The sequence below is a fragment of the Burkholderia sp. BCC1998 genome, from assembly GCF_905339875.1.
GTDB lineage: Bacteria > Pseudomonadota > Gammaproteobacteria > Burkholderiales > Burkholderiaceae > Burkholderia.
This window is the reverse complement of the sequence record NZ_CAJPHE010000006.1, coordinates 114,402-225,375: the sequence shown is the minus strand read 5'-3', so window position 1 is coordinate 225,375 and position 110,974 is coordinate 114,402. Positions and strand designations below refer to the sequence as shown.

The following is a 110,974-nucleotide window of genomic DNA, read 5'->3' as shown; positions in this document are numbered from 1 at the left end:
GGTTCTCCGGCTGCGCGGTCACGAGTTGCACGGTGCCGACGATCCGGCCGGCCGCGTCCTCGGCGATCAGCAGGATGCGCTCGCCGCGCGCGACGCCGTCGGCAACCCGCGTCCAGAACGCGACGGCCGTCGAGCGTTCGATCGGCAACATGAAGCTGACGGACGCGCCGCCTTCGACGCAATCGATCAGCACGTCGGCCAGCGCGTCGATGCAGGCGCGGGCTTCGCTCGCGTCGACGCGGCGGACGGTCACAGGTTCTGTCATACCCTCTCCGGTATATTAGGCGGGGCACGCGTTCGGCCGACGTGCGCCCGGATCGAATGGAATACCGCCGTGTTGCCGATACATGCGCAACGTCGGCGGATGCCCGGCAACACGACGCCCGGCCCGGTCGGCGGGTGTTACCTCCCCATCATCCTAAGCGACGAAAATTCTCGTTGCATTGCCTATACTTAGCCGCATGGCTAACTTTCAACCCGGCATCAACGACGTATTCCAGGCGCTCGCCGATCCGACGCGCTGCGCGATCGTCAGCGCGCTCGGCAACGGCGTGCGGACTGTTTCGGAACTGGCCGCGCCGTTCGACATGGCGCTGCCGTCGCTGATGAAGCATGTCGCGGTGCTCGAGCGCAGCGGCCTCGTCACGACCCGGAAAACCGGCCGCACGCGCACCTGCGAGCTGGTCGGCGGCCGGCTGGCCGAAGCCGAGCAGTGGCTCGCCGCGCAGCGCGCGCTGTGGGAAGCGCGCGCCGATCGCCTGGTGGAATTCGTCGAACGCCGTCACCAGGAGGAGCACGCGCATGTCAACCCGCCACGTCGACCCCGCCGAAGCTCATGACCTCGTCATCACACGCACGCTGCATGCGCCGCGCCAGGCGCTCTGGCGCGCGTGGACCGATCCCGAACTGCTGAAGGAATGGTGGTGCCCGAAACCGTGGACCACCGAAGTCCGCGCGTTCGACCTGCGCCCGGGCGGCGCCTTCCACACGTTCATGCGCGGCCCCGACGGCGGCACGAGCGACAACCCCGGGTGCTTCCTCGACATCGTGCCGGAAGCGCGCATCGTGTTCACGTCGATGCTTGCGGGCGGCTGGCGGCCGCAGGTGCCGTGGCTGGGCTTCACGGCGATCATCACGATGGCGGATGACGCCGCCGGTTGCCGCTACGAGGCGCGCGTGATGCATCCCGACGCCGCGACGCGCGAGCGCCACGAGGCCCTCGGCTTCTTCGAGGGCTGGAACACCTGCATCACGCAGCTCGACGAATTCGCGTCCGCATTGCGCTGAATACGCACGTGCGCGGGCCATTGCATGCCGCCGCGCGCGCGCCTAGGATTCCTGAAGGAAGCGTGACGACACGCCGGCATCCGGCGTGCACCGTCGCGCGCGCTCCGCGGGAGGCCACATGCTGCAGATGCACACGCATTCGACCCGGGTCAGCCGGCACCTGAACGCACCGCGCGGGCGCGTCTATCGCGCGCTGCTCGATCCGCACGCCGTCGAACAATGGAAGGTGCCGGACGGCATGACGTGCCGCGTGCTCGCCTACGACGCGCGCGAAGGCGGCGCGCTGCGCGTGTCGCTGAGCTACGACGAACCGTCGGACGGCGCCGGCAAGACCACCGCGCACACCGACACCTATCACGGCCGCTTCGTGACGCTCGTGCCCGACGAACGGATCGTCGAAATCGACGTGTTCGAAACCGACGATCCGATGCTGCGCGGCGCGATGACGATCACGATTACGCTGTCCGACGAAGCTGGCGGCACACGCGTCGACGCGGTGCACGACGGTGTGCCGCCAGGCGTGCCGGCGGCCGACAACGAGACCGGCTGGCGCATGGCGCTCGCCCGGCTGGCGGCGCTGGTCGAGACGGGCTAGCTAGCCAGCGCGACGCGACGTGCTCGGTGCGTCAACCGAGCCGGTACGCGTGCGAGACGGTTCCGCGGAACAGCGCATCGCGCTCGTCCGGGCTCGCGTGTGCGGTCAGCCGCTTGAACGCGTTCCAGCCGTTCACGTACGAATACGAGCCCTTGTCGACCGGAAAATTGCTCTCGAACATGCAGCGCTTCGCGCCGAACGCCTCGATGCACGTGAGCATCCACGGCTTCCACGCGGCGGCGAGCTGTTCCGACGACGGCGGCCGCGCGCCCTTCTCGAAATCGAACCCGTTGATCCGCATGCCGAGGCCCCCGACCTTCACGAATACGTTCGGCAGCTGCGCGAGTTCGCGCATCGATGCCGACCAGCGCTGGAAGACTTCCGGCCGCTCGTCCGCGTAGCTCGCGATCCGCACGACGCCGCCGCAGTGATTGACGACGATCCGCGTGTCGGGGTTCGCCTTCGCCAGATCGAACAGCTCGGGCAATTGAGGAAAGAACAGCCACGCGTCGTACGACAGTCCGAGCGGCGCGAGCTGCGCGACGCCGGCCCGGTACGCGGGGTCGAGCAACAGCCCGCGCGGCACCGCCGACAACGGGTTGGCGAGCGACGGATCGGCATCCCAGGTGCTCAGGTGTCGAACGCCGCGAAAGCGTCCGCGCCCCGCGTCGACATGCGCTTCGAGCACGTCGCGCACGCGTTCGCCGAGCCGCAGGTCCGCGTGCCCGACGATGCCTTTCGCGACGGCCGGGCCGCTGCGTTGCAGCGGCTCCGTCACGCCGGCGACGTAGGCCGTCTCGCCGACCGGCTTCAGTTCGGCCGGGCCCGCGTCGCGATAGCGCGTCAGCGCCTGCATGTAGACGGATGCCTGGACGTTGTGGCCGGATCGCGCGTCCTGCAGATAGTCGTCGAGCATGTAGATCCAGCCCGGCCGCTCGTAGAAGTGATGATGCGCATCGACGATCGGCAGATCCGGATCGAGTGCGGGTTCGAGCGCAGATGCGAGCCAGTCGCTTCGTACTGCGAGATAGTTGCCTTGGGTCGTCATGCGGGAGGGTCCGTTTTCAGCCGGCGCGCGCGTATCGGCCCATGCAGGGAGCGCGAGCGATGCGGCGGCCGCACCGAGCAACCGGCGTCGTTTGATCGAAATGGTCGCATCCATGTCATTCGCTCCGGTCGAATGCGTATAGCGACAGCGTGAGCAGCGTCGTGATCGCCAGCACGATCGCGAGGCCGAGCATCCCGGCCGTGAAGGTGCCGAAGCCGTCCTTCAGGTAGCCGACGAGATAAGGGCCCGCGAATCCGCCGAGCGCGCCGATCGAATTGATCAGCGCGAGCCCGCCGGCCGCCGCCTGGCCGGACAGGAAGCGCGAAGGCAGCGTATAGAAGATCGTGCGGCCGGCAATCGTGCCGATCAGCGCGAGCGTGATGCCGACGAGCGCGGGCCCGAGCGTCAGGAAGTGGGTCGACACGCCGAGCGCCACCGCGCCGATGGCCAGCCCGATCGCCAGGTTCGCGACCGGGCCGCCGCGCCGGTCCACCCGCTTCGCCCACCACAGCAGCGCGACGGTCGCGAAGAAGTACGGCACCGCGGAAAGCCAGCCCGTCTGCATCGTCGACATGCCGTGCGCCTTGAGCATCTGCGGCAACCAGATGCCGATCCCGTAAGAACCCATCGTGAAGCCGAACGAGATCAGCGCGAGCACGTACACGCGCACGTCGCGCAGCGCGACGCCGAAGTGCTTCTTGCGTCCGGCGGCCGCGCCTTCGCGCTCGAACGCGCGCTGCAGCGCGGCGCGCTCGTCGCTCGACAGCCACGCGGCATCCGCGGGCGAATCGGACAGCAGCTTCAGCACGAAAAAGCCGAGCGCGCACGCGGGCAGCCCTTCGACGATGAACATCCACTTCCAGCCCGCAAGGCCGAGCGCGCCGTCGAGCTGCAGCAGCCACGTGGACAGCGGGCCGCCGATCAGCGACGACAGCGGTGTCGACACGGTGAACCACGCGAGCACGCGGGTGCGGTAACTCGCCGGAAACCACACCGCGAGGAAAAAGATTACGCCCGGAAAGAACCCGGCTTCGCCGATGCCGAGCAGCAGCCGGATCGCATAGAAACTCGTCGGCCCGGTCGCGAGCGCGGTCGCGGCCGCCATCAGCCCCCACGTGATCATGATGCGCGCGAGCCAACGGCGCGCACCGAAGCGATACAGCGCGAGATTGCTCGGCACTTCGAACACGCAATAGCCGGCGAACATGATCCCCGCGCCCCAGCCGAACTGCGTCGCGGTCAAGCCGAGATCGCGGTTCATCGTCAGCGCCGCGAACCCGACGCTCGTGCGGTCGAGGTAGTTGAAGAAGTACGCGAGCGCGAGCAGCGGAATGAAACGCCACGCGGCCTTGCGCACGGCCCGTTGCTCGATCGACGCGTCGGTTTCGCGATCGGCGGCCAGCGCCGGGGAAGCGGATGTCATGGTTGTCTCCGTGGATACGGCGCTCCTCGCCCGCGCGATCGCACGGGCAGGACGCCTGTTGTTCGTTCGATGGATCGCGGCGGCGCTACGCGCTCGCCACTTCGTTCGCCGAAGGCGCATCGGCCGCCACGTCCGGCGGTTGGCCGTCCGCGCCGTGTCCGTGCGACCCGGCGACGACGCCGGCTTCGATCAGCGCCCGGGCCTCGTCCGGCGTATAGCCGAGTTCGCCGAGCAACGCGCACGTGTCCTGACCGAGCGCGGGCGGCGCCGCGCGCAGCCGCAGGCGCTCGCCCGCGAGCGTGAGCGGCAGCAGCGCGGTGCGCGTGTCGACCGGCCGGCCGGCGCTGCTCGCGTCGGCCGGCAGCGTCACGGCTTCGAGCCCGCCCGTCGCGAGCAGATGCGGATCGTCGAACAGGTCCTGCGGCTTCGTGATCGGCGCATACGGCAGGCCGATCGATTCGAAGATCGCGCCGATCTCCGCGGCCGAATGCGCGGCGAGCCGCGCACGCAGTTCGGGCAGCAGCCACTCGCGGGCCTGCACGCGCAAGTTGTTGGTTGCAAGACGCGCATCGTCCTTCAGCGCGGCGAGGCCGAATGCATCGCAGAACAGCGCCCATTGCGTGTCCGATACGACCGCGAGAAAGATCTGCTCGCCGTCCTTCACCGAAAACACGTCATAGACCGCCCACGCGGAAATGCGGCTCGGCATCGGCGACGCGGCCTGCCCCGTCACCGCGAACTGCATCATGTGCTGCGCGACCAGGAACACGTTGTTCTCGAACAGCGAACTCTGCACCTGCTGGCCGCGGCCGGTGCGTTCGCGCTGCGCGAGCGCGGCCATCGCGCCGATCGCGCCGAACATCCCGCCCATGATGTCGTTCACGCTCGAGCCCGCACGCAACGGCCGGCCTTCGGGGCCCGTCATGTACGCGAGACCGCCCATCATCTGCACCACTTCGTCGAGCGCGGTGCGATGTTCGTACGGCCCCGGCAGGAAACCCTTGTGCGACACGTACACCAGGCGCGGATTCAGCGCGGACAACGCGGCATGGCCGAGACCCAGCCGATCCATCGTGCCGCTCTTGAAGTTCTCGCTGAACACGTCCGCCGTCGCGACGAGCCGCCGCACGATCTCGAGCCCGCGCGGATCCTTCACGTCGACCGCGAGGCTTTTCTTGTTGCGGTTGAACATCCCGAAGAAGCCCGCGCCGGAACCGCGCAGCGCACGCGTGCTGTCGCCCGCGATCGGTTCGATCTTGATGACTTCCGCGCCGAGATCCGCGAGCAGCATGCCGCAGGTCGGGCCCATCACCATGTGCGTCATCTCGATCACGCGCACGCCTTCGTACGGCAGCGCCGCGGCCGGTTGGCGATCGTTCATTGCGCGACTCCCGTCAGGCAACCTTCCGGCTGGGCCGCCGACGGCGCACGGCCGTCCGCGTAACGGAATCCCTTCGGCAGCCCCGCGTCCGGCACGTGGCCGTACAGCGGCTCGGCAGGCAGCGCCGCGTGGAGGATCGCGCGCGCGGCGAGCAGCGCATCGGCGTCGATGCCCGTGTCGATCCCCATCGACTCCAGCAGGAACACGAGATCCTCGGTGACGATGTTGCCGGTCGCGCCCGGTGCATACGGGCAGCCGCCGAGACCGCCCTGGCTCGCGTCGATCGTCGTCACGCCGGCGTCGAGCGCGGCAACGACGTTGGCGAGCCCCTGCCCGCGGGTGTTGTGGAAGTGCGCGCCGCCGGCCTTGTCGCCGACTTCGCGTTGCAGGCGCGCGAACAGCCGGCGCACCTGCACCGGATTCGCATAGCCGCTCGTATCGGACAGACCGATCTCGTCGACCCCGCATTCGGCCATCGCAGCCGCCATCGCGATCGTCTCGTCGTCGGAGACCGCGCCGGCAAGCGTGCAGCCGAACGCGACCGACACGCCGGCCTCGATCTGCACCGACGGAAACCGCGCGTCGCGCAGCGCGACGATCGCGCGCACCTCGTCGATCATCTGCGCGGGCGTCTTGCGGATGTTCGCCAGCGAGTGCGCCTCGGTCACCGAGACCGGCAACGTCAGCTTGTGGACGCCCGCCTCGAACGCGCTTTCGGCGCCGCGCAGGTTCGGCGCGAGCGCGGCGACGTGCAGCCCGGGAATCGCCAGCGCATGCGCGACGACTTCCCGCACGTCGGCCATTTGCGGCAACAGCCGCGCGGGCACGAACGACCCGACCTCGATCTCGCGCAGGCCGGCCGCGGCGAGCGCGGTGATCCAGCGCCGCTTGTCGGCTGTCTGCATCACGGCCTTGATGCTCTGCAGGCCGTCTCGCGGCCCGACCTCGCTGACCAGCACCTCTGGATACCCGGAAACGCTCATTCGACACCTCATAGTTCTATCCAAAAGAACAACGTTCTGTTTGACGGAACTTTAGAGGCGCGTCGAATCGCCTGTAAGCGGGGTATACCCGTGAAATTGCGATTTTTTGGAACTTGTGTTCTATCAGACAGAACGATATAGTGGATCGACCGTCACCCAAGGACCTGCAAGCCGTGCCTCCGACCTCGCTCCCCGCAGAACCCACCGGCGCCGCCCCCGACTCGTCGGCCGACGCCTCCAGCGGCGTCGCCGTCCTCGATCGCGCGTTCGCGATCCTCCATGCCTTCGGGCAAACCGACGACCGGCTGTCGCTCGCGGAACTGTCGCGCCGCACCGGGCTGTACAAGAGCACGATCCTGCGCCTGCTCGCCGCGCTCGAGCACGGCGGCTTCATGCGCAAGCTCGACGACGGCCAGTACGCGATCGGACACGAGCCGTTGCGGCTCGCCGCGCTGTACCAGCGTTCGTTCCGGGTCGGCCCGGTCGTCGAGCCGCTGCTCGAGACGCTGAGCCGCGAACTCGGCGAAACGGCGTCGTTCTACGTGCGCCACGGCGAGATGCGCTCGGTGCTCTATCGTGTCGAACCCACGCGCACGGTGCGCGTGTCGATCCGGGTCGGCGAGGAGTTTCCGGTTCACCAGGGAGCGTCCGGGAAGGTGCTGCTCGCGTTCACCGACCCGCACGATGCACGCTGGAACGACATACGCGAACAGTTGTGGGCCGCGTCGTACGGCGAGCGCGACCCGGAGACGGCTTCGGCGTCCGTGCCGGTGTTCGGCGCGGCCGGCGATTGCGTCGGCGCGCTCACGGTGTCCGGGCCGAAATCGCGGCTGGCCGCCGCGCCGGCGATGGCCGCGGCGCTCGCGCTGCTGTTGCCGCTCGCGCAGAAGGCGACCGTCGCGCTCGGTGGCGCCGGCGCGCGCTACGACGCGCAGGCCGTGCGCGACAGTCTCGCGCGCTTCACCGCGGCGGCGGACGAACCCGCGCAGCCCTAGCCGGCACGCGCGTCCGCGACGCGGCAGCGCAAACGCCGGCCGCATGCGACACTGGCCGCTGCCGCATGCAGCGCGCCGCCCGCCGGCGCGGCACATGCCACTGCCGTCCGGACACGCACAAGGGAACCCACGATGAACGCCCCGCGCACCGCCACCTGGTATTTCGATTTCGTCTCGCCGTTCGCCTACCTGCAGCAGGAACGGTTCGACGAGTTGCCGCCGGCTGCCGCCTACGAGCCGAAACCGATCGTGCTCGGCGCCGTGCTCACGCACTGGGGCCAGAAAGCGCCGGCCGAGATCGCGGCAAAGCGCATCTTCACCTATCGCCACGCGCAGTACCGCGCGGACAAGCTCGGCATTCCATTCCGGATGCCGCCCGCGCATCCGTTCAACCCGATCCGGCCGCTGCGTCTCGCGATCGCGATGGGCAACACGCCCGATGCGATCCGGCGGATCTTCCGGCACATCTGGCGCGACGGCCAGGACGTATCGACGCCAGAGGGTTTCGCCGCGCTGTGCGAGGCGGTCGGCTTTCCGGAAGGCGTGACGGCCGTCGACGCGCAAGCGGTGAAGGACGCGCTGCGCGCGAACACAGATCAGGCGATCGCGCATAGCGTGTTCGGCGTGCCGACCTTCGAACTCGACGGCGACCTGTTCTGGGGCGACGATGCGACCGACATGTTCGTCGATTGCGCGACGTCCCGCGCGTGGCTCGACTCGCCCGAAGTGCGCCGCATCAGCGCGCTGCCCGAAGGCATCCGGCGCGGCTGACGGCGCGCCGCGGCGCTGGCGGCTCACGTGTCGCGTCGTTCGACGCGCAGCCGCCTCGACGCGGTGCTGTTCTCGGCATGTTCATCGGGATGGCGGGCGGCGCCGCGCTCGGCGGTTCGTTGCTCGCGCAACTTGACCGGCATGCGGTGATCGCGCCGGCGCCGACAACGTCGCCAGCGGCACTGGCCGTGCGCACGTGGCGCCGTCGATTTTCGGCAGTGCGATTGGAAGACGTGCGGGTTCGCAGGGCTTGCCCGCCTTTTCTTTTATTTTCGATCGGTGCTGTGCGGCCCCGCGCGGCACGGCCGATTCGTGCGAGAGACAGTCGGCATTCGTTCATCCGATGCAATACTCGGAACGCGTCGCCGGATTGCGCAGTTCAACCGATTATTTTTTCGCCCGCGCCCGGCGTCCGCGCGCAATCATCGGATCATTTATCACGGCCGCACCGCACGGCCCTCCGCAATCCGGCCCCATCGGCAAAGGACGTGTTCTCAGGGGATTCCCGGTATTTTTTCCCATTTTCTTCGAAATTACCGGTGACATACTTGCCCCCCATTGCGCTCCGGTGCGAGCGCGCTTCCTGATCCCTGCCGGTCGCATGTCCTGTGCTGCGTGTCCGCCGGGGTCGCAGAACATGAACAATTTCGACACCACGATCCAGATCTTCCTCACCCACATTACGTTCGGACCGCTGATGAATCATGCGATCCGCGTGATCGCCGGCCTCTATACGTTCAAGGGCTTCGTCCTGATCCCCGTGCTGTGCTGGCTGTGGTTCCAGCCGGGACCGCAGCGCGAACGGCAACGCGAGCTGGTCATCGCGACGGTCGCGAGCGGGCTCGTCGCGCTCGCGTTCGGCCGGTTGCTCGCGAAAGTCCTGCCGTTCCGCGTGCGGCCGATCTACAACCCCGACCTGCACCTGCACTTCCCGTCCGAGGAATTGCGTGCGGCCACGCTGCAGGCCTGGAGTTCGTTTCCGAGCGATCACGCGATGCTGTGGATGGCGATCGCGACGGGCATCTTCATCATCGCGCGACGCGCGGGCGTGTTCTCGCTGCTGTACGCGGTCGTGTTCATCTGCGTGCCGCGCGCGTATCTCGGCTATCACTACCCGACCGACCTGATCGCCGGCGCCGCGATCGGTATCGCGCTCGCGTGGCTGCTGACGCGCGATGCGATTCGATCGCGCTTCGCGCCGCAGGTGCTGGAGGCGATCCGGCGCTTCCCCGCGCCGGCCTATACGCTCGCGTTCCTGCTGTGCTTCGAGCTGATCACGCAGTTCGACGAACTGCTGACGCTCGCGCAGTCGGTCAAGCATACGGCGATGTAACGGGACGGCGCCGCCATGCATCCGCTGCTGTCGACACGACATCCGGGCACACGCTGCCGGCCCTGCGCGGCGGCATCGCGCCCGGCGCGCGCCGCCGTCCGGATCGTCGCCGCCGCGGCGACGGCGGCCGCGCACGTCAGTCGCGGTCGGGCGCCCCGAGCGGGAAGAACGAGCGATACGGCCGCGCTTCGTCGACCGCACGCGCGAACGACGGCCGCGCAAGCAGCCGCCGGCGATATGCGATCACGTTCGCGAACGATGGATCGATCCGGTGCGTCCAGTCCGCGTAGAACAGGAACGGCGCCGCGCCGCAGTCGGCGAGGCTGAAGCGGTCGCCGGCCGCCCATTCGCGATCGGCCATCGTGCGATCCAGCCATGCGTACGACGTTTCGAGCATCGCGCGCGCATCGGCGACACCCCGCGCATCGCGCTCGGGTTCCGGCCGCAACGCATCGAACACGACCTTCTGCTGCGGCGTCGCGACATAGTTGTCGAAGAAACGATCCATCATCCGCACTTCCAGCGCCGCGCGCCGGTCGTCGGGCACCAGCCGCGCGGGGCCCGGATGGTAGAGATCGAGATACTCGACGATGATCGTCGCCTCGATCACGGTACGGCCCGCGTCGACGAGCACCGGGAAGCGCTTCAGCGGCCACAGCGCGGCCAGTTCCTGCATCGGCTTCGGATCGTCGTGCGCGAGCACGCGATAGTCGAACGGCGTGCCGTTCTCGTACAGCGCGGTCAGCACCTTCTGGCAATAGGACGAAAAGGGATGGGCGTAAAGCGTCGGCGTCATCGCGGGTCTCTCGGGGTTTCGGCGCCGCGTCATGCGGCGCCACGTGATCGGATACTTTGACGACGAACGGCGCCGGGCCGAATCGACACTGGGCCGAACATTTTTTTTCCGTTGCGCGGCATCGCGCCGCTACGACCGGCCATCCATCACGACGCGGCCTTCGCCGCGCCAGCGCAGCATCCCGCCGCCGAGGTTCGCGACGGCATCGAAGCCGGCCTTCAGCAGGATCACGGTCGCCTGCGCGGAGCGGCCGCCCGCGCGGCACACGGTCACGATCGGCCGGTCGCGCGCGAGTTCGCCGGTGCGCGCGGCCAGTTCGCCGAGCGGAATCGGCGTCGCGCCCGGCAGGTGGCCGAGCGGGCCGGTGAATTCGTCCGGCTCGCGCACGTCGACGACCTGCACCGCCGGCAGGTGATCCTCGAGCCACTGCGGATCGATTTCCCAGAATCCGGCGAACGTATAGACGAGCGGCGCCCAGTCGGGCGCCGCCTGCACGTCGGGCGCATTCGCGGCGAGTCCGCACTGCAGGTTCGCGGGCACCGCGACGTCGATCTGGCGCGGATGCGCGAGCCCGAGGTTGCGCATGTAGCCCGCGAAATCGTCCTCGCTGAGATCGCCGCCGAGGCGCGGATTGAAGCGCCGCTCCTCGCCGACGCTCGTGACCGTGAGCCCGCGATAGTCGTGCGCGGGATACAGCAGGCATGCGGCCGGCAGCGTGAAAAGCCGGCCGTGCACCGCGCGATACAGCGCGCGCGGGTCACCCTGCTGGAAGTCGGTACGGCCGGTGCCGCGAATCAGCAGGCAGTCGCCGGTAAACGCCATCGATTCATCGTCGAGCACGAGGCTGATGCAGCCGCTCGTGTGGCCCGGCGTCGCGCGCACGGTCAGGTAGCGCGGGCCGAATGCGCAGCGATCGCCGTCGTTCAGGTAGCGGTCGGCGCCCTGCGCGCCGCTCGCGGCCGAAATCGCGATCGCGCTGCCGGTGCGCTGCTTCAGCAGCCACGCACCCGTCACGTGATCGGCGTGCACGTGCGTATCGACGGTCGCGACGAGCCGCAGCCCGAGCTCGTCGAGCAGCGCCGCATCGCGGCGCACCTGCTCGAACACCGGGTCGATCAGCAGCGCCTCGCGCGATGGGCGGTCGGCGAGCAGGTACGTGTAGGTCGACGATTGCGGGTCGAAGAGTTGCCGGAAGATCATCGCGAAGTCGCTCCGTCGGCTGGGCGTGTCGGTCGGGTGAAGGGTGCGGGTCGTGCAACCCGCACCGCGTGTGGCGCCGGCTCGCGGCGCACACGTTCATACAGCGTAGTTCAAAACACGCGCGCCACCGGCGTCGTTGCACGCGGCGAGACGTCACGCCGCATCCGGTCCGTCGCGCGTGCTGCCTTACACTACCGCCTGTTCTCGTCTTACGTTCACAAGAATTGCGTCGACATGTCTCTGACGATCGATCCGAAGCAAGCCGCCGCGCTGCTGGCCGTCGCCGACACCGGCAGCTTCGAGCAGGCCGCCGTGCGCCTGCACGTGACCGCGTCCGCCGTCACGCAGCGGGTCCGCGCGCTGGAGGCGAGCCTCGGCGCGCCGCTCGTGCTGCGCACGCGGCCGTGCCGGCCGACGGCGGCCGGGCAGCGCGTGCTGCAGCACCTGCGCCGCGTCGCGCTGCTGCAGGCCGACCTGCAAAGCACGCTCGCGACCGAGCGCGAATCGCCGATCTCGGTCACGATCGCGCTGAACTCCGACAGCCTCGGCACCTGGTTTCTGCCCGCATTGACGTCGGTGCTCGCGGGCGAGCGCATCCTGTTCGAGCTGATCGTCGAGGACCAGGACCACACGTTCGCGCTGCTCGAAAGCGGGATGGCCGTCGGCTGCGTGACGACCGAGCCGAAGCCGATGCGCGGCTGCGTCGCGACGCCGCTCGGCACGATGCGCTACCGGCTGCTCGCGGCCGCCGCGTTCGCGCTGCGCTGGTTTCCGCGCGGCCTGAACCGCACGGGCGCGCGCCATGCGCCGGTCGTCGCGTATTCGCGGCGCGACACGCTGCAGTCCTCGTTCCTGAAGGAGAAGTTCGGGTTGCCCGAAGGCGCGTATCCGTGCCACTACGTGCCGGGCACGCACGCGCATTTCGCGGCGGTGCGGCACGGGCTCGGCTACGCGATGGTGCCGGAGCCGCTGCTCGGCGGCGCACCGCTCGACGCGCAGGGGCTCGTCGATCTCGCGCCGCTGCATCCGACCGACATCACGCTGTACTGGCACGCATGGACCGTGCAATCGCCGACGATGGCGTCGCTGTCCGCACGGGTGGTCGAAGCGGCGCGCCGGTTGCTCGCGCCGCTGCCGTGACGAACGGGTGATCGACACCGCCGGCGCGGCACGTCGCGCGGCATGCGCGGCATGCGTGGCCAGGAGAAACGCCGCCGCGCCGCCTATACTTTTTCCATCGGCCCCGCGAACGCGCCGCGCGGCCGATCACGCACATCCGGCCGTTCCCTTTCCCGTGAGGAGAACATCATGCCCCGCCGCTATATCGATTGCCGCGAGTTTCCCAGCGCGATGAATTGCTCGGTCGCAATTTCCGCCGACTCCGACGACGAACTGCTGGAGGCCGCCGTGCAACACGCGGTCTCGGTGCACCAGCACACCGACAGCGCCGAACTGCGCACGCAACTGAAATCACTGTTCCGCGACGGCACGCCGCCCGCCGACATGCTCGGGCAAGCGTAAACCCGCCGGCACGCCAGATATCGACAGACGGGCTGCATCGCCGCCCCCGTCGCCTCCCTGCTCCTGCTTCGCGCCACGACGCGCCGGCGCCCCCCGCCGGCCGGCGCATTCGGCTTTACGTACGCCGCTGCGCGAAATACGCGCCGACCGCATCGATGAAGGTATCGATGTCCGCGCGCGACACGTCGCAGTGCGTGACGAAGCGCGACGCGTACAGCATCTGCGTGAGGATCCCGCGCGCCTTGAGCCATGCCTCGAGCGGCGCGCAATCGGCTTCGGGGAATTGCGCGAACACCATGTTCGTCGCATGCGACAGCACCTTCACCGGCTCGATGCGCGCGAGGCCTGCCGCGAGATGCGCGGCGTTCGCGTGATCGTCGGCCAGCCGCTCGACATTGTGGTCGAGCGCATACAGGCAGGCCGCCGCGAGAATGCCCGACTGCCGCATCCCGCCGCCCAGCACCTTGCGCCAGCGCTGCGCGCGCTCGACCAGCGCGCGATTGCCGACCAGCACCGAACCGACCGGCGCGCCGAGCCCTTTCGAGAAGCAGATCGACACGGTATCGAACGGCGCGCACAGTTCCGCGATCGGACGGCCCGACGCGACGGCCGCATTGCACACGCGCGCGCCGTCGAGGTGCGTGGCCAGCCCGCGGCTGCGCGCGAGCGCGACGGCTTCCTGCACATAGCCGTCCGGCAACACCTGGCCGCCGATCGTGTTTTCGAGCGCGAGCAGGCGCGTGCGGGCGAAGTGATTGTCGAGCGGCTTGATCGCCGCGGCGATCTTCGCGAGCGGCAGCGTGCCGTCGGGCGCGTTCTCGATCGGCTGCGGCTGGATGCTGCCGAGCACGGCCGCGCCGCCGCCTTCGTACTTGTAGGTGTGCGCGAGCTGGCCGACGATGTATTCGTCGCCGCGTTCGCAATGGGCCATCAGCGCGGCGAGGTTGCTCTGCGTGCCGCTCGGGAAGAACAGGCCGGCTTCCTTGCCGGCCCGCTCGGCCGCGACCGCCTGCAGGCGCAGCACGGTCGGGTCGTCGCCCCATACGTCGTCGCCGACTTCTGCGGCAGTCATCGCGGCCAGCATCGCCTGGCTCGGACGTGTCACGGTATCGCTGCGTAAATCGATCATCTTCGTGCCCTGAGTGAACGCGGACCGGTACCGATGCGCCCGGCCCTGCCGAAACGAGACTCAGAGTGTACGCAATTCGCGCAGCGCTTGCCGATGCTTCGCGCCGGGCGAAAGCCACGTGACCGGGCGCCGCAGGTGCACGATCCGGATACAACCGGCACGACGCGACGCGGTCCACGCCGGCGCGGCATCGTCAACAACGCGGCGGCGGCCGGACACCCGGCATCGGCATCGGCATCGGCATCGGCATCGGCATCGGCATCGGCATCGGCATCGGCATCGGCAGCAGCATAGGCCGCGCGTGCCAACGCGCGGCACCTGCGCGCACGCCGCATCGTTCCCGTGATGCGACGCGCCATATTGCCGCACGTGCGGCAGACCGCCACGCCACCGCCACCTGCGGCGCGCGCCGCGATCTTGATACGAATCAACGATTTATCCCGAAACCGCGCGCGCCGGGCTGGACATCTGCGACGAGTTGGCGCATTTCGCGGCGCAACATCGCGGCACATACTCCAGCCAACCCCGATGCCCCCCTCCGGCCGGGGTCCGCCGGCACCCCGCCGGCGGGTATCGTCAAGCCTCGGTCAACTGGTATGGACACCGCATTTTCGGCCCTCGATCTGGCCCGCCTGCAATTCGCGTTCACCGTCTCCTTTCACATTGTCTTCCCGGCGCTGAGCATCGGCCTCGCCAGCTTCATCGCCGTGCTCGAATATCGCTGGCTGAAGACCGGCAAGCAGTACTACAAGACACTCTGCCTGTTCTGGTCGAAGATCTTCGCGGTCGCGTTCGGGATGGGCGTGGTTTCCGGCGTCGTGATGAGCTATCAGTTCGGCACCAACTGGTCGGGCTTCTCGAGCTTCGCCGGCTCGGTCACCGGCCCGCTGCTGATGTACGAGGTGATGACCGCGTTCTTCCTCGAAGCCGGCTTCCTCGGCATCATGCTGTTCGGCTGGAACCGCGTCAGCCCGCGCGCGCACTTCGGCGCGACGCTGATGGTCGCGATCGGCACGCTGATCTCGACGTTCTGGATCCTCGCGTCGAACAGCTGGATGCAGACGCCGCAGGGTTTCGAGATCGTCGACGGCCGCATCGTGCCGACCGACTGGTTCGCGATCGTCTTCAACCCGTCGTTCCCGTACCGCCTGTTCCACATGGCGATCGCCGCGTTCATCGTCGCCGCGCTGGTGGTGGCCGCGACGGGCGCGTGGCACCTGCTGAAGGGTCGCCGCGACAAGGGCGTGAAGAAGATGTTCTCGATGGCGCTGTGGCTGCTGCTGGTGCTCGCGCCGCTGCAGGCCGTGATCGGCGACCAGCACGGCATCAACACGCTGAAGCACCAGCCCGCGAAGATCGCCGCGATCGAAGGGCTGTGGGAAACCGAAAAGGGCGGCACGGCGCTCAACCTGTTCGGCATTCCGGACATGAAGGCCGAAACGACCCGCTACGCGGTGCAGGTGCCGCACCTCGGCAGCCTGATCCTCACGCACAGCTGGGACGGCGAGATCCGCGGGCTGAAGGAATTCCGCCCCGAGGATCGTCCGAACTCGACGGTCGTGTTCTGGAGCTTCCGGATCATGGTCGGCCTCGGCTTCGCGATGATCGGCCTCGCCGCGCTCGCGTGGCTGCTGCGCCGCCGCGGCAGCCTGTATGAATCGAAGTGGTTCCAGCGCCTCGCGCTCGTGATGGGCCCGACCGGCTTCATGTCGCTGCTCGCGGGCTGGGTGACGACCGAGGCGGGCCGCCAGCCGTGGGTCGTGTATGGCGTGATGCGCACCGCGCAGGCCGTGTCGCCGCTGTCGGTGCAGCAGGTCAGCCTGTCGATGATGACGTTCGTGATCGTCTACTTCCTCGTGTTCGGCACCGGCGTGTACTACATGCTGAAGCTGATGAAGGCCGGCCCCGCGCTGCCCGACGTCAAGCACGACGCGCGGCACGGCGAGCCCGACACGCGCCCCGATCACACCGCGCGCCGCCCGATGTCGGCCGTCGACGAGCTGATCGAGACCGTCTGAGCCCACCCACTTTCGCAAACGAGAAAACCTATGGACGTCACCGTAATCTGGGCCGCGATCATCGCATTGGGGCTCTTCATGTACGTCGTGCTCGACGGCTTCGACCTCGGCATCGGCATCGTCTTCCCGTTCTTCCCTGACGAGAAGGAACGCGACCTGATGATGAACACCGTCGCGCCCGTGTGGGACGGCAACGAGACGTGGCTCGTGCTCGGCGGCGCCGGGCTGTTCGCGGTGTTCCCGATCGTGTATTCGACGGTGCTGTCGGCGCTGTACCTGCCGCTGATCTTCATGCTGGTGTGCCTGATCTTCCGCGGCGTGTCGTTCGAGATCCGCGCGAAGGCACGGCGCACGAAGCAGCTGTGGGATCTCGCGTTCATCGGCGGCTCGGCCGGCGCGACGCTGTTCCAGGGGATCGCGCTCGGCGCGTTCCTGCAGGGCATCGACGTGAAGGACGGCGTGTACGCCGGCGGCGCATTCGACTGGCTCACGCCGTTCAGCCTGCTGACGGGCCTCGGGTTGATCGTCACGTACGCGCTGCTCGGCTGCTGCTGGCTCGTCGCGAAGACGGAAGGCGACCTGCAGCGCCGCCTGCATCGCGTCGTGTGGCCGCTGACCGTCGTGCTGCTCGGTTTCATCGCGGTCGTCAGCCTGTGGACGCCGCTGCAGGATCCGTCGGTCGCGCAACGCTGGTTCGATTCGGGGCTGTTCTGGCGCCTGCTGCCGGTGCCGTTCCTGGTCGCCGGGTGCGCGGTGTGGATGCGTCGCGCGGTACGCAACCGGCACGACATGACGCCGTTCGTGCTCGCGCTGGCACTCGTGCTGCTCGGCTACGTCGGCCTGCTCGTCACGATGTTCCCGTATGCGATTCCTCAGACGATGACGATCTGGGAAGCGGCGGCGCCGCGGTCGAGCCAGACCTTCACGCTGGTCGGCGCAGCGGTTATCCTCCCCATCATCATCGCCTACACGACGATGGGTTACTGGGTATTCCGAGGCAAGGTGCGCCATGAAGACCAGCATTACTACCACCACTGATCCCGCCGCGCGCCGGCCCGACGCGCCGCGGCCGCGGATGCGCGGCTGGATGTGGTTCGTCGTCCTGTGGGCGGGCGGCGTGCTCGGCGCCGTCACGCTCGGCTATGCGTTCAAGATCTTCATGAACCTGACGCTGTTCGCGGTGAAGTAAAAGGCAGCGCGCCGGCCGGGCGATCGCGTCACGCGCGCGGCCCGGGCGCGGCGCGCATCGATCGCCCGATGGATGCGTGATCCGCTGCCTCTTCCTCCGCGTGCGTTATTGCGGCGCCCGCCGCACTACGCCGAGCTTCAATCCCAGCATGCCGAATATACGGTTCATCGTCTGAACCGTCCCGTCGCTGCGGCCCTGCTCGATATCCTGAATCGTCTTTGTCGACACACCGGCGAGCTTCGCCATTTCGGCGCTCGTCAGCCGCATCGTCTGCTTCAGATGACGCACGGATTCGCGCAGCGACCACTCGGGATGCGCGAGAACGTCCTCGATCGCTTGCCGGCGCAACGCGAGCTGATCGGGAAGCGACATCGCGTTATAGCGTTTGTCCATCGTGTCGCCCTCGCCTAGCGCAGTGCATCCATCGTGCAGGAAGCGTTCATTTCAGCAGAAATCTATACAAATCATGCCGTTCTTCGTAGCTGAATTATATAAATTTCTACCGAAATAGGAATCGAGCCCCTTGAACTCCGGAAGCAGCGGTCGAGGGAAACTGCCGCCGCTTACCGCCGCTCGCGCAGCGCCGCCTCGATCTTGCGATCGGTCTTGTACTGGCTCAGCGCATACACCGACCAGATCGCGGCCGGCAGCCAGCCGATGATCGTGAGCTGCAGGATCAGGCAGATCACGCCGGCGATCGGGCGGCCGATCGTGAAAAACTGGAACCACGGCAGCAAGAGGGCAAGCAGCAGACGCATCGGATTTCCTTTTCGCATCGTTGAAGAACAGCGTACGCGGCCAATATGGCGCGTGACGCCCCCCATTTCAAGCCGGCGCGCGCCCGGCACGCAGCCGACGCCCCGCGCCGGAACGCCCGCACCGCCCTCGCCTTCTTCACCCGCCGGCCGTAAAAAAACGGCCCTCGCATCGCGCGAGAGCCGTATCGGAATCGCTGGAGAAGGTACCGCGCCGCGCCCGGAACGTGTGCCGCATGCCGATCCGCACGCGCGTCCGCGTGTTCCCGTCAGCCGGGATGCCGACCTACGCCGAACCGGACAGCCATCGCGCAACCTGCGCGACGAGCGGATCCGCTTCGTCGAAACGCTCGACGCCCGCCACCTGCGGCGCGTCGCAGATCGCGAACACCGGCTTGCCCCATTGCAGCCCCAGCGCGATTTCGGACAGCGTGCCGAGACCGCCGCCGACCGCGATCAGGCACAGCGACGCGCGTGCGATCAGCGCATTGCGCGTGATGCCGAGCCCGGTCGGCAGCGCGACCGACAGGTACGGATTCGCGTCCCGCGCATCGTCCTCGGGCAGCAGCCCGATCGCGCATCCGCCCGCGGCCCGCGCGCCGCGCGCCGCGGCCTCCATCACGCCCTGCTTGCCGCCGCCGACGATCGCGATGCCCGTCCCCGCGATCGCGTGCGCGATCCGCTCGGCGACGGCGAGCTGCGCGTCGGTCGCGTCGCGCGGCCCGATCACGCCGACCGGCATCCGGTGCCGGCGTGCGCCGCGCTGTCGCTGCGCGAGCTGCGCCAGCGCGGCGCGCGTGTCGTCCGACCATTCAATGACGTCGTTGCCGTGCAAGTCCTTCCCCCAGTGCAAGAACGCAGGTGCAAAGCGCCGTCAGCACGATCGACAGTACGGCGGCCTGCGAGAAATCGGTCTGTCCGTCGGACAGCTTCAGGTACATCAGCAGCGGCAGGATGTTGACCTGCGTGCCGGCCAGCGCGAGCGCCGTGCCGTACGTGCCGAGCGCGATCGCACCGACGAGGCACCACGCCGACGCGATCGACGGCCACAGCTCGCGCCACGCGACGTCGAACCACGCGCGCCACGGCCGGGCACCGAGCGTCAGCGCCGCCTCGAGCGGCCGCCGGTCGAGATTCGCGAGCGCCGGGTAGAGCATCAGCGCGACGCGCGGGATCAGGTAGTACGCGTAGGCGAACGCGAGCCCCGGCATCGTGTAGATCGCGCCGCCGACCACGGTCGGGTCCGCGCCGAGCGACGCCAGCAGCATCGTCACGAAGCCGGCGCGGCCGAACACGAGGATGAAGCCGTACGCGATCACGAGGCCGGAGAAGGCAAGCGGCACGCCGAGCAGCGCGAGCGACCAGCGGCGCCGCGCCGGCGACTGCCCGGCCAGCACGAACGCGACCGGCACGCCGACGGCGACCGACAGCGTGCCGGCGCCGATCGCGAGCGCCAGCGAGCGCACGATCGCGTCGGCGACGAGCGGATCGCCGAACACCGCGGCGAACGCACGGCCGCCGCCGTCGAACGCGGCGCCGACGAGCGCGGCGAGCGGCAGCACGAAGCACACCGCGAACAGCCCGGCCGCCGGCACCGCGCCGTAGCGGCGCAGGACGCCGCGCTGCATGGACGAAACCCGCATCGCGCGCCCCTTACTTGCCGAGCGTGGCCTGCGACCAGAGCTGGTCGACTTCGGCCTTGTGCGCCGCGGCCTTCGCGACGTCGAGCGGACGCACCTGCGGCGCGTTCGGCAGCTTCGCGGCGACATCCTGCGCGACCGGCGTGCCGGGCACGGCCGGACGCACGAAGCCCTGCGCGAACAGCCCCTGCCCGACGTCGCTCATCACGAGGTTGAGCCACAGCTGCGCGGCGGCCGGATTCGGGCCGTTCTTCACGAGACTCATCGCGTACGGCGCCGACACGCTGCCGTCCTGCGGAATCACGACTTCGGCCGCGTCACCCATGCCGTCCGCGTACTTGGCCTTGAGCCCGTCGTTCTCGTAGCCGATCAGGACCGGAATCTCGCCCTTGACGAATTTCGCGTACGGCGTCGTCCCCTCGACACGCAGCACGTTGCCCGCCTGCTTCAGCTTGCCGAAGAAATCCGCGCCCGGCTTCGGGTTGTCGACGCTGCCGCCGTTCGCATAGGCGGCGGCGAACACGGCGACCTGCCCCTGCCCGGTCGAGCGCGGATCGAGATAGACGACCGCATTGCGATATTCGGGCTTCAGCAGGTCCGACCAGCGCTGCGGCACGTTCTTCACGAGCTTCTTGTTGACGAGCAGCGCGATGTTCAGCGAATGCACCGCGAACCAGCGGCCGTCGGCCGCGCGGAACACCGTGGGCAGCTTGTCGAAATTGACCGGCTTGAACGGCGCGACGACGTCCTTGGCCGTCGCATCGAGCGCCGATGCCGCGAAGTAGTACGCCGTGTCGGCCTGCGGGCGGCGTCGCGACTTGTCGAGCGCGACGACCGTGGCGGCCGAGCCGATGTCGTTGTACGTGATCTCGACCTTCGGGTAGCGCTTGCGGAATTCGGCGAACAGCGACTTCCAGTTCGCCCATTCCGGGCCCGTGTCGAACGACACGACGAGCCCTTCGTCGGCGGCCTTCTCGTACAGCGCGTCCTCGCCGGGATACAGCGGCGCGGCATGGGCCAGCGCGGGCGCGAGGGTCGCGAACGCGCAGAGCGCCAGCAGGCGGCGGCGCGTCGCATGAAGAAAGTGGCGGCGTGCAGACATCGTGATTCTCCGTTGAATGAATGGGTCGCCCGCGCTCACGCGGCGGGCAGCACGAGCAGATGGCGCGGCTCGATCGACACGCAGCGCGCGGGCAGTTCGCGCCCTTCGCCGAGCAGTGCGTCGGTCGTGCCGGCCGGTACGAAGTCGAAACGCTGGGTCGCGCCGAAGTAGCGCACCTCGCCGACCCGGCCGTCGATGCGGTTCGCGACGGACTCGGGCGGATCGGGCTGCAGGTGTTCGGGCCGGATCAGCACCTCGACCGGGTCGCCCGGCCGGTGCGCACCCGTATCCGCGCGCAGCGTCGTGAACCGCACGTCGACCGCGCCATGCGCGAGCACGCGGCCGCGCAGCAGCGTCGAATGGCCGACGAAACGCGCGACTTGCGCGGTCGCCGGACGCTCGTACAGGTCGCGCGGGGTGCCGGCCTGCAGCATGCGTCCGCCGTCGACGATCGCCACGCGATCGGCCATGCTGAGCGCTTCGTCCTGGTCGTGCGTGACGAGCAGCGTCGTCGCGCCGCATGCGCGCTGCAGCGCGCGGATCTCGTCGCGCAGCTGGTGGCGAATGCCGGCGTCGAGCGCCGCGAGCGGCTCGTCGAGCAGCAGCAGCTTCGGTTCGATCACGAGCGCGCGAGCCAGCGCGACGCGCTGCTGCTGCCCGCCGGACAGCAGCGCCGTGCTGCGTCCGGCCTGCGCGGCGAGGCCGACGCGTTCGAGCATCTCGAGCGCGCGGCGGCGGCGCGGCGCCGCGGCCATGCCGCGCATCTTCAGGCCGTAGGCGACGTTGTCGACGACCGACAGGTTCGGAAACAGCGCGTAGTGCTGGAACACCATCCCAACCTCGCGCTGCCACACCGGCACGCCGGCCATGTCGCGGCCGCCGATCGCGATACGGCCGCCGTACCCGTCGAGCAGGCCGGCGGCGAGGCGCAGCAGCGTCGATTTGCCGGAGCCGCTGCGGCCCATCACGGCGAGCAGTTCGCCCTGGGCCGCGGACAGCGTGACCGCGTCGACGCCGTGACGGGCGCCCGGATACTGGAAGCTGACGTTTTCGAAATCGAGACTCATGACGGTTTCACTTCAGGCGTGGCACGGTGAGGACGGAAGCGAGCGTCGCGAGCACGGCAAGGACGAGCAGCACGACGGTCGCCGCGCAGGCCATCCCGGACGCGCCGTAGAACGCCTGCAGCAGCACGATCGGATAGTTGCGGTAACGGAAGCCCGCGATCAGGTTCGAGATCTGGAATTCGCCGATCGACAGCGCGGCGACCATCACGAGGCCGGAAAACAGGCTGTGCCGCAGGTTCGGCAGCACGACCGTGAAGAACTGGCGCAGCGGCGTCGCACCGAGCGTCGCCGCACACGCCTCGAGATGCGCGAGCCCCAGGTGGCGCAGGTCGCTCAGCAGCGTCTGCAGCAGGTACGGCAGCGTCAGCACCGCGTGCGCGGCGATCATCAGCGGCAGCGTGCCGAGCCACGGCAGCGCATCGCCGCTGAAAATCGCGATGTAGCCGAACCCGAGTGTCAGCGCCGGCACCGCGATCGGCATCAGCATCACGATGCGCGCCGCGAAGCCGCGGCCGGCCAGTGCGCGGTGATGCAGCGCATAGGCGAGCGGCAGCGCCAGCACGGCATTGATCGCGCAGCACGCGAGCGCGACGACGAGGCTCGTGCCGAATGCGCGGGTGAAGCTGCGATTCGCGGCCAGGTCCGCGAACCAGTGCGACGTGATGCCGGTCGGCAGCAGCGTGTTCGTCCACGACTGGCCGACCGAGCCGATCAGCAACAGCACGATCGGCAACGCGAGGTACAGCCCGAAGACCGCGACGAGCGCCTGCAGCAGCAGGCGTCCCGCGATCGCGCGCGGCCGTTTGTTACGACGAATCGGAATAGCTTCGGCAAGGGCCGGAGCGGCTGGCGGATGCATGGCGAATCTCGCTGACGGACACGGAACGAGTCACGCAACGCCCGCCGGGCAGGGCCGGCACGCGTTGTCATGACGGCCGCAGTGTGCGGATCCGACATGGCATCGTCATGAAAAAAACGTACAACGCCCGCATCGATCTGTGCGCGCAAGGAATAGTTCGCCGTGAAGCACCTGTTTCCCAACGTCGCGGAGCTGCACGCGTTCGCGACTTCCGTGAAGTACCTGAACTTCTCGTATGCGGCGCGCGAGCTGGGCCTGACGCCGAGCGCGGTCAGCCGGCAGATCGCGAATCTCGAGACGCTGTTCGGGGTGAAGCTGTTCGTGCGCGAGGGGCGCAATCTCGCGCTCACGCGGGCCGGGCAGGTTTATCACGCACGCGTGATCGGCCCGCTGCGCGAGATCGGCAACGCGTCGATCGAATTGCTGAGCGCGCGCGAGGACAGCGACCTGCTGACGATCGCAAGCGTGCCGACATTCACGACGAAGTGGCTGGTGCCGCGCCTCGCGCGCTTTCTGGCCGGCGCGCCGGACGTCACGCTGAGTTTTCGCCGCCATCTCGCGCACGGCGACGTGTTTCCGTTCGGACTCGACGCGGCGATACGCTATGGCGACGGCGCATGGGAAGGCGTCCGCTGCGATTACCTGGACGGCCGCACGTTCGTGCCGGTCTGTTCCCGCGAATTCGCGGCGCGACATGCGCTGCGCACGCCCGCCGACACGGCCGCCGCGCCGCGGCTCGTGCACGAGCAGGCGGAAATCGCGTGGTCCCTCTGGGCGGAGCGCCATCGCGTCGCCCGGATGAACGCGCTGGCCGGGCCGCGCTTCGAACAGTATTCGGTGCTGATCCAGGCCGCGCAAGCCGGGCTCGGGCTCGCGCTCGTGCCGCGCTTCCTGATCGTCGACACGCTCGCGAGCGGCGCGCTCGTCGAACCGTTCGACGCGCCCGTCGACGTCGATGCGCAGGGGCACTACCTGTGCTATGCGCCGGAGCGCCTGGAGACGAGCGCCGCGTTGCGGCGCTTCAGGGAATGGATCCTCGGCGCATGCGCGGAGCGCTGAGCGTGCCCGGCATGGCCGGGCACGCCCGGACGGCACGGCGGCGCCGGTAACACGGCGCCGTGCCGCCCGTCCCGTTGCGTCAGTGGTCGATGCCGAGCCCCGGCAGCACGTGCGTGTTCTCGGCCACGACCGCGTGCAGCAGCTTCGGTTCGGCGCCGAGCAGCCCGAGGATCGTCGGCGCGACCTGCTTCGTGCCGACCACATCGCTCACGGTACGCGCACGATGGAGGCCCGGGTACGACACGAGCAGGCCGAGGTGGCTGTCGTCCGGCGCGTTGCCGCCGTGTTCCTCGTCCTTCTTCGTGCTCGACGTGTAGATCACGCCCGGATTCGGCTGGACGATGATGTCCGGCGTGCGGCCGTTGGCCGGATCGCCGAACCGGTCGGCCAGCGCCGCGCCGTACAGGATGGATGCCTGCGGGCCGTCGGCGCAGATCCCCGGCGCGTTGCAGCCGAGGTTCGCCTTCAGCGTCTGTACCACGGCCGTGCGCTGGCTGCGGTCGCGCAGCCAGATCAGGCCGACGTCGTCAGTCTGCACGAAGCCCGTGCCGACCAGGCCCGAGCCGTCGTTCAGGTTGCCCGTCGTCGTGTTGTTCTGGCCGAAGTTGCCGTTCGGGTCGACGTAGTTGTTCGCTTCGAGCAGCTTCGTCAGCGTGTCGCCGTTCTTCACGAGCTTCGTGTGATCGGTCGGCGACTGGCCGTGCTTCGCCGTGACGATCACGGCCGTCGACGTGTACAGGTTGCGCTGCTTCAGCTCGGCGACGATGCGGCCGATCGAGTTGTCGACGTACGTGATCGCGTTCGCGACCTGGCCGTTCGGCGTGAAGTTCGCGTCGAGGTAGCCGCCGCCCTTCGCGACCGGCGCCTTCTGCGCGACGCTGAGCGTCTGGAAGTTGGCGCCGAACAGCGTCGGCACCGGCGCGTTTTTCGTGCCCGTCGAATCGCGGCCGTCGATCTGGTTGACCAGCGCCTGCACGTGCAGGTTGTCGAAGCGCGCCGTGTGCGAATAGACGTCGGTGTAGGCGGTGTTCGTCGCCGGGTCGATCGAGTTGATCTCGGTGCGCATCAGATCGTCGACGCCGGTGCCCGACGGGCCGTTCAGCCAGTCGTAGCCCCACGCGTGCTTGTCCGCCCACGCGGTGTAGGCGTTCGGCACGCCGGCCTTGACGGCCTCGAACACCGTGTTGGTCTTCACGTAGTTGTGCGGATAGACCGGCACGCACTGGCCGTCGACCTTCGCATGCGGAATCGCCTGCGGATTGAATGCGCCGCCGCCGTCGAGGTGCACGAGCGCGCCGCCGTTGAACGCATCGATGCCGGTCGTCTCGTCGAACACGACGTTCCAGCCCTGCTTGCCCGAGCAGGTCGTGTCGCTCGGCGCGTACAGGTTGCGGTCGTACGACACATCGTAGAACAGGCCGGCCGTCTTCGGCGAGCCGCCCGTCACGAGCGCGGCGAGCCCCGGGAACGAGTCCGACAGGCCGGGCGTATAGGCGTTCGTGTACGTGACGCCGCTTTGTGCGAGCACGGCGAGGTTCGGACACGTGTTCGCGCCGATGCAGCGTGCGAGATCCTGCTCGTGCAGGCCGTCGACGCTGATCAGCAGCACGTGCTTCACGACGCGCCGGCCGTGGCCGGCGTCATCGCCCTGGCTGTTGCCGTCCTGCTGCGCCGCGTAGCCGCCGGCGCTTGCGAGCGCCAGCGCGCCCGCCACCATCACCGCCATTTTTCGTTGCTTAGCGAACCTGGAAATCATCACCCCACCTCATCGATTGACGTTGAACTGCGTGACCTGCCATCAGGCGCGCAAAATATCGCCGCGCCGTGGGGCGCGCGCGTGAAGCGGGGCTTTCTGTTTTCTGTCAAACGTAACCAATCGCAAGTGACACGACGCGGTCGCAAAAGAACGCGACCCGGCGCGCGCTGCGACGTGTGCGTCCGCGGTTCGCACCGGGTCGGTGCACGGTGCGCGCCGTCGCCCGCCGCGCGAATTTTTTTCGTGCTTGGCGTATGACTATTGGCGTGTGATAAAGGGTTTTCCCTGACCCGGAGCACGAGTATGTCGACCCTGGAAGCTCTCCGGTTCGTGCTGGACGATGCACGCACCCCCGAAATCATTCGCCACCACGTCGTCGACGCGCTGCAGTACGCGTTGCGCAACTACGGCCAGGTATTCACCGCGAAGGAAGTCGAATGGCTCACGCATTGGGACGATGCGCGCCTGCCGCTGGCCGCGAGGAAGGAACTGGACAAGCGCGAACCGGCGATCGAGGTGCGCTGACGGGACGCGCGCCGCCGCGCCCGATTGCCGATCGGACGCGGCGGCGGCGGATGATGGCGTAACGCTTACTGCAGGCCGAAGTCGACGCGCGTCGTCGCGCCCTTGTCCTCGATGCCCTTCGCATCGAGCTTCGGCGCCACGACGAACATGCGGCTCGCATCGATCTTGCCGTCGAGGTACTGGCGCACGGCCTGCGCGCGCTGCTGCGCGAGCGCGCGCAGCGCGTTGTCGTCGGCCGGCGCGTGATCGGCGAGCGCCTGCTTCATGTCCGCATCGGGCAGCGTCTTCTGCAGGCCGATCAGGTTGCGCGGCTTCTTGAAGTCGGCGTCCTTGTACGCGCGCGTCAGGTACTTGGTGTACTCGGCCGGTTCGACCTTCACCGACATCGGATCGATGCTCTCGCCCTGGCCGACCACGTCCTTCAGCTTCTGCTGGCGAACCAGCCGTTCGACGTACGCGTCGCGCAGCCCCGGCGTGTCCTTCGCCGGATCGACGCGGCCGATCAGGTCCAGCCGGATCGACGGCTTCTCGGTCAGCATCTTCACGACGGTATCGAGCTTCTTCTGCTGCGCGTCGGTCAGCTCGTACGCGCCCGGCGCGAACTCGACGTAGCCGAGATCCTCGCCGCCGCTGCCGCCGAACGCATTCGCGAGCAGCGTGAACGGCGACGTGACGGCCTTCGCGATCAGGTTCAGCACCGCGCGCCAGATCAGCCCGCCGACGCTGAACTCCGGATTCGACAGCGAGCCCGACACCGGCAGGTTCACGTCGATCTGGCCGCGCGTGTTCTTCAGGAGCGAGATCGCGAGCTTCACCGGCAGCTTGGTCGCCGTGTCGTTTTCGACGTGATCGCCGAACGTGAGCTGGTCGATGAAGATGTGGTTGTTCGCCTGAAGCTGGTCGTTCGCGAGCTGGTAGTGCAGGTCGACGTTGAGCTTGCCCTTCGTGATCGGGTAGCCGGCGTACTTCGCCGAATACGGCGTCAGGTTGGTCAGCTCGATGTCGTGCGCGGTCGCCGTGAGATCCAGCGCGGGCTTGTCGATCAGCGGGTTCACCGAGCCCTTGATCGAGATCGGTCCGTTGCCCGCGAGGTTCGCGGCGACGTCGACCGGCGCGGACGTCGTCGAGTCCGTGCCGAACGCGCCGACCGTCCCCTTGATCGCGACCAGGTTCGCCGTGTAGTTCGGCTTGATGAAGTTGTCGGTGTAGGTCACGCGGCCGTCCTGCAGCAGGAGCTCGCCGAAATGCATGCGCACCGGATTCTGCGGCGGCGGCGCAGCCTTCACGACGACCGTCGCCGATGCGGCGGCCGGCGCCGACGCCTGCTGCGCGGCCGCGGCCGACGAGGCCTGCGCGGCGGCGGCCGGCGGCGTCATGCCCGGCGACAGCGGCACCGGTTCGGGCTTGCTCGCGTCGCGCGTCAGCGATTGCGCGGGGCCCGTCTCCTTCGCGACGACGTCCTTCAGGTTCAGCCGACCCTGCGCATCGAGCAGCACGCGGCCGTAGAAGTTCGAGAACGTCACGCGCGCGGCGTCGACGTCGGTGCCCTTCTCGTCGTGGTTCACCTTCAGGTTCGACAGCGCGAGCGAGCGCCAGCCGGCGAACGGGTCGGACGTCGCCTTGTCGAGCATCCGCACGTCGACCAGCGCGACGTCGCCGCGATAGGTCGCGCGCGGCGTGTCCTTCACCTGCGCGAACGTCAGGTTGCCCTGCGCGTTGAGCAGCGCGCTCGCGATGGTCGCGTTCAGCGCGCTGCCGAAGTACGGCTCGAACGCGGCCGCGTCGAGGCGGTTGCCGTTGATCTTCAGGCCGAGCTTCAGCGGCTGCGCGGTCACGTCGCCCGACACGTTCACCGAGCCCTTGCGGTTCAGCGTCGCCTTCAGCTGCACCGGCAGCGGCTTCGTCAGGTCGTCGCTGATCTTCTGCACCGACAGGTCGAGCGGCTTGATCGCGAGCTTCACCGGGCGCGGCGTCGACAGGTCCGTGAAGTTCGCGGACGATTCCTTCACGTTCAGCGCGTCGATCCGGTAATGCCACGACGGCGCGGCCGCCGCGGCCTTGCGCGCAACCGTGCGCCTGGGCACCGCCGCCTGCGCGGGTTCGCCCAGCGCCGCCAGGTCGATCTTGCCGTCCTTCAGGCGCTTCACGTCGATCGCGAGCCCGGTCGCGTCGACGCTCGCGATTTCCGCGCTGCGCGCGGCGACGTCGACCTTCGTGATCTTCGCGCTCGCGTCGGGCAGCACGATCGCGGGCGCTTTCGCGTCCGGCGTCGCAAGCTTCAGCGACTTCAGGCTAACCGTGCTGTCCGCGACCTGTGCGTCGAGCGGCGTCTTGCCCCAGTCGGCCTTCGCGTTGACGCTCGCGCCGAGCGTGCCGTCGAGCACGCGCGCGCGGGTCGCCTCGCCGAGATACGGCTGCAGCGCCGGCAGCGCGAGCGCATCGACCGTCAGCTTCGTGTCGGCCTGCTTCGCCGCAAGATTAAACGCGCCTTCGGCCTTCAGGTCGCCGCCGCGCGACAGCGACGTCGACAGCGTGTATTTCGCGGGCGTCTTGCCCTGCAGCGTGAAGCCGTCGAGCGTCGCGGCCAGCTTCGTCAGCGACAGCGCGGTCGGCGTCGCCGGCACGCGGTCGTCGACGTTGATCGTGCCGCCGTCGATCGCGAAATGACGGATCGTCAGATCGAGCGGCGGCGCTTCTTTCGCGGCGGCTTCGGCCTTCGCGCCGCTCGCGGCGGCGACGGCGGCGGCTTCGCTCGACGCGGTGGCACTCGATGCGGCAGCGGCCGACGAGGCAGCGGCCGGCTTGCCTGCGGCCGCCTTCGGCGCGGCAGACGGCTGGCCGGCGAGCTTCTCGACGTTCAGCACGCCCTGCTTGTCGCGCGCCAGGTCGACGACCGGCTGGTCGAGCCGGATCTCGTCGAAATGCAGCACGTTGCGCAGCGGCTCGAGGCCGGCGGCCGCGACGTGCACGCCGCGCGCGGCGAACAGCGGCGCGGACGCGCGGTCGGTCACCTTCGCGTCGTTGAGATCGACGGTGCCCGACACGCGCAGCGCGGGCGTGTCGCCGCTCATCACGAAGTTCAGCTTCAGGTCGCTGCTCAGGAGGCCGCTCGTGACGATCACCGGCAGCTTCGCCGGTGCGTACGAAATCAGCTTCGGCACGTCGAGCCGGTCGAACGTCAGTGCGACTTCCGACTCGCGCGACTGCGCGAACGGCTTCGTCCTGCCGTCGATCGCGATCGGGCTGCCGTCGAATCGCGCGCGCAGCTTCGGCTGCACGAAGATGTCGGTCTTCGACGGCAGCGTCGCGATGAACGGGATGCCGAGCATCCAGTTGTCGACCACGTGCTTTTCGTTCAGCAGGCGGTCGTCGAAGTCGATCCGGCCGTCGTTGACCTGGATGTTCGACACCGAGAAAAGTGTCGGCTTGCTTTCGGGTTTGGACGGCGTCGAGAACTTCTCGATCAGGTCGGTGAAGTTGAAGCGCTGCGCGTCGTAACGGACGATATGGAAGCGCGGCGAGTCGACGCGCACTTCGTTGACGATCGGCGCGCCGCGGAACAGCGACGACCACGACGGCCTGACGACGAGCTTGCCGATGTCGATGAAGTCGCCCTGGCCGCCGCGCTCGCCGACGTGCACGCCGTCGGCTTCGAGGTTCAGCGTGTACGGGTTCAGCGCGACGCGCTGGACCGTGGACGGCCGGCCGAGCTGCTGGCTCAGTTGCTGTTCGGCGATGTGGCGGATCAGCGGCGGCGCCGCGAAGAACCCGAGCAGTCCGAATAAAACGAGGAAGATCAGCACGCCGAGGCCGATACGCCGGGTCCGGCGCGAGCGTGCAACGCCGCCGAGGGCATGGAGGGTAGAGGGTACGGTTTCTTTGTCTGCGCTTGCCATGCTTGGATGCCTCGGGAATGGATGCCGGGCCGCGCCGGAAAACCGGCACGGCCGTGCACGCTATCCCGAAAGTATAGGCTCAGGTGGTGACGGAACGACGTTCGGGCGCGGCCGCCGCGCCCGCGGATCGGACAGCGGCGGCGCCCGTCGGTTCATTTCCGGACGACGACGGGCGGCATCCACGAGCCGTCGCTCGCTTGCGGCTTCGGCGCGTACAGCCGCAGCGCGAGCGCGAAATCGGTGCGCGGCGCCGGCAGCCAGTTGGCCGCATGCGTGCCGCCCGGCGATGCAGACACGACCACGTCGATCGAGCCGTCGTGGTTGCGGCGCAGCCGGTCGCGGTCGCCGAGCGAGCGGCGCGCCGAGCCGACGTCGGGCAGCGCACCGTTCGTCGCATAAGGCGTGAGCGTCCAGAACCCGCGCACCGGCGGCAGCGCGCCGGGCGCGAAATGCAGCACGTAGCGGTTCGCGCCGTTCAGCGCATGGCCGTCGCTGTCGACGCGCACGAACGCGAGCGTCTCGTCGTCGCGCGTCGCGGTGCCGAACTGCGTGTAGGCCGCGTACGCGCGCAGCGTGTAATCCTGACCGTACTTGCCGGCCGTGTCGCCGATCCAGCTCCAGCCGTTCGCGTTGAGCAGGTTCGACGGCGGTGTCGCGAGCCGCGCGCGCGCCTCGGCGACGCCGGCCGTCGCGGCGTTCAGGCGATCGCCCGTCCACAGCACCGGGTAGCCGGCCGTCACGCCGATGTCCTTCAGCTGTTCCTGCGCGTGCGCATCGTCGGCCGGTGCCGGGTTGTCCTGCAGCGCCTGCGCGAAGCGCGTGAAGAACGCCTTCGGGTCGAGCGCGGCCACCTGCTCGGCCGGCGTGCCGCCGCTCGCCGCTTCCGACGGCGCGCTGCCCGCATGGACCGCGACCGACGCGCCGCGCGCGCTGCCCGTATAGACGGACAGCGGCACCACGCGGATCGTACGCTGCAGTTTCTTCACGTTCGTGAGGTCGCGCCCGCCGCTCGTCTGCAGCCGCACTTCGAGCCACGCGTTGGCCGACGGCACGTCGATCCGCAATGCGCCCTTCGGCAGCGTGCCTTGCCAGTCCTTCGCGGCGAAGGCAATCGTTTGCGCTCGCACGGCGCCGCGAGCGCCACGCGCCGCCACGCTCGACGCCGACCACAGCACGTTCGTCCACATGTCGAGCGCGCGCGCATCCCAGTAACGGCCGCGGGTGTCCGGCAGCGTCACGATCACCGGCTCGGCGCCGACGTCGAGCCAGCCGGTCGAGTCGAGCGTGTCGACGCCCGGCAGCGGCGGGTTCAGCGCGCCGACGGGCGGCAGCGCCTGCGCGTGACGCAGCGTGTTGAGCGGCGCCTGGCCCGGCTGCGCGCCGTCGCCGCCCGTCGCGGCTTCCTTCGCGACGTCCATCAGCACGAGCGGATACGCGTATACATAAGAGTCGGCCACTTCGGCGCGCATCCAGCCGGTTTTCCGCTGGATCGCATCCGGTTGCGACGCGCATCCCGCCAGCAGCGTCGCCAGGGCCAGCGACGCGCCTGCCGCGCGCCGCAGAGCAATTGATTCTCGTAGGTTTTCAATCATTGAATACTGGCCGAATATCGTTCTTGTCAGTCAACGCCTTGTTCGACTCACGATCGGCGAAGGCAAGGCACCCCAGCCTGCCCGGTCGCCGCTTCGCCGGGCGGACGCTGATGTCAGGCCGGTATCATAGCGCCTAAGGGCATCCCCCAATATGCCGAATAACGGGCGCAGCAGTAGTTGCGGCATCGACGGTCCCGGCCGCCGCCGGGATCGGCCGGAATCGACGCAGCATCGACGACCCGGCCGGCCTCCATCACGCTTTTGGCCGCCTTGACTTATGGTGTCATTATTGACACCATTCCCGTCATGGCAAACGAATGGAAGATCCTCGACCAAATGAGGCGTGAGCCGGCGAATGTGCGATTCAACGATCTGCGGAAGGTCTGCGAGGCACACTTCGGTCAGGCCCGCCAATCCGGTTCGAGCCATGCCATTTTTCAAGACACCGTGGCAACGCGATCCGCGGGTCGATATCCAGAACGATCGCGGGAAGGCAAAGGCCTATCAGGTCCGGCAGGTGCTCGATGCGATCGACCGACTGAAGGAACAGAAATCATGACTCAAGACCACTTTACGTATCGCGTAACGTGGTCCCCGGAGGACGGGGAGCACGTCGGCCTCTGTGCGGAATTCCCTTCCCTGTCGTGGCTCGACCAGACGCCGGAAGGCGCGCTGGCCGGCATTCGCCGGCTGGTCGCCGACGTCGTGCGCGACATGACGGCGAATGGAGAAAAAGTCCCCGAACCGATCGCCGATCGAACCTACAGCGGCGAATTCAAGGTCCGCATCCCGCCACAGGCGCACCGGGCACTGGTCATCCAGGCTGCGGAGCAGGGCGTCAGCCTGAACCGTCTTGCGAGTGCCAAGCTCTGCGCATGAGCACGCGGTCGATGGCGCATTCGTGAATGGCGGGGTTCCGTCCGGACCCCGGGCATTGCGTTTTTCGCGCCCCGACACCAGATAACGTATCGGTAAGCCGAGCCGCTATTCACGTCCCTGCGCCGAATCGTCACCCCTTGACCTTCCCATCATGGGAATGTTGATACTGACATCATTCGCGGCTCGATCCGCGCTCTTGGGGAATCCGACATGACTGAACCACTCGCCTCCGCAGCCCTGCAAACGGTCGAACTGACCGTCGACGGCATGCATTGCGGCGGCTGCACCGGCCGTGTGCAACGTGCGCTGGCTGCGGTGCCGGGCGTCGTCGAGGCCACGGTCGATCTCGGCTCGCATGCGGCCACGGTCACCGCGCATGATGCCGTCGAGCCGGCGCAACTCGTCGATGCGGTCGGCGCCGCCGGCTATCGCGCTACCGTGCGCGAAGCGACGGGCGCAGCCGTGGCGGCCGCGCCCGCGGGGCACGCGACGCGCGTCGCAGCACTGCCGGTAGCGGCAACGCCCACCACCGCCACCACGATCGAACTCGATATCGACGGCATGACCTGCGCGTCGTGCGTATCGCGCGTGGAGAAAGCACTCGCGAAAGTGCCGGGCGTCACGCGCGCAACGGTCAACCTCGCGACCGAACGCGCGACGGTCGACGCCGCAGCGGACGTTTCCGCGTCGCAACTGGCGGATGCCGTCAGGCAGGCCGGCTATGGTGCGACGCCGCTCGCACCGGATACCGCCGCCCTCCCTGCCCCGTCCGCGTCTCCGGCATCCGCCAGCCTCGAACTCGCCATCGACGGGATGACCTGCGCGTCATGCGTGTCGCGCGTCGAAAAGGCGCTGGAGAAGGTGCCGGGCGTCACGCATGCGTCGGTCAATCTCGCGACCGAACGCGCGTCGGTGCATGGCACCAGCGCGCTCGACGCCGCCACGCTGATCGCGGCGGTCACGACGGCCGGCTATCGGGCGTCGCTCGCCGCCACCGCGGACGTGGGCGCCTCGACCGACGCCACCGCCGGCGCCGCCGCGCAAGCCCCCGACGCCCGCAAGCAACGCGAAGCGATCCGCGAGCGCAATCTCGTGATCGGCTCGGCCGTGCTGAGCGCGCCGCTCGTCGTGCCGATGCTCGTCGCGCCGTTCGGTTTCGACGCGATGCTGCCCGGCTGGCTGCAGCTCGTGCTCGCGTCGATCGTCCAGTTCGGCTTCGGCGCGCGCTTCTACCGCGCCGCCTGGCATGCGGTGAAGGCACGCACGGGCAACATGGACCTGCTCGTCGCACTCGGCACGTCGGCCGCGTTCGGCCTGAGCCTGTGGATGCTGCTGCGCGACCCCGCGCACCCCGGCCACCTGTATTTCGAGGCATCGGCCGTCATCGTCACGCTGGTGCGCTTCGGCAAATGGCTCGAAGCGCGCGCGAAACGCCAGACGACCGAGGCGATCCGCGCGCTGAACGCGCTGCGTCCGGACCGTGCGCGCGTCGTCGAGCACGGTGTCGAACGCGACGTGCCGCTCGCGCAGGTGCGCGTCGGCACGACCGTCAGCATCCGTCCCGGCGAGCGTGTGCCCGTCGATGGCCGGATCGTGTCGGGCCGCTCGCACGTCGACGAATCGCTGATCACCGGTGAAAGCCTGCCGGTGCCGAAGGACGACGGCGACCCGGTCACGGCCGGGTCGATCAACGGCGAAGGCGCGCTCGTCGTCGAAACCACCGCGATCGGCGCGGAAACGACGCTCGCACGCATCATCCGCCTCGTCGAATCCGCCCAGGCGGAGAAAGCGCCGATCCAGCGGCTCGTCGATCGCGTCAGCGAAGTGTTCGTGCCGGCGATCCTCGGCATCGCCGTGCTGACGCTGATCGGCTGGCTGATCGCCGGCGCCGGCACCGAAACGGCGATCCTCAACGCGGTCGCGGTGCTCGTCATCGCGTGCCCGTGCGCGCTCGGCCTCGCGACGCCCGCGGCGATCATGGCCGGCACCGGCGTCGCGGCCCGCCACGGCGTGCTGATCAAGGACGCCCAGGCGCTCGAACTCGCGCAGCGCACCACCGTGATCGCGTTCGACAAGACCGGCACGCTGACCGAAGGCAAACCGTCCGTGACGGCGTTCGACGCCGTCGGCATCCCGCGCGAGCAGGCGCTCGCGCTCGCGGCCGCGGTCCAGCGGCAAAGCGATCACCCGCTCGCGCGCGCGGTGGTCGCCGCACACGATGCTGACATCCTGGCTCGCGGCGGCGGCGGCGCGGGTTCGGCCGAGATCGTCGCGGCCGATGCGCGCGCGGTGGCCGGACGCGGGGTCGAAGCGCGTGTCGACGGGCAGCTTCTCGCGCTCGGCAGCACCCGCTGGCGCGATGAACTCGACATCGTCGTGCCGCCCGAACTCGACGCGCGTGCCGCGGAACTCGAACGCGCGGGCAACACGATTTCGTGGCTGATGCGCGCCGATGCGCCGCGTGCGCTGCTCGCGCTGATCGCGTTCGGCGACACCGTGAAGCCCGGCGCGCGCGACGCGGTCGCGGCCCTGTCGGCACGCGGCGTCGCGAGCGTGCTCGTGACGGGCGACAACCGCGGCAGCGCGGCGGCAGTCGCAGCGACGCTCGGGATCGGCGAAGTGCATGCGCAGGTGCTGCCCGACGACAAGGCACGCGTGGTGACCGAACTGAAGCGTACGCACGGCGGAATCGTCGCGATGGTCGGCGACGGGATCAACGATGCGCCCGCGCTCGCCGCGGCCGATGTCGGCATCGCGATGGCCACCGGCACCGACGTCGCGATGCACACGGCCGGCATCACGCTGATGCGCGGCGACCCGGCGCTCGTCGCCGATGCGATCGACATCTCGAAGCGGACGTACCGGAAGATCCAGCAGAACCTGTTCTGGGCGTTCGTCTATAACCTGATCGGCGTGCCGCTCGCGGCGCTCGGCTGGTTGAATCCGGTGATCGCGGGGGCGGCGATGGCGTTCTCCAGCGTCAGCGTCGTGACGAATGCGTTGCTGCTGAGGAGATGGAAAGGGCGGGCGCGATGAGCCGGCGCGGCGCGAAAACGGGCGGGACTGCAACCCGCACGCTCGCCGCCGCGCGCAGGATTCAACGGCTTCGACGAATCCAGAAACAATACGCGCCGATCGCGACCAGCATCGCGCCATCGACAATACCCAGCAACGGGAGCGGATTCGTCCACTTGTCCATATTGGTCGTCCGCGCGTAGCAGGGTGGTCCGTCGCCGTATGCCTCTTCGAGATTGATCGCGTTGAACGCAAAAACGAGCAGGATCGAAATCAGCAGCGCCACACCAATCAAGATATGCAACGGGCGTTTTCGCATGTCAGTATTGAATCGTCAGTGGAACGTAGCACTCGGGCGCGTCCTTCGTCGCCGCCTCGATGTCTCGAACGAAATTTTCCATTCCGGAATGAAGATTGATGCATCCGGCAGATCCCGCGTTCGTGCCACCATGGATGAAGAATCCACCGCGACCGAACGCTCGGGTTCCGGGCATGACATGAATGGTCAGTCGGTGATCGCCGCAGGCTGCGTATGAGTACGCCAAACTGTTGGCCCGCTCATCATAGGAGCCACACTGGATTTCGGTTGCCATGCCGGTTGGGGGGCCCGCGCTCAAAAGGCCAAATCGGACTCGCGGGCCCATCCAGAGCGCGCCACGGCCCACGTGTGCGCTGACGTGAAATCGTGTCGAAACGAAAACGTTGCGCCTGCGGTGTCGAATCTTCGTCGTTAGCCAGAGACGACCGGCTTGATCAGCGTCGTCGTGATCGGCGCGAAGCCGCACGCCCGATACAGCGCACGGGCAGCCGTGTTGTGATTGAACACCGACAGCCCGATCTCGGTGACGCCATGGCGGCGCGCCTCGGCCTCCAGCGCATCGAGCGCGCGTGTGGCCCAGCCCTGGCGCCGCCGGGCCGGGACGATGTCGAGGTCGTAGATGAACAGCGTGCGGTTCGGCCCTTCGGGCACGATCGCGTACCAGAGATCGCCGACCGTGTCGCCCCTGGCGGCGTCGATCAGCTGGACGAGTGTCTGGCCGGAAGTGAGCAGGCCGTCGGGCAGCAGCGTATCGAAACAGGCGCGGGCGCGGCTCGCCGCGTCGTCGGCCGCATTCTGCCCGGATGACACGAGATCGCGCGCGTAGCCGTCGATGGCGCGCGTGCGGTATGCGTGGAATTCACCGGCCGTCATCGGCCGCATCTGCAGCATGGCCCGGGTGTCGCGAGGGAAGTCGGACTTCCAGTGTAGCGGGACGGTCACACCGGCGCGCGATGCGACGGCGGAAAGCGGGCAGGCAGTCGCGGCGAGCGCTGCGCCGGATCAGCGAGTCAGCGAGTCAGCGAGTCAGCGAATCAGCAAATCAGCAAATCAGCAAATCAGCGAATCAGCGAATCAGCGAATCAGCGACGGTACAGGACGATCGGCACGAGGTTCGCACGACGCACGCGCTCGGCTTCGGCGCGACGCGCAGCGTACGAATATTCCGCGTCGAGCGGCAGGTGCGGGGAGACGAACAGGTCGTCGATCTTTTGCAGCAGGGCAAGAATGAAGCTCATGTGAGACTCCTGACAGATGGCGCTAGGGTTTTCCCTTAGACGAACTCCATTCTAAGGGTTTTCCCTGAACTCTGCCAGCGCGCCGCATCAGTTTGCCGCACCCCGTGCAACCGCCAATGGACGGTCACCCGCGACGCGCCTTGCCAGGCCGGGGTTTGCAGGTAGGGTCGGACGATTTAGTGCGTTCGACGCGCGCGCTTCGCGGCCGTCGCCTCACGGTTCGCATTGCGCTGCAGCCGGTCGACCTGCGACAGCATCGCTTCGTGGTGTTCCGCGAGCGTCATCAGCGTTGCCTGCTGCGTCGACAGATCGGCAGCCAGCCGGTCTATCCGCTGTTGCCGGGCATCCAGTTCCTGCTTCAGGTGCGCGATCTGCCGTGTTTGCAGCACCAGTGCGGTGAGCCCCGCGAACACGACGATCGCCAGTGCCAGCAGCAGCCGGTTGACGCGACGCATCTCGCGATCGGCCGCCTGCTTCATGCCGGCCGTCTCGGCCTGCAGGGTGGCGAGCCGATCCGACAGCGGGCGCAGATGCGTGTCGGGATCGAAGGCTGGCCCGCTCGACGCGGCCGGTTGCGCGCGATCCGCCGACGGCTTCGTCACGAACGACGCCGCGGACGCCACCGGCTGCACGACCGGCGACGCCGGCGCTGCGGCTGCTCGCGTAGCATCACGGGTACTCGCGGCAATCGCGGCAGCGACCGGCCCGGCCGGTTCGGCTCTCGCCTGCGTTTCGGCCGTCGCCTGCGGTTCGGCGGACGGCGCAGTGTGCTGCGCCGGAGTCGCCTCCGCCCCGGCGCCGACAGCCGCTGCTCCCGGCGCACTACGCACCGCTGGCGCTCCCGCTTCGCGCGTGCCGGCAGTCGCACGTCGCTTGCCGCGGGAGGATGCGCGACGCCCCTTCGTGGTCTCGCCGGGCGCCCGCGCCGCGTCATCGTGTGCGACCGGCACGGCGGCACCTTCGGCCTCCCCGCCCGCTTTCACGAGACGATCGGCGATGACGGCCTCGACCGCACCACCCAACGCATCGGCATTCGCGGTCGAACGATCGGCGTTCGTCCCGGCCGCGCCGCCGGCTTCCGACACGCTGCCGGCCTTCATCTGGCCGCCGCCCGTTGCCGACTCACCAGCTGCGGGCGCGCCGCCACCATCGGACAGCAGCGCCCCGCCGGGTTTCGTCGTGTCTGCAGCGGGCGCGGGCACGACATCGGCATCGGCCGCATCGCCGGTTCCACGCGTCGAAGCAGACTCCGTCGTCGTCGCGACGTCGGGAGCCGGCTCGGCCGCATCGGCAGCGGCGCCCGGCGTCGCGAATCCGTCCAGCGTCGCCTGCCGAGCGGCGTCCTCGCCGTCTGCCACGGCGGCCACCGTCTCGGCGTCCGCCACCGCGTCATCACGCGAGACGGCCGGCGCACGCGCAGCCGGCTCGCGCACCGGATCGCCGAACAGGTCGAGCGTGTGTTCGTCCCGCGGCGCATCGCCGCCCGCGTTGCCGGACCGCGCGGTTGCCTTGGCGGCGGTGTCTGCCGCGGCCGCGGCGGAACGCGGGCGCGAACGGGCCGATGAACGGTCGGAGCGGGAATGGGAACGGGAGCGAGGCACGGAAACGGATTCGGTCATGGAGTCGGATTGCAGGCCCGCGAGCGCGGAACCGAAGGTCGAACGGAATCAGTGACCGGCCATTGTCGCATGACCGATCGCCGATCCGGCCGATCGGATGCCGTCTATTCGTCGCCCGGCAACCCGCCGCCTTGCTCGAATCGCGTCACGCACGACAGCCCGCGCAGCTTGTCGCAGATCGCGCGATATTCGAGATCCGACACGCGCCCGAGCGCGATGCGCACCGCGTCGTGCTCGCCCGTGTCGTCGGCGCGCTGCACGATGAATTGCTTCACGCGCGCGCTGTCGGGGCCGAGCGCCGCGTGCAGCGAATCGAACGTCAGCGCGCCGCTCACCACCGTCAGCGCGAGCTGGCGCCGCTGCCGCACCGTGAAGTAGCGCCGCTCGAGCGGCTTGATGCCGGCCAGGATGATCAGGATGATGACCGTCGCGGCAATCGCCGCGACGTACAGGCCGCCGCCCACCGCGAGGCCGATCGCGGCGACCGACCACAGGCTCGCGGCCGTCGTCAGCCCGCGCACGATCTCGCCGCGCAGCAGGATCGAGCCCGCGCCGAGGAAACCGATCCCCGATACCACCTGCGCGGCGGTCCGCGACGGATCGAGCACGACGTGGTCGCTGCTGCCAAGCACATCGGCGAAACCGAATGCCGATACGATCATGATGAGCGTCGAGCCGACACAGACCAGCATGTGCGTGCGCAGGCCGGCCGCCCAGGAAAGGCGCTCGCGCTCGATGCCGATGACGCTGCCGAGCGCCGCCGCGAGAACCAGCCGCATCACGAGTTCCAGGTTGCCGAGCATCCGATTTCTCTCCTTTTTTGGCGTCGGCCGCGCGGAATGTTTTATCCTTGGCCCCGGCCGCGCCGATCCTCCGGGCCGCGCCGACACGTTTCGATCCAAGCGCATAACCCCGTCATGTCCGTTTCCGACTCCGCTTCCGCCCAGGCCGCCCAGCTGCGCCGTCATTTCGCGCACGTCGTCTTGCCGATCTGGCAGGGTTCAGGGTTCGACCACACGCTGCGGCTACCGTTCGAGGCCGTCGATCCGGCCAGCCATGCACCGCTGCCCGTCACCCGTTATCGCGCCATGGCCTGCGCGCGGCAGCTGTTCGTGTTCGCGCAGGCCGGCAACATCGCGCACGCGGCCACGCTGTTCGACTCGCTGTGCGGCCGCTTCCGCGACCCGCGCCACGGCGGCTGGTTCTACAGCGTCGACGCGCAAGGCGCGCCGCTCGACACGACCAAGGACCTCTATACGCACGCGTTCGTCGTGTTCGCGTGTGCCGCGTGGCATGCGGCGTCGGGCGACGCCGCGGCGCGCGCGGCCGCCGAGGACACCGCCGCGCTGATCCAGGACCGCTTCGCGCCGCAGCCGGGCGACGCGCTGCTCGACGCCGCGCGTCACGCCGATTTCTCGTCGTCGGGCAGCGGCGCGCTGCAGAACCCGCTGATGCACCTGACCGAAGCGTGGCTCGCGGCCGCCGATGCGTTCGGCGACGCGGCGTTCGACGATGCGCTCGCGCGCACCGCGCAGGCCGTCGAACGCACGTTCGTCGATACCGTGACCGGCTGCGTCGCCGAGCTGCCGCTCGGGGCGGCCGACAACCGCTTCGAGCCCGGCCATCAGTTCGAGTGGTTCTATCTGGTCGACGCGGCCGGCGCGCGCCTCGCGCAAACCGGGCTGCCCGACGCGCTCGCGCGCGCGTTCGCGTTCGCCGAGCAGCACGGGGTCGATCCGCAGACGGGCGCCGTGTGCGCGGCGGTCGACGCACGAGGCGCATGCCTCGACGGCACGCAGCGGATCTGGGCGCAGACCGAATACCTGCGCGCGCTCGCGACGCACGGCGGCACGCCGGCGTCCGCGCCGCTCGCGCGGCAGATCGAGCGCTTCGCCGCGCGCTTCCTGCATCCGCGCGGCTGGTTCGAGTGCAAGACGGCCGACGGGCAGGTGTCGCGCGCCGACATGCCGTCGACGACGCCCTACCACCTCGCGACCGCTTACGCGGCGCTGCCCGCCGTTTCGTAACCGGCGTCGGCCGGCGACGGCGACCCGCGAACGTCGCGAACCCCGCGAGCCGCGCGCGCGTCGCCCAGTTCGAACACCGACACCGCCTGCATCAGGTGCGCGGTCTGGTCGTTCAGCGACGCGGCCGCCGCCGCGACTTCCTCCACCAGTGCCGCGTTCTGCTGCGTCAGCTGGTCCATTTGCGTGACGGCCTGGTTGACCTGCTCGATGCCGACGGTCTGCTCGACCGACGCGGCCGTGATCTCCGACATCGTCTGCACGACCCGCGTGATCGACGCCGAGACCGTCCGCATCGCGTCGCCGGCCCGTTCGACGAGTTCCGAGCCGCCGTCGATCTGCGCGACCGACTCCTCGATCAGCGCCTTGATCTCCTTCGCCGATTGCGCGCTGCGCTGCGCGAGCGAGCGCACTTCGCCCGCGACCACCGCGAAACCGCGACCCTGCTCGCCGGCCCGCGCGGCCTCGACCGCCGCGTTCAGCGCGAGAATGTTGGTCTGGAACGCGATGCCGTCGATCACCGAAATGATCTCCGCGATCCGCCCGGAGCTCTGCGCGATGCCGCGCATCCGGTCGATCACGCTGTCGACCACGCCGCCGCCGTGGCGCGTCGCGTCAAGCGCCGCGTCGGCCAGCGCGCTGGCCGCCCGTGCGCTGTCGGTGTTCTGGCGCACGGTCGCGGTCAGTTCCTCCATGCTCGCGGCGGTTTCCTCGAGCGACGCGGCCTGCGTGCCCGTGCGCGCGGACAGGTCCGCGTTGCCGCCGGCGATCTCGCCCGCGCCGAGGTGGATCGCGTCGGATGCGTGACGCACGGTGCGCACGGTGTCCGCGATGCTCGCCTGCATCGCGGCGAGGCCGCGCAGCATCCGGTCGATCTCGAACACGCCGCCCGCCCGCACGGCCTCGTCGAGCCGGCCCTGCGCGATCCGCTCGAAATGGCGGCCGGCTTCGTCCAGCGGCGCGACGACCGTGCGCCGCGCGGCCGCGTAGATGGCCGCGCTTGCCGCGAGCATCGCCACTAGCAGCACGATGCCGACCCACTTGAACCACTGCATCCCGCTGTCGATCGTGGCGAGCGCGTCGCGGCTCGACGCGCCGCCGTAGTCGGCGAAGCGGTGCAGTTCGGCGAGATACGCGTCCTGGAAGCCTTGGGTCGGCTGGTCGAGGAACGCCTGGATGTTGTCGGCGTCGAGGAACTGCACGAGTTCGCCCAGCGCGCCGCGCAGCGCGCGATAGCGCTCGGCGAGCGCCGCGACGCGCGCGCGGTTCGTCGCGTCGACGGCCTGTGCGGCCGTCAGCGCGGCGAACGCCTTGTCCGCTTCGCCGAGCGAAGCGCTGGCATGACGGATGATCTCGTCGGGCTTCGGGCCGCCGCGCACCATCCGCGTGCCGGCGCGCGACAGGTTCACGCGGGCGTCGAGCAGGCGCTCGGTCGCCTGGCTGGCCGCGTCGACCTGCGCGATCGCGACGTTCGACAGATCGTCGACGCCGCTGCGCGTCGACGCGAGCGCCCAGAAGCCGAGCGCCTCGATCGCGAACAGAAAGAGGCAAAACACGGTCAACACGCCGAGCAGACCCGACGCGAGCTTGATTTTTCCGAACATGGGGGAGATTCCTGGAGAGCCGACGATGAAGCAATGCCCCGGCATTAGCGGCATTTCTTCGTCGGACTTTAGGAACATCCGGCGAGAGGCGCCCGGCCAGTGCCCGCCATTCCCGTCGAATCGCCGGCAAACGAGGACAACACGCGCGTTCGACGCAATCATCACGTCGCATCGCGTCCGCGTCGCATCGCGCCGGCATCTGCACGAAATGCGGACGAATTTCCTTGCTTATCCGCGGCCCCCTTCCTAGAGTTCAGCGCAAGCGGACACGCATTGGGGAAGTCGATGACGGACATCACGGACCACGCGCGCGGCGCATTGCGCGCGCAACCGTTCAGCATGCTGCTGGGCACGGAGCTGATGCATATCGGCGACAACGAAGTGTCGCTGTGCCTGCCCGTGCGGGAAGAACTGCGGCAGCAGCACGGCTTCGTGCACGGCGGCGTGATCGGCTATCTCGCCGACAACGCGCTGACGTTCGCCGGCGCGCTGGTGCTCGGCCCGCGCGTCATCACCGCCGAATACAAGATCAACTACCTGCGGCCGGCCGTGAACGGCACGCTCGTTGCGCGGGCGAAGGTCGTCTACGCGGGCCGGCACCAGGCGACCTGCCAGTGTCATGTGTTCGTCATCGACGGCGATCACGAACGGCTCGTCGCGATCGCGCAAGGCACGATCAACCGCGTCGGCGACGGCAAGATGCCGGATGCGCGGGAGGAAACGGCGTGAGGCAGATTCGTCGGCGAATCGTTCGGCTGTCTTATTGCTCGCCCTGAACCGAAAATTGAAATGGAATCTCGGGACGCGTAAATCGAAGCCGAACCTCGTTCAGGGCCGGAACAAAGCGCCGCTTTTCAAACGTGTAGTACGAAATTAATAGGCCGAGACGGGTCTCTTGTGCATCATCGAACAGATAGCTGTTCTTCGGAAATGCAAGCAATCCGGCCTTTGTTGCCAATACGGCCCGACAGGACGAAAGCAGACTCGGCAAATGAAGAAATGCCGCGCTTTTTCTAGACTCGAACGGGTTGGTCAGCAAGTAGATTTGGCGATGGCGGCCAGATTCACCAGACCCGTTGCTGTTTCCCTCCACACAAAGAGCCGACGGACGATGGTCCGCGGCTCCAGAAAAAAATATGCTCGCGCTTCCGGGGTAGATATCCACTGGATGTTCACCAGGGAAAGTCGTTGCGTTCGAAAAGCGATAGATCCTGCCGCCAATCGATATCTGGTTCTCCGCTACTGTGACGTGTACCGTCTTCCCGTCCAAGTCGATTTGAAAATCCTGGTATACGCCTCCATTACCGCGATAGGAATATAGAACGCTTGCGCGTTGCTCGACTGGACTGCCAAACAATGCACTCGATTGGGCCGCATAGAACTCGTCATAGCTGTCGTAGATCGTAGCGCCATGAGCGCTCCTTGCGAAGGCAACCAGGATTGCCACCAAGGTCATTGCGGGTTTCATCGGTATGCTTTTCCTCCGCTCGCCTTCAGATAGTCGGGATTGTGCTTCCAAAATACCGTATCCCCGTGCGCGGCTGTCGAAACCCACACCGAATCGTAACGCCCGCGCTCACCCCCATCGACGATCTTCCCGGTCCTTTTATTTCGGATTTTCCATCGAACGATGACCTCGCGCCGCTTCTCCGGCACGCCAAAAATGTTGTCCGATTGCGAACCCCATTTGAAGCCATCACGAACCTTGGGATGGTTTCCGTAATTGGTTTTGAAGTCCCGGCCGTCCCACCAAAATGCCCCATTCGAGGGGTCCGGCCGCTCGTTGGCCAATGCTTTTTGAGCCCAGTCAACAGCCAGCGCCATGCCAGGATTCAACACAATTTCGCTGTCAGGCGTGCGCATCAATTTGTTGAATCTTGCGTTGGAGCCATCCCATGCATACGAGTAATTCGGGTCCGCCGCACGCAGTTCCGACACCATTTTTCCTCCCCACGCTCGGCACCGATTTGCGACGGCAAACGCAATCCCTCCGATTTCCTGCGAATCGTTCGCCGTGGACGCCTCCCCATACGCAATCGCGGCAAGTAATCGCACGTTCCCATCAATCATGCCTCTCATCGTACGTCACCCTCGCGCCATGCCACGAAGATGAGATTCGGATGCGCCTTCACCGAGAAAGCGCGAGTTTCCCCTTCCGTTAGCGCCGCGTCGCAGACAAGGGATTGCTCGTCACTCGAGAGCCTGTAGATCATTCCCTCGACAGGGGTATCGGTCATCGCATCACGGATTTCGAAGTAGCACTCGAGATCGTCATCTACGTCCACGTGCGCCCGACTATGTGTGCGAGCGTGTGGAGTAACAAGAGTCGCCGCTTCCTCTGCCGTAAAAGACATGCTCATGCCGCGCTCCGCATAAAAAACGGGCGGCGGATTGCAACCACAGACGTTGATGTCACCGCTCAACGCCCAAGGCTTGCCATTCGGCCCGGTACCCGGCCAGCGTGGACCTGCCGGCGCAATAAATCCTTCCTGCTTGCACGCTGCGCAGTACGTTTTCATGTAGAGCGTCGCGATATGCACGCGTGGCGGCGGATTGGAACACGTGACGTGCTCCAATCCTTCCGTAATGCTCGCACTGCCACCCTGATCGCCCTTCGCAAGGAAATAGCGGATCACGCGACGTCTCCTGGGCGTGCCGTAGTCGAACGCTTCACCAGCGTGAAGGTAAAGGCGGATACGAGACCCTCGCGCTCCGGGCTGTCCGTAATGATGTCGCCGTTATCGAGTTCGCTTCCGACGAAAGCCAGCGGCTCGAAGTCACGGTTATCCGCCAGCGCAAGGCCGCTTACGATTCGCGCGGTCGAACCGTCCGCATAGTGGACCTGATTACCCACGATACCAGCCTTGCCAAGCCGGACACCGGTGCTCAATGCACCGGTAGCGTTGCGCAGCACGCCACCTCGCGCAGTCGTTGCGCCTCGCACCGCGAGCCGGTAGCGCGGCGGCTCAGGCGAAGGCACATAAGCCGCATCGAACAAGCCATCGACGGTCTCACCCGCCGGAACATGAATGCCCCATAACCGCTGAAGTGTTTCGACGATACGATCGCCATTGCTCAATCGGCTACCTACCAGTGCAAATGGCTTTTCTCGGCAAACCGCATAATTGCCCGCGCCGTCGGTAATGACTGCCTCACTGCCATCCTCATACGTGACGACATCGCCAACCCGGGCAACAGCAAGCCCGGCGACAGCAAGGCCGCTGCTAGCTTGGGTCACACGACCACCGCGCTCAGTGAGCGCTCCGATGGTGGCGAAAAGATAAGTCGGCGCGCTCTGCTCGTTCTTCATCTGGATGTCCTTTCTCGACGAATGGATAAGGATTGTTCGACGCAAAAATTTGCGTGATCGAGAAAGGAAAAACAATCAGACGAATTCGAAACTCCTACCGACAACGAGGATTATTTTTTTCTGCCTCAATACCTCGATGCGGTCGGCATTATCCGAGATATATCCGACTTGGGATGCGCTTACGCTTCATCGTCCGTCAACGGCAGAAACCGCGGCGCCACGCGCGCCCGAACGTTGCCGCTCGCATCGGTACGATAGATCCCGCGCGCCGCATTGTGCGGATGCTCCAGTGCTTCGGCCACGCTCAGCACCGGCGCGAAGCACGCGTCCGTCCCTTCGAGCAGCGCGCGCCAGTGCGCGGACGGCTGCTGCGCGAACACCTCCGCGAAACGTGCCTTCAGCGCCGTCCAGCGCGCGCGATCGTACTGCGACGCCGGATCGACGTCGCTCAAACCGAGCAGCTCGACCAGCAACGCATAGAACGGCGGCTCGAGCGCGCCGATCGTCACGCATTCGCCGTCCGCGCATCGATACACGTCGTAGAACGGCGCATCGTGGAAGAGGCTCGGCTGCGCGCCATCGAGCTGCCCGTTCGCGCGTGCCCACAACGCGAGCGAGCCGAGCATCGACACGATGTCGACGATCGCGCCGTCGACCACGCGCCCCGGGCCGCCGCCGCGCACGTCGAACAGCGCGCAGACGATCCCGAATGCGAGCCCGAGCGCGCCGCCCGCATCGCCGACGACGGTCGGCGGCACGCCGGGCCGGCCGTCGCGCGGTGCCGACAGCGACAGCAGCCCCGTCAGCGCGACGTAGTTCAGGTCATGCCCGGCGGCCGTCGCGAGCGGGCCGCCCTGGCCCCAGCCCGTCATGCGCCCATACACGAGCTTCGGGTTGTGGCGCGCGCAATCGTCGGGCCCGAGGCCGAGGCGTTCCATCACGCCGGGACGCAGGCCCTCGATCAGCGCATCGGCCTGGGCGATCAGCGCGAGCGCCGCATCGCGGCCGGCCGGCGTCTTCAGATCGAGTTCGACGATCGTCTTGCCTTCGCGCAGCAGGTCGCCGTCGCGGCCCTGCAGCGCGTCCGGTGCGCTGGTGCGGCCCGCCGGACGCGCGATCAGCGTGATGCGCGCGCCCATCCCGGCGAGCATCCAGCCCGCGAGCGGGCCGGGGCCGAGGCCTTCGAATTCGACGATGTGGACGCCGGCAAGCGGCGCATCAAGCGACATGCGATTCTCCTGTCGATCCACGTTAGCGCTTTAGCGCTTACGTGGGTCCCATGCTTCGCGGTCGATCCGCGTTAGCCCTTTAGCGCTTACGCGGGTCCCGTTCTTCGCGGTCGATCCACGTTAGCGCTTTAGTGCTCACGTGGGTCCCATGCTTTGGGATCGATCTGCGATGACTCACGCCAGCGCGGATCCGTGCGTCACGACCGGGGCACGCTTCCGCGCACCGGTACGGTCACCGATCCCACGCGTTGAATAGCGAATTGCCTTCGTCACGCATGCGCCAAACGAAAAAATCCCTGCGCAGCCGGTCCGCTTCGCAGGGATCGGTCCGGTTCAGCGCTGCAGGGTTGCACGCACGAACCGCGGCATGCTCAGAACGCATCCCCCGGCACCCGCACCCAGCCTTCCATCAGCACGCGCGCGCTGCGGCTCATGATCGCCTTCGTGACGGTCCATTCGCCGTTCTCGAGCTGCGCTTCCGCGCCGACGCGCAGCGTGCCCGACGGATGCCCGAAGCGCACCGCATTACGCTCACCGCCGCCCGCCGCAAGGTTGACGAGCGTGCCGGGGATCGCCGCGGCCGTGCCGATCGCGACCGCCGCCGTGCCCATCATCGCGTGGTGCAGCTTGCCCATCGACATCGCCCGCACCAGCAGGTCGACGTCGCCCGCATTCACGCGCTTGCCGCTCGACGCGACATAGTCGGCCGGCTTCGCGACGAACGCGACCTTCGGCGTGTGCTGCCGCGTCGCGATCTCGTCGAGCGTGTCGATCAGCCCCATGCGCAGCGCGCCGTGCGCGCGGATCGTCTCGAACTTCTCGAGCGCCTTCGGGTCGCCGTTGATCGCGTCCTGCAGCTCCGTTCCCGTATAGCCGATCGCTTCGGCCTCGACGAAGATGGTCGGAATCCCCGCGTTGATCATTGTCGCCTTCAGCGTGCCGATACCCGGCACGGCGAGGTCGTCGACCAGGTTGCCGGTCGGAAACATCGAGCCGCCCGCGCCCTCTTCGTCGGCGGCCGGGTCCATGAACTCGAGCTGCACTTCGGCGGCCGGGAACGTGACGCCGTCCAGTTCGAAATCGCCCGTCTCCTGCACCGCGCCGTTCGTGACCGGCACGTGCGCGACGATCGTCTTGCCGATGTTCGCCTGCCAGATCCGCACGGTCGCGACGCCGTCGCGCGGCACGCGCGACGCATCGACGAGGCCGCCGCTGATCGCGAACGGGCCGACCGCCGCCGACAGGTTGCCGCAGTTGCCGGTCCAGTCGACGAACGCGCGGTCGATCGCGACCTGCCCGAACAGGTAGTCGACATCATGCCCCGGCCGCGTGCTCTTCGACACGATCACCGTCTTGCTGGTGGACGACGTCGCGCCGCCCATCCCGTCGATCTGCTTGCCGTACGGATCGGGGCTGCCGATCACGCGCAAGAGCAGCGCGTCGCGCGCGGCGCCCGGCGCCTGCGCGGCGTCCGGCAGGTCCTGCAGCCGGAAGAACACGCCCTTGCTGGTGCCGCCGCGCAGGTAGGTCGCGGGAATCCTGATTTGAGGAATGTGAGCCATGTTTGCGTTGTCCCTGTATGACCCGGTCAAGCCGCCTGCGACGATTCGAGGAAGTCCTGCGCGAAGCGCTGCAGCACGCCGCCCGCGTCGTAGATCGACACTTCCTCGGCCGTATCGAGCCGGCACGTCACCGGCACTTCCACGCGCTCGCCGTTCTTGCGGTGAATCACCAGCGTGAGATCGGCACGCGGCGTGCGCTCGCCGATCACGTCGAAGGTCTCGGTGCCGTCGATGCCGAGCGTCGTGCGGTTCGTGCCCGGCTTGAACTCGAGCGGCAGCACGCCCATCCCGATCAGGTTCGTGCGGTGGATCCGCTCGAAGCCCTCGGCGACGATGGCCTCGACGCCCGCGAGCCGCACGCCCTTCGCGGCCCAGTCGCGCGACGAGCCCTGGCCGTAGTCGGCGCCCGCGATCACGATCAGCGGCTGCTTGCGATTCATGTACGTCTCGATCGCTTCCCACATCCGCATGACCTTGCCGTCCGGCTCGACGCGCGCGAGCGAGCCCTTCTTCACCGCGCCGTCGACAACCGCCATCTCGTTGATCAGCGTCGGGTTCGCGAAGGTCGCGCGCTGCGCGGTCAGGTGGTCTCCCCGGTGCGTCGCGTACGAGTTGAAGTCTTCTTCAGGCAGGCCCATCTTCGCGAGGTATTCGCCGGCCGCGCTGTTCGCGAGGATCGCGTTCGACGGCGACAGGTGGTCGGTCGTGATGTTGTCGCCGAGCACCGCGAGCGGGCGCATGCCCTCGAGCGTGCGCTCGCCGGCCAGCGCGCCTTCCCAGTACGGCGGGCGGCGGATGTACGTGCTCTGCGCGCGCCAGTCGTACAGCGGCGCCGCGCGCTCGCCCGCATCGGCCGCGCGCGCGAACATCGGTTCGTAGACCTTGCGGAACTGCTCGGGCTTCACGCTCGACGCGACGATCGCATCGATCTCCTCGTCGGTCGGCCAGATATCCTTCAGCGTGACGGGCTTGCCGTCCTGGTCGTGGCCCAGCACGTCCTTCTCGATGTCGAAGCGGATCGTGCCGGCGATCGCATACGCGACGACGAGCGGCGGCGACGCGAGGAACGCCTGCTTCGCATACGGGTGGATACGGCCGTCGAAGTTGCGGTTGCCGGACAGCACGGCCGTCGCGTACAGGTCGCGATCGACGATCTCCTGCTGGATCTTCGGGTCGAGCGCGCCCGACATCCCGTTGCAGGTCGTGCACGCGAACGCGACGATGCCGAAGCCGAGCTTCTCGAGCTCCGGCAGCAGGTTCGCTTCTTCCAGATACAGCTCGACCGCCTTCGAGCCCGGCGCGAGCGAGCTCTTCACCCACGGTTTGCGCGTGAGGCCGCGCGCGTTCGCGTTGCGCGCGAGCAAGGCCGCGGCGATCACGTTGCGCGGGTTGCTGGTGTTCGTGCAGCTCGTGATCGCGGCGATGATCACCGCGCCGTCGGGCATCTCGCCCGCCTTCTCTTCCCACTGGCCGGCGATCCCGCGCGCGGCGAGGTCGGACGTCGGCAGCCGCTTGTGCGGGTTCGACGGGCCGGCCATGTTGCGCACGACGCTCGACAGGTCGAACGTCAGCGTGCGCTCGTACTGCGCATCGTTCAGCGTATCGGCCCACAGGCCCGTCACCTTCGCGTAGGTCTCGACCAGCTTCACCTGCTCGTCGCTGCGGCCGGTGAGGCGCAGGTAGTCGGTCGTCTGGCCGTCGATGAAGAACATCGCGGCCGTCGCGCCATATTCGGGCGCCATGTTCGAGATCGTCGCGCGATCGCCGAGCGTGAGGCTCGCCGCGCCTTCGCCGCGGAATTCCAGGTACGCGCCGACCACCTTTTCCTTGCGCAGGAACTCGGTCAGCGCGAGCACCACGTCGGTTGCCGTGATGCCCGGCTGACGCTTGCCGGTCAGCTCGACGCCGACGATGTCGGGCAGGCGCATCCACGATGCGCGGCCGAGCATCACGTTCTCCGCTTCCAGCCCGCCCACGCCGATCGCGATCACGCCGAGCGCGTCGACGTGCGGCGTATGGCTGTCGGTGCCGACGCAGGTGTCCGGGAACGCGACGCCGTCCTGCGCCTGGATCACCGGCGACATCTTCTCGAGGTTGATCTGGTGCATGATGCCGTTGCCCGGCGGGATCACGTCGACGTTCTCGAACGACCGCTTGGTCCATTCGATGAAGTGGAAGCGATCCTCGTTGCGGCGATCCTCGATCGCGCGGTTCTTCGCGAACGCGTCGGGATCGAAGCCGCCGCACTCGACGGCGAGCGAGTGGTCGACGATCAGCTGCACGGGCACGACCGGGTTCACCTTGGCCGGGTCGCCGCCGCGCTCGGCGATCGCGTCGCGCAGGCCCGCGAGGTCGACGAGCGCCGTCTGGCCGAGGATGTCGTGGCACACCACGCGCGCCGGGAACCACGGGAAGTCGCGTTCGCGCTTGCGCTCGATGATCTGCTTCAGCGACTCGGCGAGGATCGCCGGATCGCAGCGGCGCACGAGGTTTTCGGCGAGCACGCGCGACGTGTACGGCAGCGTGTCGTACGCGCCGGGGGCGATCGCTTCGACCGCGGCACGCGCGTCGAAGTAGTCCAGCGACGTGCCGGGCAGGGGTTTGCGGTTGGCGGTATTCATGATGTGGGGCGGAATTCGGGGTAAGACGTTGCGCGCGCGCCGGCGGCCCGCATCACGGGCGCCGGCGCGCGCGGCCGAAGATCAGCGCTTCTCGATCGGCACGAACTGCAGGTCTTCCGGACCCGTGTAGTTCGCGCTCGGGCGGATGATCTTGTTGTCGACGCGCTGCTCGATGATGTGCGCGCTCCAGCCGGACGTGCGCGAGATCACGAACAGCGGCGTGAACATCGCGGTCGGCACACCCATCATGTGATACGACACCGCGCTGAACCAGTCGAGGTTCGGGAACATCTTCTTCGCGTCCCACATCACCGATTCCAGGCGCTCGGCGATGCTGTACAGCTTCAGGTCGCCCGCTTCCTTCGACAGCTTGTGCGCGACGCCCTTGATCACCTTGTTGCGCGGATCGGAGATCGTGTAGACCGGGTGGCCGAAGCCGATCACGACTTCCTTGTTCTCGACGCGGCGGCGGATGTCGGCCTCGGCGTCGTCCGGCGAGCTGTAGCGGCTCTGGATTTCATACGCGACTTCGTTCGCGCCGCCGTGCTTCGGCCCGCGCAGCGCGCCGATCGCGCCGGTGATCGCCGAATAGATGTCCGAACCCGTGCCCGCGATCACGCGGCCGGTGAACGTCGATGCGTTGAACTCGTGCTCCGCGTACAGGATCAGCGACGTGTGCATCGCGTCGACCCACGACTTCGACGGCGTCTTGCCGTGCAGCAGGTGCAGGAAGTGACCGCCGATCGAGTCGTCGTCGGTTTCCGTCTCGATGCGCTTGCCGTTGTGCGAGAAGTGATACCAGTAAAGCAGCATCGAGCCGAGCGACGCCATCAGGCGGTCGGCGATGTCGCGCGCGCCCGGCAGGTTGTGATCGTCTTTCTCCGGCAGCACGGTGCCGAGCACCGACACGCCGGTGCGCATCACGTCCATCGGATGAGCCGACGCCGGGATCTGCTCGAGCGCGGCCTTCAGCGCGCTCGGCAGGCCGCGCAGCGCGCGCAGCTTGGTCTTGTATGCGGCGAGTTCGGTCAGGTTCGGCAGCGTGCCGTGCACGAGCAGGTGTGCGATTTCCTCGAACTCGCACGATTCGGCGACGTCGAGAATGTCGTAGCCGCGATAGTGCAGGTCGTTGCCGGTCTTGCCGACCGTGCACAGCGCCGTGTTGCCGGCCGTCACGCCCGACAGCGCCACCGACTTCTTCGGCTTGAATGCGCCTGCGGCGGCCGGTGCTGCTGCGTCTTTCGTCTCGCTCATGTTTCCGTTCTCCAATGGGTATCTGGGGTGTCACGTCGGCCGGACGCGGCGCTCGTGCGCGCGGCCCGGCTTCATGCAAAGCGTTCCGGGAACCGTGTCCCGGCGCGCGGGCCGCGTTACTTCTTGCCCTGCGCGAACAGTTCGTCGAGCTTCTGCTCGTACGCGTGATAGCCGAGGAAGTCGTACAGCTCGGCGCGGGTCTGCATGGTCGGCACCGCCGCCTTCTGCGTGCCGTCGCGACGCAGCGTCTCGTAGAAATTCAGCGCGGCCTTGTTCATCGCGCGATACGCGCCGCAGCAGTACAGCGCGATGTCGACGTTCGCCTCGCGCAGCTCGTCGAGCGTGAACAGCGGCGTCGAGCCGAACTCGGTCAGGTTCGCGAGGATCGGCACCTTCACCGCGGCCTTGAAGCGGCGATAGTCGTCGAGCGTCTTCATCGCTTCCGGGAAGATCATGTCCGCGCCGGCTTCCACGTAGGCGATCGCGCGCTCGATCGCGGCGTCGATCCCTTCTGCAGCAGCCGCGTCGGTGCGGGCCATGATCACGAACTGGTCGTCGGTGCGCGCGTCGACCGCGGCCTTCACGCGATCGACCATTTCGTCGGTCGGCACGACTTCCTTGCCCGGACGGTGGCCGCAGCGCTTCTGGCCGACCTGGTCCTCGAGGTGGACGGCCGCGACACCGGCCTTGATGAACGAACGAACCGTGCGCGCGATGTTGAACGCGCCGCCCCAGCCCGTATCGATGTCGACGAGCAGCGGCAGGTCGGTCGCGTTGGTGATCCGGTTCGCGTCGATCAGCACGTCTTCCATCGTGCTGATGCCGAGATCGGGAATGCCGAGCGAATTCGCGGCGACGCCGCCGCCCGACAGGTACACGGCCTTGAAGCCGACGGCCTGCGCCATCTTGGCTGCGTACGCGGTGATCGCGCCGACCACCTGCAGCGGCTGCTCGGCCGCGACTGCCGCGCGGAATTTCGCGCCGGCGCTCTGAAGATGCGTGTTGCTCATGAACGGCCTCCTGAAGGAATGACCATGAACAGCAAGGACCGGGCCAGCTTGTGAAGCGGGGCTAACCCACTGATTTTTAAGCAACCGGCATGGGCGAGGCAGCGCCCAATGATTTCATTTCAGCAATTTCAGGTTTCAAAAATGAAATCGCGCGCGCATAATCGGTCGCCATGGACCTCTCCTCGACCAAGCCCGTCGGCCCGGCCGACCGCACGGTGCGTCCGCGCATCTGGGCGATGGGCATCAGCCGCCTGCGCGACCTGTTTCGCGAGATCGCCGGCGAATTCGACGAACGCGCCGACGTGCGCATCGTCACGCGGGCCTATGAAGACGCGCTGAGCGCGATCGCGGAGGCCGGCACCGCGCGCCCCGACGTGATCGTCGCAGCCGGCTCGAACGGCGGCTTCCTGAAAACGCGTGCGCAGGTGCCGGTCGTGGTCGTGTCGCCGACCGGCTTCGACGTGATGCAGGCGCTCGCGCGCGCGCGGCGCGACGCATCGCGGATCGCGCTCGTCAGCGCGGGCGAGACGCCGCCCGAAGTGCGCCGCTTCGTCGCCGCCTACGGCCTCGACGTGCAGTTTGCGTCATATCAGTCCGCGCAGGAAGCGGAAGCCTGCGTGCACGACCTGCACGACCGCGGCATCGAGACGATCGTCGGCCCCGGCCTCGTCACCGATCTCGCGGCGAGCGCCGGCATGGGCGCGGTGTTCCTGTATTCGCACGCGTCGGTGCGCAAGGCGGTCGAGACGGCGCTCGAAGTCGCGTACGCGACGCACGCCGAGGCGTTTCGCCGCCAGCGGCTCGACAACCTGCTGCAGCACCTGCGCGACGGCGTGGTCGCGCTCGACGCGCGCGGCCGCGTCGAAGCCATCAACGAGCGGCTCGCGTCGGCGCTCGGGGTCGAACCCGCGGCGGCCGTCGGCCGCGCGCTCGTCGACCTGCGTCCGGAACTGCGCACGCTGCGCGGCGAGGACGGCGACGCGCTCGCGACCGTGCGCGGCGTGCGCTACGTCGTGCATCGCGGGCCGCTCGTCGATCGCGGCGTCACGTCGGGCAGCGTGCTGACGTTCCAGGAATCGCGCGCGGTCGAACGGCTCGACCGCGCGCTGCGTTCGCAGCCGAACACGCAGCAGTTCGCGGCGCGCTACACGCTCGACGACGTGGTCGGCGCGTCCGCGCCGATGGCGCGCGTGCGCGATCTCGTGCGCCGCTACGCGAAATCCGATGCGACGGTGCTTGTGCTCGGCGAAAGCGGCACCGGCAAGGAAATGATCGCGCAGAGCCTGCACGCGCTGTCGGTGCGGCGCAGCTATCCGTTCGTCGCGATCAACTGCGGCGCGTTTCCGGAGGCGCTGCTCGAGAGCGAGCTGTTCGGTTACGAGGAAGGCGCGTTCACCGGCGCGCGGCGCGGCGGCAAGACCGGGCTGTTCGAGGCCGCGCACCGCGGCACGCTGTTTCTCGACGAGATCGGCGAGATGCCGCCGTCGCTGCAAAGCCGGCTGCTGCGCGTGCTGCAGGAGCGCGAGGTGATCCGTCTCGGCTCGACCGAGCCGATCCGCATCGACGTGCGCGTGATCGCCGCGACGCACCGGCCGCTGCTCGCGGCCGTCGAGGCCGGCACGTTCCGCGCGGACCTGTATTACCGGCTCAACATCCTGAACGTCGGCCTGCCGCCGCTGCGCGAGCGCGCCGCCGACATTCCGGCGCTCGCCGCCACGCTGCTCGTGCAGGCCGCGCGGCGCGAGCCGCGGCTGGCCGAACGCATACGCGAGGCCGACGATGCGATGCGCGTGCTCGGCGCGACGCAGGCGACGCTCGCGCGCTACCGCTGGCCCGGCAACGTGCGGGAACTGCAGAACGTGATCGAGCGGATCGCGGTGGAACTGGCCGAGGAGGTCGACGAGCACGATCCGGGCGCCGCGTGCGCGGCACTCGCGCCCGATGCGCTGCAGGCGATCGCACCCGAGCTGTTCGCGGCGCTGCCCGATGCGGCCGATGCCGACGCCACCGACGCGCAGACGCTCCACGCGCGCCGCCGTCGCGCGGAAGCCGACGAGATCCGCGCGGTGCTCGATGCGTGCGGCGGCGATCGCGATCGCGCGTGCGCGATGCTCGGCATCAGCAAGACGACGCTGTGGCGGAAGCTGTCGGCGAAATAGGTTCGGGCGGGATGGGCGCGATCGACGCGTGACGCACAGGGACGCGCGCTGCCGTCAATCGGCCTTGTGATAGTGGCGGTACGCCTTCGCGCGATTGCCGCAGGACGACATCGAGCACCAGCGGCGGCTGCCGTTCCTGCTGTCGTCGATGAAGAGCCACTGGCATGCGTCGTTCGCGCAGCGCTTGACCTTCGCGAGGCGCGCACCGCCCAGCAGGTCGGTCGCCGACCACAGCACCGGGCTCAGCAGCCCCGCGAGCGTCGCGCCCGCTGCCCCGATCCGCCACGCGTAACCGCCGTCGATCCGCGCGAGCGCGACGCGCGGCGCCGCTTCCGCCAGAAAACCGCCCAGCAGCGCGAGATCGTCGGCTTGCGGCTCGCGCCGCTCGGCCTGCGCGTGAAAGAGCCGGTACAACCCCTCGCGCAGCGCGAGCGCGCGCGTCAGCATCGCCGGCGCGTCCTCCTTCTCGTTCGCTTGTGCTTGTGCGCGACACGCGTCGGTCAGGCCGGCCGGCACGCCCGCCTGCTCGCGACACCACGTGAACAGGTCGTCCAGCGTGCCGAAGGTTTCGGTCGGCACGTCGGCGCCACGCCAGTACAGCGTGTTCGCGAAATCGATGCTCAGCGTTTCGGACGGCGCCGGAACCAGGCAGTCCGTCGTGACGGAAGGTTGCGTTTTGCTCATGACGCGATCGTATCTAACCACCATGCCGGTTGACAAGCATCCGGGCGCTTCCTAACATAACCAGCATGGTGGTTAAAAACGGGTTTGCTGCTGTGATGTCCCCTCTTTAGTTCAAGGAGCCACAGATGATCGATCGTTTTTCGCACGACGTTGTCCACACCGGCCACAGCCGCGCGTTCCACGACAGCATGCTCCGCGCGCTTCGTCACAAGCGGATGGCCTGATGGTTATAAACAGGTTTGCTGCACTGATGCCCCCCTTCAGTTCAAGGAGCCACAGATGATCGATCACCTTTCGTTCGGCGTTGCCCACATCGACCGCAGCCGCGCGTTCTACGACAGCACGCTCGGCGCGCTCGGCTACAAGCGGCTGTACAGCGACGACGGATCCCTCGGCTACGGCACCAGCGAACCGGTGCTGTGGTTGCAGCACGCGGCACGTCCGGTCGTCGCCGATCCCGATTCAGGGTTGCACCTGTCGTTTCGCGCGGCGTCGCCGGTGGAAGTCGATGCGTTCTACCGCGCCGCGCTGCAGCACGGCGGACAGGACAACGGCGGGCCGGGCAAACGCGAGCACTACGGCCCCGGCTATTACGCGGCGTTCGTCGTCGATCCCGACGGGTATCGCCTCGAAGCCCATTGCGAGCTGGGCAACGTCGTCTGATCCGCCGAGTCCCAACGCGGATGAACGACAAGGGCCCGGTTCCGCGTCATGCGGAACCGGGCCCTTGTCTTTGTTGCATCGGGGTCGGCGCTCGACTCGCGTCGGTCGCCGCCGGCGATCCGGCGACGGGTCCGGCGGCGCTGGCGGATAGCCGGCCGGTTACGTCCGCCAGCCTCGCCCGCGCCGCGCGAGCGCTCACTGCGCGTTGCGCGTGCTCTGCAACTGCTCGCCGAGCCCCGCGATCCCGAGGCGCACCGTCTGACCGGCCTTCAGGAACACCGGCGACGGCTTGATGCCCATCCCGACGCCCGGCGGCGTACCGGTCGTGATCACGTCGCCCGGTTGCAGCGTCATGCAGGTCGACAGGTAGGCGATCAGTTGCGCGACGGTGAACACCATCGTGCGCGTGTTGCCGTTCTGATAGCGGTGGCCGTCGATCTCGAGCCACAGGTCGAGGCGCTGCGGATCGGGCACCTCGTCGCGCGTGACGAGCCACGGGCCGATCGGGCCGAACGTGTCGAAGCCCTTGCCCTTGTCCCACTGGCCGCCGCGCTCGATCTGCCACTCGCGCTCGGACACGTCGTTGACGACGCAGTAGCCGGCGACGTAATCCAGCGCGCGCGCTTCGTCGACGTCCTTGCACGTCGCGCCGATCACGACGCCCAGTTCGACTTCCCAGTCCGTCTTCACGGAGCCCTTCGGGATGTCGATGCCGTCGTTCGGGCCGCAGATCGAACTGGTCCACTTGCCGAACACCACGGGTTCCTTCGGCACCGGCATGCCGGCTTCGGCTGCGTGATCGGCATAGTTGAGACCAATGCCGATGAACTTGCCGACGCGCCCGACGCAGGCGCCGATGCGCGGCTCGCCGGAGACAAGCGGCAGCGTGGCCGGGTCGATCGCGCGCAGGCGCGCGAGACCGGCGTCGGACAGCGCGTCGCCGGCAAGATCCGGCACGTGCGCGGACAGGTCGCGAATCCGGCCGTCCGCGTCGAGAATACCGGGCTTTTCCTGGCCCGACGGGCCATAGCGAAGCAGTTTCATCGTGCTCAACCTCTGTTGTCGAATGTGACAGGATACCGGCCGACGCGGCCGCTGACGGCCACGCGCCGGACTGAATGCCGATCGTCGATGACGCGCGTCGGCCCCCGAATCCGGCAGGCCAATCGACACGCGAGGCTCGCGCAGGCGCAGCGATCGCGGCGCCGCACCGGGTGCGACGCGCATCGAACGGGCGGCCGCCGGTCTGCGCATCGGCGACGACGGCCCGGCATCCGCGCCATGTGCCGGCCGATGCCGGTCGGCTTCACGCGCGGCCGCACCGTCGCTGGCCCGCCGCTCTTTGTACCATCGGCGGCCCGCCGTGAAATGGCGCGCGACGGATACCGACTATTGGTGCGCCTGCGGAGGTTGCACAGCAGCATCGGGGCCGCCGAACCATCGGCTTTACGCCCAATGCTGCGGTCCTTCGATACCGAAAGATGAATGTCGAATATTTCTTACGACCCTGTCATCGAGAACGGCATGTGATCCGTTCTTGCTGGACAACGATCGGCAAAAAGACGCCGCATTGCACACTGAACGTTTATTGTCAGGCTCGTCCGGACGGCAGTCACATCCGCATGCGGCTTCGCGAATCTGCGTGCAAACCGGCCAGCGTGCGTCGCCAACCGATTGGCCATTCCCGGACTTCCTACCATGACGCAAACGACCAATAACCCGCTCCCCGGCAGCGACGCACGGGCGTCGATGGGCGCAGCCGACCGCTATCGCGCACCCGCCCTCGACAAGGGGCTCGACATTCTCGAACTCCTGTCGGAACAAAAGGAAGGGCTCACCCGCACCGAAATCACGAAGGAGCTCGGCCGCAACGCGAGCGAGATCTACCGGATGCTCGAACGTCTCGTCGCGCGCCGCTACGTGATGCGCTCGAGCGGCGGCGACCGTTACACGCTCAGCCTGAAACTGTTCGCGCTCGCGCACCGCCATCCGCCGATGAACCGGCTGATCGCCGAGGCCTTGCCGCTGATGCAGCGCTTCGCCGATGCGGCCGAACAATCGTGCCATCTGACCGTCTACGATCGCGGCAACCTGCTCGTGATCGCACAGGTGGACGGCCCCGGCCCGTGGGGCGTGTCGGTGCGGCTCGGCTCGCGCGTCGGGCTTGCCGATACGGCGTCGGGACGCGTGATGCTGTCGTTCCAGGGTACCGAGCAGCGCGCGCACATGCTGGTCGAGCATCGCAAGGTCAAGGGTGAAACGCCGATGAACGAGCAGGAACTCGCGCACGCGTGCCACTCCATCCGCCAGTCCGGCTACGTGCGCCAGGACAGCCGCCAGGCATACGGCGTCACCGACCTGAGCGCGCCGATCCTCGGCCCGGCCGGCCATGCGATCGCGGTGCTGACCTGCCCGTACATGCGCCGGATCGACTCGCACATGGCGCCGTCCGTGGAGGTGGTCGTCGCAAGGCTGCGCGATACGGCAGGCCAGTTGTCGATGTGCCGCGCGGAGACTTGCTGAATGTGGTTGAGCCGGCGACCGCGTTGAAAGTGGTCGGGCGGTCGGGCGCGGCGGGCGGTCGTTCGGTCAGCGGGTCGGGCAGGCCGGTGCGACGCCGCCCACGCGGTATGCGATGCGCGCCGGTCGCGCAGGCGTTCGTACCGGCATTCCGCAGACCGTTTCCGGATGCGCGGACGCCGCGCTACGCTAGAATAGCGGCCCTCTCAAAAACTACGGCGGCCGGCTGTCGCGGCCGTCGTATCCGATGGATGTCATGGCCAAACTTCTGAACGATCAAGAATTCCAGCGTTTCTCCGAACTTCAGCAGAAGCAGGCGAGCTTCACGATCACGTCCGAGGAAGCGGACGAGCTGCGCGACATCGTCGCGCGCGCGCAGAAGAAGCGCGACGACCGTGCCGCAGCGATGCGGGCGATCGAGAACTACATCGAGCAGTTCGACATCACGCCCGACGAACTCTTTTCGCCCGAGCAGATCGGCGACGCCGCACGTACCTACGGCCTCATCACGGCCACCAAGAAGGAACGCACGCTGCCGCCGTCGATCACGTTCAACGGCAAGCCGTACCAATGGACCAAGACGCTTCCGGACGACGTGCGCGGTGCGCTGTTCGATGCATTCACGGCCGGCGAATCGGTCAAGCGCTTCATCGCGATGCCGAAGGACATCGCGCGTTGCGCGCTGACGATCGCCCGCCTCGAGCGCGAAACCGGCGGCATCTATGCCGACGCGCACCTCGAAGAACTCGCGATTTCGCGTGAGCAGGTGAACGACGCGGCGTCGAAACTCGCCGCATAAACGCTGCTGCGGGCACGGTTCATGCATGCCCGCACCGGCGCGGACGCCGGCAAAAGCCGGCGCCGCGCCAGCCGGAGCACTGCGTTCGCAAGCTCCCGAAAAGTCTCACCGAAGCGTCCCGTAAACGCTCACCCAGACATCCCGGAAAAGCTCACCTGAAGCCCCCGGAGACGCTCACCAACCCCTTCCCGAACGTTCTCACCGATGCCTCCCGGAGATGCTCACCGGGGCCTCCCGGAAAGGCTCACCAGGGCTTCCTGCAAGGGCTCACCGGCAGTTCCCCGGAAAGGCTCACCGAGCACTCCCGTATCGGCTCACCCGACAGCTCCCGGAAAAGCTCACTCGCGGCTCCCGAAAAGTCTCACCTTTGCTCTGTTTCCGATGCTGCGCGTGCGAAATGCCGGAGTTCGTGCGCTCGACCACGGCCCCGGAACCGGTGGTACGCGGAGGTCATCGGCGCACGCAACGCGCCCGCCGCGGATGCCGTGACTCGACGCGTTCGACATTCCCCGCCGGTCACCGGGCGAACGTTGTACCGATCCGCGCAATCGAGCGAACCAGCCGAACGATCGGCGCACCGAACCACGACGAATTCGCTCGGCAGTGCCTGTGCATCATCGACATCATGCATGCCGTACCGACTCTGCATGCTGCGCCGGACGTGCGAACACACGCACCCACGCGATTACGGTTGCAGCTTCATCCTGAACCCCACCACGCCGGGTTCCTCCGTCGTCGACACGGCGAAGCCGCACGCCTTCGCCAGCGAGATCATCGCGGTGTTCTCGCGCAGCGCCTCGCCGATCATCCATCCGGTGCCGCGCGATCGCGCATAGTCGATGATGCGGGTCATCATCAGCCGCCCGAGCCCCTTGCCCTTCTGATCGGGCCGCACGGCGATCGCGAACTCCGCCGTCTCGTTGTCGGGATCGGTAACCGCACGCGCCACCGCGAGCGTGTGCGACCGGCCCGACACGTCGGTGAACGACACGATGAAGGCCATCTCGCGGTCGTAGTCGATCTGCGTCATGCGCGCGACTTGCGAATGATCGAAGCTGCGCACCGCGCCGAAGAACCGCATCCGCAGATCGTCCGGCGTCATCGCGCCGAGCAGTTCGTTGTGTGCTTCCTCGTCTTCCGGACGGATCGGACGGATCGTCACAGTCTCGCCGCGCCATTCGAGCGTCTGCTCGAGATGGCGCGGATACGGCATGATCGCGAGCCGGCTGCGCCCGGCCGCCACCGTGATGCGCGGCCCGACCACGTATGCCCGATCGGACAGCACGCGCAGCGTGACCGACATCGCGACGACTTCGCGCACGTCGCAAACGACTTGCGACAGTGCCGTCAGCGCATCGAGCGTGGGTTCGACGGGCGTGCGGCGCGCATATGGCGAACGCTCCATCACCGCGCGGGCGAGCACCGTATTCAACGGCGGCAGCCCGTACACGACGAACGGCGCCGATACGCCATCCGCCGGCGGCACGGCATAACGGAACACCGGGCCGAAGTTCGAATCGTCGTACATGTCGACCGTGACGTCGACGATTCTGGCTCCGGCCGATTCGTCGGCCGGTGAATCGGCCGGCTCGCCGTGCAGGCCGAAGTGGGAGAGCCAATGCAACGCCGCTTCGCCGGCCAGTTCATGCTCGCCGGCCTCGACCATCCGTCGCGCCTCGGCCTGCGCGGATGCAACGCATTCGGCCGGCTGCGGCGGCGTGCCCTCGGGCGTCTGCATCAGCAACTGCCGCCCGAGGTTGTAGTCGACGAGCCGTGCGTATGCGCGCGCAAGCCGCTGCGGCGTGGTGTGCACGGGAATGCCGTTCGCGTGCAGTGCGTCGCGCGTCGCCGCGTCGACCGCACCGAAGAAACACGCGAGGATGCCGCGGTACGCGTACTGCCGCGATTCGATCAGCGTGCGCGCGACCGCGTCGGCCGGCGCGCTGTGAGACGTCGAATGCACGACGAACAGCGTGCCCGTTTGCGGAAACGGCGCGAGCGCCTCGATGGCGGCGCCGAAATGCTCGGGACGCGCATCGTCGCCGAGCGTCAGCGGATTGCCGGGGGCGGCCAGATGCGGCAGCGCGGCCGCGACCGCCGACGTGGCCGCCGCCGGCCAGTCGGCCAGCACGTCGCGCACCTCCGCGACCGCATCGACCGCGAGTTTCGCGACGCCTGCGTCGCTCGTCACGAGCGTCGCCGCGCCACGCGCGGTGACGCGCCCGACGCCGAGCGTCTCGATCTCGTCGAGCAGATCGTCGAGCGCATCGACACGCACCAACCCCGCGCGCTGGAACGCCGCCGTGTAAAGCGCGTCGCCGGGATCGGCGCGCCCAGTGCGCAGCGCGAGCACCGGCTTGTTGCGCGCCGCCGCACGCGCTGCCGACATGAACTTGCGCGCGGCGCACACGGTGTCGAGTTCCAGCAGGATCGCGCGCGTGCCGGGATCGCTGGCGAGGTAGTCGAGCACGTCGCCCGCATCGACGTCGGCCTCGCGGCCCAGCGCGACGACATGCGAAAAACCGAGGCCTCGCGCATCGGCCCAGCCGAGTACCGCGTTCGTCAGCGCGTTCGATTGCGACACCCACGCGACGCCGCCCGATCGTGCCGTATAGGCCGGCGCGCCGAAATGCGCATGCCGCGCGGGCGACAGCACGCCGAGACTGCCGGGCCCGACGATTCGGAGCACGAACGGCTTCGCGGCCTTGAGCGTGCGCTCGAGCGCGGCGCGATCGGCGTCGGTGCGCGCCTCGCCGACGATCACCGCGACGCGCGTGCCGATCTCGCCGAGCTTGCGCACGATGCCGGCCCACGTGGCAGGCGGCGTGCAGATCACGGCGACCGACGGCGGCGCGGGCAGCCGGTCGACATCGGCCACGACCGTGTGCCCGTTCAGTTCGCGATGCTTCGGATTGACGGGCCACACGGGCCCCTCGAACGCGCCGTCGAGCACGCGCGCCCACACCATCGCACCGATACTGCCCGCGCGCGACGATGCACCGACGACCGCGACGGAACTGGGCTGGAATAACGCATCGAGATGGCGGACGGTCACATCGGCTCCATACGGTAACGAAAGACGACCCGACCGGCACACAGGCACGGATGGCCGTGCACCGGTCGACGCGAACTCCAAGCATAGGCGAACCCGATGCGGCTGCCTATATGCCGAACGGCCGACTGTGCGACGCGCATCAATGCCCGCAACATGGGCCGGTCGCCGACGCCTTCGCACGACGCAATGGGCGAAGGCGACACGATGCGGTCATCCGGCCGTCACTTCAAAGGTGAGGATTTACAGGAACCATGGTGAGCAAGTTCGGGAATTGCACGGCGCAATGCGCCAATGCGCGAGAGGTGACGGCAATCGGCGGTACGTCAGCACCGCGGCGATCGACAACGCCAATGCGCGCATGCCGCGTAATTGCGGGGTTGTTTACCGGAATTCGCGGCGATATCCGGTCGAATCGCGGTGAATTCGCAAAACGGCATCCGTCAATCGCGCGGCATTGGCGCTCAATTCGCGGTTTCAAGTCGTGCTGCCGCCACCCAAAAACAAAACGGTGCGACGGCCGCATGGCCGTTCGCACCGTCAGTCAGCGCACGAAAGGTGAGAATTTTCGGGAGTCAGTCCTTGATCAGGAAACGCGCGCGGTTCTTGCCGAGCCATGCCGGCGCACGCCCGCGGCCACTCCACGTTTCGCCCGTCTTCGGATTCAGGTACTTCGGCGGCAACGGACGCTTCGGTTTCGCGGCGGCAGCAGTGCCGATCGGCCGGAAACCGAGCTCTTCCGCGGTAATGTCGAACTCCTCGATTTTCGCCCGAATGGCGGCAATCGCATCGGCAATCGCCTTTTCGCGTTCCTTGTCGATCTTTTGCTGAAGTCTTTCGAGCTGCGCTGTCAGTTGCCTGTAGGTCGCCATATTGGATGGGACTCCGTGAGTGTTATTCATGAAAAATAGCCGACTCCAAGCGAATGGAAAAGCGCTTCACCCGATTATGGTCTCCTTATCCAGGCATATCGGGATCAATAGCCGCTTTTCCTCTTGCATGCGAAGAGAAGATTTCGCACGGCGTCATCGGTCGATTGCTGGAGAACGTCGTATTCCCCATTGCAGATGGCGCGGGCATTGTCCGTGCAATTGCTCCAGTCGCTGCCGGTGCACTGCACCTGCGTAGTCGGGCGCCCGTCAGAAGTGAACAGCGGCGCCCCACCGCCGCAGCCGCCGAGCCCCGCAACCAGGGCCAACAATCCGGCCCGACGCCAATGCGTTCGAGGCCACCGACAGACCGACGCAAGCATGTGATTCATTGTTCTTTCCGTCAACCGATTTTTGAATGCCGCGAGTATGCCACGCACCGTCGTCACACGTTCAGTCCCGCGCTCGGTCCGGCGTCCGGTCCGGGCGTCCGCGCGTCTTGTACGGCACGGCCCGGTGCGGATCGTCGGTGATGCGAACGAACACCTGCTCGACGTCGGGGAGCGCGCCGAGTTCGCGCGCCAGCGCCTCCCGATCGAATGCCGGATCGGCGCACCCTTCGACATAGATGAAGCGCCGCTGCACGGTGATCCACAGGCTCGTGCCCTGCAGACGATCGGTGCCCGCGAAATGCGCTTTCGCCGCCTCGGCGATCGGCGCGTCATACATATAGGAATTCGGTTTCGTGCAGCGGTGAGCGAGCCAGCAGGTGGTCCCGCGCTCGGCGCGGTAATGCGCGTCGTCCGTCATCTCGGCACGCGTCATCCACGGGCCGAGCGGCAGCGGGCATTCCGCGAAGCCCCGCGACAACGCGACGAACGGATCGTTGTACCAGTTGCGCCGCACCGCAGGCGAATCCTCGTCGCCCGACTGAGCGAACGAGGACGTCGCCGCCAGTATGGCCAGCCATCCGGCAATGCCGATTCGCTTCATCGTTGTCTCCTGTCGGGCACTTCACCGGTGCCGTTCGTCATGTCCGGGCGCATCCGCCGCCGCTTGCTACCGGTCGATCCCGAGCGCCGCGAGTTTCTTGTAGAGCGTCGCCCGGCCAATGCCGATGCGGGCGGCCGCTTCCACGACCTTCCCGTCACAGGCCGCGAGCGCGTCGATCAGGAACTGGCGCTCCCACGCGGCCAATGCATCGGCATACGAAACGACCGGCACACCGGCGGCACCCGATGCGTCGCCCGCGTCCCGGCCGAGCGGCAACGGAACAGCCCGCGTGCCCGCCGGCACGCTGTCCGGCGCCATGCGCACCGGCCCGAGGAACGGCGCGAGCGCACCCGCATCGATCACCGAGCGATCCGACAGCATCAGCGCGCGCTCGAGCGTATTGCGCAACTCGCGCACATTGCCCGGCCACGGGTACGCGCACAGCATCCGCAGCGCATCGTCGGTCAGTTCGCAGTGCGCGGCACAGCCGTGCTGCGCGGCGAGTTCCTCGAGCGTCGCATAGACGAGCGCCGCGATGTCGGACGCGCGCTCGCGCAAGGGCGGCGCGTGAATCGTCAGCACGTTGAGCCGGTAATAGAGATCCGCGCGAAAGCGGCCGGCCTCGACCAGCGCCGGCAGGTCGGCCGACGTCGCGGCGATGATCCGCACGTCGGCGCGCACGATCCGGTTCGAGCCGACCGGTTCGAACTCCTTGTCCTGCAGCACACGCAGCAGCTTGCCCTGCAGCGGCAACGGCATGTCGCCGATCTCGTCGAGAAACAGCGTGCCGCGATCGGCCAGTTCGAACTTGCCGACGCGTCCCTTGCGGTCGGCGCCGGTATACGCGCCCGGCGCCGCGCCGAAGAATTCGGTTTCGAGCAGCGTGTCGGGAATCGCCGCGACGTTGACGGTCACGAGCGGCTGGAGCGCGCGCGCCGATGCCGCGTGGATCGCATGCGCGAGCAGTTCCTTGCCGGTCCCCGTCTCGCCGAGCAGCAGCACCGGCGAATCGACCTGTGCCGCGCGCCGCGCCTGCCGCTTGGTTTCGAGGCTTGCGGCGCTCGTGCCGACGAAGCTAGCGAACGTGTATTTCGCGCGGCGCGCCTGCGCGAGCGAACGCTGCGTCGCGATCAGTTGCTGCTGAAGCTGCGCGTAACGGGAAAAGATCGGCGTGAGCGTCTTCAACTGGTCGAACAGTGCGAAGCCGATCGCGCCGACCGTCTCGCCCGCCTCGTTCTTCAACGGCAGGCGCGTGACGACGAGCGGCTCGCGGCCCGTCTCCATGATGTCGAGCAGGATCGGCTGTCCGGTCGACACGACCTCGCGCATCAGGCTGTTCGGAATCACCGCCTCGCAGTCGAGGCCGACCGCCTGCTGCGGATCGGCGAACCCGAAGCGCGCCGCATAACGCTCGTTCATCCACACGACGCGCGCGTCGCGATCGACGACCACCGTGCCCGCACTCGAATCCTCGAAGGTCCGAAACAGCGACTCGGCGGCGCGCAGCAGCACGTCGCCGTAATTGACGGGCAGGCGCGCCCAGTCGTTCATCATCGTGTCGTCGTCTCCGCGTACGCTTGGCCGGATGTCTCCGGAACGGGACGCAGTATCTCATTTTGGAGACACGCCGGAATGCCTTGTCCGGGAAAGCCCTGCCCGCTTCGATCGGCTGTCCCGACGGCCAAAGCGTCTCCGGATGGAGACGATTTATGTAGAATCTTCAGACATTGGCCGGCGCGGGCCCGCCGGCCTGCGCCGGACCCATGTCCGGCGGCGCAATGCGGCCGATGGCACGAAATCTGCAAGAACCTGGGCCGGTCCGCGGCGCGCTCCGCGATCGAACAACAACCAAAGCCATTCCAAGCTATTAGGAGACTCCCTTGTCTTTCGTGATCGTCCTCGCCGCGCTGGCGTTCCTGATGTTCGCCGCGTATCGCGGCTACAGCGTGATCCTGTTCGCGCCGATCGCCGCGCTCGGCGCAGTCCTGCTGATCGAACCCGCCGCCGTCGCACCGGTCTTCTCCGGCATCTTCATGGAGAAGATGGTCGGCTTCGTCAAACTGTATTTCCCGGTATTCATGCTCGGCGCCGTGTTCGGCAAGGTGATCGAACTGTCCGGGTTCTCCGAGTCGATCGTGCACGCCGCGATCCGCTACATCGGCCGCTCGCGCGCGAATGCGGTGATCGTCGCGGTGTGCGCGCTGCTCACCTATGGCGGCGTGTCGCTGTTCGTCGTGGTGTTCGCGGTGTACCCGTTCGCGGCCGAGCTCTATCGCCAGAGCAACATTCCGAAGCGGCTGATGCCCGGCGCGATCGCGCTCGGCGCGTTCTCGTTCACGATGGACTCGCTGCCCGGCACGCCGCAGATCCAGAACATCATCCCGACCACGTTCTTCAAGACGACCGCCTGGGCGGCACCCGCACTCGGCACGATCGGCTCGCTGTTCATCATCGTCGTCGGCCTCGCGTACCTGGAATGGCGCCGCCGTTCGGCGATGGCGAAGGGCGAAGGCTACGGCACGTCGCTCGTCAACGAGCCGGAGCGCGTCGAAGCGACGGCACTCCCGAATCCGGCGCTGGCGATCCTGCCGCTGCTCCTCGTCGGCGCGTCGAACTTCACGTTCACGAAGCTGATTCCGCAGTGGTACGGCGCAGCGTCGTATACGGTCGCGCCGGACGTGCTGCCCGGCGTGCACACGCCGGTCACGACGTCGATCAAGACCGTCGTCGCGATCTGGTCGGTCGAGGCCGCGCTGCTGCTCGGCATCGTGCTGGTCGTCCTGACCGCGTTCAAGCGCGTCAGCGACCGCTTCGCGGCCGGTTCGAAGGCCGCCGTCGGCGGTGCGCTGCTCGCCGCGATGAATACCGCATCGGAATACGGGTTCGGTGGCGTGATCGCCGCGCTGCCGGGCTTCCTCGTCGTCAGCGACGCGCTGAAGAGCATTCCGAACCCGCTCGTGAACGCGGCCGTGTCGGTCAGCTCGCTCGCCGGCATCACCGGGTCGGCGTCGGGCGGCATGAGCATCGCGCTCGCCGCGATGTCGGACCTGTTCATCAAGGGCGCGCAGGCCGCCAACATTCCGATGGAGGTGCTGCACCGGGTCGTCGCGATGGCCAGCGGCGGCATGGACACGCTGCCGCACAACGGCGCCGTCATCACGCTGCTCGCGGTCACGGGCCTTACGCACCGCGAGTCGTATCGCGACATCTTCGCGGTCACCGTGATCAAGACGCTCGCGGTGTTCTTCGTGATCGCCGTGTACTACACGACGGGCCTCGTGTAAGCCGCCGCATCGGGCGGCGTTCCGAGCGCCGCCCAACCCTGCCGGCCGCATCGACGCGGCCGGCGCGCCTTCCTCCCTCCGCGGGTTCCCGGCTGTTCGACCGTCCGGCATTGCCGCAGCGGGGCAGCGGCATCACAGCGCGATGCTTGTCGCGACGCGCCGCACCTTCCCGATACCTCCGCTTGCAAACCAGCACGGATCGCCGGGATTCGCATCCGCCACTTCGTCCCCGACCGACCGGAACCGCTCGACGCCACATTGCGGTGCAGACCGGACGGCCCATCGCCCGTCACGCGCCGCCATCCGGCGCCGTCCGCTCCACCGTTCATTGTTTCCGGCAGCAGAACACTGCGTTGGGAGCGATCGCATTTTTCCCGCGCGTGGTCGGGCCTACACTGCTTTCAACCGTCGCCGCTTCGTCAAACGAAGTCCGGCCGCCCAGCTGGAAACATGGAGGTCACGATCATGAAGCGCCTGATTCACGCAGTTGCCGTTGCCCTGGCCGTATCGGCCCCGCTCGCCGCGCACGCGCAGTCGAACCCGCCGCTCACGCGCGCGCAGGTCCGCGCCGAAGTGAAGGCGCTCAAGCAGGCCGGCTTCCAGCCGAGCGACTGGTTCTATCCGGCCAGCATCGTTTCCGCCGAAGCGAAGATCGCGCGCCAGCAAGGTGCCGGATATGGCAACGACCGCGGTGCATCACCGGAGTCGGCCCGGTAATCGCCGCAACGACGCGGCCGTCCCGCCCGACCGCTCCGTCGCGAGCCGTCACGCCTTCACCGGCTCGATCAGTTTCGCGCATGCCGCTGCCTGCGGATCGCCCGCCGGCAGCTTCGCGCACACTCCGTCGAACTGCTTCACGACCGACCTGACCGACGCATCGTGCGCGCCGCCGCCGCGCCAGCGATTCAGTTGCGTGACGACCTTGGTCAGCGCGCGCAAGTTCGCCCCATAAAACGCATCCTTGGTCTTGCCGGCCTGCGCGAGCACGCTCGCGGCGATCGCTTCGATACGCGCCGAATCGTCCGGCGCCAGCGCGACCGCATTCGCGAAATAGGTCGCGCCCCAGCGCAGCTTGGTCGCCGGTCCGCTCGCCGAGTCGTATGCCTTGCGGTACCAGTCGAGCGCCGCGGCCTTGTCGCCGCGCGCCTTCGCATTCGCGGCCAACCCCGACATGAAGTAGTACGGCGTCGCCGAACGCGGCAACTCGGCCTTCAGCAAGACGTCGGATTCGTCGTACAGCCCCGCGTCGGTCAGCGTGTCCGCCGCTTCGCTGACGAGCGCCTGCCGCTCGTACGCGTTCGCGGCGCCCTGCACCGATGCGGCAATCTGCTTGCGCGCGGTATCGACCAGCGCCGGCGCGGCGAGCGGCGCGCCACCGTGCGCGTCGTTGCGCGCGAGCAGCACACGGCCGTGCAGCGCCATCAGCCGGTCGATCGACGACAGCGTCGAATCGGTCGACAGGCGCGCGAGCGCCGTGTCGTACGCGTCGCGCAGCGTCGTGCGCTGCGCGGCGTCGCCGCCGAGGTATGCGACCACGCGCGCGGGCGCCGCGACCAGCACGTCCGAATCCGCCCGCGCCAGCGCCGGTTCGCGCAACACCGCGCGCAGCGCGTCGGCGAGCGCCGCCTTGTCGAGCGCGCCGGCCTGTGCGGGATCGTCCGATGCCGCCACCACCGCCGACTTCAGCGCGAACCGCGCGGCGTCCGCCTTCGCGCCGGCGGCGCGCGCACGTTGCGACAGCGTCTGCAGCGTCAGCGCGACACGATCGGCCGGCACCGGCAGCGCGCCGTCGGTGTCCCAGGAATAGTCGGCCAGCAGATGCCATTCGGCCGGCGTCAGCGCCGCGCCGTTGTTCAGCGCGGTCGAGAGCGTCTGCCGCACCGGATGCGCGGCCGTCATCCCGAGCGACAGCGCCTGCATGTAGCGCTCGAGATCGGCCTCGCCCGGCAGCCGCGTCACTTCGGTGCCGTCCGGACGGAACAGGATCATCGTCGGATAGCCGTGCACCTTGAAGCGCTCGCCGAGCTTCTGCGCGCTTTCGGTATCGCCGTCGAGATACACGGGCACGAAGAACGTCGAGCGAGCCTTGAATGCCTGCTGGCTGAAGATCGTCGACTTCACCTGGTTGCACGACGGGCACCATACGGCACCCCAGTACAGCAGCAGCGGCTTGCCGGTGCGCTTCGCGAGCGCGAACGCGGCATCGACGTCGCCCTGCTGCCAAGCGATGCCGGGCGGCAGATGCGCGCCGCCGCTCGACGGGCCCGATACGAGAGCGCCCTGCGGCGCGTTGGCGGCAAACGCCGCACCCGCGGCGGCGAACAGGCAGGCGGCAGTCAGGTTACGGAGGACGGTTTTCATCAAGGCGGGTTCCGTTGAAAGAGACGGTTGCGGATAGCGGCGTCGCGCGACGGCGGAACCGGTACGCTGCGACGGCCGGCCCATGCGCACGAAACGGCGAAGCGAAAACACGACGAAGCGATGCAACGACGAAGGGTATCGACGGATGGCACCACGCATGCCGGCATCGGCCGTGGGCATCGCGTAGGGATCACGCAGGCATCGACGCGAAAGGCCCCGACCAGTCGCTGCATGCGTACACCGCGCAGCAGTACCAACCGCGACGACCGCGGAGGCCACAGCGACCGGCAGATCATTCGACGATACGATTCGCGCGGCCGGTTGAAAACGAACGAATTCTCGAATGGATATGAAGTGTGGCGTCGCCGACGTGCGCGCCTGCGCGGTCGACGCGACCACCCACTGCGCTGCATGCGGCGCTGCATTGACTGCCGTCGGTCGCTGCACGCGATCGGGTACACAGAGGCGGGCACGACAAGGCGCACGACACGGCCAATGCATGCACATGCCGCGGCCGATGCAACGACGCGCGCCGGCCCACACGCGCCTCAGCACGCTTCCATTACAGCCGCCCCTTGATCCGCGCCATCTGAAACACCGATGCATACGCGCCGTCGCGCAGCGCATAGTCCGGCGCCTCGCCTTCTATCCGGAAGCCGTGCTTTTCGTACAGTGCGATCGCCGCCGGGTTGTCGATGAAACCGACAGCGACGCCAGCTTCTCCCGCCGCGTGGCCGGCCGCGTCGAAACGGGCCGCCACTCGGTCAGCGACCCGGCGATGGGCCTCGCCGACCGCTTCTGACGGCGCCCGCGCCTCCCGGCCGCGCACCGGCCGGGCGCCGGGCGCGGATCGGTCCATTCCGGCTGAAACGCCCGCCCGGCGCGGCTCAAACATCAGAAGGATGGCCGGTGCTGCCCTCATTCAGGGACCACGAAAATGCTCCGTGTTGTGGCCCGTTCGCGTTAAACTTCGTCAAGCTGCATTCAACAACGACATCTTCGCCAACCTGGCACACACGATACGAGGATAGGTTCGATGCGCACTACCGGCTCATCCGGGGCAATGACCCTGCTCACCGAACATGACCCGGCCGACGGCCGCGAACTGCGCTCGCTCCGGCTCGAATCGACCGACGACGGCAAGAGCGTGCTGCTGATCGACATCGACGAGCGCAAGCCCGGCATTCACCGTGAGGTTCGCTACGAGATCACGCCGGCCGAGCTGATCGCGGCGATCCGCTCGCACGGCGCCGAACTGCCTGGCGAAAACCACGGCGCCGCCTCGCTCGTCCGCACCCCTACCCCTTCGTGATGTCGACCGGTGAGCCGCGCACAACGCACCGGCTCACCGATCCGCCCGCATCACCCTGCCGCCGTCAGGCGCTTTGCGTCATTCCCCGCCGTCCGCTTGAAAATGGCCGATAATCGGCCCATCTTCGTACCTTCCACACGCGCTTCCTTTTCGGCCAGCCGTCATGCTCCGTGACCTCGTCGCCCAATACGGGCCGCTTCTCGTCTTCGCCAACGTGCTCGCGGCGGCCATCGGCCTGCCCGTACCGGCGATGCCGACGCTCGTGCTGTTCGGCGCGATGGCCGCGATGAATCCGGCGATGATCGGCTCGCAGCTCCTGACGGTGCTGGCGCTGTCGGTGCTCGGCGCGCTGATTGGCGACACCGTGTGGTACGTCGCCGGGCGGCGCTACGGCGGCACGACGCTGAAGACGATCTGCCGGCTGTCACTGTCGCGCGACACCTGCGTGAAGAAGACCGAACGATTCTTCGGCCGCTACGGCGTGCGCGTGCTCGCGGTCGCCCGCTTCATTCCCGGGCTGTCGCTCGTGTCGGTGCCGATGGCCGGCGCGCTCGGCACGCGCTATCGCACGTTCGCCGGCTACGATGCGCTCGGCGCCGCGCTGTGGACGATCGTCGGCCTCCTCGCGGGGCTCGTGTTCTATCGGCAGATCGACTGGCTGTTCGCCGGCGCGAGCCGGCTCGGCCGCGCGGTACTGCTGGTGATCGTCGCACTGCTGGCCGTCTACGCGGCCGTGCGCTGGATGCGCCGCCGCGCGCTGATCCGCCAGCTCGCGACTGCGCGGATCGGCGTCGACGAGCTCGAAGAACTGCTGCGCGATGCGGCCGCGCCGGTGGTACTCGACGTGCGTTCGCCCGAACACCGCAAGCTCGACCCGTTCACGATTCCCGGCGCGCAGTTCGCGGACGAACGGCACATCGAGGACATCGTCGCGCGCTATCCGTTCTCGCAGAAATTCGTCGTGTATTGCTCGTGCCCGAACGAAGTGACGGCCGCGCTGATGGCCAAGCGCCTGCTCGACGCAGGCTTCACCGATGCGCTGCCGCTGCGCGGCGGCCTCGATGCCTGGCGCGACACGGGCCGCCAGCTCACGTCGCTGGTGGAGGACATGCCCGCCGCGAACGATCCGGTGGCGGGGTTGCACAAGCCGGCCTGATCGAACGGGTCGCAGGCCGGCCGCGCGAGACGAAAACGACTGAAGGGGACGTTGCGTCCCCCCTTCGATCAGAACGCGTGCAGCGGCACGTTCACGACCAGGCGGTATTCCTTGTTGGTCGCGTCCGCGGTGTGCGTGGAACCGGTGTGCCACATCGCGATGAACGTGACCTTCGTGTCCTTCAGCTTGCCGCTCTGGAACGTGTACGACGGGATGAAGCCGAACTCGTGGTGACGGCCCTGCACCGGCGCGCCGTTGCTCCAGTAGATGCTCGACTTGCTCGGATCGTTCGCAGCCCCTGCGCTGCCGTCCGCGCCCCAGCCCGTCACGCCCCAGACCATCGCCTTGAAGCCCGGCAGGCCCGCTTCCTTGCCGTAGAACGTGTAACGCAGCTGCAGCGACTTTTCGTGCGGCGCGTTGTAGTCGACGTCCATCGAGTTGGTCAGGAAGATGCCGTTCGTTTCGTTCAGGTAGTCGAAGAACTGGTCGCCGAGCACCTGCTGATAACCGAGCAGCAGTTCGTGCGGGCCGTGCTGCGCAGCCACCGACAGGCTGTACGCGTTGTTGTTGATCTTGCCCTGCAGCGCGTCGCCCGTGTCGTGCGTCGAGTAAACGTTACCAAAGCCGGTCCACTTGATCGACTTCGTATCGCCGATGCTGTGCTTCACCGACGCGTAGTACTGGTGCCACACGTCGTCGGCCTGGTTGGCGTACAGCGCGACTTCGCCGTCCGGCGAATAGTCCCACGTGCCGCCGACGTAGGTCAGGCGATTGATGCGCGTGCCGCCGTATTGCGTCGTGAGGTTGGTGAGCGTCGTGTGGCCGCGCGCATCGGTCTTCGTGAAGCTGCCGGCCTCGAGCATCACGTTCTTGAATTCGTTGCTGACGATCGTCGCGCCGAGGAACGTCGGCGGCAGCGCGCGGTTGTCGTGCTGCTCCATGAACGGGTTGTCGACGGCCTGCAGACCGTACTTGACCACCGTGTTCGAAATGCGCGCCTTCACGTCGTAGATGCCCGGATAGGCCCATGCGAGCTGGTTCGAACCGCCGCCGCCCTTCGCGATGTGCACCATGCTGCCCGCGCCGGCACCGCCGTCGAGCTTCAGCGCCGCATACAGCGACGCGTCGAAGCCGATGCCGATCAGGCCGGTCGTGTAGCCCGACTCGAAGTTCGCCATCGCGCCCTGGACCCACGCGTGACGGTGCGGGCCGCCCTTGTTGTCGAGCGTGTCCGCATAGTTGCGGAACAGGAAATTCAGGTGGCTGTCGGCAATGAAGCCGTTCGACTTCGACTGTGCCGAAGGCTCGTCGGGCGGCGTGACGGCCTGGGTCGCCTCGGCGTTGATAATGGCGTTCGGGGTCGTTGCCTGCGCAACCGATGTGCCTGCGCCGGCGGACGGCGCCGCCTGCGCGACCGTCAGCGGTGCGGGGGCCGCGTCGTCGGCGTACGCCACGCCGCTCAGCGATACGCCGGCCAGCGCCGGCAAGCCCCATGCAAGCAGCATCTTCGATGCCGTCCCGATCGTCTTTTGCTTGTTCATCGTCATTCTCGTCTTGTGTTGATGTCGTCCACGCCGGTTGCGATCCGCTTCCAGCCCCCCGGCGAGCCCGGTTAAGGACGCGCCTTTACCCGCGGCGCGAAGATCATTCGCGCCGCACCCTACCCCTGTTGACCTGCCTGGTTATGTTTGCTGCGTCACTTCACGCCGCCACGCCCGCCCGGATGCACGCGACACGCGCCGGCGAGCCCTGCCGCACTTCCGGCAGCGGCACGTCCTGCGCGCACGCGTCGATCGCGACCGGGCAGCGCGTGCGGAACGCGCAGCCGGACGGCGGGTTGAGCGGCGACGGCATCTCGCCCGCCAGCAGCATCGGACGGCGAGCACGCTCGCGCGCCGGCTCCGGCGTCGGCGCCGCATCGAGCAGCGCCTTCGTGTACGGGTGCTGCGGCACGCCGTACACGTCATGCCGCGTGCCGAACTCCATCACGCGGCCGAGATACATCACGAGCACGCGCTGGCTGATGGCCTTCACCACCGCCAGGTCGTGCGCGACGAAAAGATAGGACAACGACAGTTCGCGTTGCAGGTCGCGCAGCAGGTTCACGATCTGCGCCTGGATCGACACGTCGAGTGCCGATACGGGCTCGTCGCAGATCACGAGCTTCGGCTCGCCGATCAGCGCGCGCGCGATGCCGACGCGCTGGCACTGTCCGCCGGAAAACTCGTGCGGATAGCGCAGCAGGTGATGTGCGTTCAGGCCGACGCGTTCGAGCATCGTGACCACGCGGCGCCGCACTTCGGCGCGGCCGAGGCCCGCGTGGTGCGTGACGAGCGGCTCCGCGACGATCTGTTCGATCGTCATGCGCGGATCGAGCGACGCGAGCGGATCCTGGAAGATCATCTGCACTTCGCGGCGCATCGCGGTGCCGCGCAGGTGATCGGGCGCGACGGCTTCGCCGCGCCAGCGCACCGTGCCGGCCGTCATCGGCACGAGGCCGATCAGCGCGCGCGCGAGCGTCGACTTCCCGCAGCCCGACTCGCCGACGAGCCCGACCGTCTCGCCGCGCTTCACGTCGAACGACACGCCGTCGACCGCGCGCAGCGTGCCCTTCGGCGACCACGGATAGCCGCCGAGCGGCACGCGGAAATGCACCTTCAGATCGTCGACGGACAGCAGCGTATCGCTCGTCGTGCCCGTCGCGCCGGCATTGCGGCGTTCATCGACGCTCATCGCAGACCTCCCGTCAGATCGGCCAGCGGCCGGTGGCACGCGCGCACCGCGCCCGCCGCGCCATAGGTTTCGAGCGCAGGGCGCGCGGTACCGCAGCGCGCCTCCGCATACGTGCAGCGTTTCGCGAACGCGCAGCCGGCCGGCGCGGTGCCGGGCATCGGCGGATTGCCGGGAATCGCGACGAGCGGCGCGTCGTCGGCGTCGGTCAGGCGCGGCAGCGCGTTGAGCAGGCCGATCGTGTACGGATGCGACGGCGCCGCGAAGATCGAGTCGGCCGGCGCATATTCGACGGTGCGGCCCGCATACATGACCATCACGTCGTCCGCGAGGCCCGCGACCACGCCCATGTCGTGCGTGATCAGCACGATCGCGGTGCCGCGCTCACGGTTCAGCTCGCGCAGCAGATCGATGATCTGCGCCTGCACGGTCACGTCGAGCGCGGTGGTCGGCTCGTCGGCGATCAGGACTTCGGGCTCCGAAAGAAGCGCCATCGCGATCATCACGCGCTGGCGCATGCCGCCGGAAAACTCGTGCGGATACATGCGGATGCGGCGCGCGGCGTCGGGAATGCGCACCGACTCGAGCGCCTCGATCGCGCGCTTCGTCGCTTCCTTGCGCGACAGCTTGCGATGCAGCTGCAGCGTCTCGGTCATCTGCCGCTCGATCGTCAGGAACGGATTGAGCGACGTCATCGGATCCTGGAAGATCATCGCGATCCGGTCGCCGCGCACCGCGTTCAGCGCACGCGTATCCATCTCGAGCAGGTTGTCGCCGCGATAGCGCGCGGCGCCCGTCGTCGCGCCGTTGCCGGCCAGCAGGCCGAGCAGCGCCATCACGGTCTGGCTCTTGCCCGAGCCCGATTCGCCGACGATGCCGAGCGTCTTGCCGGCTTCGAGCGAGAACGACACGCCGCTCACGGCGTCGATCGGCGGTGCGTCCTTGCGCGAGAAGCGCACGCCGAGGTTTTCTACTTCCAACAGAGCAGCCATCTTCAGCGATCCTTCGGGTCGAGCGCGTCACGCAGGCCGTCGCCAACGAAGTTCACGCAGTAGAGCGTCACGCACAGCATGACGGCCGGTGCCAGCAGCAGCCACGGCATCGATTCCAGTTTCTGCGCGCCGTCCTGGATCAGCACGCCCCAGCTCGTCATCGGTTCCTGCACGCCGAGGCCGAGGAACGACAGCACCGATTCGGTCAGCACGATGTTCGGCACCGACACGGTCGCGTACACGACGACCACGCCGAGCAGGTTCGGCACGACGTGGCGCAGCACGATCGACGCGGGCGACACGCCGATCGCGCGCGCCGCGTCGACGAACTCGCGATTGCGCAGCGACAGCGTCTGGCCGCGCACGACGCGCGCCATGTCGATCCACGAGAACGCGCTGATGGTCAGCACGACCAGCATGAACGAGCGGCCGAACAGGGTCATCATCAGGATCGCGATCAGCAGGTACGGGATCGCGTACATCATGTCGACGACGCGCATCATCGCGGAATCGACCCGGCCGCCCGCGAAGCCGGCGGTCGCGCCCCACGCGACGCCGAACAGGCCGGACACCAGCGTGCCGAGCAGGCCGACCTCGATCGACACGCGGCCGCCGATCAGCGTGCGCACGAGCAGGTCGCGGCCGAGCTCGTCGGTGCCGAACCAGTGCTGGTTCGCGAGCGTCGGCGCGAGGCTGATCGAGCCCCAGTCGCTCGCGGCGGGATCGGCCGCGAGCAGCCACGGACCGACGAAACATGCGAGCGTGATCAGCGCGAGCAGCACGAGGCTGAACACGGCCGCGCGGTTGTGAAGGAAGCGCGCGAACGCGAGCGCGAGCGGCGAGCGCGAACGCGGCGGCGAGTCGGTCTGCACGGGCAGACTGACGACGGGAGTAGTCGGAGTCATCGCAGTGCCTCGCTCAATAACGGATACGCGGATCGAGCCACGCGTACGCGAGGTCGACCAGCAGGTTGAACAGCACCGCGCAGACGGTGGTCAGCACGACGAGGCCGAGCACCAGCGTGTAGTCGCGGTTGATCGCGCCGTTCACGACGAGCTGCCCGAGCCCGGGCAGCGCGAACACCGATTCGGTGACGACGGCCGCCGTGATCGACGTGATGCAGACCGTGCCGAACAGCGACACGACCGGCATCAGCGCGGGCTTGAGCGCGTGGCGCAGCACGATCGTCGAGCCCGGCAGGCCCTTCGCGCGCGCGGTGCGGATGAAGTTGCTCGACAGCGTCTCGATCATCGAGCCGCGCATCACGCGCGCGAGCAGCGATACGTTGATGAAGGTCAGCAGCACGATCGGCAGCAGCCGGTACTGCCAGCCGCCGTCGCCCCAGCCGCCGGCCGGCAGCCAGCCGTTGCCGGCGGAGGTCTTCAGCAGGATCGCGAAGATCCACACCAGCACCGGGCCGAGCACGAACGGCGGCACGACGTTGCCGAAGTTGCCGATCAGCATCACGAAGCGGTCGATCACGCTGTCGCGGCGCACGGCCGCGACGGTGCCGAGCAGCACGCCGAACCCGATCGACAGCGGGATCGAGATGCCGCCCACGCCGAGACTCACGGGCAGCGCCTTCTTCACGAGATCGTTCACCGACCAGTCGACGTAGCGGAACGACGGGCCGAGATCGCCGTGCAGCAGCGAACCGAGATACAGCAGGTACTGCTTCCACAGCGGCTCGTCGAGGTGGTACTTCGCGTTCAGGTTCGCGAGCGTCGCCGCGGACAGCTGCTTCTCCGTATCGAACGGACCGCCGGGCGTGAAGTGCAGCAGCAGGTAGCAGACGGTGATGACGGCGAGAATCGTCGGCACCGCCCACAACGTGCGTCTCAATGCGTAGGCCAGCATGATCGCTCCGCTCAGTGCTTGATCAGGTACATGTCCTGCGAAGCACGCATGTCGATCACGTTCTTCAGCGAGTAGCCGCCCACGTAGGGCTTCACGAGCCGGTCCGCGGAATACTGGAACAGCGGCACCATCGGCGTGTCGTTCATCGCCGCGTCGTGCGCCTGCGTGAGCAGCGTGGCGCGCGCCTTGTCGTCGAGCTTCTGGTTGCCTTCTTCGACGAGCGTGTCGGCCTGCTTGTTGCAGTAGCCGACGGTATTCTGCGAGCTGCCGCAGCGGATCAGGTCGAAGAAGGTCATCGCGTCGTTGTAGTCGGCGAACCAGCCGTCGCGCGCGATCTGCACCTTGCCGTCATGCCGCTCCTTCATCAGCACCTTGAACTCGACGTTCTCGAGCTTCGTGTCGATGCCGAGCTTCGTGCGCCATTCCGATGCGGTGAACAGCGCGACCTTCTTGTGCAGGTCGTTGGTGTTGTACGTCAGCGTGAACGACAGCGGCTTCGCATCGGAGAAGCCGGCCTGCTTCAGCAGGTCCTTCGCGGTCGCGACGCGCTTGGCCATCGGCCACGACGCCCATTCCGGCGTGAACGGGTGCACGCCCTTCGTGCCGTTCGGCATCAGGCCGTACATCGGCTTCTCGCCGGCCTGCGTGAGCTTCGACGTCAGCACGTCGCGATCGATCACCATCGACAGCGCCTGGCGCACGCGCTTGTCCTTCAGCGCCGCGTCGCTGTTGTTCAGGTAGTAGTAGTAGGTCGCGAGCTGCAGGCCCGGGCGCAGTTCGCCGCCGAACTGCTTGCTGACCTGCTGGAAGATGCCCGACGGGATCGAGTAGCTGTAGTCGATCTGGCCGGCCTGGTACATGCGCATCGCCGTTTCGTCGCTTTCGATCGGCAGGTACGTGACCTTGTTGATCACGACCTTCGGCGCGTTCCAGTACTTCGCGTCCTTCGAGATCACGATGCGGTTGTTCGGCTGCCAGTCGACGAGCTGGTACGCGCCGTTGCTGACGATGTTGCCGGGACGCGTCCATGCGTCGCCGAACTTCGCGACGGTGTCCTTGTTCACCGGCGCGAGCGGCACCATCGCGGTCAGTTCGGGGAAGAACGCGACCGGCACGTCGGTCGTCACTTCCAGCGTGTACGGGTCGACTGCGCGCACGCCGAGCGTCGTCGGCGCGGCCTTGCCGGCGATGATGTCCTTCGAGTTCTTCACGAACTCGACGAGGATCGTGTACTTCGAGCCCGTTTTCGGGTCGACGAGGCGCTGCCACGAGTAGACGAAATCGGCGGCCGTCACGGGCTGGCCGTTGCTCCACTTCGCATCGTGGCGCAGCTTGAAGATCCAGGTCTGCGGCGTCTTGCGCTCCCACGACTGCGCGACACCCGGCACGACCTGGCCGGCCGCGTCGATGCGGGCGAGCCCTTCGAACAGGTCGAGGCCGATCGTGTTGCCGGTCCACGATTCGATGTGCGCCGGGTCGAGCGACTCGACTTCGGCGGGCACCTGGCGCGTCAGGTCCTGTTGAGGAGCGAGCGTGACGTTCGACGGAACGGTAACGGCGTGGGCGACGGGCGTCGTCAGGGCGAGCGCGGCCAGCACGGCCGACATGGCATGCAAGGATTTCATCGTGGCAGTCTTGAGAAAGTTGTTCGGCGAGCGATGCGCGGCGGATGCCGCGGTTACGCGTGAGACGCTGACGGGTACAGCGATTGAGGAGGCCCGTGATTCTCGTATTGCATCTTAGTATTCCTTACGTTTCTTTCGACAGGCATTCCGTCTTGGAAACGAAGGAATACCTGTGCGTTAGAACAGCCGCGGCGTACCGACCCAGACCACCACCGACTCGACCTTCGCGGTGTTGACCCAGCTGTGCGGGACCGTCGACTGATAGTGCGAACTGTCACCGGCCTGCAGGACGAACGTCTTGCCTTCCAGCGTCAGCGACACTTCCCCTTCAATCACATACAGGAATTCCTCTCCTGCATGGGTCGTCACCTCCGACCGCTTCTGCCCCGGCGGCATCCGCACGAGGATCGCCTCGAGCTGACGCCCTTCGGTCACGTTGGTCAGCCTCGCGAACAGGTTCGCCGAATCGGCGAATCCGAAGAAGCGCAACTGATCGCCTCTGCAGACCGAGCGTTCCTCGCTCGGCGTATCCACGAAGTACTGCACCGTCACGCCGAGCGCCTGTGCGATACCGGCCAGCGACGTCAGTGACGGCGACGCGAGCCCGCGTTCGACTTGAGACAGAAACGGCTTCGAAATCCCCGCGGCGGTAGCGGTGTCGTCGAGCGTGCGCTTGAGTCGTTGGCGCAACGCGCGAATCTTGCTGCCGAGTGCGGCAGCGTCTGCCGCTCGCGAGTTTTCAGTGGGGGGAACCATAGCAGGCCGAAAAGTGGTCGTCAAAAAATGTTTGATGGAAAGTAACTAAGTTAATACGAGATAGCTTAATCTTCGGGTTCGCACACGTCTTCGGTGTTGAGCCCGGTGCACTAAACAGGGCACGAAGCGGGCGAAACGACGCGCTATCTTGCCAGACTCGCCGGCTTCACAGGCAAGCTGCAAGCGGCTCTCCGGGAATTTTCGGAGAACGGGCGCGAAGCTTACAAATAGATGATGAGACAAATTTTCCTGAAAGCTGCTGCCATATCGGGAGTTTCCCTGAGTGGCGCGGACCTGACGCACCGGACCGGCAAACGGTACCACTCGCGCGCCGGTCGGGGCCTCGCACCGCCTTATCGGGCGGAGTCCGACCCCGGCCCGGGCTAACCCGCCCGACTGCTCCATCGCCGACGCAAAGCCTACCCGGCCACCGTGCTCCGGCGCCAGTTCGACCCCCAAGGCGACGCGCGATCCGCGCCGTCCGTTTCAAACGAGATTGATGATGCACGCACCTGTTTCACAGACCCGTTCGTTTACGACGGTCTTCCTCATCGAAATGTGGGAGCGCTTCGGCTACTACGGTATGGCCGCGCTCCTGGTCCTCTTCATGGTCGACCGGCTCGGTTTCACCGACAGCCATGCGAACCTGACCTGGGGCGCGTTCACCGCGCTCGTCTACGCGTCGCCGTCGATCGGCGGCTGGATCGGCGACAAGGTGCTCGGCGCACGGCGCACGATGATCATCGGCGCGGCCGTGCTGTGCGCCGGCTACCTGATGCTGGCGGTCCCGAACGACGCGCTGGCGTACATGTACGCATCGCTCGGCGTGATCGTCGTCGGCAACGGCCTGTTCAAGGCCAACGCGGCGAACCTCGTGCGCCGCATCTACGAAGGCGACGATGCGCGCATCGACAGCGCGTTCACGATCTACTACATGGCGGTCAACATCGGCTCGACCGTGTCGATGCTCGCGACGCCGTGGATCAAGGATCACTGGGGCTGGCACACCGCGTTCGCGGTCTGCTGCGCCGGCATGCTGCTCGCGATCCTGAACTTCATGCTGATGCACCGCACGCTCGCGCACATCGGCTCGCAGCCCGACGACGAACCGATCCGCTGGAAGCGCCTCGGCGGCGTGGCGGCAGGCGGCGTGGCGCTCGCGCTGGTCACGCTGTACGTGCTGCAGCACAAGCAGCTCGCGGTCGCGAGCGTATGGACGGCGGCGTTCGCGATCCTCGCGATCTTCGCGTACATGATCGCGAAGTCGGAGCGTTCGGAACGCGCGGGCCTGATCGCGGCGCTCGTGCTGATCGGCCAGGTGATCCTGTTCTTCATCTTCTACGTGCAGATGTCGACGTCGCTCACGCTGTTCGCGCTGCGCAACGTCGATCCGCGCTTCATCCTGTTCGGCACGACGCTGTTCACGTGGAGCGCCGCGCAGTTCCAGGCGCTGAACCCGATCTGGATCATGATGCTGAGCCCGGTGCTCGTGTGGGTCTACAACGCGTTCTCGAAGAGCGGCCGTGACCTGCCGGTCGCCGCGAAGTATGCGTTCGGCTTCGGCGCGGTAGCCGCCGGCTACCTGGTGTTCACGATCAGCGGCCGCTACGCGGTGGACGGCCGCGTGTCGTCGTGGTTCATGGTGTGGGGCTACGGCCTCTACTCGCTCGGCGAACTGCTGGTGAGCGGCCTCGGCCTCGCGATGATCGCCCGCTACGTGCCGGCGCGCATGAGCGGCTTCATGATGGGCGCGTATTTCGTCGCGACGGGCGTGTCGCAGTATCTGGGCAGCGTCGTCGCGAACTTCGCGCAGATGCCGTCGCACGACCTGCCGGCCACCGAATCGCTGCCGCTGTACCTGTCGCTGTTCGAGAAGCTCGGCTGGCTCGCCGCGATCGGCATGCTGCTCGCCCTGCTGCTGCTGCCGATGATGAACCGCCTGTCGCGCCAGCATCAGCGCTGCGCGGAAGAGCGCCGCGAGGAAGAAGCGGTGCAGGCGCAGGCGATGGCCTCGGCGCAGTAAGTACTATCCCTCGGCGTGCGGCGTGCACGCCACATTCTCCCGCCAGCGCGGCCAGTACGTCCTACACTGGTTGCAACGGCGCATCCGCTCCGTCGTGATGCGCACTGGCGGGAGAAGATCATGAAAAACAAGACGACTCGGCTCTTGAGGATACTGTCGGACATCCGGCACGCGCAGCGTTGCACCACATTGCGCGCCGCCCGGGCCGCGGCCGAAGCCGACGCGGTGCTCGCGCAGCAGGACGATCCGAAGTCCGACGAACGCGACGACGCCGAATCCGACGACGCGACCGTCGTCCCCCGCTCCCGTATCGGCTCACCTCACTGAGCGCACCGCGCGGCACGTTGAGTGCCGCTCGCGCGTTTTCCCGCACCGTTCACGCGGCCGCGCCGCGCCGGCGTGCGAACCACGTTCCCGAACCGGCCACCGCCATCATCAGCCCGACCGCGCATGCGTCGGCCGCGAGGCCCACGCCGATATGCCGCAGCTCGGCGCCGTTCGCGACCGGATGCAGCAGCGAATCGATGACGAGCGAGATCGCCGCGCCCGCGACGAAGCAGATCAGGCCGCGCCGGCCGACCGCGACGACCGGCTGCACGGCCCGCGCAATGCGCGCGATCCAGCCGTAACGCACGCAGTCGGCCATCAGCCAGGCAATCGCCGCGAAGCTCACGATGCGCGGCAGCGCGAGATCGCGCTTGAGAATACCTTCCGGCAACGGCAGCCCCGAGAACAGCTTGTAGCTCGCACAACCGAGCACGATCGCGCACGCGACGCCGGTCGCCGCGGCGCTCCAGCGCCCGAGCGCGACGTACCGGTAGAAAGGCTGGCAACGCGCGAGCACGCCGGCGACGAACATCAGCTGCCACGCGAACGGGTTGAAGTTCCAGCGGAACGCATCGGTATCCAGCAGTTCGGGGCCGAGCCAGCCCGCCGCGAGCCACGACGTCGCGCCGAACGCGACGAGCAGCCACGGATGGCGGCGCGCGAACGGCACGATCACCGGCGACGCGAGCGCGAACAGCACGTACATCGGCAGCACCGACGCGAGATACGGCTGGCGCTGGAACGTGAGCAGTTCGGCGAGCCCCGTGAGCGGCGACGCGAGCATCACGCTGACGTCATCGAGCGCGAGGTTCGGCGTGTCGATCCCGTAATGGTCGAGCACGGCGGACACGACGAGCATCAGCGTCGACGTCGCGAGAAACGCGCGGTAGATCTGCATCGCACGACGCACGAACCGCCGCTGCGCCGCGCGCGCGCCGTGCCGGTCGGCGATCGCGCCGTACGCGCTCGCGGTCGCGAAGCCGCCGAGGAACACGAACACCTCGGCCGCATCGCACAGCGCGAATGCATGGAGCGTCACGCGCGACAGCACGCTCGCGCCGATGTGATCGACGACGATCATCAGCAGCACGATGCCGCGGAAGAAATCGACTTCGATCAGGCGGGCGCCGCGGGTCGGCGGCATCGGGACGGCAGGCGGCATGTTCAACGACATGGCCGCACCTGCACGACGACGGTGCGGCATGCACCGAAGGAGGATTCGGAAGGGAGAAGGCGAACGCGATCGGCGGCGCTACGCGTATGCTCGTATCGCGCCAACCCGGCCGGCCCGGCACGGAAATGACCGTTCATGGAAAAGCCGCATACGAAGAGGAGGCGGTCAGATCAGTCTAGCGGCCGGTCGGGAGATACCCTAAGTAACAAAGTGCAACGGAATCTTCTGTTCGATTACAGGCGTGACATCGGCGATGCAACGCTGGCGAGGCCGCCAGCCAGACGTCAGCCGCATGTCGGCGCGATGCCAGTTCGACGCCGGCATCGCGTGACGCGACGCAAGCAATGCGCGCTGCGCGGCACGTTCGTTGCCGCCGTCGCGCGGCCGGGCGGCGATGCTCAGCCGCGCGCGGGCAAGCGCCGCATCAGCATCGCGCTGTGCCACGCGGTCAATGCAACGGCGGCCCAGATCGGCCCGTACGTCGCGAGCTGCGCGACGCTCAGCGTCTCGCCGAGCAGCAGCAGCGACACCGCGACGAGCAGCACCGGTTCGACGTAGCCGAGGATCCCGAACAGCGCCATCGGCAGCATCCGGCTCGCCTTCAGGTAGCTCGCGAGCGCGAGCGTGCTGAGCACGCCGAGCCCCGGCAGCAGCACGGACCACAGCAGCGGATGGCTGGCGACCGGCGTCGCGCTCGCCGACACCATCGCGAACGCGACCGGACACAGCAGCACGATCTCGAGCGCGAACGCGGCCAGCGAATCGGCGTTGATCCGGCGGCGCAGCACGAAATACGGCGGATAGCCGAGCGCGACGACGAGCGTCGGCCACGCGAACGCGCGCGTCGCCCATACCTCGTGCGCGACGCCGAGTGCCGCGCATGCGACCGCCGCCCATTGCAGCGGATCGAGCCGTTCGTGATAGTAGAAGCGGCCGACGAGCACCATCGTCAGCGGCAGCAGGAAATAGCCGAGCGACACTTCGAGCATGCGTCCGTGCAGCGGCGCCCACAGGAACAGCCACAGCTGCAGGCCGAGCAGCGCCGCGCTCGCGGGCAGCGCGACCAGCAGGCGCCAGTCGCGCACGCCGCGCCGCACGAGTTCGACGAGCGCCGGCCAGCGGCCGCGCAGCGCGATCAGTGCGAGCGCGCCCGGCGCGGTCCACAGGATGCGCCACGCGAAGATGTCGAGCCCCGTGAGCGGCGCGAGCAGTTTCGCGTAGGCGGACATCAGCGCGAACAGCGTCGACGCCATCACCGACAGCGCGATGCCGCGCCCGGCCTCCGGATACCCCGTCATGTTGTTCTAGCCTTGCGCGTTACTGCTGCTGGAAGCGCTCGAAGCGCTTTTCGACGTGGCGCTCCTCGAACGTCACCTCGGTCACGCGCGCGGACGGCGGCCCGTGGCGCAGCCACGCGAGCATCCGGTCGATCTGTGCGCCCGGGCCCTGGATCATCGCCTCGACGCTGCCGTCCTCGAGATTCGCGACCCAGCCGCGCAGCTTCAGCGCATGCGCCTCGCGCACCGTCGCGTGACGGAAACCGACGCCCTGCACGACGCCGCGCACCCGCACGTAGTAGGTCTCGATCCGTTCGTCCAGTTCATTGCGGCTCATCGCGTCGCCCTCCCGTCGTGCAATCCATTCAAGCCCGGCATTGTAGTCGCGTCGGCCGCTTCGCACACGGGCCCGGCGGGCCGGCTCGGCGCCGTCGCCAGTGCAGCCGCCCGCGCGAGCACGCAACTGCGGGTTTGCTGCCCGGCGATGCGTGCGTGCCGGAGGGACGGCGCTCGCGTCGCCGGGCGCGCCGACCACGTACAATCTCGCCGACGCACAACCGCCGCGCCGCCCGCGCGCGGCCCTGAAGGAAACGCATGACTGATACCTCCCGCGATCTCGTTCTCGTCACCGGCGCGTCCGGTTTCGTCGGCTCGGCCGTCGCACGCATCGCGCAGCAGAAAGGCTATGCGGTGCGCGTGCTGGTGCGCCCGACCAGCCCGCGCACGAACGTCGCGGATCTCGACGCAGAGATCGTCACCGGCGACATGCGCGACGAGACGTCGATGCGCGCCGCGCTGCGCGGCGTGCGCTACCTGCTGCACGTGGCGGCCGACTACCGGCTGTGGGCGCCGGACCCGCACGAGATCGAGCGCGCGAACCTCGAAGGCGCGGTCGCGACGATGCGCGCGGCGCGCGCCGAAGGCGTCGAACGGATCGTCTACACGAGCAGCGTCGCGACGCTGAAGGTCACGAGCGCCGGCGATCCGTCCGACGAGAACCGGCCGCTCACCGCCGAGCAGGCGATCGGCGTGTACAAGCGCAGCAAGGTGCTGGCCGAGCGCGCGGTCGAGCGGATGATCGCCGACGAAGGGCTGCCGGCCGTGATCGTCAACCCGTCGACGCCGATCGGCCCGCGCGACGTAAAGCCGACGCCGACCGGCCGCATCATCGTCGAGGCCGCGCTCGGCAAGATTCCCGCGTTCGTCGATACCGGGCTGAACCTGGTGCACGTCGACGACGTCGCGCACGGTCACTTCCTCGCGCTCGAGCGCGGCCGGATCGGCGAGCGCTACATCCTCGGCGGCGAGAACCTGCCGCTGCAGCAGATGCTGGCCGACATCGCGCAGATGACGGGCCGCAAGGCGCCGACGATCGCGCTGCCGCGCTGGCCGCTCTACCCGCTCGCCGTCGGTGCGGAGGCCCTCGCGAAGTTCACGAAGAAGGAGCCGTTCGTGACCGTCGACGGGCTGCGGATGTCGAAGAACAAGATGTATTTCACGTCCGCGAAGGCCGAGCGCGAGCTCGGCTACCGCGCGCGTCCGTACCGCGAAGGACTGCGCGACGCGCTCGACTGGTTCGGCTCGGCGGGCTACCTGAAGTAACACAAAGCGGCGTATTTCACGCCGCTTTGCGCACTTTGTTACACGTCGCTGACGGACCGGCACCGGCGCAGCGGTTAAAATCGCGGGTCTTACGCAGAGAAGACACGCATGAACCTGAACGAACAGATCGATTCGCTCAACGCGGGCGTCGATCAGCTCCTCCACGATCACCACGCCGCGCAGCAGGCGGCACGCAGCGCGGAAGCGTTCGCGCGCGCCGCCGCGGCGGAAGCCCAGGCCGCCGCCGCACGTCACGCCGCCGCGGAAGCCGAAGCACAGGCCGCCGCGCAGCGCCACACGGCCGCAGCCGCCGACGCCGATGCCGCGCAGCAGCGCCACGCCGACGCCACCGCCGCGGCCGAAGCCGCCGCCCAACGCCACACCGAAGCCGCCGCGCAGGCCGAGGCCGCCGTCCAGCGGCACGCCGAAGCGACCGCGCTGACCGAGGCGCTCGCGCAGCGCCACGCGGATGCCGAAGCCGCGTCGCAGCGTCATGCGGCCGCGATCGCCGAAGCCGAGGCCGCCGCGCAGCGTCATCACGCCGCCGCGACCGAAGCGGACGCGGCCGCGCAGCGTCATGCGGCGGCCGCCGCGGAAGCCGAAGCCGCCGCGAAGCGCCATGCGGAGGCGACCGCCGCAGCCGAGGCCGCGACGCAGCGCCACGCGGCCGCGATCGCCGAGGCCGAGGCACTCGCGCAGCGTCACACGCAGGCGATCGCCGAAGCGGAAGCGGCTGCGCAGCGCCACGTCGAGGCAACCGCCGAAGCCGAAGCGATCACGCAGCGTCACGCCGAAGCGATCGCGCAAGCCGACGCGGCCGCGCAACGCCATTCGGAGGCGACCGCCGAGGCCGAGGCCGTCGCGCAGCGCCATACCGAAGCGATCGCGCAGGCCGAAGCGGCCGCCGAGCGTCACGCGAAAGCGATCGCCGACGCGGAAGCGCTGGTCGAAGCCGTCGTGAAGGACGCCGCGACGAACGCGGCAGCTTTGGCCACCGAGCCGGCCGTCGCGGCTGACGTGGTCGAACCGGCCGTCGAGTCCGCCGTTGAGCCGATGACGAACGCCACCGCGCCGGCTGCCGCCGATGAAGTCGCCGCTGCGGCGGCCGACGCGATCACCGACGTCGTCGCGACCACCGCCGCCGACACCGCGATCGAAGTCGCGCCCGCGGCCGAAGCAGCCGCCGCCGCCCCCGCGGACAAGGCGACGCTGCACGTCGCGCGCCCGTCGCAGAACGAACTGACGCTGACCGTCAACGGCCAGTCGATCACGTTGCACCCGGAGCAACTGGGCCAGCTGATCGAGGAACTCGCGCATGCGCGCGCTTCGATGCAGCCGGAACCGCCGCCGGGCATCCCGGCCGGCTGGCGCTTCGTGACGACGAAGAACCCGATGATGGCCGTGCAGAAGCAGTCGAACGGCGATCGTCTGCTGGTCGCGCGCCACACCGGCTACGGCTGGGTGCCGTTCACGTTCTCGCCGGACGTCGTGATCCAGATGTACATGATGCTGACGCAGCGGTAAGCACGCGTGCAGCGGCGACCGGACGTCGGCCGGAAAGCAAACAGCCCGAATCGGCTCACGTCGATTCGGGCTGTCTGTTTTCAGCAATCCGGTGGTCCTGACGGCCGGCATCCGCCGGCCCGCTTCAGCGCTCCACCGGCGCCTGCACGCGCGCCTTCCACTGACCACCCTTGCCGCGCCAGTAGCGCCACGCGGACGCGAACGTCGCGCCGACGTAGAACAGCGCCACGAGCGGCAGCGCGGGCGCCCACAGCGGCGAGCGCCGGTAATAGCGCAGCATCGGCGCATACGCGGTGCACATCGACGCCCATGCCAGCCACGCCGGCCAGGCCCGCGCGCCGTATGCGAGCGCGGCCACAGGCGGCACCAGATAGATGATCGTCATCCCGAGCAGCGTGCCGGCGAGCAGCAGCGGCGAATAATGGAGCTGCGTGAACGCGGTGCGCGCGATCATGTTCCAGATGTCGCGCCAGCTGTCGTACGGACGCAGCGACACGCTGCGCTCGGCCAGGTCGAGCCGGATCGGATGCCGGCCGCTGCCGCGATGCTTGATCTGCGCGGCGAGGCTGCAGTCGTCGATCAGCGCGCCGCGGATCGATTCGATGCCGCCGGCCTCTTCCAGCGCGCTGCGCTTGACCAGCATGCAGCCGCCCGCGGCGCCGGCCGTCCGGTTGCGCGGATTGTTGATCCACGAGAACGGATAGAGCTTCGCGAAGAAGAACACGAACGCCGGGATCAGCGCCTTTTCCCAGAACGAATCGCAGCGCAGCCGCACCATCAGCGACACGAGATCGCGCTGTTCGGCCTGCGCGCGCGTGACGAGCTGCGCCACCGCGTCGGGCGGATGGCCGATGTCGGCATCCGTCAGCAGCAGGTAGTCGGCCGGCAGCCCGAGCGTGCGCACCGCGGCGATGCCCTGCGACTGCGCCCACACCTTGCCCGACCAGCCGGCCGGCAGCGGCTTCGCGGCCAGCACCGTCAACCGGTCGGCGCGGTTGATCGCGAGCGCGGCCGCGCGGGCCGCGGCGGCGGTGCCGTCGTCGCTGTGGTCGTCGACAATGATCAGATGAAAGTGGCCCGGATAATCCTGCTCGAGCAGCGACGTCGCCGCTTGCGCGATCACGTCGACCTCGTTGCGCGCCGGCACGACCGCGACGACGGCCGGCCAGCCGGCCTCGGCCGCGGCGCCGCGCGCTTCCGGCGGCAGGGCCCGCGCGGGCCGCGCGCGCCAGAAGCCGCCGCGCGCGACCAGCAGCACGATCCAGATCAGCAGCGACAGGCCGGACACCAGGAAGGTAATCGCCAGCATCATCGGCACGCCTCCTGCCGGACGCCGGTGCGGGCGGCCCCGGATCGTTCGATCTCAATCAGGGTCGGAGTGAAAACACCCTTGACCGCATCGGCGGCAGGGCAATACGCGTAAGAATCGACGGTCATCGAATGGCCTTGAAATGAGCGCGACGCCGGGCAGCCGGACGGGCTGCCCGCGAAACCGCGCAGTTTACCGGGTTCCGCGCGCGCGAGCGCCGATGCGGCGCTGCGGTGGATGCAACACGGCCGATACAGCACCAGAGCAAGGACGGCCCGATAGGGTTAAAATGCGCGATTAATTCGGGGTTCCGGGGCCTGGCCTGGCCGGTTCGTTTCCTGCCTTCATAACATCAAGCCGGGGCGAGCGAGCGGTGCCAGCTCTTCGAACCCGGCGTCTGTCGTCGGAGTTCGCTCACTTATGCGAGTCATCCTTGCCCAGCCCCGCGGCTTTTGTGCGGGGGTTGTCCGCGCGATCGAGATCGTCGATCGCGCGCTGCAACAGCACGGCGCGCCGGTCTATGTGCGTCATGAGATCGTGCATAACCGGCACGTCGTCGAAAACCTGCGTAATAAAGGGGCTCAATTCGTCGAGGAGCTCGACGAGGTGCCGCACGGCGCCGTGGCGATCTTCAGCGCGCACGGGGTCGCCCAGACCGTCGAACGCGACGCGGAAACGCGCGGGCTCGACGTGCTGGACGCCACCTGCCCGCTCGTCACGAAAGTGCACGTGCAGGGCCGCCAGTACGTCGCGGCGGGCCGCCGGCTGATCCTGATCGGCCATGCGGGCCATCCGGAAGTCGAGGGCACGATCGGCCAGATCCCGGCCGAGGTGATCCTCGTGCAGAGCGAGGCCGAAGTCGATACGCTGACGCTGCCGGTCGACACGCCGGTCGCGTACGTCACGCAGACGACGCTGTCGGTCGACGACACGCGCGGCATCATCGAAGCGCTGCAGCGCCGGTTCACCGACATCGTCGGCCCGGACACGCGCGACATCTGCTACGCGACGCAAAACCGCCAGGCCGCCGTGCGCGAGCTGAGCGGCCAGGTCGACGTGCTGCTGGTCGTCGGTGCGACGAACAGCTCGAACTCGAACCGCCTGCGCGAGATCGGCACCGAAAGCGGTGTACCGAGCTATCTCGTCGCCGACGGCTCGGAAGTGAAGGCCGAATGGTTCGCGGGCGTGCAGACGGTCGGCCTGACCGCCGGCGCGTCGGCACCCGAAGAAATGGTCGAGGATGTAATTGGCGCGCTGCGCGCGCTGGGGCCCGTCGATGTCACGACGATGGCGGGCCGTGAGGAAAAAGTCGAATTCAAGTTGCCGGCGAAGCTTACGCAAGCTGTCGCCCGCGAAGTTTAAGGAGGACATCTCTTGTCTATTCCGCTGCTCCAGCAAGTCCGCGTCGGCGCATACATCATGCGCCAACACCTGTCCGGCAACAAACGCTATCCGCTCGCGCTGATGCTCGAGCCGCTGTTCCGCTGCAACCTCGCCTGTAACGGCTGCGGCAAGATCGATTATCCGGACCCGATCCTGAACCAGCGCCTGTCCGTCGAGGAATGCCTGGAAGCCGTCGACGAGTGCGGCGCGCCCATCGTGTCGATCGCCGGCGGCGAGCCGCTGCTCCACAAGGAGATGCCGGAGATCGTCAAGGGCATCATGAAGCGCAAGAAGTTCGTGTACCTGTGCACGAACGCGCTCCTGATGGAAAAGAAGATGGACGACTACCAGCCGAATCCGTACTTCGTCTGGTCGGTCCACCTCGACGGCGACAAGGAAATGCACGACCATTCCGTGTCGCAGGAAGGCGTGTACGACAAGGCGGTCGCGGCCATCAAGGAAGCGAAGCGCCGCGGCTTCCGCGTGAACATCAACTGCACGCTGTTCAACGATGCGATCCCCGAGCGCGTCGCGAAGTTCTTCGATACGCTGGGGCCGATCGGCGTCGACGGCATCACCGTGTCGCCGGGCTATGCATACGAGCGCGCGCCGGATCAGCAGCACTTCCTGAACCGCGACAAGACGAAGAACCTGTTCCGCGAAATCCTGAAGCGCGGCGAAGGCGGCAAGCGCTGGTCGTTCAGCCAGTCGTCGCTGTTCCTCGACTTCCTGGCCGGCAACCAGACGTACAAGTGCACGCCGTGGGGCAACCCGGCGCGTACCGTGTTCGGCTGGCAGAAGCCGTGCTATCTGGTCGGCGAAGGTTACGTGAAGACCTTCAAGGAACTGATGGAAGACACGAACTGGGACAACTACGGCGTCGGCAACTACGAGAAGTGCGCGGACTGCATGGTCCACTGCGGCTTCGAAGCCACCGCCGTGATGGACACGATCGCGCATCCGCTGAAGGCGTTCGCCGTGAGCCGGAAGGGCATCAAGACCGAAGGCGCGTTCGCGCCGGACATCTCGATCGCGAAGCAGCGTCCGGCCGAGTACGTGTTCTCGCGCCACGTCGAGATCAAGCTCGAGGAAATCCAGCGCGCCGGCAAGGGCAAGCTGCAGAAGCCGGCCAAGCCGGCAACGGCGGCTTAAGCGCGTGTCGCCATGCGGAGGTTCGCGCCTCCGCATCGGCCGGCATCGAAGAAGCGCCACGGAGTTCGCTCCGTGGCGCTTTTGTTTTGTCGGGCTTGGATTGTGTCGGCCTTCATGCGGGGAGCGGCGCGCATCCGCGCACGCATGAGCGGGCGAACGCCGCTCGCCTAGTGTCTCGACTCCGCGGCCGCGATCAATTGCCAGGCGGTCGGGCCGGGGTCGAGCAGCGGGTCGGACGGCGGATCGAGATCGTGCCGATGCTCGTCTTCGGACGGCAGCGTCTGCCGCTTCGCAATGCCGATCTCGTCGCCGCATACGGTGCATCGATAGATGCCCGCGATCGTCACTTCGCTGCCCGGCGGCAGGTTCTCGCTGAATGCGCGGCCGCTTCCGCACGTGAAGTAGCCGCCGATCCTGTATAGCGCCATCGCTCCTCCTGATCGAAACGGATGCGTTCACGCCGACACGCACGATCATCGCCTACGCGAGGATGGCTCGTCATCGACCGAACCCGTCCGGTTCCTGTCATGACATTAGACGGCGAGCGTCGGCGCCGGGGAATGGGACAGGTATGAAACATCGCGCGGCGCCGGTCGCGTCGACGACGCTCAATGCAGAACGGCCGGCTCCCGCATCTTCGCCGCGGCTTGCGCGACGAGGGCCGGCTGGTCGGCCGACGCGAACGCACTGACGTGACGCCACAGCTCGGCGAGCCGGTGCCGCGTGAGCGTCGCGACGCATGCGTCGTTCGCGGCGAGGATGCGCTCGAGCACCGCGCATTCGTCGTCGTGCAGCGTCCATGCGCCGCTTTCCGCCGCGCGCGCGACGCTCGCATCGAGCATGCGCTCCGCATCGACGCACAGGTCGATGCTCGCGTCCGCCGATACCGCGTCGTCGAGCGCGAGGAACACCAGGTAGACGCTCGTGCGCAACCGCATCAGCAACGTTTCGCTGCCGTGCTCGCCGCGCAGCGCGACGAGCGCCATGTGGCATTTCAGCGAGATGTCGCGCACATGTGCGGGCGGCAACGGCAGCAGCCATTCGCGCGTCAGCGGCGGATGGCGACGGCTTTTCCGGACGGCCTTCATGATCCGCTCTCGCTGGCGGCAACGTCGTCCGCGTCGAAGCGCGGCCACCCGGTGCGGCACGCGACGGCGCCGGGGCGCGCGGCGCGATGGCCGTTCGCGCGGCGCCGCGCGGCGTACGGATCGTCACGCCGCCGCGTCGCGCACGCGTGCGGCAGCCGGCGGATCGTCGACGTGCGCCACGCGTCGGCGAGTCGGTTCGCGCATGCCATGCTCGTCTCCCGCATCAGAACGTGTTCTCGCCTTTCAGGTAGTACGCGGTCTTCACGAAGAACGCCTTTACCGGATGGCCGCTTTGCGCGGCGCTGGCCGCCCGCGCTTCCATCGCGGCCTTCTCGTCGCGCGAGCGGTCGGGCACCGGGTTCCGTACGCGTTCGAGCGCACGCTGCATCGCGAGCGGATAGTTCTGGTTGCCGGCCGTCGTCGCGCGATAGCCGGCGCGCGTCATCTGCATCAGTTGCACGTCGGTTTCGGCACGCGCCGCGGACCAGGTCAACGGCGCGACGTTCGACTGCCACTCGGTATCGACGGACTGCGCGAAGCTCGCGGCGGGCAGCACGGCAAGCGCGCCGGACAGCACTGCAAGGGAAACAACGGTTCGCATCATGGCCTCCAGATGGTTGCGTCCGCATCGATCTTCGACGTCGATGCGGTGAAACCATCGTATGTCGCGCGGCCGCACGCTTGAATAGCCGATTCCGCAATTGATATTTTCGGCACTGACGGCCGGCGCGCGACGCGCGCGACTCGCCAATGCCGCCCGAGCGGAATTTCTTTATTTCATTCAACGACCTGATCGCGTTTTTGCAGACGATTCGATGCAGCGCGCGAATCGCTTTTGCCATTTTCGAAATGACGTATTGCCGAAGCGATTTCGCTCGGAGCCCGCGCCGGCCAGGCTTGCGGCGCGATGCCGCGCATGCCGGCCCGCGCGGGAAATACCTCAACGAACCCGCCGGTTTGTTTGACGCGCAACCATTCTTCACGCCGATTTATCGCTTCGCGACAAGACGTGTCCGACAAGGACGCGCGATAATTGCGCATCGCGCCGCAAGTGACGGCGCTCATGCCTTCCCTATTCCTCTCACGAGTCCCGTCATGGCTGATATCGATTCCACCGCGATCAACAGTTGGCACGCACACGTCTACTTCGACGCCGCCAGCCGCGACGCGGCCTGGGCGTTTCGCCTCGTCGTCGAAGAGCGGTTCGGCGCGATCATCGAGCTCGGCCGCTTTCACGAACGCCTCGTCGGCCCGCATCCGGCCTGGTCGTACCAGATCGCATTCGACGCCACGCGGTTCGACACCATCGTGCCGTGGCTCGTGCTGAATCACGGCGCGCTCGACATCTTCCTGCATCCGAATACCAACGACGAACTACGCGATCATCGCGACAGCGCGGTGTGGATCGGCAAGTCGCATGAACTGAATCTCGGCGCGCTGGGGGGCTGACGCGAACGGCGGAACGCGGTTGCGGCTGCGGCTGCGGCTGCGGCTGCGGTTGCGGCTGCGCTCGGCGCACGCAACGTCCACGTTTCGGCCTGCGGTGAAACGTCCGGCAGCGTTGCATCAATACAGTGGTGTCGTTATCCACGCTTGCCGGAACGCACCATGACCCACGCCGACACCGATGCGCACCGCATCCATCGAGACTGGCACGCCGCCGTCGTCGCACGCGACCTCGATGCGCTGATGTCGCTGTACGCGGACGACGCGATCCTCGAAACGCCGCTGATCGTCGCCACGCTGCCCGATCACGGCTCGGGCGTGCTGCACGGCAAGCCCGCGATCGGCGCGTTCTTCGCGGCAGGGCTGCGCAATCCGGGCAACCGGCTCGGACGCTGGTACCGCACGGGCCTGTTCTTTTCGAACGGCAAGCAACTCACGTGGGAATATCCGCGCGAAACGCCGGACGGCGATCAGGTCGATCTCGTCGAGGTGATGGATCTGCGCGGCGGGCTGATCGCGCATCATCGCGTCTACTGGGGGTGGGTCGGGTTCAACGCGCTGCGCGACGTCGCGCCAGCGGCCGGTCGCACCTGATGCCGACGACCACGGAGAACGCGCGGCGCGCCTGCTCCGGCTGACACGGGCGCCGCCGCATGCGACCGCGCCTTCGCCGCCGTCCCGCGTCGCTCACGCGACATACATCGCGACACTGACGAACTGGCACAGGCTGCCGGCCAGCACGAAAAGGTGCCAGATACCGTGCCCGTGGCGGATGCGTTCGTCGTTGATGAAGAAGTAGATCCCGGCGCTGTAGATGACGCCGCCGGCCACGAGCCATGCGGTACCCACCGGCGGCAATGCATGGATCAGCGGGCGGATCGCGACGAGCGCGAGCCAGCCCATCAGCACGTACAGGATCATCGACACGATGCGCGTGCGCCGTCCGAGCGTGAGCTCCTGCACGATCCCGAACGCGGCGAGCCCCCAGCTGACGCCGAACAGCGACCAGCCCCATGGGCCGCGCAGCGTGACGAGCGTGAACGGCGTGTAGCTGCCCGCGATCAGCAGATAGATCGCCGAATGGTCACACTTCTGCAGGATCGCCTTGAGCCGCGGGTTGCGCACGCTGTGATACGCGGTCGAGATCCCGTACAGCAGGATCAGCATCGCGCCGTACACGCTGAAGCTCACGATCTTGTAAGGATCGCGGTCGAGCGCGCCCATCGTCACCAGCGCGACCAGCCCTGCCACCGACAATACCGCGCCGACGAGATGGGAAATGCTGTTGAAACGCTCACCGACATGCACGACGGGTTCTCCTGCGCGGATTCTTCGGAAAAAAGCAGAGCCCTATGATACCGGCGGCCGGATCAAGCCGCGCTGAAGCCGGCCAACCGCCGCAACCACGACAGGCAGCAAACATGCCCGCCCCGGCCCGCCAAATAAAAAAGCGCCGCGAATGCCTTCGCGGCGCTTCCTGGTCCGTCACCGGACTGCACTTGGTGGTGCCCTTACCGGCCGGCTTCGCCGGCCCGCTTCAGCAACACTTCCCCGCCCCCGACCCGTACCGCGCATTCTGACGCTCGCGGAAGAATTCCTCATACGTCATCGGCTCGCGGTCCGGATGGGTGTCGCGCATGTGCGCGACGTAGGTGTCGTAGTCGGGCAGGCCGACCATCAGCCGCAACGCCTGCCCGAGGTAACGCCCCGCGCTGCGCAGGTCGCTGCCGAGATCGGTGAACATCGCGGCCTCCCTTTAACGTCCGCTGCCGAGCGCCTGCGCGGCCGGCATCGCTTCGTACGGCGTCTCGCGCACGGTCGGCTTCGACTCGCGGCGCGCGCGCAGCACGGCGAGCAGCCCGTACCCCGCGATCGCCACGACGACGAAGATGAACAGGCCGGCCAGCGCCGCATCGATGTAGTCGTTGAAGATGATCCGCTGCATCTGCGCGATCGACTTCGCCGGCGCGAGCACCTTGCCTTCGTCCACCGCGGCCTGCAGCTTCGCCGCGTGCGCGAGGAAGCTGACCTTCGGGTTCGCATCGAAGATCTTCTGCCAGCCGGCCGTCAGCGTGCAGATCAGCAGCCATGCGGTCGGCACGATCGTCACCCACGCGTAGCGCTCGCGCTTCATCTTGAACAGCACGACGGTGCCGAGCACCAGCGCGATCGCGGCGAGCATCTGGTTCGAGATGCCGAACAGCGGCCACAGCGTGTTGATGCCGCCGAGCGGATCGACCACGCCCTGGTACAGGAAGTAGCCCCACGCGGCCACGCACAGCGCGGTGGCGACCAGGTTCGCGGGCAGCGACTCGGTGCGCTTGAGCGCCGGGTGGAACGTGCCGAGCAGGTCCTGCAGCATGAAGCGGCCCGCACGCGTGCCGGCGTCGACCGCCGTCAGGATGAACAGCGCCTCGAACAGGATCGCGAAGTGATACCAGAACGCCATCATCGCTTCGCCGCCGATCACCTGGTGCAGGATGTGCGCCATGCCGACGGCCAGCGTCGGCGCGCCGCCCGCACGCGCGATGATCGTCGTTTCGCCGACGGCCTTCGCGGTCTGCGTCAGCATGTCGGGCGTCAGCACGAAGCCCCATTGCGTGACCGTGTTCGCGACGGCTTCCGGCGTCGAGCCGAGCACGGCGGCCGGCGCGTTCATCGCGAAGTAGATGCCCGGCTCGATCACGCACGCGGCGACCAGCGCCATGATCGCGACGAACGATTCCATCAGCATCGCGCCGTAACCGATGAAGCGCGCGTTGGTTTCGTTGTCGATCAGCTTCGGCGTCGTGCCCGACGAGATCAGCGCGTGGAAGCCCGACACCGCGCCGCACGCGATCGTGATGAACAGGAACGGGAACAGGTTGCCCGACCACACCGGGCCCGTGCCGTCGACGAACTTCGTCAGCGCGGGCATCTTCAGTTCCGGCGCGACGACCAGGATGCCGATCGCGAGGCCGAGGATCGTGCCGATCTTCAGGAACGTCGACAGGTAGTCGCGCGGCGCGAGCAGCAGCCACACCGGCAGCACCGATGCGACGAAACCGTAGCCGATCAGGATCCACGTGAGCTGCGTGCCGGTGAACGTGAACCACGCGGCGAGCGCCGGCGAATCGTGCACGTGCTGGCCGAACGCGATCGACGCCATCAGCAGCACGAAGCCGATGATCGACACTTCGCCGATGCGGCCCGGACGGATGTAGCGCGTGTAGACGCCCATGAACAGCGCGATCGGAATCGTCGCGGCGACGGTGAACGTGCCCCACGGGGAATTCGTCAGCGCCTTCACGACGATCAGCGCGAGCACCGCGAGGATGATCACCATGATCAGGAACGCGCCGAACAGCGCGATCACGCCGGGCACCGTGCCGAGCTCCATCTTGACGAGGTCGCCGAGCGAGCGGCCGTCGCGGCGCGTCGAGATGAACAGCACGATGAAGTCCTGCACCGCGCCGGCGAACACGACGCCGGCCAGGATCCACAGCATGCCGGGCGTGTAGCCCATCTGCGCGGCGAGCACGGGGCCGACGAGCGGCCCGGCGCCGGCGATCGCGGCGAAGTGATGGCCGAACAGCACGTACTTGTTGGTCGGCACGTAGTCGAGGCCGTCGTTGTGCCGGACGGCCGGCGTCATCCGCAGCCCGTCGAGCTGCATGACCTTGCTGGCGATGAAACGGCTGTAGAAGCGATATGCGATCAGATATACGCAGACTGCGGCGATCACGATCCACAGCGCGCTGACGCGTTCGCCGTGCGCAAGTGCGATCGTCCCGAACGCGAATGCGCCGAGCAGCGCGACGGCGATCCATAGCAGGGTACTGGAAGCCCGATTCATGGCGTCTCCTGGTCTCCAATGTGGTTTTGAGTGGATCCGGCCAGGCGCCGAACCCGCGTGACGTCGATGCGTCGTGCCGCGTCTCGTGGATGCCGCGGCGATGGGCCGTAGTATTCCGCGCGACGGGGGCAGCTTACAAGCGCACAACTACGTATGCGGGACTACGTAGAATTACGTAGACCGAGCGCGGGCGGGCGCGCCGCCCGAGATGGATCGACGCGCGACGCGACGGGCGCGGCCCGGCGCGCGGCCGGCCGGGCATCGCAGGTCGCGCGCCGGGCCGCGTGGATCAGTGCTTGTCGTCGGCCTTCTTCGGCTTCGGCGGCGACGGCACCTTCGCGTACTGGAATGCCGGCGTGGCCTTCAGCGCGTCTTTCGTCGCGCCCGGCAGGTAGATGTTGCCGTTGCGCACGTCGAGCGACGCGATCGGCACCGCGACGTCATGCGCGGCCACACCGAGGAAGCCGCCGGCCGACACGATCGCCGCCGAAACCGAGCCGTCCGGCGCGACGATCAGGTCGCGCACCGTGCCGACTTTCTGGTTCTGGTCGTTGTACACGGCCTTGCCGAGCACGCTCTTCTTCACGCTCCAGCCTTCGAGCAGCGCCTGCGATTGCTCGACGGTCACGCTGAGCGGCTGCGTGCCGGCGATCTGCGCGTGCGCGCTGACGCTCGATGCGAGGACGGTTGCCGCGATGAGGGTCTTGTAGAACTTCATGTATTGCACTCCGGTTCGGTTGTTGTTGATTCCGGGAGCGAAGCGACGCGGGCGCAACGGCTGATCGGTGAGCGCCCCGCGCTTCGTCGGTCGCGTGGCGGCCAGCCGCGCCGCCACTGCGTGTGTGCATGACGGACCGGCTTGGCCGGACCGCAGCGTGCAACACGGCTTCATGGTAGCGGCATTCGCCGGATCGTGCGTTCGGAGTGCGACGTGACAGGTGGGGCGAGACGGATGAAGATCAATGTCCGTGCGGACAGGATGTGCGCGCGGCGGAGAAAAGCGCGCGCCGCGGCATGTCGATCGGGAGAACATCGGAGACGGGCATCCGCTCGTCACCGGCGCACGGACTACGCGGCCGATGCCCCCCGGCCCCGCCGCGCAGTCACACCGCCTTACGCGTTGCGCGAATACACCCTGCGATGCCGCACTGCCTCCGCCAGCACATCGAGCACCGGCTCCGTCTGCGTCCAGCTCAGGCACGCATCGGTGATCGACACGCCGTACTGCAGCGGCACGCCCGGCTTCAGATCCTGGCGCCCGGCCTCGAGATGGCTCTCGACCATCACGCCGACGATCCGGTGCTCGCCCTGCGACAGCTGCCGCGCGAGATCCTGCGCGACCTCGATCTGCCGCTCGTGCGACTTGTTGGAATTCGCATGCGAGCAATCGACCATCACCTGCTCGCGCAACCCGCTCTTGCGCAGCACCGCGCAGCTCGCCTCGACGTGCTCGGCGTCGTAGTTCGGCCCGTTCTTGCCGCCGCGCAGGATCACGTGCGCGTCGTCGTTGCCGCGCGTCTCGAAGATCGCGGCCATGCCCATCTTCGTCATCCCCATGAACGCATGGCTCGCGCGCGCGGCGACGATCGCGTCGGATGCGACCTGCACGCCGCCGTCGGTGCCGTTCTTGAAACCGATCGGGCAGCTCAGCCCCGATGCCAGCTGACGATGGCTCTGGCTCTCGGTCGTGCGCGCACCGATCGCGCCCCACGCGATCAGGTCCGCGATGTACTGCGGGCTCAGCAGGTCGAGGAATTCGGTCGACGCAGGCAGGCCGAGCGCGTTGATGTCGAGCAGCAGTTGCCGCGCCGCGCGCAGCCCTTCGTTGATGCGGAAGCTGCCGTCGAGGCGCGGATCGTTGATGTAGCCCTTCCAGCCGACCGTCGTGCGCGGCTTCTCGAAGTACACGCGCATCGTGATCAGCAGGTCGTCCTTCAGCGCATCGGCGGCGGCCTTCAGGCGGCGGGCGTACTCGAGCGCCTGGTCGTGATCGTGGATCGAGCACGGGCCGACGACGAGCAGCAGCCGGTCGTCGCGGCCGTGCAGGATGTCGCCGATCGCGCGGCGCGTGTCCTCGACGAGCGTCTGCGTGGCGGCCGGCACCGGCAGTTCGTCCTGCAGCAGCGCCGGCGAGATCAGCGGACGCACGGCGCCGATGCGGACGTCGTCGATACGCGTGGTGTCCTGCGTCGCGTCGGCACTGCCTACCTCGCGATCATGGGAAGGATTGTCGAGGTTCTGCATGGTGATTCTCCGGGGGACGTCTGGAATAAGGTGCAGGCTCGATTATGGCACTCGCGCAAGGCGGCAGCGAGGCGCGGCGGGGGCATGCGATCTGCGTCAAGGGGCCGGGCGAAAGAACGGCGATCCGCAACGGATCGCCCGGGCATTCGGCGCGTTGCGCCGATGCCGCGCGTTTCGGGCGCGCGCCTGCCGACGTTTCCGAGCCTGTCGACAGGGCTTCAAGGAGCCGGCGTCATGCAGGCGCCGCCGGTCGCCAGCCGCAACGCAACCCGGGGCGCCGGCCGTTTGGCCGAGTGGTCGCGTGTGGCCGACGTACCGTACGATCATGGCTGTCCGCTGCCGATGACGCCTCGCCTTCGGCGCAGGCGGCACGACGCACCACCTGTCTGTGATTGATCGTACGCAACATGACCCGACACGCCACGATGACCGTATCCGAACTGCTCAGCGCCATCCGCCAGCCCTACGCCGACCTGCTCGCACAAGCGGCAGCGCAACCCGCGGCCGTCGTCGAACCGGCCTACCGGAAAGCCGACGGCACGCTGGCCACCGAAGGCCCGCTCGCACTGCCGTGCCGCGCCGACATCGTCCACACCGAAGGCGAATCGGCCGGCCAGCCGGCGATGGTCGACTCGACCGCGCAACTGGACTTCGAGCCGTTCGCGTTCGAACTCGAAACGGCGGCCGTGACGATCCGGCCGTTCGTGTGGGACTGGGCGACGATCGAAGCCGACGGCATCGGCGAGGCCGCGGCCACCGACGCGTTCAGGACATGGTTCTTCGCGTGGTTCGACGCCGACGACGCAGGCGAGCCGGCCGAGGACGGCCTGCACGGCATCGTTCACTATCTGTCGGAACCGGCGGGCACGGAGCAAGGATGGCGCGTCAATGCGGACCTGGGCTCGGCGCCGGGCGCGGCCGTCGAGGATCTGCTGTTCCGGCTCGTCGACGCAGGTGCCACGCGAATCAGCATCGGCTGAATCGCTTCTCCATCCGCGACTCCCATGCGCGCCGGTGTCGAGTTGGCTCGGTCGGGCAATCAGCCGGCGTCACCCGGGGTATCGACGTCGATCCCGAGTTCGGTCGCCATCCGCTGCACGAGTGCGTTCAGCCGCGCCACTTCATCCGCAAGCCGCTTCTGCTCGGCCTTGAGCGCCTCGAACTCCGACGGCGGAACGGAATCCGCGCCGCCGCCCGCGTCCGCACCGGCGTAGTCGGCGACGTTCACCTCGCCGCACATCAGGTGCATCCAGCGGTTCTCGCGCGCACCGGGCGCGCGCGGCAGCCGGACGACGAGCGGCTGCGCACGCGTCGCGAGTTCGTCGAGGAACGCCTCGACCGACGAGATGTCCGCGAAGCCGTGCAGGCGTGCGCTGTTCAGGCGCAGTTCGGCGGCCGTCTGCGGGCCGCGCAGCAGCAGGATCGTCAGCAGCGCAATCGCCTGGCTCGGAATCCCGAGCACGCGGTTCACGTTGTGCTCGAAACGCGGCACGCGGCTGCTGCTGCCCTCCATCACGAGGCTCAGGTGCTTGAGCCCGTCGAGCGCGGTCGTGACTTCGTCCTCGCTGACGTTCATCACCGGCGAGCGCGCGGTTTTCTGGTTGCAGCCCGCGGTCAGCGCATTCAGCGACAGCGGATAGGTGTCCGGCACCGTGTGCTGCTTCTCGACGAGCACCCCGAGAATGCGGGCCTCGAGGGGCGTGAGTTCGCGCAGGGCGCGGGGCGTGGGCATGTCCGGCGTGGTGTTCATGGATGACGTCGCAGCGTGCAGCAGGTGAAGGGAAACGGTCGCGGCCCGTCCGGCGTCGCGAACGGGCGAGCCATATGATAGCTCGCGACGTGAGGCCCGGCGCCACTCGCCGCCACGGCGCGCGCACTTGCCGCGGCCGGTTTTCGTCCAACGGTTCGGCCGTGCGGCGGCGCACGACGACGCCTGCGTTCGGCCGCACGAACGCAGGCTCCACGCTCGCGCGCGGCGTCGTCCCGCGTTTGCGCGTCGCGCAGGCCGGCGCTACGATACGCGTTCACCCGGACACGCGGCGCGGCGCTCGGCCGGATTCGTCCACCAGGTCAATACCGTGCATCGCCCGTCCCGCACGCCGTGCCGCCTCGCCTGCGCGCCGCGCCTGTCGACACGCTTCAACCGTTCACTCGTTCACCGCCATGATCGCCTCCTCTCTCGCGCCGCACGTGCGCGCCATCGTCACCGGACACACGCGCGGCCTCGGCGCGTCGCTTGCCGAACAATTGCTGCAGGAAGGCATCGCTGTGCTCGGCGTGTCGCGCAGCCGTCATCCGTCGCTCGCCGCGCAGGCCGGCGACCGTTTCGCCGAAATCGAACTCGATCTGTCGGACACGTCGGCCGTCGCGGCCTGGCTCGCCGGCGACACGCTGCGCCGCTTCGTCGACGGCGCGTCGATCGTGCTGCTCTTCAACAACGCGGGCATCGTCGATCCGATCGGGCCGCTCGCCGCGCAGGACCCGGCGCTCGTCGCGCGCGCGGTCGGCCTGAACGTCGCGGCGCCGCTGATGCTGTCGGCCGCGCTCGTGCAGGCGGCAGCGGCGCCGACCGAATGCCGGATCCTGCACGTGTCGAGCGGCGCCGCGCGCAACGCGTACGCGGGCTGGAGCGTCTACTGCGCGACCAAGGCCGCGCTCGATCATCACGCGCGCGCCGTCGCGCTCGATGCGAACCGCGCGCTGCGGATCTGCAGCGTCGCGCCGGGCGTCGTCGATACGGGCATGCAGGCAACGATCCGCTCGACCAGCGAAGCGAACTTCCCGATGCGCGAGAAATTCGACGAACTGAAGTCGAGCGGCGCGCTGTCGACGCCCGAGGCGGCCGCGCGACAACTGATCGGCTATGCGCTGAGCGATGCGTTCGGATCCGTGCCGACGGCCGACGTTCGCGAACTGCCCGCGTCCTGATCCGGGATAGAATTTCGCGATTGCCCTTCCCCGAGGATCCCCCGATGGTCACGAAGACCACCGCACCGTTCCAGCAGATCAAGACGCTCGTTCGCCAGAACGTCGATGCGGGCGACTGGCGCCCGGGGGACCGCATTCCGTCCGAGCTCGATCTCGCCGCGCAATTCGGCGTCGCGCGCATGACGGTCAACCGCGCGCTGCGCGAGCTGACCGAGGAAGGCGTGCTGAAGCGCATCGCGGGCGTCGGCACCTTCGTCGCCGAGGCGAAGCCGCAGTCGAACCTGCTGATGATCGCGCACATCCGCGACGAGATCCGGGCGCGCGGCCACGAGTACCGCTGCCGCGTGCTCAGCCAGTCGCGCGAGCCCGCGTCGTTCGACGTCGCGGCCGCGTTCGGGCTGGCGGTCAACACGCCGGTGTTTCACGTGGTGTGCGTACACGAGGAAAACGGCCGCCCGATCCAGCTCGAGGATCGCTACGTGAACCCGGCCGCCGCGCCCGAATTCATCGATCAGGATTTCCAGGCCGAGCCGCCGTCCGAATACCTGTTCAACAACGTGTCGCACTACGAACTGGAGATCGAGCACGTGGTCGACGCGTCGCTGCCGTCCGGCGAACAGGCGCGGCTGCTCGACATGCGCGCCGACGAGCCGTGCCTCACGCTCACGCGCCGCACCTGGACGAACGGGCTGCCCGTCACGTTCGTGCACTTCCTGCATCCGGGCAACCGCTACCGGCTCGGCTCGCGCTTCAAGCCGGGCGCCGGACGTCACCAGACCTGAACCTTCTTCAGCGCGGGTAAAAGACCACGCGCGGCGCGCCGCTTCGCGAAGAAACGGCCACCGCGCGCATGACGTCGCTGAATGTCGCTTGACGTGGCTTGCGTGGCTTGACGTCGCTCGATGTCGCGTGACGTCGTCGATCCGCGCCGCTCAGATCGCCCCGACCTGCCCCGCGCCGCGCGACCATACGACCGGAAACAGCGCATGCTCGAGCGGCGCGCCGTCGGGCAGTTCGTCGGCCAGTCCCGGGAAATCGGGCGACGTCTTCCAGCGGCGCGGCGCGTGACGGATATCGTCGCCGACGAAGCGGATCGAGAACGCGCGCCGGCGGTTCTGCGTCCCGCCCGACGCATGCAGCGTCAGCATCCGGAAGCACACCATGTCGCCCGGCTCGAGCGCCCAGTGACGGATCGGGAACGCCGAACGGTCGGCTTCGATGTCGGGCAGGTCGGCGAGGCTGCCTTCCGGGAACCACTTCGCCTCCTTGTCCATGAACGTGCGCGGCATCAGCCACGGCCCCTGGTGCGAACCCGCGACGAATTCCAGCGTCGATTCGAGCGGCACCGGATCGACCGGAATCCACATGCTGACGTTGTCGTCGCCTTCGATGTTGTAGTACGGCTGGTCCTGGTGCCACGGCGTGCGCTGCCGCGTGCCGGGCTCCTTCACGAGCAGGTGGTCATGATGCAGCCGCACCGTCTGCGTGCCCATCAGCGCCGCGGCCACCGACGGCGCGGGCGAACGCACGATGAAGTCGCGATACGCGTCGTTGTGCTGCCAGTTGCAGAAGTCCTCGAAGAACCAGCCCGGATCGTCGGGCCGGCTCGCGACCTTCGCGCGCGCGCTCGGCTGCGCGAGGTTCGCGTCGATGCCGGCACGCAGCGCGGCCACTTCGTCGGGCGAGAAGATGCCCTTGATGCATACCGCGCCTTCGTCGCGGAAGGCGGCGATCAGTTCGGGCGTCACGGCTTGCGCGACGCGTTCCTGGATACTCGTCATGGGTTGCCTGTCGATTGATTGAGCCACGGGGTCATGGAATGGCAGGGTCACGGGTTCACGGCGCGGAAGTCAGCTGCTGCTTTGCGCCGTAGATGTCGAAGTCGAAATATTTCGCGGCGATCTTCTGGTACGTGCCATTCGCGCGGATCGCGACGATCGCGTCGTTCAGCCGCTTCTTCATGTCGGCGTCGCCCTTGCGCACGCCCATCGCGACGCCGTAGCCGGTGATGCGCACGTCGGTCACGTCGGGGCCCGCGAATGCATAACCCTTGCCGCGCGGCGTCTTCAGGAACGAATAGCCGGCCTGCGTCTTGTCCTGGAAGGTCGCGTCGAGACGGCCGTTCACCAGATCCTGATACACCTGGTCCTGGTTCTGGTACGACACGATCGTCACGCCCTGGGTCGCCCATTCGGCCTTCGCGTAGGCCTCCTGCGTCGTGCCCTGGTCGATCCCGACGCGCTTGCCCGCAAGCGACGCCGCGGTCGGCAGCAGCTTCGAGCCGGCCGGTGCGACGAGCGCGCCCGGCGACGCATACAGCTTGTTCGAGAAGTCGATCTGCTTGAGCCGCTCGTCGGTGGCCGTCATCGCGGACATGATCACGTCGAACTTGCGCGCGCGCAGCGCCGGAATCATTCCGTCGAAACCCTGCTCGACCCACACGCATTTCGCGCGCAGCTGCTCGCAGATCGCATTGCGCAGGTCGATGTCGAAGCCGGCGAGCGAGCCGTCGGGCTGCTTCGCCTCGAACGGCGGATAGGTGGGATCGATGCCCCAGCGGATCGTCGCCGTGTCCTGCGCGAACGAGACGAGCGGCGCGAACGCCAGCGCGGAAGCGAGAAGCCTTGCAGTGCGGTTCATGGTGTGTCCTTTTGGTCTCGACGTGGCGGGGGAAGGCGCCGGGCGTCCGTTGGGGAGCGTCGTGCCGGCTGGCCCGGCGCGGTACGCGAAAGACAGGGACTTCGATGGAGCTGCGATGCAGTCTAGACCGCTTGATTTTCGAGCGCAAGCGGAAGGAATAGAGGTGCGGCCGACCAGGAGAATTGGACGGAGAGATCGCCAAGAAAGAGCGATGTAACACGACATATGCAACAATTTACGATAATTTTCCTGGCGTTCAGGCGTTTACCCGATAATGTGCACAGTCGGCCGAGAGTAGGTTCGATTCGATATCCACAAGCCGTGGCGGTCCAAATTTCACGGTGAATCAGACCGCCACCCATCGTTGGCTGCCGAAAGGCGGCCTTCCGATCTATACCACCTCGATGCTACCGCGCTCCCGCCGCCATCAGGCCGCGCAGCGCCGGCGAGCGTGCCGACGATCGCCATCCGTTTGAAAAGCAAGTCCGCCCGCACAGCCGCGCCGGGTCCGGCGAAACCGCGATTGCCCGCGATCTCGGGCCATGTTAAAAGTCGTCGCACGCATTTGAAAATGAAATGCTCGAACCCGCAAAAGTGCAGAAATGAATAGACCTTTGTTCGACCTCGACCTGTTGCGCGCGCTCGTGATGGTCGCCGACTGCGGCAGCTTCACGACCGCGTCCGCGCGCCTGCATTCGACGCAGTCGACGGTCAGCCAGAAGGTGCGGCGGCTGGAGGAGATCGCCGGGCATCGCCTGCTCGACCGCGGCACGCGCGACGTGCGGCCGACCGACGCCGGCGTGACGGTGCTCAGCTACGCGCGGCGCATGATCGCGCTGAACGACGAGATGCTGGAAGCGCTGTCCGGCGCGACCGTCGCGCTGACGATCCGGCTCGGCGTGCCCGACGATTTCGCGGCGGGCCGCACGACGCATGCGCTTGCCGCGTTCAAGCGCGATCATCCGCAGGTGAAGCTCGAGGTGACGTGCGGGCTGAGCCGCGACATCTGTGCGGCCTACGATCGCGGCGAGCTCGATCTCGTGCTGATCAAGCAGCGGCGCGACAGCCGCGAGGCGGTGGTGCGCTGGCCGGAGAAACTGCGCTGGATCGACAGCGCGCAGCATCCGACGATCGACCTCGATCCGGTGCCGATCGTCGTGTTCCCGCCGCGCGGGCTTTATCGCGACGACATGATCAAGGCGATCGAGGAACGCGGCCGCCGCTGGCGGATCAGCTTCACGACGTCGAGCCTGAGCGGGATCCAGGCAGCCGTCGCGGACGGGCTCGGCATCAGCGTGCTGCCCGCGCGCGTGGTGACCGACGAGCACGTCGTGCTGACCGACGCGCACGGCGGATTCGCGCCGATCGAGCACATGGACATCGCGATCCTGCATCGGCCGACCGCCGATCCGATGGTCAGCGAACTGACGAAGGCGCTCGCAACGATGCTGGAGCACGAGCAGGAATGAGCGCAGCGATGCGGGCGGGCATCGACCGGGCGGCGGCGCATGTCGAGAAAACCGACGCCCGTCAGAACATCGTGTTCCCGTTCGCCGCCTGCTCCAGCACCGGCTGGTTCACGTCCCAGTGTTCGACGATCTTGCCGTGTTCGAGCCGGAAGATGTCCACGATCGCGCTGCCGCGCGTGCCGGGTTCGCGCACCGCGTGCACGTGCAGGATCACGTAGTCGCCGTCGACGAACGAGCGCGTGATCTCGCTGTGCGACTGCGGATACTTGTCGCGCAGGAACGCGACGAACTTTCGAAAACCGTCGCGGCCGTCGGCCGCGTTCGGGTTGTGCTGCACGTACCGGTCGCCGACGTACGCGAGGGCGGCATCCGCATCCTTCTCGTTCAGGCCTTTCTCGTAGAACGCGAGCACCGTGCGGCGATTCGCTTCCTGCTGCGCGCTGTCCGCACCGCCCGCACCATCCTGGCCGGCCGCCATTGCGTGCGCGGCCGCCGCTGCGAACGTCGCCGCGACGATCCATCCTGCGGCCCGTGCGGCCATCGTGCGTGTGCGTCGCATCGTCGTCTCCCGGAAGATCAGGCTGAAGGAAGCCCGATCATAACCGGCACGATGCGGCGCCCGGTTCAGACCAGCGCGCCGTCGCGCGCGACGATCTTCCCCGACGACACGACGAGCCGCCGCGTCGGCCGCGCGACGACGGCCTCGGCGAACGTCAGTGCATCGACCAGCACGACGTCCGCGCGCTTGCCTGCTTCCAGACCATAGTCGGCGAAGCCGCAACCGCGTGCCGCACCGTGCGTCACGCAGTCGAGCGCGACTTCGAGCGCGTCGTCGCGGCGGAAATCGTTGCGCATGCCGATCAGCATCGCGCGTTCGAGCATGTCGGGCGAGCCGTACGGCGTCCACGTGTCGCGCACGCCGTCGTTGCCGCCGATCACGGTCACGCCGGCCGCGCGGCACGCAACGACCGACGGCACCGGCACCGCGGCCGGCGCGGTCGTGACGATCGCGACGCCGAGTTCGGCCATCCGCGCGAGCAGCGCGTCGCGCTCGCGCTCGGCGATGTCGCCGAGGCAGAAGCCGTGGCTGATCGTGACCTTGCCCTGCATGCCGAGCGCGGCTGTGCGCTGCAAGATGAGATCGAGCGAATACGCGCCCATCGATCCGCGTTCGTGCAGATGCAGGTCGAGGCCGCGGCCATGACGCTCGGCGATTCCGAACAGCACGTCGACCGCTTCGACCGGATCGCCTTCGATCGCGCACGGGTCGAGGCCGCCGAGCAGGTCGGCGCCCGCGCCGAGCGCGTCGGACAGCAGCGCGGCCGTGCCGGGCCGCTTGAGCACGCCCGACTGCGGAAACGCGACGATCTGGATTTCCACCTGGCCGCGCAGCGTCTCGCGCGTCGCGAGCACGCCGTGCAGATGGCGCAGCCCGGCTTCGGTGTCGACGTCGACGTGCGTGCGGATGCGCGTCGTGCCGGCCGCGAGGAACGCGCGCGACAGCGCGAGCGACGCGGCGCCCGCGTCATGGCCGCTCGTCGCGCGGTAGTGACGCTCGTTCTCGATGCGGTCGACGAGGCGCGGCCCCACCGCGTTGCGATACCACGGCATCCCCCAGTGGGTCTTGTCGAGGTGCGTGTGGCCTTCGACGAGGCCGGGCAGCGCGAGCGCGCCCGCGCCGTCCTCGATCGCGCAGCCGGCGGGCGCGTCGAGCGACGGGCCGACGCGCGCGATGCGCTCGCCGTCGATCAGGATGTCGAGCGCTTCGTCGGCGTGCGTGCGGACGTTGCGGATCAGCAGGTTCGTCATGTCGGTTCCGGTGTGGTCGGTCAGTCGGTCGGTCAGTCGGTCAGTCAGTACGAAGCAGCCGCGATGCACGCACCGCGACGGCGGTCGGGTCGTCAGCGCGTGAAACGCAGCGCCGGCGCGAACGGCGCGCCGGTGTCGCTTTCGCCGCGCCGGAACACCCAGCGTTCGGCCGGCACGCCGGCGACGGCGGCCGCCGCATTCGGCGCGCGCACCGCGACGAAGCTCGCGTCGCAGCCGACCGCGATGCCGTAGTGCGCGAGGCCGAGCGCGCGCGCGCCGGCGTGCGTCGCCATGTCGAGCGCGATGCCGAGCGCTTCGTCGGTAAAGA

Annotated in this window: 108 protein-coding genes and 2 pseudogenes (2 of these 110 only partly in view); 40 read left to right on the top strand and 70 right to left on the bottom strand. The window is 67.9% G+C overall.

Going from position 1 to position 110,974, the window contains the following annotated elements; genetic code table 11:
• On the bottom strand, positions 1–265 hold the start of the coding sequence (locus U5A56_RS13720) for a GNAT family N-acetyltransferase (protein ID WP_044848514.1). It extends 266 nt beyond the left edge of the window; the window shows 265 of its 531 coding nt (coding positions 1–265); the start codon lies at positions 263–265; its stop codon lies off the left edge, out of view.
• Positions 266–461: 196 nt separating this feature from the next.
• Between U5A56_RS13720 and U5A56_RS13715 the strand changes: the two genes are divergently transcribed.
• From U5A56_RS13715 to U5A56_RS13705, 3 genes are all read left to right on the top strand, one after another.
• Entirely contained in the window at positions 462–839 is a 378-nt protein-coding gene (locus U5A56_RS13715; RefSeq protein ID WP_257772717.1) for an ArsR/SmtB family transcription factor, read from the top strand.
• Positions 802–1,287: an SRPBCC family protein gene (locus tag U5A56_RS13710; RefSeq protein WP_124892081.1), complete on the top strand. Its 486-nt coding sequence runs from the start codon at positions 802–804 to the stop codon at positions 1,285–1,287. The genes U5A56_RS13715 and U5A56_RS13710 overlap by 38 nt, the downstream gene beginning before the upstream one ends.
• A gap of 118 nt (positions 1,288–1,405) precedes the next feature.
• A complete protein-coding gene (locus tag U5A56_RS13705) occupies positions 1,406–1,882 on the top strand; it encodes an SRPBCC family protein (protein WP_321922828.1) in 477 nt (158 codons plus the stop codon).
• Positions 1,883–1,913: 31 nt separating this feature from the next.
• Here U5A56_RS13705 and U5A56_RS13700 read toward each other — a convergent pair whose 3' ends face one another.
• The 4 genes from U5A56_RS13700 to U5A56_RS13685 form a co-directional block, all read right to left on the bottom strand.
• On the bottom strand, positions 1,914–3,044 hold the full coding sequence (locus U5A56_RS13700; protein ID WP_321922826.1) for an amidohydrolase family protein: 1,131 nt from the start codon (positions 3,042–3,044) through the stop codon (positions 1,914–1,916).
• Between the two features lies 1 nt (position 3,045).
• Positions 3,046–4,353: an MFS transporter gene (locus U5A56_RS13695; protein ID WP_044848509.1), complete on the bottom strand. Its 1,308-nt coding sequence runs from the start codon at positions 4,351–4,353 to the stop codon at positions 3,046–3,048.
• An 85-nt stretch (positions 4,354–4,438) separates the two neighbouring features.
• Positions 4,439–5,734 carry a CaiB/BaiF CoA-transferase family protein gene (locus tag U5A56_RS13690; RefSeq protein ID WP_321922823.1) on the bottom strand — a complete coding sequence of 432 codons (1,296 nt, stop codon included), beginning with the start codon at positions 5,732–5,734 and terminating at the stop codon, positions 4,439–4,441.
• Complete coding sequence (locus U5A56_RS13685) at positions 5,731–6,717, bottom strand: hydroxymethylglutaryl-CoA lyase (protein ID WP_321922821.1); 987 nt, start codon at positions 6,715–6,717, stop codon at positions 5,731–5,733. Before U5A56_RS13685 ends, U5A56_RS13690 begins: the two co-directional genes overlap by 4 nt.
• Before the next feature lie 173 nt (positions 6,718–6,890).
• On the opposite strand from U5A56_RS13685, the gene U5A56_RS13680 reads away from it, so the two are divergent.
• The 4 genes and pseudogenes from U5A56_RS13680 (at position 6,891) to U5A56_RS13665 (ending at position 9,816) form a co-directional block, all read left to right on the top strand.
• Positions 6,891–7,712, top strand: a complete 822-nt coding sequence (locus U5A56_RS13680; protein ID WP_044848506.1) for an IclR family transcriptional regulator — start codon at positions 6,891–6,893, stop codon at positions 7,710–7,712.
• Positions 7,713–7,844: 132 nt separating this feature from the next.
• Complete coding sequence (locus tag U5A56_RS13675; RefSeq protein ID WP_044848505.1) at positions 7,845–8,483, top strand: 2-hydroxychromene-2-carboxylate isomerase; 639 nt, start codon at positions 7,845–7,847, stop codon at positions 8,481–8,483.
• 39 nt (positions 8,484–8,522) lie between these two features.
• Positions 8,523–8,689 (top strand): annotated as a pseudogene (locus U5A56_RS13670) (MFS transporter); the annotation flags it as partial.
• Positions 8,690–9,120: 431 nt separating this feature from the next.
• Entirely contained in the window at positions 9,121–9,816 is a 696-nt protein-coding gene (locus U5A56_RS13665; protein ID WP_044848504.1) for a phosphatase PAP2 family protein, read from the top strand.
• Positions 9,817–9,952: 136 nt separating this feature from the next.
• Here the strand turns inward: U5A56_RS13665 and U5A56_RS13660 are convergent, their stop codons facing one another.
• Positions 9,953–10,612, bottom strand: coding sequence for a glutathione S-transferase family protein (locus U5A56_RS13660; protein ID WP_321922819.1), 660 nt, complete (start codon positions 10,610–10,612; stop codon positions 9,953–9,955).
• 129 nt (positions 10,613–10,741) lie between these two features.
• Positions 10,742–11,812: an MBL fold metallo-hydrolase gene (locus U5A56_RS13655; RefSeq protein ID WP_124486093.1), complete on the bottom strand. Its 1,071-nt coding sequence runs from the start codon at positions 11,810–11,812 to the stop codon at positions 10,742–10,744.
• A gap of 234 nt (positions 11,813–12,046) precedes the next feature.
• Here U5A56_RS13655 and U5A56_RS13650 point away from each other — a divergent pair, with 234 nt between their 5' ends.
• Entirely contained in the window at positions 12,047–12,952 is a 906-nt protein-coding gene (locus U5A56_RS13650) for an HTH-type transcriptional regulator ArgP (protein ID WP_044848501.1), read from the top strand.
• A gap of 168 nt (positions 12,953–13,120) precedes the next feature.
• Positions 13,121–13,333: a DUF1059 domain-containing protein gene (locus U5A56_RS13645; protein WP_321922943.1), complete on the top strand. Its 213-nt coding sequence runs from the start codon at positions 13,121–13,123 to the stop codon at positions 13,331–13,333.
• A 115-nt stretch (positions 13,334–13,448) separates the two neighbouring features.
• Here the strand turns inward: U5A56_RS13645 and ltaE are convergent, their stop codons facing one another.
• On the bottom strand, positions 13,449–14,462 hold the full coding sequence (ltaE, locus tag U5A56_RS13640; RefSeq protein ID WP_044848499.1) for a low-specificity L-threonine aldolase: 1,014 nt from the start codon (positions 14,460–14,462) through the stop codon (positions 13,449–13,451).
• Entirely contained in the window at positions 14,459–14,893 is a 435-nt protein-coding gene (locus U5A56_RS13635; RefSeq protein ID WP_321922818.1) for a hypothetical protein, read from the bottom strand. The genes ltaE and U5A56_RS13635 overlap by 4 nt, the downstream gene beginning before the upstream one ends.
• A gap of 165 nt (positions 14,894–15,058) precedes the next feature.
• Between U5A56_RS13635 and U5A56_RS13630 the strand changes: the two genes are divergently transcribed.
• From U5A56_RS13630 to U5A56_RS13620, 3 genes are read left to right on the top strand one after another with little or no spacing between them, the layout of a single operon-like run.
• A complete protein-coding gene (locus tag U5A56_RS13630) occupies positions 15,059–16,480 on the top strand; it encodes a cytochrome ubiquinol oxidase subunit I (protein ID WP_321797830.1) in 1,422 nt (473 codons plus the stop codon).
• A 30-nt stretch (positions 16,481–16,510) separates the two neighbouring features.
• Complete coding sequence (gene cydB / locus U5A56_RS13625; protein WP_044848497.1) at positions 16,511–17,518, top strand: cytochrome d ubiquinol oxidase subunit II; 1,008 nt, start codon at positions 16,511–16,513, stop codon at positions 17,516–17,518.
• Positions 17,490–17,669 carry a hypothetical protein gene (locus U5A56_RS13620; RefSeq protein ID WP_044848496.1) on the top strand — a complete coding sequence of 60 codons (180 nt, stop codon included), beginning with the start codon at positions 17,490–17,492 and terminating at the stop codon, positions 17,667–17,669. The genes cydB and U5A56_RS13620 overlap by 29 nt, the downstream gene beginning before the upstream one ends.
• Positions 17,670–17,774: 105 nt before the next feature.
• On the opposite strand, the gene U5A56_RS13615 is transcribed toward U5A56_RS13620, so the two are convergent.
• The 7 genes from U5A56_RS13615 to U5A56_RS13585 all read right to left on the bottom strand — a co-directional run bounded on the left by U5A56_RS13615 (position 17,775) and on the right by U5A56_RS13585 (position 23,092).
• On the bottom strand, positions 17,775–18,062 hold the full coding sequence (locus U5A56_RS13615) for a helix-turn-helix domain-containing protein (RefSeq protein ID WP_044848495.1): 288 nt from the start codon (positions 18,060–18,062) through the stop codon (positions 17,775–17,777).
• A gap of 170 nt (positions 18,063–18,232) precedes the next feature.
• Positions 18,233–18,427, bottom strand: a complete 195-nt coding sequence (locus U5A56_RS13610) for a YqaE/Pmp3 family membrane protein (protein WP_044848494.1) — start codon at positions 18,425–18,427, stop codon at positions 18,233–18,235.
• Positions 18,428–18,710: 283 nt separating this feature from the next.
• Positions 18,711–19,166: a TIGR00725 family protein gene (locus U5A56_RS13605; protein WP_415749135.1), complete on the bottom strand. Its 456-nt coding sequence runs from the start codon at positions 19,164–19,166 to the stop codon at positions 18,711–18,713.
• A 70-nt stretch (positions 19,167–19,236) separates the two neighbouring features.
• Complete coding sequence (locus tag U5A56_RS13600) at positions 19,237–20,067, bottom strand: ABC transporter permease (RefSeq protein WP_124486087.1); 831 nt, start codon at positions 20,065–20,067, stop codon at positions 19,237–19,239.
• Between the two features lie 10 nt (positions 20,068–20,077).
• Positions 20,078–21,166, bottom strand: coding sequence for an extracellular solute-binding protein (locus U5A56_RS13595; RefSeq protein ID WP_124486086.1), 1,089 nt, complete (start codon positions 21,164–21,166; stop codon positions 20,078–20,080).
• A 35-nt stretch (positions 21,167–21,201) separates the two neighbouring features.
• Positions 21,202–22,233 (bottom strand): ABC transporter ATP-binding protein, encoded by a 1,032-nt coding sequence (locus tag U5A56_RS13590; protein ID WP_321797840.1) that lies wholly within the window; start codon positions 22,231–22,233, stop codon positions 21,202–21,204.
• A 7-nt stretch (positions 22,234–22,240) separates the two neighbouring features.
• The gene (locus U5A56_RS13585) at positions 22,241–23,092 is read right to left on the bottom strand and encodes an ABC transporter permease (RefSeq protein WP_124529187.1); all 852 of its coding nucleotides are present in this window, start codon (positions 23,090–23,092) and stop codon (positions 22,241–22,243) included.
• 162 nt (positions 23,093–23,254) lie between these two features.
• Here U5A56_RS13585 and U5A56_RS13580 point away from each other — a divergent pair, with 162 nt between their 5' ends.
• Entirely contained in the window at positions 23,255–24,151 is an 897-nt protein-coding gene (locus U5A56_RS13580) for a LysR family transcriptional regulator (RefSeq protein ID WP_044845028.1), read from the top strand.
• A gap of 79 nt (positions 24,152–24,230) precedes the next feature.
• Here U5A56_RS13580 and U5A56_RS13575 read toward each other — a convergent pair whose 3' ends face one another.
• A complete protein-coding gene (locus U5A56_RS13575) occupies positions 24,231–25,907 on the bottom strand; it encodes an alkaline phosphatase family protein (RefSeq protein ID WP_321922811.1) in 1,677 nt (558 codons plus the stop codon).
• A 303-nt stretch (positions 25,908–26,210) separates the two neighbouring features.
• Between U5A56_RS13575 and U5A56_RS13570 the strand changes: the two genes are divergently transcribed.
• Positions 26,211–26,432, top strand: coding sequence for a hypothetical protein (locus U5A56_RS13570; RefSeq protein ID WP_185500307.1), 222 nt, complete (start codon positions 26,211–26,213; stop codon positions 26,430–26,432).
• Between the two features lie 65 nt (positions 26,433–26,497).
• On the opposite strand, the gene U5A56_RS13565 is transcribed toward U5A56_RS13570, so the two are convergent.
• Complete coding sequence (locus U5A56_RS13565) at positions 26,498–30,328, bottom strand: DUF748 domain-containing protein (protein WP_321922810.1); 3,831 nt, start codon at positions 30,326–30,328, stop codon at positions 26,498–26,500.
• 152 nt (positions 30,329–30,480) lie between these two features.
• Positions 30,481–31,920, bottom strand: a complete 1,440-nt coding sequence (locus U5A56_RS13560; protein ID WP_321809902.1) for a DUF1254 domain-containing protein — start codon at positions 31,918–31,920, stop codon at positions 30,481–30,483.
• A 427-nt stretch (positions 31,921–32,347) separates the two neighbouring features.
• Between U5A56_RS13560 and U5A56_RS13555 the strand changes: the two genes are divergently transcribed.
• The 3 genes from U5A56_RS13555 (at position 32,348) to U5A56_RS13545 (ending at position 35,835) form a co-directional block, all read left to right on the top strand.
• Positions 32,348–32,479, top strand: coding sequence for a hypothetical protein (locus U5A56_RS13555; RefSeq protein ID WP_321922809.1), 132 nt, complete (start codon positions 32,348–32,350; stop codon positions 32,477–32,479).
• A complete protein-coding gene (locus U5A56_RS13550) occupies positions 32,476–32,799 on the top strand; it encodes a type II toxin-antitoxin system HicB family antitoxin (RefSeq protein WP_044845023.1) in 324 nt (107 codons plus the stop codon). Before U5A56_RS13555 ends, U5A56_RS13550 begins: the two co-directional genes overlap by 4 nt.
• Before the next feature lie 210 nt (positions 32,800–33,009).
• The gene (locus U5A56_RS13545) at positions 33,010–35,835 is read left to right on the top strand and encodes a heavy metal translocating P-type ATPase (RefSeq protein WP_321922808.1); all 2,826 of its coding nucleotides are present in this window, start codon (positions 33,010–33,012) and stop codon (positions 35,833–35,835) included.
• A gap of 61 nt (positions 35,836–35,896) precedes the next feature.
• Here U5A56_RS13545 and U5A56_RS13540 read toward each other — a convergent pair whose 3' ends face one another.
• Positions 35,897–36,133, bottom strand: a complete 237-nt coding sequence (locus tag U5A56_RS13540; RefSeq protein WP_321922807.1) for a hypothetical protein — start codon at positions 36,131–36,133, stop codon at positions 35,897–35,899.
• On the opposite strand from U5A56_RS13540, the gene U5A56_RS13535 reads away from it, so the two are divergent.
• Positions 36,132–36,350: a hypothetical protein gene (locus tag U5A56_RS13535; RefSeq protein WP_321922805.1), complete on the top strand. Its 219-nt coding sequence runs from the start codon at positions 36,132–36,134 to the stop codon at positions 36,348–36,350. The two genes, U5A56_RS13540 and U5A56_RS13535, sit on opposite strands and share 2 nt — an antisense overlap.
• A 194-nt stretch (positions 36,351–36,544) precedes the next feature.
• Here the strand turns inward: U5A56_RS13535 and U5A56_RS13530 are convergent, their stop codons facing one another.
• The 4 genes from U5A56_RS13530 to U5A56_RS13515 form a co-directional block, all read right to left on the bottom strand.
• Entirely contained in the window at positions 36,545–37,024 is a 480-nt protein-coding gene (locus U5A56_RS13530) for a GNAT family N-acetyltransferase (RefSeq protein ID WP_321922804.1), read from the bottom strand.
• Positions 37,025–37,215: 191 nt separating this feature from the next.
• Positions 37,216–37,371: a hypothetical protein gene (locus U5A56_RS13525; protein WP_167359264.1), complete on the bottom strand. Its 156-nt coding sequence runs from the start codon at positions 37,369–37,371 to the stop codon at positions 37,216–37,218.
• A gap of 176 nt (positions 37,372–37,547) precedes the next feature.
• Positions 37,548–38,990 carry a flagellar hook-length control protein FliK gene (locus U5A56_RS13520; RefSeq protein WP_321922803.1) on the bottom strand — a complete coding sequence of 481 codons (1,443 nt, stop codon included), beginning with the start codon at positions 38,988–38,990 and terminating at the stop codon, positions 37,548–37,550.
• A 104-nt stretch (positions 38,991–39,094) separates the two neighbouring features.
• Positions 39,095–39,793, bottom strand: a complete 699-nt coding sequence (locus U5A56_RS13515) for an MgtC/SapB family protein (RefSeq protein ID WP_321922801.1) — start codon at positions 39,791–39,793, stop codon at positions 39,095–39,097.
• 114 nt (positions 39,794–39,907) lie between these two features.
• Here U5A56_RS13515 and U5A56_RS13510 point away from each other — a divergent pair, with 114 nt between their 5' ends.
• Positions 39,908–41,017 (top strand): AGE family epimerase/isomerase, encoded by a 1,110-nt coding sequence (locus U5A56_RS13510; RefSeq protein WP_321922799.1) that lies wholly within the window; start codon positions 39,908–39,910, stop codon positions 41,015–41,017.
• Here U5A56_RS13510 and U5A56_RS13505 read toward each other — a convergent pair.
• Positions 40,990–42,618: a methyl-accepting chemotaxis protein gene (locus tag U5A56_RS13505; protein WP_321922797.1), complete on the bottom strand. Its 1,629-nt coding sequence runs from the start codon at positions 42,616–42,618 to the stop codon at positions 40,990–40,992. The two genes, U5A56_RS13510 and U5A56_RS13505, sit on opposite strands and share 28 nt — an antisense overlap.
• Positions 42,619–42,903: 285 nt before the next feature.
• On the opposite strand from U5A56_RS13505, the gene U5A56_RS13500 reads away from it, so the two are divergent.
• The gene (locus U5A56_RS13500) at positions 42,904–43,347 is read left to right on the top strand and encodes a PaaI family thioesterase (protein ID WP_044845017.1); all 444 of its coding nucleotides are present in this window, start codon (positions 42,904–42,906) and stop codon (positions 43,345–43,347) included.
• 31 nt (positions 43,348–43,378) lie between these two features.
• Here the strand turns inward: U5A56_RS13500 and U5A56_RS13495 are convergent, their stop codons facing one another.
• From U5A56_RS13495 to prpB, 9 genes are all read right to left on the bottom strand, one after another.
• Positions 43,379–44,086: a hypothetical protein gene (locus tag U5A56_RS13495; protein WP_321922794.1), complete on the bottom strand. Its 708-nt coding sequence runs from the start codon at positions 44,084–44,086 to the stop codon at positions 43,379–43,381.
• Positions 44,083–44,688, bottom strand: a complete 606-nt coding sequence (locus U5A56_RS13490; RefSeq protein WP_321922793.1) for a hypothetical protein — start codon at positions 44,686–44,688, stop codon at positions 44,083–44,085. The genes U5A56_RS13495 and U5A56_RS13490 overlap by 4 nt, the downstream gene beginning before the upstream one ends.
• Before the next feature lie 5 nt (positions 44,689–44,693).
• Positions 44,694–45,254 (bottom strand): hypothetical protein, encoded by a 561-nt coding sequence (locus tag U5A56_RS13485; protein ID WP_321922792.1) that lies wholly within the window; start codon positions 45,252–45,254, stop codon positions 44,694–44,696.
• On the bottom strand, positions 45,251–45,928 hold the full coding sequence (locus U5A56_RS13480; RefSeq protein WP_257772743.1) for a PAAR domain-containing protein: 678 nt from the start codon (positions 45,926–45,928) through the stop codon (positions 45,251–45,253). The genes U5A56_RS13485 and U5A56_RS13480 overlap by 4 nt, the downstream gene beginning before the upstream one ends.
• 179 nt (positions 45,929–46,107) lie before the next feature.
• Positions 46,108–47,157 (bottom strand): CaiB/BaiF CoA-transferase family protein, encoded by a 1,050-nt coding sequence (locus U5A56_RS13475; RefSeq protein ID WP_321922789.1) that lies wholly within the window; start codon positions 47,155–47,157, stop codon positions 46,108–46,110.
• 371 nt (positions 47,158–47,528) lie between these two features.
• Positions 47,529–48,719 (bottom strand): 2-methylaconitate cis-trans isomerase PrpF, encoded by a 1,191-nt coding sequence (gene prpF, locus U5A56_RS13470; protein WP_321797870.1) that lies wholly within the window; start codon positions 48,717–48,719, stop codon positions 47,529–47,531.
• A 26-nt stretch (positions 48,720–48,745) separates the two neighbouring features.
• On the bottom strand, positions 48,746–51,340 hold the full coding sequence (gene acnD / locus U5A56_RS13465) for a Fe/S-dependent 2-methylisocitrate dehydratase AcnD (RefSeq protein WP_321922787.1): 2,595 nt from the start codon (positions 51,338–51,340) through the stop codon (positions 48,746–48,748).
• Positions 51,341–51,421: 81 nt separating this feature from the next.
• The gene (gene prpC, locus U5A56_RS13460) at positions 51,422–52,594 is read right to left on the bottom strand and encodes a 2-methylcitrate synthase (protein WP_044845011.1); all 1,173 of its coding nucleotides are present in this window, start codon (positions 52,592–52,594) and stop codon (positions 51,422–51,424) included.
• Positions 52,595–52,710: 116 nt separating this feature from the next.
• A complete protein-coding gene (gene prpB, locus U5A56_RS13455) occupies positions 52,711–53,604 on the bottom strand; it encodes a methylisocitrate lyase (protein WP_044845010.1) in 894 nt (297 codons plus the stop codon).
• 170 nt (positions 53,605–53,774) lie between these two features.
• Here prpB and prpR point away from each other — a divergent pair, with 170 nt between their 5' ends.
• On the top strand, positions 53,775–55,763 hold the full coding sequence (gene prpR / locus U5A56_RS13450) for a propionate catabolism operon regulatory protein PrpR (RefSeq protein WP_321922785.1): 1,989 nt from the start codon (positions 53,775–53,777) through the stop codon (positions 55,761–55,763).
• Between the two features lie 54 nt (positions 55,764–55,817).
• On the opposite strand, the gene U5A56_RS13445 is transcribed toward prpR, so the two are convergent.
• On the bottom strand, positions 55,818–56,471 hold the full coding sequence (locus U5A56_RS13445; protein ID WP_321922784.1) for a CGNR zinc finger domain-containing protein: 654 nt from the start codon (positions 56,469–56,471) through the stop codon (positions 55,818–55,820).
• A 255-nt stretch (positions 56,472–56,726) separates the two neighbouring features.
• On the opposite strand from U5A56_RS13445, the gene U5A56_RS13440 reads away from it, so the two are divergent.
• Complete coding sequence (locus tag U5A56_RS13440; RefSeq protein ID WP_044845007.1) at positions 56,727–57,110, top strand: VOC family protein; 384 nt, start codon at positions 56,727–56,729, stop codon at positions 57,108–57,110.
• A gap of 195 nt (positions 57,111–57,305) precedes the next feature.
• On the opposite strand, the gene U5A56_RS13435 is transcribed toward U5A56_RS13440, so the two are convergent.
• Complete coding sequence (locus tag U5A56_RS13435; protein ID WP_044845006.1) at positions 57,306–58,154, bottom strand: ureidoglycolate lyase; 849 nt, start codon at positions 58,152–58,154, stop codon at positions 57,306–57,308.
• A gap of 654 nt (positions 58,155–58,808) precedes the next feature.
• Between U5A56_RS13435 and U5A56_RS13430 the strand changes: the two genes are divergently transcribed.
• Positions 58,809–59,633 (top strand): IclR family transcriptional regulator, encoded by an 825-nt coding sequence (locus U5A56_RS13430; RefSeq protein WP_321922781.1) that lies wholly within the window; start codon positions 58,809–58,811, stop codon positions 59,631–59,633.
• Between the two features lie 244 nt (positions 59,634–59,877).
• Complete coding sequence (locus U5A56_RS13425; protein ID WP_044845005.1) at positions 59,878–60,429, top strand: hypothetical protein; 552 nt, start codon at positions 59,878–59,880, stop codon at positions 60,427–60,429.
• Between the two features lie 685 nt (positions 60,430–61,114).
• On the opposite strand, the gene U5A56_RS13420 is transcribed toward U5A56_RS13425, so the two are convergent.
• From U5A56_RS13420 to U5A56_RS13400, 5 genes are all read right to left on the bottom strand, one after another.
• Entirely contained in the window at positions 61,115–63,484 is a 2,370-nt protein-coding gene (locus U5A56_RS13420; RefSeq protein ID WP_321922778.1) for a GNAT family N-acetyltransferase, read from the bottom strand.
• A 572-nt stretch (positions 63,485–64,056) separates the two neighbouring features.
• Entirely contained in the window at positions 64,057–64,353 is a 297-nt protein-coding gene (locus U5A56_RS13415; protein ID WP_044845003.1) for an H-NS family nucleoid-associated regulatory protein, read from the bottom strand.
• A 104-nt stretch (positions 64,354–64,457) separates the two neighbouring features.
• Positions 64,458–64,742 carry a hypothetical protein gene (locus tag U5A56_RS13410; RefSeq protein ID WP_235879175.1) on the bottom strand — a complete coding sequence of 95 codons (285 nt, stop codon included), beginning with the start codon at positions 64,740–64,742 and terminating at the stop codon, positions 64,458–64,460.
• A gap of 61 nt (positions 64,743–64,803) precedes the next feature.
• Positions 64,804–65,343 (bottom strand): BON domain-containing protein, encoded by a 540-nt coding sequence (locus tag U5A56_RS13405; protein WP_044845002.1) that lies wholly within the window; start codon positions 65,341–65,343, stop codon positions 64,804–64,806.
• A 66-nt stretch (positions 65,344–65,409) separates the two neighbouring features.
• The gene (locus tag U5A56_RS13400; protein ID WP_321922776.1) at positions 65,410–66,897 is read right to left on the bottom strand and encodes a sigma-54 interaction domain-containing protein; all 1,488 of its coding nucleotides are present in this window, start codon (positions 66,895–66,897) and stop codon (positions 65,410–65,412) included.
• A gap of 326 nt (positions 66,898–67,223) precedes the next feature.
• Here U5A56_RS13400 and U5A56_RS13395 point away from each other — a divergent pair, with 326 nt between their 5' ends.
• Together U5A56_RS13395 and U5A56_RS13390 are read left to right on the top strand one after the other, a co-directional pair.
• A complete protein-coding gene (locus tag U5A56_RS13395; protein ID WP_044845000.1) occupies positions 67,224–68,627 on the top strand; it encodes a GntP family permease in 1,404 nt (467 codons plus the stop codon).
• 465 nt (positions 68,628–69,092) lie between these two features.
• Positions 69,093–69,344: a DUF4148 domain-containing protein gene (locus U5A56_RS13390; protein WP_321809918.1), complete on the top strand. Its 252-nt coding sequence runs from the start codon at positions 69,093–69,095 to the stop codon at positions 69,342–69,344.
• Between the two features lie 48 nt (positions 69,345–69,392).
• Here U5A56_RS13390 and U5A56_RS13385 read toward each other — a convergent pair whose 3' ends face one another.
• Together U5A56_RS13385 and U5A56_RS13380 are read right to left on the bottom strand one after the other, a co-directional pair.
• Positions 69,393–70,988: a thioredoxin family protein gene (locus U5A56_RS13385; protein WP_321922773.1), complete on the bottom strand. Its 1,596-nt coding sequence runs from the start codon at positions 70,986–70,988 to the stop codon at positions 69,393–69,395.
• A gap of 562 nt (positions 70,989–71,550) precedes the next feature.
• Positions 71,551–71,688: pseudogene (locus tag U5A56_RS13380) on the bottom strand (GNAT family N-acetyltransferase); the annotation flags it as partial.
• Between the two features lie 336 nt (positions 71,689–72,024).
• On the opposite strand from U5A56_RS13380, the gene U5A56_RS13375 reads away from it, so the two are divergent.
• Both U5A56_RS13375 and U5A56_RS13370 read left to right on the top strand, forming a co-directional pair.
• Entirely contained in the window at positions 72,025–72,300 is a 276-nt protein-coding gene (locus U5A56_RS13375; RefSeq protein ID WP_044844996.1) for a hypothetical protein, read from the top strand.
• Positions 72,301–72,463: 163 nt separating this feature from the next.
• Complete coding sequence (locus U5A56_RS13370) at positions 72,464–73,456, top strand: DedA family protein/thiosulfate sulfurtransferase GlpE (protein ID WP_044844995.1); 993 nt, start codon at positions 72,464–72,466, stop codon at positions 73,454–73,456.
• A gap of 68 nt (positions 73,457–73,524) precedes the next feature.
• Here the strand turns inward: U5A56_RS13370 and U5A56_RS13365 are convergent, their stop codons facing one another.
• From U5A56_RS13365 to U5A56_RS13335, 7 genes are all read right to left on the bottom strand, one after another.
• Positions 73,525–74,997 carry an OprD family porin gene (locus tag U5A56_RS13365; RefSeq protein ID WP_044845036.1) on the bottom strand — a complete coding sequence of 491 codons (1,473 nt, stop codon included), beginning with the start codon at positions 74,995–74,997 and terminating at the stop codon, positions 73,525–73,527.
• A gap of 160 nt (positions 74,998–75,157) precedes the next feature.
• Positions 75,158–76,189 carry an ABC transporter ATP-binding protein gene (locus tag U5A56_RS13360; RefSeq protein ID WP_044844994.1) on the bottom strand — a complete coding sequence of 344 codons (1,032 nt, stop codon included), beginning with the start codon at positions 76,187–76,189 and terminating at the stop codon, positions 75,158–75,160.
• Positions 76,186–77,178 (bottom strand): ABC transporter ATP-binding protein, encoded by a 993-nt coding sequence (locus U5A56_RS13355; protein WP_321922770.1) that lies wholly within the window; start codon positions 77,176–77,178, stop codon positions 76,186–76,188. Before U5A56_RS13355 ends, U5A56_RS13360 begins: the two co-directional genes overlap by 4 nt.
• Before the next feature lie 2 nt (positions 77,179–77,180).
• A complete protein-coding gene (locus U5A56_RS13350) occupies positions 77,181–78,083 on the bottom strand; it encodes an ABC transporter permease (protein ID WP_044844992.1) in 903 nt (300 codons plus the stop codon).
• 13 nt (positions 78,084–78,096) lie between these two features.
• Entirely contained in the window at positions 78,097–79,035 is a 939-nt protein-coding gene (locus U5A56_RS13345) for an ABC transporter permease subunit (RefSeq protein WP_124486048.1), read from the bottom strand.
• An 11-nt stretch (positions 79,036–79,046) separates the two neighbouring features.
• Positions 79,047–80,660, bottom strand: coding sequence for a peptide ABC transporter substrate-binding protein (locus tag U5A56_RS13340; RefSeq protein WP_044844990.1), 1,614 nt, complete (start codon positions 80,658–80,660; stop codon positions 79,047–79,049).
• A 177-nt stretch (positions 80,661–80,837) separates the two neighbouring features.
• Positions 80,838–81,416, bottom strand: a complete 579-nt coding sequence (locus U5A56_RS13335) for a cupin domain-containing protein (protein ID WP_044844989.1) — start codon at positions 81,414–81,416, stop codon at positions 80,838–80,840.
• 499 nt (positions 81,417–81,915) lie between these two features.
• Here U5A56_RS13335 and U5A56_RS13330 point away from each other — a divergent pair, with 499 nt between their 5' ends.
• Together U5A56_RS13330 and U5A56_RS13325 are read left to right on the top strand one after the other, a co-directional pair.
• The gene (locus U5A56_RS13330) at positions 81,916–83,439 is read left to right on the top strand and encodes a peptide MFS transporter (protein ID WP_124921177.1); all 1,524 of its coding nucleotides are present in this window, start codon (positions 81,916–81,918) and stop codon (positions 83,437–83,439) included.
• A gap of 120 nt (positions 83,440–83,559) precedes the next feature.
• Entirely contained in the window at positions 83,560–83,766 is a 207-nt protein-coding gene (locus tag U5A56_RS13325) for a hypothetical protein (RefSeq protein WP_044844987.1), read from the top strand.
• A gap of 49 nt (positions 83,767–83,815) precedes the next feature.
• On the opposite strand, the gene U5A56_RS13320 is transcribed toward U5A56_RS13325, so the two are convergent.
• The 3 genes from U5A56_RS13320 to U5A56_RS13310 form a co-directional block, all read right to left on the bottom strand.
• The gene (locus U5A56_RS13320) at positions 83,816–84,940 is read right to left on the bottom strand and encodes an OpgC domain-containing protein (RefSeq protein ID WP_321922765.1); all 1,125 of its coding nucleotides are present in this window, start codon (positions 84,938–84,940) and stop codon (positions 83,816–83,818) included.
• 398 nt (positions 84,941–85,338) lie between these two features.
• Entirely contained in the window at positions 85,339–86,238 is a 900-nt protein-coding gene (gene rarD / locus U5A56_RS13315; RefSeq protein ID WP_321922763.1) for an EamA family transporter RarD, read from the bottom strand.
• A gap of 19 nt (positions 86,239–86,257) precedes the next feature.
• Positions 86,258–86,554 (bottom strand): acylphosphatase, encoded by a 297-nt coding sequence (locus U5A56_RS13310; protein WP_124486044.1) that lies wholly within the window; start codon positions 86,552–86,554, stop codon positions 86,258–86,260.
• Positions 86,555–86,811: 257 nt separating this feature from the next.
• On the opposite strand from U5A56_RS13310, the gene hpnA reads away from it, so the two are divergent.
• Both hpnA and U5A56_RS13300 read left to right on the top strand, forming a co-directional pair.
• A complete protein-coding gene (gene hpnA / locus U5A56_RS13305) occupies positions 86,812–87,819 on the top strand; it encodes a hopanoid-associated sugar epimerase (RefSeq protein WP_321922761.1) in 1,008 nt (335 codons plus the stop codon).
• A 108-nt stretch (positions 87,820–87,927) separates the two neighbouring features.
• The gene (locus U5A56_RS13300; protein WP_321922759.1) at positions 87,928–89,343 is read left to right on the top strand and encodes a phage tail protein; all 1,416 of its coding nucleotides are present in this window, start codon (positions 87,928–87,930) and stop codon (positions 89,341–89,343) included.
• Positions 89,344–89,467: 124 nt separating this feature from the next.
• Here U5A56_RS13300 and U5A56_RS13295 read toward each other — a convergent pair whose 3' ends face one another.
• On the bottom strand, positions 89,468–90,655 hold the full coding sequence (locus U5A56_RS13295; RefSeq protein ID WP_321922758.1) for a glycosyltransferase: 1,188 nt from the start codon (positions 90,653–90,655) through the stop codon (positions 89,468–89,470).
• A 417-nt stretch (positions 90,656–91,072) separates the two neighbouring features.
• Between U5A56_RS13295 and ispH the strand changes: the two genes are divergently transcribed.
• A complete protein-coding gene (gene ispH / locus U5A56_RS13290) occupies positions 91,073–92,014 on the top strand; it encodes a 4-hydroxy-3-methylbut-2-enyl diphosphate reductase (RefSeq protein WP_321805956.1) in 942 nt (313 codons plus the stop codon).
• 12 nt (positions 92,015–92,026) lie between these two features.
• Entirely contained in the window at positions 92,027–93,187 is a 1,161-nt protein-coding gene (gene hpnH, locus U5A56_RS13285) for an adenosyl-hopene transferase HpnH (RefSeq protein WP_059467317.1), read from the top strand.
• Between the two features lie 167 nt (positions 93,188–93,354).
• Here hpnH and U5A56_RS13280 read toward each other — a convergent pair whose 3' ends face one another.
• The 5 genes from U5A56_RS13280 to U5A56_RS13260 all read right to left on the bottom strand — a co-directional run bounded on the left by U5A56_RS13280 (position 93,355) and on the right by U5A56_RS13260 (position 95,340).
• Positions 93,355–93,615 carry a hypothetical protein gene (locus U5A56_RS13280; RefSeq protein ID WP_044844978.1) on the bottom strand — a complete coding sequence of 87 codons (261 nt, stop codon included), beginning with the start codon at positions 93,613–93,615 and terminating at the stop codon, positions 93,355–93,357.
• 180 nt (positions 93,616–93,795) lie between these two features.
• Positions 93,796–94,275, bottom strand: a complete 480-nt coding sequence (locus U5A56_RS13275; RefSeq protein WP_124520107.1) for a hypothetical protein — start codon at positions 94,273–94,275, stop codon at positions 93,796–93,798.
• On the bottom strand, positions 94,272–94,484 hold the full coding sequence (locus U5A56_RS13270) for a hypothetical protein (protein WP_321797920.1): 213 nt from the start codon (positions 94,482–94,484) through the stop codon (positions 94,272–94,274). Before U5A56_RS13270 ends, U5A56_RS13275 begins: the two co-directional genes overlap by 4 nt.
• 14 nt (positions 94,485–94,498) lie before the next feature.
• A complete protein-coding gene (locus tag U5A56_RS13265) occupies positions 94,499–94,876 on the bottom strand; it encodes a hypothetical protein (protein WP_321797922.1) in 378 nt (125 codons plus the stop codon).
• Positions 94,877–95,052: 176 nt separating this feature from the next.
• Positions 95,053–95,340: a hypothetical protein gene (locus U5A56_RS13260; protein WP_321922756.1), complete on the bottom strand. Its 288-nt coding sequence runs from the start codon at positions 95,338–95,340 to the stop codon at positions 95,053–95,055.
• Between the two features lie 30 nt (positions 95,341–95,370).
• Here U5A56_RS13260 and U5A56_RS13255 point away from each other — a divergent pair, with 30 nt between their 5' ends.
• Positions 95,371–95,724, top strand: a complete 354-nt coding sequence (locus tag U5A56_RS13255) for a DOPA 4,5-dioxygenase family protein (protein WP_044844975.1) — start codon at positions 95,371–95,373, stop codon at positions 95,722–95,724.
• Between the two features lie 159 nt (positions 95,725–95,883).
• Positions 95,884–96,315, top strand: coding sequence for a nuclear transport factor 2 family protein (locus U5A56_RS13250; RefSeq protein ID WP_321922754.1), 432 nt, complete (start codon positions 95,884–95,886; stop codon positions 96,313–96,315).
• A 93-nt stretch (positions 96,316–96,408) separates the two neighbouring features.
• Here U5A56_RS13250 and trhA read toward each other — a convergent pair whose 3' ends face one another.
• The 5 genes from trhA to U5A56_RS13225 form a co-directional block, all read right to left on the bottom strand.
• Positions 96,409–97,029 (bottom strand): PAQR family membrane homeostasis protein TrhA, encoded by a 621-nt coding sequence (trhA, locus tag U5A56_RS13245; RefSeq protein ID WP_044844973.1) that lies wholly within the window; start codon positions 97,027–97,029, stop codon positions 96,409–96,411.
• A gap of 229 nt (positions 97,030–97,258) precedes the next feature.
• Positions 97,259–97,465 (bottom strand): YbdD/YjiX family protein, encoded by a 207-nt coding sequence (locus U5A56_RS13240; protein ID WP_011881067.1) that lies wholly within the window; start codon positions 97,463–97,465, stop codon positions 97,259–97,261.
• A 12-nt stretch (positions 97,466–97,477) separates the two neighbouring features.
• The gene (locus tag U5A56_RS13235; protein WP_321922752.1) at positions 97,478–99,556 is read right to left on the bottom strand and encodes a carbon starvation CstA family protein; all 2,079 of its coding nucleotides are present in this window, start codon (positions 99,554–99,556) and stop codon (positions 97,478–97,480) included.
• A 289-nt stretch (positions 99,557–99,845) separates the two neighbouring features.
• Positions 99,846–100,274, bottom strand: a complete 429-nt coding sequence (locus tag U5A56_RS13230; protein WP_257772770.1) for a PRC-barrel domain-containing protein — start codon at positions 100,272–100,274, stop codon at positions 99,846–99,848.
• Between the two features lie 395 nt (positions 100,275–100,669).
• Positions 100,670–101,800 (bottom strand): 3-deoxy-7-phosphoheptulonate synthase, encoded by a 1,131-nt coding sequence (locus tag U5A56_RS13225; RefSeq protein WP_014900794.1) that lies wholly within the window; start codon positions 101,798–101,800, stop codon positions 100,670–100,672.
• A 425-nt stretch (positions 101,801–102,225) separates the two neighbouring features.
• Here U5A56_RS13225 and U5A56_RS13220 point away from each other — a divergent pair, with 425 nt between their 5' ends.
• The gene (locus tag U5A56_RS13220) at positions 102,226–102,780 is read left to right on the top strand and encodes a hypothetical protein (protein ID WP_044844970.1); all 555 of its coding nucleotides are present in this window, start codon (positions 102,226–102,228) and stop codon (positions 102,778–102,780) included.
• 59 nt (positions 102,781–102,839) lie between these two features.
• Here the strand turns inward: U5A56_RS13220 and U5A56_RS13215 are convergent, their stop codons facing one another.
• Positions 102,840–103,550, bottom strand: a complete 711-nt coding sequence (locus U5A56_RS13215; RefSeq protein WP_257772772.1) for a YceH family protein — start codon at positions 103,548–103,550, stop codon at positions 102,840–102,842.
• A gap of 413 nt (positions 103,551–103,963) precedes the next feature.
• On the opposite strand from U5A56_RS13215, the gene U5A56_RS13210 reads away from it, so the two are divergent.
• Entirely contained in the window at positions 103,964–104,728 is a 765-nt protein-coding gene (locus U5A56_RS13210) for an SDR family oxidoreductase (RefSeq protein ID WP_321922750.1), read from the top strand.
• A 44-nt stretch (positions 104,729–104,772) separates the two neighbouring features.
• Positions 104,773–105,510: a histidine utilization repressor gene (hutC, locus tag U5A56_RS13205; protein ID WP_257772774.1), complete on the top strand. Its 738-nt coding sequence runs from the start codon at positions 104,773–104,775 to the stop codon at positions 105,508–105,510.
• Positions 105,511–105,660: 150 nt separating this feature from the next.
• On the opposite strand, the gene U5A56_RS13200 is transcribed toward hutC, so the two are convergent.
• Together U5A56_RS13200 and U5A56_RS13195 are read right to left on the bottom strand one after the other, a co-directional pair.
• Positions 105,661–106,509 (bottom strand): phytanoyl-CoA dioxygenase family protein, encoded by an 849-nt coding sequence (locus tag U5A56_RS13200; protein WP_321922748.1) that lies wholly within the window; start codon positions 106,507–106,509, stop codon positions 105,661–105,663.
• A gap of 55 nt (positions 106,510–106,564) precedes the next feature.
• Positions 106,565–107,368, bottom strand: coding sequence for an ABC transporter substrate-binding protein (locus U5A56_RS13195; RefSeq protein WP_321797989.1), 804 nt, complete (start codon positions 107,366–107,368; stop codon positions 106,565–106,567).
• Positions 107,369–107,970: 602 nt separating this feature from the next.
• Between U5A56_RS13195 and U5A56_RS13190 the strand changes: the two genes are divergently transcribed.
• Positions 107,971–108,837, top strand: coding sequence for a LysR family transcriptional regulator (locus U5A56_RS13190; protein WP_321809933.1), 867 nt, complete (start codon positions 107,971–107,973; stop codon positions 108,835–108,837).
• A 61-nt stretch (positions 108,838–108,898) separates the two neighbouring features.
• On the opposite strand, the gene U5A56_RS13185 is transcribed toward U5A56_RS13190, so the two are convergent.
• The 3 genes from U5A56_RS13185 to U5A56_RS13175 form a co-directional block, all read right to left on the bottom strand.
• On the bottom strand, positions 108,899–109,396 hold the full coding sequence (locus U5A56_RS13185; protein ID WP_321922745.1) for a nuclear transport factor 2 family protein: 498 nt from the start codon (positions 109,394–109,396) through the stop codon (positions 108,899–108,901).
• 65 nt (positions 109,397–109,461) lie between these two features.
• The gene (locus tag U5A56_RS13180) at positions 109,462–110,646 is read right to left on the bottom strand and encodes an amidohydrolase family protein (RefSeq protein ID WP_321797992.1); all 1,185 of its coding nucleotides are present in this window, start codon (positions 110,644–110,646) and stop codon (positions 109,462–109,464) included.
• Positions 110,647–110,738: 92 nt separating this feature from the next.
• Positions 110,739–110,974: the 3' end of an amidohydrolase family protein gene (locus U5A56_RS13175; RefSeq protein ID WP_321922743.1), read on the bottom strand. Its footprint extends 964 nt past the window's final position; only the last 236 of its 1,200 coding nucleotides appear in the window; the start codon falls outside the window, past its right edge; its stop codon occupies positions 110,739–110,741.

Excerpts from the sequence above, each read along its gene's own strand:
- U5A56_RS13495 (WP_321922794.1), bottom strand. The coding sequence starts at position 44,086 with ATGAAACCCGCAATGACCTTGGTGGCAATCCTGGTTGCCTTCGCAAGG.
- U5A56_RS13415 (WP_044845003.1), bottom strand. The coding sequence starts at position 64,353 with ATGGCGACCTACAGGCAACTGACAGCGCAGCTCGAAAGACTTCAGCAA.
- U5A56_RS13705 (WP_321922828.1), top strand. The coding sequence starts at position 1,406 with ATGCTGCAGATGCACACGCATTCGACCCGGGTCAGCCGGCACCTGAAC.
- U5A56_RS13240 (WP_011881067.1), bottom strand. The coding sequence starts at position 97,465 with ATGTTCACCGATCTCGGCAGCGACCTGCGCAGCGCGGGGCGTTACCTC.
- hutC (WP_257772774.1), top strand. The coding sequence starts at position 104,773 with ATGGTCACGAAGACCACCGCACCGTTCCAGCAGATCAAGACGCTCGTT.
- U5A56_RS13615 (WP_044848495.1), bottom strand. The coding sequence starts at position 18,062 with ATGGACAAACGCTATAACGCGATGTCGCTTCCCGATCAGCTCGCGTTG.
- U5A56_RS13665 (WP_044848504.1), top strand. The coding sequence starts at position 9,121 with ATGAACAATTTCGACACCACGATCCAGATCTTCCTCACCCACATTACG.
- U5A56_RS13695 (WP_044848509.1), bottom strand. The coding sequence starts at position 4,353 with ATGACATCCGCTTCCCCGGCGCTGGCCGCCGATCGCGAAACCGACGCG.
- U5A56_RS13535 (WP_321922805.1), top strand. The coding sequence starts at position 36,132 with ATGTCAGTATTGAATCGTCAGTGGAACGTAGCACTCGGGCGCGTCCTT.
- U5A56_RS13515 (WP_321922801.1), bottom strand. The coding sequence starts at position 39,793 with ATGCTCGGCAACCTGGAACTCGTGATGCGGCTGGTTCTCGCGGCGGCG.
- U5A56_RS13200 (WP_321922748.1), bottom strand. The coding sequence starts at position 106,509 with ATGACGAGTATCCAGGAACGCGTCGCGCAAGCCGTGACGCCCGAACTG.
- ltaE (WP_044848499.1), bottom strand. The coding sequence starts at position 14,462 with ATGATCGATTTACGCAGCGATACCGTGACACGTCCGAGCCAGGCGATG.
- U5A56_RS13700 (WP_321922826.1), bottom strand. The coding sequence starts at position 3,044 with ATGGATGCGACCATTTCGATCAAACGACGCCGGTTGCTCGGTGCGGCC.
- U5A56_RS13545 (WP_321922808.1), top strand. The coding sequence starts at position 33,010 with ATGACTGAACCACTCGCCTCCGCAGCCCTGCAAACGGTCGAACTGACC.
- U5A56_RS13230 (WP_257772770.1), bottom strand. The coding sequence starts at position 100,274 with ATGAAGTTCTACAAGACCCTCATCGCGGCAACCGTCCTCGCATCGAGC.
- U5A56_RS13425 (WP_044845005.1), top strand. The coding sequence starts at position 59,878 with ATGGATGTCATGGCCAAACTTCTGAACGATCAAGAATTCCAGCGTTTC.
- U5A56_RS13520 (WP_321922803.1), bottom strand. The coding sequence starts at position 38,990 with ATGACCGAATCCGTTTCCGTGCCTCGCTCCCGTTCCCATTCCCGCTCC.
- U5A56_RS13250 (WP_321922754.1), top strand. The coding sequence starts at position 95,884 with ATGACCCACGCCGACACCGATGCGCACCGCATCCATCGAGACTGGCAC.
- U5A56_RS13275 (WP_124520107.1), bottom strand. The coding sequence starts at position 94,275 with ATGAAGGCCGTCCGGAAAAGCCGTCGCCATCCGCCGCTGACGCGCGAA.
- U5A56_RS13600 (WP_124486087.1), bottom strand. The coding sequence starts at position 20,067 with ATGCGGGTTTCGTCCATGCAGCGCGGCGTCCTGCGCCGCTACGGCGCG.
- U5A56_RS13280 (WP_044844978.1), bottom strand. The coding sequence starts at position 93,615 with ATGGCGCTATACAGGATCGGCGGCTACTTCACGTGCGGAAGCGGCCGC.
- U5A56_RS13270 (WP_321797920.1), bottom strand. The coding sequence starts at position 94,484 with ATGGCATGCGCGAACCGACTCGCCGACGCGTGGCGCACGTCGACGATC.
- U5A56_RS13570 (WP_185500307.1), top strand. The coding sequence starts at position 26,211 with ATGTCGACCCTGGAAGCTCTCCGGTTCGTGCTGGACGATGCACGCACC.
- U5A56_RS13620 (WP_044848496.1), top strand. The coding sequence starts at position 17,490 with ATGAAGACCAGCATTACTACCACCACTGATCCCGCCGCGCGCCGGCCC.
- U5A56_RS13365 (WP_044845036.1), bottom strand. The coding sequence starts at position 74,997 with ATGAACAAGCAAAAGACGATCGGGACGGCATCGAAGATGCTGCTTGCA.
- U5A56_RS13195 (WP_321797989.1), bottom strand. The coding sequence starts at position 107,368 with ATGAACCGCACTGCAAGGCTTCTCGCTTCCGCGCTGGCGTTCGCGCCG.
- U5A56_RS13690 (WP_321922823.1), bottom strand. The coding sequence starts at position 5,734 with ATGAACGATCGCCAACCGGCCGCGGCGCTGCCGTACGAAGGCGTGCGC.
- U5A56_RS13335 (WP_044844989.1), bottom strand. The coding sequence starts at position 81,416 with ATGGTTCCCCCCACTGAAAACTCGCGAGCGGCAGACGCTGCCGCACTC.
- U5A56_RS13325 (WP_044844987.1), top strand. The coding sequence starts at position 83,560 with ATGAAAAACAAGACGACTCGGCTCTTGAGGATACTGTCGGACATCCGG.
- U5A56_RS13510 (WP_321922799.1), top strand. The coding sequence starts at position 39,908 with ATGTCCGTTTCCGACTCCGCTTCCGCCCAGGCCGCCCAGCTGCGCCGT.
- U5A56_RS13655 (WP_124486093.1), bottom strand. The coding sequence starts at position 11,812 with ATGATCTTCCGGCAACTCTTCGACCCGCAATCGTCGACCTACACGTAC.
- U5A56_RS13610 (WP_044848494.1), bottom strand. The coding sequence starts at position 18,427 with ATGCGTCTGCTGCTTGCCCTCTTGCTGCCGTGGTTCCAGTTTTTCACG.
- U5A56_RS13210 (WP_321922750.1), top strand. The coding sequence starts at position 103,964 with ATGATCGCCTCCTCTCTCGCGCCGCACGTGCGCGCCATCGTCACCGGA.
- U5A56_RS13220 (WP_044844970.1), top strand. The coding sequence starts at position 102,226 with ATGACCGTATCCGAACTGCTCAGCGCCATCCGCCAGCCCTACGCCGAC.
- U5A56_RS13185 (WP_321922745.1), bottom strand. The coding sequence starts at position 109,396 with ATGCGACGCACACGCACGATGGCCGCACGGGCCGCAGGATGGATCGTC.
- U5A56_RS13405 (WP_044845002.1), bottom strand. The coding sequence starts at position 65,343 with ATGAAGCGAATCGGCATTGCCGGATGGCTGGCCATACTGGCGGCGACG.
- U5A56_RS13340 (WP_044844990.1), bottom strand. The coding sequence starts at position 80,660 with ATGAAATCCTTGCATGCCATGTCGGCCGTGCTGGCCGCGCTCGCCCTG.
- U5A56_RS13585 (WP_124529187.1), bottom strand. The coding sequence starts at position 23,092 with ATGCATCCGCCAGCCGCTCCGGCCCTTGCCGAAGCTATTCCGATTCGT.
- U5A56_RS13430 (WP_321922781.1), top strand. The coding sequence starts at position 58,809 with ATGACGCAAACGACCAATAACCCGCTCCCCGGCAGCGACGCACGGGCG.
- U5A56_RS13475 (WP_321922789.1), bottom strand. The coding sequence starts at position 47,157 with ATGTCGCTTGATGCGCCGCTTGCCGGCGTCCACATCGTCGAATTCGAA.
- U5A56_RS13375 (WP_044844996.1), top strand. The coding sequence starts at position 72,025 with ATGCGCACTACCGGCTCATCCGGGGCAATGACCCTGCTCACCGAACAT.
- U5A56_RS13605 (WP_415749135.1), bottom strand. The coding sequence starts at position 19,166 with ATGCCGGTCGGCGTGATCGGGCCGCGCGACGCGACCGACGCGCAGCTC.
- U5A56_RS13595 (WP_124486086.1), bottom strand. The coding sequence starts at position 21,166 with ATGTCTGCACGCCGCCACTTTCTTCATGCGACGCGCCGCCGCCTGCTG.
- U5A56_RS13225 (WP_014900794.1), bottom strand. The coding sequence starts at position 101,800 with ATGCAGAACCTCGACAATCCTTCCCATGATCGCGAGGTAGGCAGTGCC.
- U5A56_RS13410 (WP_235879175.1), bottom strand. The coding sequence starts at position 64,742 with ATGAATCACATGCTTGCGTCGGTCTGTCGGTGGCCTCGAACGCATTGG.
- U5A56_RS13445 (WP_321922784.1), bottom strand. The coding sequence starts at position 56,471 with ATGGTGGTTAGATACGATCGCGTCATGAGCAAAACGCAACCTTCCGTC.
- U5A56_RS13330 (WP_124921177.1), top strand. The coding sequence starts at position 81,916 with ATGATGCACGCACCTGTTTCACAGACCCGTTCGTTTACGACGGTCTTC.
- U5A56_RS13540 (WP_321922807.1), bottom strand. The coding sequence starts at position 36,133 with ATGCGAAAACGCCCGTTGCATATCTTGATTGGTGTGGCGCTGCTGATT.
- U5A56_RS13355 (WP_321922770.1), bottom strand. The coding sequence starts at position 77,178 with ATGGCTGCTCTGTTGGAAGTAGAAAACCTCGGCGTGCGCTTCTCGCGC.
- U5A56_RS13190 (WP_321809933.1), top strand. The coding sequence starts at position 107,971 with ATGAATAGACCTTTGTTCGACCTCGACCTGTTGCGCGCGCTCGTGATG.
- U5A56_RS13295 (WP_321922758.1), bottom strand. The coding sequence starts at position 90,655 with ATGATGCTGGCGATTACCTTCCTGGTGTCCGGCCTGTCGCTGCTGATC.
- U5A56_RS13260 (WP_321922756.1), bottom strand. The coding sequence starts at position 95,340 with ATGAGCGCCGTCACTTGCGGCGCGATGCGCAATTATCGCGCGTCCTTG.
- U5A56_RS13215 (WP_257772772.1), bottom strand. The coding sequence starts at position 103,550 with ATGAACACCACGCCGGACATGCCCACGCCCCGCGCCCTGCGCGAACTC.
- U5A56_RS13300 (WP_321922759.1), top strand. The coding sequence starts at position 87,928 with ATGAACCTGAACGAACAGATCGATTCGCTCAACGCGGGCGTCGATCAG.
- U5A56_RS13505 (WP_321922797.1), bottom strand. The coding sequence starts at position 42,618 with ATGTTCGGAAAAATCAAGCTCGCGTCGGGTCTGCTCGGCGTGTTGACC.
- U5A56_RS13385 (WP_321922773.1), bottom strand. The coding sequence starts at position 70,988 with ATGAAAACCGTCCTCCGTAACCTGACTGCCGCCTGCCTGTTCGCCGCC.
- U5A56_RS13575 (WP_321922811.1), bottom strand. The coding sequence starts at position 25,907 with ATGATTTCCAGGTTCGCTAAGCAACGAAAAATGGCGGTGATGGTGGCG.
- prpC (WP_044845011.1), bottom strand. The coding sequence starts at position 52,594 with ATGAGCGAGACGAAAGACGCAGCAGCACCGGCCGCCGCAGGCGCATTC.
- U5A56_RS13685 (WP_321922821.1), bottom strand. The coding sequence starts at position 6,717 with ATGAGCGTTTCCGGGTATCCAGAGGTGCTGGTCAGCGAGGTCGGGCCG.
- U5A56_RS13530 (WP_321922804.1), bottom strand. The coding sequence starts at position 37,024 with ATGCTGCAGATGCGGCCGATGACGGCCGGTGAATTCCACGCATACCGC.
- prpR (WP_321922785.1), top strand. The coding sequence starts at position 53,775 with ATGGACCTCTCCTCGACCAAGCCCGTCGGCCCGGCCGACCGCACGGTG.
- U5A56_RS13565 (WP_321922810.1), bottom strand. The coding sequence starts at position 30,328 with ATGGCAAGCGCAGACAAAGAAACCGTACCCTCTACCCTCCATGCCCTC.
- hpnA (WP_321922761.1), top strand. The coding sequence starts at position 86,812 with ATGACTGATACCTCCCGCGATCTCGTTCTCGTCACCGGCGCGTCCGGT.
- U5A56_RS13435 (WP_044845006.1), bottom strand. The coding sequence starts at position 58,154 with ATGAAACTGCTTCGCTATGGCCCGTCGGGCCAGGAAAAGCCCGGTATT.
- U5A56_RS13370 (WP_044844995.1), top strand. The coding sequence starts at position 72,464 with ATGCTCCGTGACCTCGTCGCCCAATACGGGCCGCTTCTCGTCTTCGCC.
- U5A56_RS13265 (WP_321797922.1), bottom strand. The coding sequence starts at position 94,876 with ATGCGAACCGTTGTTTCCCTTGCAGTGCTGTCCGGCGCGCTTGCCGTG.
- U5A56_RS13390 (WP_321809918.1), top strand. The coding sequence starts at position 69,093 with ATGAAGCGCCTGATTCACGCAGTTGCCGTTGCCCTGGCCGTATCGGCC.
- U5A56_RS13675 (WP_044848505.1), top strand. The coding sequence starts at position 7,845 with ATGAACGCCCCGCGCACCGCCACCTGGTATTTCGATTTCGTCTCGCCG.
- U5A56_RS13560 (WP_321809902.1), bottom strand. The coding sequence starts at position 31,920 with ATGATTGAAAACCTACGAGAATCAATTGCTCTGCGGCGCGCGGCAGGC.
- U5A56_RS13630 (WP_321797830.1), top strand. The coding sequence starts at position 15,059 with ATGGACACCGCATTTTCGGCCCTCGATCTGGCCCGCCTGCAATTCGCG.
- U5A56_RS13310 (WP_124486044.1), bottom strand. The coding sequence starts at position 86,554 with ATGAGCCGCAATGAACTGGACGAACGGATCGAGACCTACTACGTGCGG.
- U5A56_RS13525 (WP_167359264.1), bottom strand. The coding sequence starts at position 37,371 with ATGAGCTTCATTCTTGCCCTGCTGCAAAAGATCGACGACCTGTTCGTC.
- U5A56_RS13645 (WP_321922943.1), top strand. The coding sequence starts at position 13,121 with ATGCCCCGCCGCTATATCGATTGCCGCGAGTTTCCCAGCGCGATGAAT.
- U5A56_RS13650 (WP_044848501.1), top strand. The coding sequence starts at position 12,047 with ATGTCTCTGACGATCGATCCGAAGCAAGCCGCCGCGCTGCTGGCCGTC.
- U5A56_RS13590 (WP_321797840.1), bottom strand. The coding sequence starts at position 22,233 with ATGAGTCTCGATTTCGAAAACGTCAGCTTCCAGTATCCGGGCGCCCGT.
- U5A56_RS13490 (WP_321922793.1), bottom strand. The coding sequence starts at position 44,688 with ATGATTGATGGGAACGTGCGATTACTTGCCGCGATTGCGTATGGGGAG.
- U5A56_RS13500 (WP_044845017.1), top strand. The coding sequence starts at position 42,904 with ATGACGGACATCACGGACCACGCGCGCGGCGCATTGCGCGCGCAACCG.
- U5A56_RS13550 (WP_044845023.1), top strand. The coding sequence starts at position 32,476 with ATGACTCAAGACCACTTTACGTATCGCGTAACGTGGTCCCCGGAGGAC.
- prpF (WP_321797870.1), bottom strand. The coding sequence starts at position 48,719 with ATGGCTCACATTCCTCAAATCAGGATTCCCGCGACCTACCTGCGCGGC.
- rarD (WP_321922763.1), bottom strand. The coding sequence starts at position 86,238 with ATGACGGGGTATCCGGAGGCCGGGCGCGGCATCGCGCTGTCGGTGATG.
- U5A56_RS13360 (WP_044844994.1), bottom strand. The coding sequence starts at position 76,189 with ATGAGCGTCGATGAACGCCGCAATGCCGGCGCGACGGGCACGACGAGC.
- U5A56_RS13235 (WP_321922752.1), bottom strand. The coding sequence starts at position 99,556 with ATGAATCGGGCTTCCAGTACCCTGCTATGGATCGCCGTCGCGCTGCTC.
- U5A56_RS13715 (WP_257772717.1), top strand. The coding sequence starts at position 462 with ATGGCTAACTTTCAACCCGGCATCAACGACGTATTCCAGGCGCTCGCC.
- U5A56_RS13255 (WP_044844975.1), top strand. The coding sequence starts at position 95,371 with ATGGCTGATATCGATTCCACCGCGATCAACAGTTGGCACGCACACGTC.
- U5A56_RS13480 (WP_257772743.1), bottom strand. The coding sequence starts at position 45,928 with ATGAAGAACGAGCAGAGCGCGCCGACTTATCTTTTCGCCACCATCGGA.
- prpB (WP_044845010.1), bottom strand. The coding sequence starts at position 53,604 with ATGAGCAACACGCATCTTCAGAGCGCCGGCGCGAAATTCCGCGCGGCA.
- U5A56_RS13400 (WP_321922776.1), bottom strand. The coding sequence starts at position 66,897 with ATGATGAACGACTGGGCGCGCCTGCCCGTCAATTACGGCGACGTGCTG.
- U5A56_RS13440 (WP_044845007.1), top strand. The coding sequence starts at position 56,727 with ATGATCGATCACCTTTCGTTCGGCGTTGCCCACATCGACCGCAGCCGC.
- ispH (WP_321805956.1), top strand. The coding sequence starts at position 91,073 with ATGCGAGTCATCCTTGCCCAGCCCCGCGGCTTTTGTGCGGGGGTTGTC.
- U5A56_RS13555 (WP_321922809.1), top strand. The coding sequence starts at position 32,348 with ATGCCATTTTTCAAGACACCGTGGCAACGCGATCCGCGGGTCGATATC.
- U5A56_RS13660 (WP_321922819.1), bottom strand. The coding sequence starts at position 10,612 with ATGACGCCGACGCTTTACGCCCATCCCTTTTCGTCCTATTGCCAGAAG.
- cydB (WP_044848497.1), top strand. The coding sequence starts at position 16,511 with ATGGACGTCACCGTAATCTGGGCCGCGATCATCGCATTGGGGCTCTTC.
- acnD (WP_321922787.1), bottom strand. The coding sequence starts at position 51,340 with ATGAATACCGCCAACCGCAAACCCCTGCCCGGCACGTCGCTGGACTAC.
- U5A56_RS13180 (WP_321797992.1), bottom strand. The coding sequence starts at position 110,646 with ATGACGAACCTGCTGATCCGCAACGTCCGCACGCACGCCGACGAAGCG.
- U5A56_RS13345 (WP_124486048.1), bottom strand. The coding sequence starts at position 79,035 with ATGCTGGCCTACGCATTGAGACGCACGTTGTGGGCGGTGCCGACGATT.
- U5A56_RS13710 (WP_124892081.1), top strand. The coding sequence starts at position 802 with ATGTCAACCCGCCACGTCGACCCCGCCGAAGCTCATGACCTCGTCATC.
- U5A56_RS13350 (WP_044844992.1), bottom strand. The coding sequence starts at position 78,083 with ATGACTCCGACTACTCCCGTCGTCAGTCTGCCCGTGCAGACCGACTCG.
- U5A56_RS13320 (WP_321922765.1), bottom strand. The coding sequence starts at position 84,940 with ATGTCGTTGAACATGCCGCCTGCCGTCCCGATGCCGCCGACCCGCGGC.